Annotated in this window: 86 protein-coding genes and 6 pseudogenes (2 of these 92 cut by a window edge); 57 read left to right on the forward strand and 35 right to left on the reverse strand. The window is 70.4% G+C overall.

Annotated features, from left to right (window positions below; translation table 11 throughout):
* Positions 1-818, forward strand: the final stretch of a protein-coding gene (locus ACIQNG_RS02595; RefSeq protein WP_401482322.1) for a S8 family peptidase. Its footprint begins 2,518 nt before the window's first position; 818 of the gene's 3,336 nt are visible here — the last part of the coding sequence; the start codon falls outside the window, past its left edge; the stop codon is at positions 816-818.
* 156 nt (positions 819-974) lie between these two features.
* Here the strand turns inward: ACIQNG_RS02595 and ACIQNG_RS02600 are convergent, their stop codons facing one another.
* A complete protein-coding gene (locus ACIQNG_RS02600) occupies positions 975-1,973 on the reverse strand; it encodes a helix-turn-helix domain-containing protein (RefSeq protein WP_401482323.1) in 999 nt (332 codons plus the stop codon).
* A gap of 245 nt (positions 1,974-2,218) precedes the next feature.
* On the opposite strand from ACIQNG_RS02600, the gene ACIQNG_RS02605 reads away from it, so the two are divergent.
* Both ACIQNG_RS02605 and ACIQNG_RS02610 read left to right on the forward strand, forming a co-directional pair.
* A complete protein-coding gene (locus tag ACIQNG_RS02605) occupies positions 2,219-3,259 on the forward strand; it encodes an NAD(P)-dependent alcohol dehydrogenase (protein ID WP_401429523.1) in 1,041 nt (346 codons plus the stop codon).
* 58 nt (positions 3,260-3,317) lie between these two features.
* The gene (locus tag ACIQNG_RS02610) at positions 3,318-3,701 is read left to right on the forward strand and encodes a VOC family protein (protein WP_401482324.1); all 384 of its coding nucleotides are present in this window, start codon (positions 3,318-3,320) and stop codon (positions 3,699-3,701) included.
* 14 nt (positions 3,702-3,715) lie between these two features.
* Here ACIQNG_RS02610 and ACIQNG_RS02615 read toward each other — a convergent pair whose 3' ends face one another.
* The 4 genes from ACIQNG_RS02615 to ACIQNG_RS02630 form a co-directional block, all read right to left on the reverse strand.
* A complete protein-coding gene (locus ACIQNG_RS02615; protein ID WP_401482325.1) occupies positions 3,716-5,488 on the reverse strand; it encodes a sigma-70 family RNA polymerase sigma factor in 1,773 nt (590 codons plus the stop codon).
* A gap of 210 nt (positions 5,489-5,698) precedes the next feature.
* Positions 5,699-7,921 carry a restriction endonuclease gene (locus ACIQNG_RS02620; RefSeq protein ID WP_401482326.1) on the reverse strand — a complete coding sequence of 741 codons (2,223 nt, stop codon included), beginning with the start codon at positions 7,919-7,921 and terminating at the stop codon, positions 5,699-5,701.
* 190 nt (positions 7,922-8,111) lie between these two features.
* Positions 8,112-8,780, reverse strand: coding sequence for a peptide-methionine (S)-S-oxide reductase MsrA (msrA, locus tag ACIQNG_RS02625; RefSeq protein WP_401482327.1), 669 nt, complete (start codon positions 8,778-8,780; stop codon positions 8,112-8,114).
* A 229-nt stretch (positions 8,781-9,009) separates the two neighbouring features.
* A complete protein-coding gene (locus ACIQNG_RS02630; protein ID WP_401429532.1) occupies positions 9,010-10,128 on the reverse strand; it encodes a hypothetical protein in 1,119 nt (372 codons plus the stop codon).
* 157 nt (positions 10,129-10,285) lie between these two features.
* Between ACIQNG_RS02630 and ACIQNG_RS02635 the strand changes: the two genes are divergently transcribed.
* Complete coding sequence (locus tag ACIQNG_RS02635) at positions 10,286-11,443, forward strand: cystathionine gamma-synthase (protein WP_401482328.1); 1,158 nt, start codon at positions 10,286-10,288, stop codon at positions 11,441-11,443.
* Between the two features lie 1,037 nt (positions 11,444-12,480).
* On the opposite strand, the gene ACIQNG_RS02640 is transcribed toward ACIQNG_RS02635, so the two are convergent.
* The 3 genes from ACIQNG_RS02640 to ACIQNG_RS02650 all read right to left on the reverse strand — a co-directional run bounded on the left by ACIQNG_RS02640 (position 12,481) and on the right by ACIQNG_RS02650 (position 14,122).
* The gene (locus ACIQNG_RS02640) at positions 12,481-12,729 is read right to left on the reverse strand and encodes a hypothetical protein (protein ID WP_401482329.1); all 249 of its coding nucleotides are present in this window, start codon (positions 12,727-12,729) and stop codon (positions 12,481-12,483) included.
* A 10-nt stretch (positions 12,730-12,739) separates the two neighbouring features.
* On the reverse strand, positions 12,740-13,243 hold the full coding sequence (locus tag ACIQNG_RS02645) for a sigma factor-like helix-turn-helix DNA-binding protein (RefSeq protein WP_401482330.1): 504 nt from the start codon (positions 13,241-13,243) through the stop codon (positions 12,740-12,742).
* Between the two features lie 375 nt (positions 13,244-13,618).
* The gene (locus ACIQNG_RS02650) at positions 13,619-14,122 is read right to left on the reverse strand and encodes a MarR family winged helix-turn-helix transcriptional regulator (RefSeq protein WP_401482331.1); all 504 of its coding nucleotides are present in this window, start codon (positions 14,120-14,122) and stop codon (positions 13,619-13,621) included.
* 161 nt (positions 14,123-14,283) lie between these two features.
* Between ACIQNG_RS02650 and ilvA the strand changes: the two genes are divergently transcribed.
* The 3 genes from ilvA to ACIQNG_RS02665 all read left to right on the forward strand — a co-directional run bounded on the left by ilvA (position 14,284) and on the right by ACIQNG_RS02665 (position 17,753).
* Complete coding sequence (gene ilvA / locus ACIQNG_RS02655; RefSeq protein ID WP_401429542.1) at positions 14,284-15,513, forward strand: threonine ammonia-lyase; 1,230 nt, start codon at positions 14,284-14,286, stop codon at positions 15,511-15,513.
* Positions 15,514-15,799: 286 nt separating this feature from the next.
* Positions 15,800-16,909 carry an ATP-binding cassette domain-containing protein gene (locus tag ACIQNG_RS02660; RefSeq protein ID WP_401482332.1) on the forward strand — a complete coding sequence of 370 codons (1,110 nt, stop codon included), beginning with the start codon at positions 15,800-15,802 and terminating at the stop codon, positions 16,907-16,909.
* 37 nt (positions 16,910-16,946) lie between these two features.
* Positions 16,947-17,753, forward strand: coding sequence for an ABC transporter permease (locus ACIQNG_RS02665; protein WP_401429546.1), 807 nt, complete (start codon positions 16,947-16,949; stop codon positions 17,751-17,753).
* A gap of 211 nt (positions 17,754-17,964) precedes the next feature.
* Here ACIQNG_RS02665 and greA read toward each other — a convergent pair whose 3' ends face one another.
* The gene (greA, locus tag ACIQNG_RS02670; RefSeq protein ID WP_401482333.1) at positions 17,965-18,465 is read right to left on the reverse strand and encodes a transcription elongation factor GreA; all 501 of its coding nucleotides are present in this window, start codon (positions 18,463-18,465) and stop codon (positions 17,965-17,967) included.
* Positions 18,466-18,694: 229 nt separating this feature from the next.
* On the reverse strand, positions 18,695-19,093 hold the full coding sequence (locus tag ACIQNG_RS02675) for a DUF4307 domain-containing protein (protein ID WP_401429550.1): 399 nt from the start codon (positions 19,091-19,093) through the stop codon (positions 18,695-18,697).
* A gap of 235 nt (positions 19,094-19,328) precedes the next feature.
* Here ACIQNG_RS02675 and mca point away from each other — a divergent pair, with 235 nt between their 5' ends.
* A complete protein-coding gene (gene mca / locus ACIQNG_RS02680) occupies positions 19,329-20,189 on the forward strand; it encodes a mycothiol conjugate amidase Mca (RefSeq protein WP_401430076.1) in 861 nt (286 codons plus the stop codon).
* A complete protein-coding gene (locus ACIQNG_RS02685; RefSeq protein ID WP_401482334.1) occupies positions 20,182-20,445 on the forward strand; it encodes a hypothetical protein in 264 nt (87 codons plus the stop codon). The genes mca and ACIQNG_RS02685 overlap by 8 nt, the downstream gene beginning before the upstream one ends.
* Positions 20,446-20,728: 283 nt before the next feature.
* Here the strand turns inward: ACIQNG_RS02685 and ACIQNG_RS02690 are convergent, their stop codons facing one another.
* On the reverse strand, positions 20,729-23,941 hold the full coding sequence (locus ACIQNG_RS02690) for a tetratricopeptide repeat protein (protein WP_401482335.1): 3,213 nt from the start codon (positions 23,939-23,941) through the stop codon (positions 20,729-20,731).
* Between the two features lie 201 nt (positions 23,942-24,142).
* On the opposite strand from ACIQNG_RS02690, the gene ACIQNG_RS02695 reads away from it, so the two are divergent.
* The 3 genes and pseudogenes from ACIQNG_RS02695 to ACIQNG_RS02705 all read left to right on the forward strand — a co-directional run bounded on the left by ACIQNG_RS02695 (position 24,143) and on the right by ACIQNG_RS02705 (position 26,201).
* Entirely contained in the window at positions 24,143-24,760 is a 618-nt protein-coding gene (locus ACIQNG_RS02695; protein ID WP_401482336.1) for a hypothetical protein, read from the forward strand.
* Between the two features lie 24 nt (positions 24,761-24,784).
* Positions 24,785-24,967: pseudogene (locus ACIQNG_RS02700) on the forward strand (DUF255 domain-containing protein); the annotation flags it as partial.
* 373 nt (positions 24,968-25,340) lie between these two features.
* Positions 25,341-26,201, forward strand: a complete 861-nt coding sequence (locus ACIQNG_RS02705) for a hypothetical protein (RefSeq protein WP_401482337.1) — start codon at positions 25,341-25,343, stop codon at positions 26,199-26,201.
* Positions 26,202-26,219: 18 nt separating this feature from the next.
* On the opposite strand, the gene ACIQNG_RS02710 is transcribed toward ACIQNG_RS02705, so the two are convergent.
* On the reverse strand, positions 26,220-27,086 hold the full coding sequence (locus ACIQNG_RS02710) for a TIR domain-containing protein (protein WP_401482338.1): 867 nt from the start codon (positions 27,084-27,086) through the stop codon (positions 26,220-26,222).
* A gap of 43 nt (positions 27,087-27,129) precedes the next feature.
* Positions 27,130-27,867 (reverse strand): hypothetical protein, encoded by a 738-nt coding sequence (locus ACIQNG_RS02715; RefSeq protein WP_401482339.1) that lies wholly within the window; start codon positions 27,865-27,867, stop codon positions 27,130-27,132.
* A gap of 298 nt (positions 27,868-28,165) precedes the next feature.
* On the opposite strand from ACIQNG_RS02715, the pseudogene ACIQNG_RS02720 reads away from it, so the two are divergent.
* Positions 28,166-28,321: pseudogene (locus ACIQNG_RS02720) on the forward strand (DUF255 domain-containing protein); the annotation flags it as partial.
* Between the two features lie 71 nt (positions 28,322-28,392).
* Here ACIQNG_RS02720 and ACIQNG_RS02725 read toward each other — a convergent pair.
* Positions 28,393-28,610 (reverse strand): annotated as a pseudogene (locus tag ACIQNG_RS02725) (DNA-binding protein); the annotation flags it as partial.
* Between the two features lie 152 nt (positions 28,611-28,762).
* Between ACIQNG_RS02725 and ACIQNG_RS02730 the strand changes: the two are divergent.
* Together ACIQNG_RS02730 and ACIQNG_RS02735 are read left to right on the forward strand one after the other, a co-directional pair.
* Positions 28,763-29,437 carry a hypothetical protein gene (locus tag ACIQNG_RS02730; protein WP_401482340.1) on the forward strand — a complete coding sequence of 225 codons (675 nt, stop codon included), beginning with the start codon at positions 28,763-28,765 and terminating at the stop codon, positions 29,435-29,437.
* 184 nt (positions 29,438-29,621) lie between these two features.
* Positions 29,622-29,774 (forward strand): annotated as a pseudogene (locus ACIQNG_RS02735) (DUF255 domain-containing protein); the annotation flags it as partial.
* Between the two features lie 262 nt (positions 29,775-30,036).
* Here the strand turns inward: ACIQNG_RS02735 and ACIQNG_RS02740 are convergent.
* The gene (locus tag ACIQNG_RS02740; RefSeq protein ID WP_401482341.1) at positions 30,037-37,143 is read right to left on the reverse strand and encodes an SDR family NAD(P)-dependent oxidoreductase; all 7,107 of its coding nucleotides are present in this window, start codon (positions 37,141-37,143) and stop codon (positions 30,037-30,039) included.
* A 714-nt stretch (positions 37,144-37,857) separates the two neighbouring features.
* Here ACIQNG_RS02740 and ACIQNG_RS02745 point away from each other — a divergent pair.
* The 5 genes and pseudogenes from ACIQNG_RS02745 (at position 37,858) to ACIQNG_RS02765 (ending at position 44,354) form a co-directional block, all read left to right on the forward strand.
* Positions 37,858-39,144 carry an acyltransferase domain-containing protein gene (locus tag ACIQNG_RS02745; protein ID WP_401482342.1) on the forward strand — a complete coding sequence of 429 codons (1,287 nt, stop codon included), beginning with the start codon at positions 37,858-37,860 and terminating at the stop codon, positions 39,142-39,144.
* Positions 39,141-41,450: a beta-ketoacyl synthase N-terminal-like domain-containing protein gene (locus ACIQNG_RS02750; protein ID WP_401482343.1), complete on the forward strand. Its 2,310-nt coding sequence runs from the start codon at positions 39,141-39,143 to the stop codon at positions 41,448-41,450. The genes ACIQNG_RS02745 and ACIQNG_RS02750 overlap by 4 nt, the downstream gene beginning before the upstream one ends.
* Positions 41,451-41,736: 286 nt before the next feature.
* On the forward strand, positions 41,737-42,894 hold the full coding sequence (locus tag ACIQNG_RS02755) for a zinc-binding alcohol dehydrogenase family protein (RefSeq protein WP_401482344.1): 1,158 nt from the start codon (positions 41,737-41,739) through the stop codon (positions 42,892-42,894).
* A gap of 131 nt (positions 42,895-43,025) precedes the next feature.
* Positions 43,026-43,178: pseudogene (locus ACIQNG_RS02760) on the forward strand (DUF255 domain-containing protein); the annotation flags it as partial.
* Positions 43,179-43,634: 456 nt separating this feature from the next.
* The gene (locus tag ACIQNG_RS02765) at positions 43,635-44,354 is read left to right on the forward strand and encodes a DUF4365 domain-containing protein (protein ID WP_401482345.1); all 720 of its coding nucleotides are present in this window, start codon (positions 43,635-43,637) and stop codon (positions 44,352-44,354) included.
* A gap of 1,214 nt (positions 44,355-45,568) precedes the next feature.
* On the opposite strand, the gene ACIQNG_RS02770 is transcribed toward ACIQNG_RS02765, so the two are convergent.
* Together ACIQNG_RS02770 and ACIQNG_RS02775 are read right to left on the reverse strand one after the other, a co-directional pair.
* Entirely contained in the window at positions 45,569-47,359 is a 1,791-nt protein-coding gene (locus ACIQNG_RS02770; protein WP_401482346.1) for a hypothetical protein, read from the reverse strand.
* Positions 47,360-48,053: 694 nt separating this feature from the next.
* The gene (locus tag ACIQNG_RS02775; RefSeq protein WP_401482347.1) at positions 48,054-48,620 is read right to left on the reverse strand and encodes a Uma2 family endonuclease; all 567 of its coding nucleotides are present in this window, start codon (positions 48,618-48,620) and stop codon (positions 48,054-48,056) included.
* Positions 48,621-48,815: 195 nt separating this feature from the next.
* On the opposite strand from ACIQNG_RS02775, the gene ACIQNG_RS02780 reads away from it, so the two are divergent.
* The 5 genes from ACIQNG_RS02780 (at position 48,816) to ACIQNG_RS02800 (ending at position 58,040) form a co-directional block, all read left to right on the forward strand.
* Complete coding sequence (locus ACIQNG_RS02780; RefSeq protein WP_401482348.1) at positions 48,816-50,846, forward strand: thioredoxin domain-containing protein; 2,031 nt, start codon at positions 48,816-48,818, stop codon at positions 50,844-50,846.
* Between the two features lie 429 nt (positions 50,847-51,275).
* Positions 51,276-52,625: a glycosyltransferase gene (locus ACIQNG_RS02785; protein WP_401482349.1), complete on the forward strand. Its 1,350-nt coding sequence runs from the start codon at positions 51,276-51,278 to the stop codon at positions 52,623-52,625.
* Positions 52,622-54,277 carry an ArnT family glycosyltransferase gene (locus ACIQNG_RS02790; RefSeq protein ID WP_401482350.1) on the forward strand — a complete coding sequence of 552 codons (1,656 nt, stop codon included), beginning with the start codon at positions 52,622-52,624 and terminating at the stop codon, positions 54,275-54,277. Before ACIQNG_RS02785 ends, ACIQNG_RS02790 begins: the two co-directional genes overlap by 4 nt.
* The gene (locus ACIQNG_RS02795) at positions 54,274-55,527 is read left to right on the forward strand and encodes a glycosyltransferase (RefSeq protein ID WP_401482351.1); all 1,254 of its coding nucleotides are present in this window, start codon (positions 54,274-54,276) and stop codon (positions 55,525-55,527) included. The genes ACIQNG_RS02790 and ACIQNG_RS02795 overlap by 4 nt, the downstream gene beginning before the upstream one ends.
* Positions 55,524-58,040: a galactose oxidase-like domain-containing protein gene (locus tag ACIQNG_RS02800; RefSeq protein ID WP_401482352.1), complete on the forward strand. Its 2,517-nt coding sequence runs from the start codon at positions 55,524-55,526 to the stop codon at positions 58,038-58,040. Before ACIQNG_RS02795 ends, ACIQNG_RS02800 begins: the two co-directional genes overlap by 4 nt.
* Positions 58,041-58,180: 140 nt before the next feature.
* Here the strand turns inward: ACIQNG_RS02800 and ACIQNG_RS02805 are convergent, their stop codons facing one another.
* Positions 58,181-58,894 (reverse strand): hemolysin III family protein, encoded by a 714-nt coding sequence (locus ACIQNG_RS02805; protein WP_401429580.1) that lies wholly within the window; start codon positions 58,892-58,894, stop codon positions 58,181-58,183.
* A gap of 386 nt (positions 58,895-59,280) precedes the next feature.
* Between ACIQNG_RS02805 and ACIQNG_RS02810 the strand changes: the two genes are divergently transcribed.
* Positions 59,281-61,104 (forward strand): phosphoenolpyruvate carboxykinase (GTP), encoded by a 1,824-nt coding sequence (locus ACIQNG_RS02810; protein ID WP_401482353.1) that lies wholly within the window; start codon positions 59,281-59,283, stop codon positions 61,102-61,104.
* Between the two features lie 373 nt (positions 61,105-61,477).
* Here ACIQNG_RS02810 and ACIQNG_RS02815 read toward each other — a convergent pair whose 3' ends face one another.
* The gene (locus tag ACIQNG_RS02815; RefSeq protein WP_401482354.1) at positions 61,478-61,897 is read right to left on the reverse strand and encodes a hypothetical protein; all 420 of its coding nucleotides are present in this window, start codon (positions 61,895-61,897) and stop codon (positions 61,478-61,480) included.
* Positions 61,898-62,033: 136 nt separating this feature from the next.
* Entirely contained in the window at positions 62,034-63,245 is a 1,212-nt protein-coding gene (locus ACIQNG_RS02820; protein ID WP_401482355.1) for a pyridoxal phosphate-dependent aminotransferase, read from the reverse strand.
* 211 nt (positions 63,246-63,456) lie between these two features.
* On the opposite strand from ACIQNG_RS02820, the gene ACIQNG_RS02825 reads away from it, so the two are divergent.
* Positions 63,457-64,470 (forward strand): serine protease, encoded by a 1,014-nt coding sequence (locus ACIQNG_RS02825; RefSeq protein ID WP_401482356.1) that lies wholly within the window; start codon positions 63,457-63,459, stop codon positions 64,468-64,470.
* Positions 64,471-64,482: 12 nt separating this feature from the next.
* On the opposite strand, the gene ACIQNG_RS02830 is transcribed toward ACIQNG_RS02825, so the two are convergent.
* Entirely contained in the window at positions 64,483-66,102 is a 1,620-nt protein-coding gene (locus ACIQNG_RS02830) for an amidohydrolase family protein (RefSeq protein WP_401482357.1), read from the reverse strand.
* 93 nt (positions 66,103-66,195) lie between these two features.
* Positions 66,196-67,512, reverse strand: a complete 1,317-nt coding sequence (locus ACIQNG_RS02835) for an amino acid deaminase (protein WP_401482358.1) — start codon at positions 67,510-67,512, stop codon at positions 66,196-66,198.
* Positions 67,513-67,645: 133 nt separating this feature from the next.
* Here ACIQNG_RS02835 and ACIQNG_RS02840 point away from each other — a divergent pair, with 133 nt between their 5' ends.
* The 5 genes from ACIQNG_RS02840 (at position 67,646) to ACIQNG_RS02860 (ending at position 72,638) form a co-directional block, all read left to right on the forward strand.
* Positions 67,646-68,839, forward strand: a complete 1,194-nt coding sequence (locus ACIQNG_RS02840) for a sugar kinase (protein WP_401482359.1) — start codon at positions 67,646-67,648, stop codon at positions 68,837-68,839.
* Positions 68,836-69,585 (forward strand): IclR family transcriptional regulator, encoded by a 750-nt coding sequence (locus tag ACIQNG_RS02845; protein WP_401429598.1) that lies wholly within the window; start codon positions 68,836-68,838, stop codon positions 69,583-69,585. Before ACIQNG_RS02840 ends, ACIQNG_RS02845 begins: the two co-directional genes overlap by 4 nt.
* 92 nt (positions 69,586-69,677) lie before the next feature.
* The gene (locus ACIQNG_RS02850) at positions 69,678-70,088 is read left to right on the forward strand and encodes a RidA family protein (protein ID WP_401429600.1); all 411 of its coding nucleotides are present in this window, start codon (positions 69,678-69,680) and stop codon (positions 70,086-70,088) included.
* 271 nt (positions 70,089-70,359) lie between these two features.
* On the forward strand, positions 70,360-71,850 hold the full coding sequence (locus ACIQNG_RS02855) for a GntP family permease (protein WP_401429602.1): 1,491 nt from the start codon (positions 70,360-70,362) through the stop codon (positions 71,848-71,850).
* 122 nt (positions 71,851-71,972) lie between these two features.
* On the forward strand, positions 71,973-72,638 hold the full coding sequence (locus tag ACIQNG_RS02860; RefSeq protein WP_401482360.1) for a hypothetical protein: 666 nt from the start codon (positions 71,973-71,975) through the stop codon (positions 72,636-72,638).
* 134 nt (positions 72,639-72,772) lie between these two features.
* On the opposite strand, the gene ACIQNG_RS02865 is transcribed toward ACIQNG_RS02860, so the two are convergent.
* Positions 72,773-74,122 carry a M14 family metallopeptidase gene (locus ACIQNG_RS02865; RefSeq protein WP_401482361.1) on the reverse strand — a complete coding sequence of 450 codons (1,350 nt, stop codon included), beginning with the start codon at positions 74,120-74,122 and terminating at the stop codon, positions 72,773-72,775.
* A 329-nt stretch (positions 74,123-74,451) separates the two neighbouring features.
* Between ACIQNG_RS02865 and ACIQNG_RS02870 the strand changes: the two genes are divergently transcribed.
* The 3 genes from ACIQNG_RS02870 (at position 74,452) to ACIQNG_RS02880 (ending at position 79,055) form a co-directional block, all read left to right on the forward strand.
* Entirely contained in the window at positions 74,452-76,995 is a 2,544-nt protein-coding gene (locus ACIQNG_RS02870) for a LuxR C-terminal-related transcriptional regulator (RefSeq protein ID WP_401482362.1), read from the forward strand.
* Between the two features lie 88 nt (positions 76,996-77,083).
* Entirely contained in the window at positions 77,084-77,578 is a 495-nt protein-coding gene (locus tag ACIQNG_RS02875; protein WP_401482363.1) for an ATP-binding protein, read from the forward strand.
* A 136-nt stretch (positions 77,579-77,714) separates the two neighbouring features.
* Complete coding sequence (locus ACIQNG_RS02880; RefSeq protein WP_401482364.1) at positions 77,715-79,055, forward strand: Nramp family divalent metal transporter; 1,341 nt, start codon at positions 77,715-77,717, stop codon at positions 79,053-79,055.
* A 63-nt stretch (positions 79,056-79,118) separates the two neighbouring features.
* Here ACIQNG_RS02880 and ACIQNG_RS02885 read toward each other — a convergent pair whose 3' ends face one another.
* Complete coding sequence (locus ACIQNG_RS02885) at positions 79,119-80,780, reverse strand: chitinase (protein WP_401430078.1); 1,662 nt, start codon at positions 80,778-80,780, stop codon at positions 79,119-79,121.
* Positions 80,781-81,357: 577 nt separating this feature from the next.
* Between ACIQNG_RS02885 and ACIQNG_RS02890 the strand changes: the two genes are divergently transcribed.
* From ACIQNG_RS02890 to ACIQNG_RS02955, 14 genes are all read left to right on the forward strand, one after another.
* A complete protein-coding gene (locus ACIQNG_RS02890; protein WP_401482365.1) occupies positions 81,358-82,296 on the forward strand; it encodes a hypothetical protein in 939 nt (312 codons plus the stop codon).
* 146 nt (positions 82,297-82,442) lie between these two features.
* The gene (gene cpaB, locus ACIQNG_RS02895) at positions 82,443-83,150 is read left to right on the forward strand and encodes a Flp pilus assembly protein CpaB (protein ID WP_401429610.1); all 708 of its coding nucleotides are present in this window, start codon (positions 82,443-82,445) and stop codon (positions 83,148-83,150) included.
* A gap of 30 nt (positions 83,151-83,180) precedes the next feature.
* A complete protein-coding gene (locus ACIQNG_RS02900; protein ID WP_401429612.1) occupies positions 83,181-84,467 on the forward strand; it encodes a CpaE family protein in 1,287 nt (428 codons plus the stop codon).
* A 140-nt stretch (positions 84,468-84,607) separates the two neighbouring features.
* Positions 84,608-84,937 (forward strand): pilus assembly protein, encoded by a 330-nt coding sequence (locus tag ACIQNG_RS02905; RefSeq protein WP_401482366.1) that lies wholly within the window; start codon positions 84,608-84,610, stop codon positions 84,935-84,937.
* A 163-nt stretch (positions 84,938-85,100) separates the two neighbouring features.
* Positions 85,101-85,439, forward strand: coding sequence for a TadE/TadG family type IV pilus assembly protein (locus tag ACIQNG_RS02910; RefSeq protein ID WP_401482516.1), 339 nt, complete (start codon positions 85,101-85,103; stop codon positions 85,437-85,439).
* The gene (locus ACIQNG_RS02915; RefSeq protein ID WP_401429617.1) at positions 85,436-86,773 is read left to right on the forward strand and encodes a CpaF family protein; all 1,338 of its coding nucleotides are present in this window, start codon (positions 85,436-85,438) and stop codon (positions 86,771-86,773) included. The genes ACIQNG_RS02910 and ACIQNG_RS02915 overlap by 4 nt, the downstream gene beginning before the upstream one ends.
* Positions 86,774-86,784: 11 nt before the next feature.
* On the forward strand, positions 86,785-87,729 hold the full coding sequence (locus tag ACIQNG_RS02920; protein WP_401482367.1) for a type II secretion system F family protein: 945 nt from the start codon (positions 86,785-86,787) through the stop codon (positions 87,727-87,729).
* Between the two features lie 59 nt (positions 87,730-87,788).
* Positions 87,789-88,691: a DUF5936 domain-containing protein gene (locus ACIQNG_RS02925; RefSeq protein ID WP_401482368.1), complete on the forward strand. Its 903-nt coding sequence runs from the start codon at positions 87,789-87,791 to the stop codon at positions 88,689-88,691.
* 349 nt (positions 88,692-89,040) lie between these two features.
* Complete coding sequence (locus tag ACIQNG_RS02930) at positions 89,041-90,273, forward strand: sensor histidine kinase (RefSeq protein WP_401482369.1); 1,233 nt, start codon at positions 89,041-89,043, stop codon at positions 90,271-90,273.
* Between the two features lie 147 nt (positions 90,274-90,420).
* On the forward strand, positions 90,421-91,257 hold the full coding sequence (locus tag ACIQNG_RS02935; protein WP_401482370.1) for a response regulator: 837 nt from the start codon (positions 90,421-90,423) through the stop codon (positions 91,255-91,257).
* Positions 91,258-91,377: 120 nt separating this feature from the next.
* On the forward strand, positions 91,378-91,584 hold the full coding sequence (locus ACIQNG_RS02940; RefSeq protein WP_401482517.1) for a hypothetical protein: 207 nt from the start codon (positions 91,378-91,380) through the stop codon (positions 91,582-91,584).
* Positions 91,581-92,177: a pilus assembly protein TadG-related protein gene (locus ACIQNG_RS02945; RefSeq protein WP_401482518.1), complete on the forward strand. Its 597-nt coding sequence runs from the start codon at positions 91,581-91,583 to the stop codon at positions 92,175-92,177. The genes ACIQNG_RS02940 and ACIQNG_RS02945 overlap by 4 nt, the downstream gene beginning before the upstream one ends.
* Before the next feature lie 35 nt (positions 92,178-92,212).
* Entirely contained in the window at positions 92,213-92,794 is a 582-nt protein-coding gene (locus ACIQNG_RS02950; protein WP_401482371.1) for a hypothetical protein, read from the forward strand.
* Between the two features lie 11 nt (positions 92,795-92,805).
* Positions 92,806-93,420, forward strand: coding sequence for an OmpA family protein (locus ACIQNG_RS02955; protein ID WP_401482372.1), 615 nt, complete (start codon positions 92,806-92,808; stop codon positions 93,418-93,420).
* A 324-nt stretch (positions 93,421-93,744) separates the two neighbouring features.
* Here ACIQNG_RS02955 and ACIQNG_RS02960 read toward each other — a convergent pair whose 3' ends face one another.
* On the reverse strand, positions 93,745-94,152 hold the full coding sequence (locus tag ACIQNG_RS02960; protein ID WP_401482373.1) for a DUF192 domain-containing protein: 408 nt from the start codon (positions 94,150-94,152) through the stop codon (positions 93,745-93,747).
* 175 nt (positions 94,153-94,327) lie between these two features.
* Here ACIQNG_RS02960 and ACIQNG_RS02965 point away from each other — a divergent pair, with 175 nt between their 5' ends.
* A complete protein-coding gene (locus ACIQNG_RS02965; RefSeq protein WP_401482374.1) occupies positions 94,328-95,200 on the forward strand; it encodes an LLM class flavin-dependent oxidoreductase in 873 nt (290 codons plus the stop codon).
* 192 nt (positions 95,201-95,392) lie between these two features.
* Positions 95,393-96,211, forward strand: coding sequence for a class I SAM-dependent methyltransferase (locus ACIQNG_RS02970; protein ID WP_401482375.1), 819 nt, complete (start codon positions 95,393-95,395; stop codon positions 96,209-96,211).
* A gap of 92 nt (positions 96,212-96,303) precedes the next feature.
* Here the strand turns inward: ACIQNG_RS02970 and ACIQNG_RS02975 are convergent, their stop codons facing one another.
* Entirely contained in the window at positions 96,304-97,446 is a 1,143-nt protein-coding gene (locus tag ACIQNG_RS02975) for a winged helix DNA-binding domain-containing protein (RefSeq protein ID WP_401482376.1), read from the reverse strand.
* Positions 97,447-98,172: 726 nt separating this feature from the next.
* Here ACIQNG_RS02975 and ACIQNG_RS02980 point away from each other — a divergent pair.
* From ACIQNG_RS02980 to ACIQNG_RS02995, 4 genes are all read left to right on the forward strand, one after another.
* Positions 98,173-98,946 carry an isoprenyl transferase gene (locus ACIQNG_RS02980; protein WP_401429646.1) on the forward strand — a complete coding sequence of 258 codons (774 nt, stop codon included), beginning with the start codon at positions 98,173-98,175 and terminating at the stop codon, positions 98,944-98,946.
* 356 nt (positions 98,947-99,302) lie between these two features.
* Positions 99,303-100,628, forward strand: a complete 1,326-nt coding sequence (locus tag ACIQNG_RS02985; RefSeq protein WP_401429648.1) for a PhoH family protein — start codon at positions 99,303-99,305, stop codon at positions 100,626-100,628.
* Positions 100,629-101,042: 414 nt separating this feature from the next.
* On the forward strand, positions 101,043-101,744 hold the full coding sequence (locus ACIQNG_RS02990) for a transglycosylase SLT domain-containing protein (protein ID WP_401429650.1): 702 nt from the start codon (positions 101,043-101,045) through the stop codon (positions 101,742-101,744).
* Between the two features lie 155 nt (positions 101,745-101,899).
* Positions 101,900-103,285 (forward strand): AI-2E family transporter, encoded by a 1,386-nt coding sequence (locus tag ACIQNG_RS02995; RefSeq protein WP_401482377.1) that lies wholly within the window; start codon positions 101,900-101,902, stop codon positions 103,283-103,285.
* Positions 103,286-103,315: 30 nt separating this feature from the next.
* Here ACIQNG_RS02995 and ACIQNG_RS03000 read toward each other — a convergent pair whose 3' ends face one another.
* The gene (locus ACIQNG_RS03000) at positions 103,316-103,849 is read right to left on the reverse strand and encodes an alkyl hydroperoxide reductase (RefSeq protein ID WP_401429655.1); all 534 of its coding nucleotides are present in this window, start codon (positions 103,847-103,849) and stop codon (positions 103,316-103,318) included.
* Between the two features lie 3 nt (positions 103,850-103,852).
* Positions 103,853-104,407 carry a peroxiredoxin gene (locus ACIQNG_RS03005; protein ID WP_401429657.1) on the reverse strand — a complete coding sequence of 185 codons (555 nt, stop codon included), beginning with the start codon at positions 104,405-104,407 and terminating at the stop codon, positions 103,853-103,855.
* 155 nt (positions 104,408-104,562) lie between these two features.
* On the opposite strand from ACIQNG_RS03005, the gene ACIQNG_RS03010 reads away from it, so the two are divergent.
* A complete protein-coding gene (locus ACIQNG_RS03010) occupies positions 104,563-105,510 on the forward strand; it encodes a LysR substrate-binding domain-containing protein (RefSeq protein WP_401482378.1) in 948 nt (315 codons plus the stop codon).
* Between the two features lie 21 nt (positions 105,511-105,531).
* On the opposite strand, the gene ACIQNG_RS03015 is transcribed toward ACIQNG_RS03010, so the two are convergent.
* The 5 genes from ACIQNG_RS03015 to ACIQNG_RS03035 form a co-directional block, all read right to left on the reverse strand.
* Positions 105,532-107,853, reverse strand: coding sequence for an ABC transporter permease (locus tag ACIQNG_RS03015; RefSeq protein ID WP_401482379.1), 2,322 nt, complete (start codon positions 107,851-107,853; stop codon positions 105,532-105,534).
* Positions 107,850-108,539, reverse strand: coding sequence for an ABC transporter ATP-binding protein (locus ACIQNG_RS03020; RefSeq protein ID WP_401482380.1), 690 nt, complete (start codon positions 108,537-108,539; stop codon positions 107,850-107,852). Before ACIQNG_RS03020 ends, ACIQNG_RS03015 begins: the two co-directional genes overlap by 4 nt.
* Positions 108,536-109,060, reverse strand: coding sequence for a PadR family transcriptional regulator (locus ACIQNG_RS03025; protein WP_401429666.1), 525 nt, complete (start codon positions 109,058-109,060; stop codon positions 108,536-108,538). Before ACIQNG_RS03025 ends, ACIQNG_RS03020 begins: the two co-directional genes overlap by 4 nt.
* A gap of 125 nt (positions 109,061-109,185) precedes the next feature.
* Positions 109,186-109,443: a hypothetical protein gene (locus tag ACIQNG_RS03030; protein WP_401429668.1), complete on the reverse strand. Its 258-nt coding sequence runs from the start codon at positions 109,441-109,443 to the stop codon at positions 109,186-109,188.
* Entirely contained in the window at positions 109,440-110,390 is a 951-nt protein-coding gene (locus ACIQNG_RS03035; RefSeq protein ID WP_401482381.1) for an SPFH domain-containing protein, read from the reverse strand. The genes ACIQNG_RS03030 and ACIQNG_RS03035 overlap by 4 nt, the downstream gene beginning before the upstream one ends.
* Before the next feature lie 257 nt (positions 110,391-110,647).
* Here ACIQNG_RS03035 and ACIQNG_RS03040 point away from each other — a divergent pair, with 257 nt between their 5' ends.
* Positions 110,648-112,936 carry a transglycosylase domain-containing protein gene (locus ACIQNG_RS03040; RefSeq protein ID WP_401482382.1) on the forward strand — a complete coding sequence of 763 codons (2,289 nt, stop codon included), beginning with the start codon at positions 110,648-110,650 and terminating at the stop codon, positions 112,934-112,936.
* A 144-nt stretch (positions 112,937-113,080) separates the two neighbouring features.
* Here the strand turns inward: ACIQNG_RS03040 and ACIQNG_RS03045 are convergent.
* Positions 113,081-114,544, reverse strand: a pseudogene (locus tag ACIQNG_RS03045) (catalase).
* A gap of 232 nt (positions 114,545-114,776) precedes the next feature.
* Positions 114,777-115,343 carry the final stretch of a SpoIIE family protein phosphatase gene (locus ACIQNG_RS03050; RefSeq protein WP_401429679.1) on the reverse strand. 1,569 nt of this gene lie beyond the right edge of the window, so only the last 567 of its 2,136 coding nucleotides appear in the window; its start codon lies off the right edge, out of view; its stop codon occupies positions 114,777-114,779.

Consider the following 115,343-nt stretch of genomic DNA (forward strand, 5'->3'; position numbering starts at 1 on the left):
AGCTGAAGCTGCCCGCCGACCGGCTGCTGTACCTGTCCGCGCAGGACGGGGTGAAGTGGGACCTCGGCTTCTCGCAGTACGGAGGGGTCGACGAGTACGGCTTCCCCGTGCTGGAGTCCGACTACACGGTCGACCAGGGCGTCACGTTCAAGGCCGGCACGTCCTACTCCAGGACCGTCCACCGTGCCGTCTTCGGACCGACCCTGACCAGCGGCTTCGGTCTGTACCGCGACGGCAACGAACTCAGCGGCGTCATCCCGCTGTTCGCCGACTCGCAGCGCAACGCGGGGCTGTCCGACCTCACCTCGGTCGACACGACCCTGTACCGCAACGGCACCAAGGTCGGCTCGAACAAGGACCCGCTGGTGGGCGAGGGAGTCTTCAAGGTCCCGTCCGCCGACGCCGAGTACCGTCTGACCACCTCGGTCAAGCGGAGCGTCAAGGTCGCCGCCGCGTCCACCCGGATCGACGCGAGCTGGACCTTCCGGTCCAAGAAGACCGGCGCCGAGACCCTGCTCCCGGCCTCCACGGTCCGCTTCGACGCCAACACCGACCTCAGCAGCAAGGTGACGGCCGGCCGCAATGCCACCGTCCCGGTCGTGGTCGAGGGCGCCGCCAAGGGCAGCAACCTCAAGTCGCTCTCGGTGTACGTGTCGTACGACTACGGCCAGACCTGGAAGAAGCTCAAGGTCAAGAACGGCAAGGTCACCGTCAAGAACCCGGCCAAGGGCAAGGCGATCTCGTACCACGCGAAGATCACCGACAAGAAGAACAACAAGTCGACGATCTCGATCTACAACGCGTACTACGGGAAGTAGTCATCGCGAGTCGCCGAACAGCTTGAACAGCTTGAACATCTTGAACAGGTTGAACGGTTCTTGAGTGGCTCTGAACAGCTCTTGAACAGATAGAGGCCGAGCGCCGCGGTGGAGTGGACCGCGGCGCTCGGTCATGTCCAGGACCCGGACCTGTGCTCAGCCGTGACCGGGCAGCCCGGGCAGACCGGGGGAGCTGGAGGAGCCGGGCGGGCCGGGCGGGCCGGACACGGAGGAGGCGCCACCGCGTACCGCGTCCGTGCCCCAGCTCGCCAGCAGCCGCAGGGCCTCCGCCGAGCGGGAACCCGGCTCCGCGTGATAGGTCACCAGGCCCTGCTCGCCGTCGCCGGCCGGCCGGAAGGACTCGAACTGCAACTCCAGCTCACCGACGAGCGGGTGCCGCAGCCGCTTGACCCCGTACGTCTTCTCCCGCACGTCATGGGTGGCCCACAGCCGCCGGAAGTCCTCGCTCTTCACGGACAGTTCGCCCACCAGCGCCGACAGCCGCTGATCGTCGGGATAGCAGCCCGCGTCCATCCGGAGCTGGCAGACGATGTCGATCGCCTTCTGCTCCCAGTCCACGAACAGCTCCTGGTACTCGGGCAGCAGGAACGCCATCCGCGCCCAGTTCCGCTCCCGCTCCGGCAGCTCGCCCCAGTCGCCGAAGAGCGCCGCCGCCATCCGGTTCCACACCAGGATGTCCGAGCGCCGCCCGACGATGTACGCCGGGACACCGTCGAAGGTGTCGATCAGCTGCCGCAGCGCGGGCCGCACCTGCTGACGGCCACCCCGCGCCGCGGCCCGCTTCTTGTGCTGCTTGGGCTTGGCCAGATGCGTCAGATGCGCGTGCTCCGCGTCCGACAGCCGCAGCGCCCGTGCGATCGAGTCCAGCACCTCCGCCGAGACATTGCGCCCGTTGCCCTGTTCCAGCCGGGTGTAGTACGCCACCGAGACCCCCGCGAGCTGCGCCAGCTCCTCGCGCCGCAGCCCCGGCACCCGCCGGTGCCGCCCGAAGTCCGGCAGCCCCACGTCCCCCGGCTTCAGCCGGGCCCGCCGGGTCCGCAGGAACTCGCTCAGCTCGGCCCGCCGGTCCAGCCCGGCGCCACGGACGGCTCCGACCGGCCCCGCGGCACCGGATGCACCGGATGTACCAGACATACCGGATGCATCGGCCGGTTCATCCGGTACGTCCGGTACATCTGACATGCCCCGTCCGTCCATCGTGTCCATACCCCCAGTATTCATGGTCCTGCGCACCGCAGCCTGTCCCCGCCAGTGGTAGGCACAGCAGTCGTACGCAAAGCGGTGACCTGGGTGAACGCGGGACACAGGCGCATCGTGGGGGGTGTGCCCGGCGTCGAAGAGCCGGGTGCGGACGAGCCTCATCGCTAGGAGAACCCGGCATGACCACCGTTGCCGCATACGCCGCCCCCGCCCCCAAGGCTCCCCTGGAGCGCACCACCATCGAGCGTCGCGCGGTCCGCGAACACGACGTGCTCATCGACATCAAGTTCGTCGGTATCTGCCACTCCGACATCCACCAGGTCCAGGAGGGCTGGGGCGAGGCGATCTTCCCGATGGTCCCCGGCCACGAGATCGCCGGCGTCGTCGCCGAGGTGGGATCCGCGGTGACGAAGTTCGCCGTCGGCGACCGCGTCGGGGTCGGCTGCATGGTCGACTCCTGCCGCACCTGCGCGAACTGCCAGGCCGGTCTGGAGCAGTACTGCACCGGCGGGAACGTGATGACCTACAACGGCGTCGACAAGGACGGCGAGATCACCTACGGCGGCTACTCGCAGAACATCGTCGTGGACGAGAACTTCGTCCTCCGCATCCCCGAGGGCATCGACCTCGACGAGGCGGCGCCGCTGCTGTGCGCGGGCATCACCACCTACTCCCCGCTGCGGCACTGGAACGCCGGCCCCGGCAAGAAGGTCGCGGTGGTCGGTCTGGGCGGCCTCGGCCACATGGCCGTCAAGCTCGCCCACGCCCTCGGGGCCGAGGTCACCGTACTGTCGCAGTCCCTGCGCAAGCAGGCGGACGGCCTGAAGCTGGGCGCCGGGCACTACTACGCCACCAGCGACCCGAAGACCTTCGAGGACCTGGCCGGCAGCTTCGACCTGATCGTCTCGACGGTGTCGGCGCCGCTGGACTTCGACGCCTACCTCTCCCTGCTGCGCACCGACGGGGCCCTGGTCAACGTGGGCGCCCCCGAGGAGCCGATCTCCCTCAACCTCTTCTCGGTCCTCGCCCACCGCAAGACCCTCGCCGGCTCCATGATCGGCGGCATCGCGGAGACCCAGGAGATGCTCGACTTCTGCGCCGCTCACGGGGTAGGCGCCGAGATCGAGGTGATCGGCGCGGAGCAGATCAACGAGGCGTACGACCGGGTGCTCGCCAGTGACGTCCGCTACCGCTTCGTGATCGACACGGCCACGATCTGAGGGGGTCCCGGGGGATGCCGGGAGCACGGCGCCCACCGCCCCGAAGGAGGCTCACGGCATGACCGTCCAGCTGAACCACACCATCGTCTCGGCCCATGACAAGCACGCCTCGGCCCGCTTCCTCGCCGACCTTCTCGGCCTGGACGTCAGCCCGGAGTACGGCCCGTTCGTCCCGGTGGAGATACCCAACGGGGTGTCGCTGGACTATGCCGACGCCGACGGGGACATCACCCCGCAGCACTACGCCTTCCTGGTCACGGAGGACGAGTTCGACGCGGTCTTCGCCCGGATCCAGCGGGCGGGACTGACGTACTGGGCCGACCCGCACCACACCCGCGAGGGCGAGATCAACCGCAACGACGGGGGCCGCGGGGCGTACTTCGACGACCCGAACGGCCATGTCCTGGAGATCCTGACCAGGCCGTACGGCAGCGGAGGCTGAGCGCGCGGGTCTCCTCAGAGCTGCGTACCGAACACTTGGGTCCACCACGGCCCGCCCGAGCCCTCGTGCACGCCGAGGCCCATCTCCTTCACGGAGCAGTTGAGGATGTTCGCACGATGGCCGGGGCTGTTCATCCACCCGTCCATGACCGCCGCCGCGCTCTGCTGACCGCGCGCGATGTTCTCCGCGTAGGTGCTCCAGCGGTAGCCGGCCGCGGTCATACGGTCGCCCGGGTCGGCGCCGTCCGGGTTGGTGTGGTCGAAGAAGTCCCGCGCGGCCATGTCCGCGGAGTGCCGCTGCGCGGCGGTGGCCAGCGTGCCGTTCTGCCGTACCGGCGAGCACCCCGCCTCGGCCCGCTCGGCGTTCACCAGTTCCAGCACCTGCCCCGCGAACGACGACGGCGGCGCCTGCGTGGGCGCCGGGGGAGGGGCGGGACGTACGGGCTTCCTGCTCGGCTCGGGCTTCGCCGCCGGCCGCTTGCTGCTGGCGGAGGGCTTGGGCTTCTTGGACGCCGAGGCCGACGGTGAGGCGGAGGACCGCGACGGCGAGGGGCTCGCCGAGGCCGTCGCGCTCGTGGACGAGGGCTTCGGCGCGGTGAGGGCGGCGGTCGCGCCGGCGTCCTCCCGGGCCGCCTGTGTCCTCCGGTCCTCGCCGTCCTCCGGCAGCAGCAGCGCGATGCCGCCGGCCCCGACCACGAGCGCGGCCACCGCCACCACGGCGGCCCGGCGCCGCCGCTGCTGACGGCGCCGGTCCGCGCGCTGCCGCACCCGGCCGTGGGCGGACACGGCGCCGATCTCGGTCGTAGTCCCGGAGTACGCCCCGGTGTCGTAGGCCCCGCTGTCGTAGGCCGATGTGTCGTAGGCCCCTGTGCCGTGGGCGCCCGGGTCGGGGGTTTCTGTCCCGTACGCTCCCGTCTCGTACGTTCCCGTCTCGTACGTTCCCGTCCCGTACGTCCCTTCCGGGCCCGTGCTCCGGGCGGCGGCGAGGGCGACGTACGTCTCCGGCGTCTGGGCGGCCATCGCCGCCCCCAGCGGCACCAGCGCCAGCCCGACCAGCAGCCCCTCGGCCGGTGCCAGCCCGCTGCCGAGCCCGCCGCACACCGTGCACTCACGCGTGTGCCGCACCAGCCGTTTGCGCCACAGCGGGGAGGGCGCCCCGTCCCAGTGCGCGACCGTGTCCGTCAGCAGCACGCACCGGGGGGTGGCGGCCAGTGCCCGCACCACCACGCGCGCGGCCTCCAGCTGCCCCTTCATCCGCTGCACCCGTACCGCGGTGTGCTGCGGGGACAGTTCCAGGGCGGTGGCGACCTCGGCCCGGCTGAGCTGCCCCGCCGCCTCCAGCCACCACAGCGACAGCAGCGCCCGATCGTCCTCGTCCAGCCAGCGGCTCGCCTCGGCGACCTCACGCCGCTGCCCCGACAGCCCGAGCCGGAGAATCGCCAGGTCGACGAAGTCCGACCCCGGGTCGGGCAGATCCCGTACCTCGTGCGGGGCCCCGTCGACCAGCGGCGCGACACGGCGGTCGCGCACATGGTCCCGTATTCGGTTCATCGTGATGGCGACGAGCCAGGACCGGAACCGCTCCGGGTCGCGCAGCGAACCGAGCGAGTTCAGCGCCCGGATCATCGTCTCCTGGACGACGTCGTCGACGTCGGCGTGCCCGTTGAGGGCCCGGCCGACGATGTTGTACACCAGGGGTAGATAGCGTGCGACAAGCTCCTGCCGAGCCCGCTGATCCCCGTGCTGGGCCGCGCTGACCAGCGCCGCCTCACCGTCGTCCCGCCTCACGCTCTCTCCCTCGGTCGTCGCCCGACGCCTGCGGACGTCCGCCGGTCGTCTGCCGGGTCGTCTGCCGGCACAGGGGAGACCTCGGGCCGGCGGGGGCGATAACAGAATTCTGAGTACGGGAGCGTACGGGTGTTCGGGGCGGGGCAGAGGAACTAATCGGACGAGACGGACGTGAGGGATCCCACGTGGGGTCCGGTGAGTCGATCGGGGTCATTCCACGTCGATGCCGTGATCCCTGATGAGCGGTTCGAGCCCCTCGGTGTACCCCTTGCCGCCGATGACGAAGTCCCAGTCCCCGCCGTCCCTGCGCCGGAACGAGCCGAGCACCAGCGCGGTCTCACCGGCCCGTCCGTCGGAGACCTCCAGCCGCCCCAGTTCGGTGGCCGAGGCGTCCAGCAGCCGGATCCGGGCGTCGGTGAACCCGGAGAGATCGGCCCCCGGATTCACCTCCGGATCGACGGCGGCGACGAGCACCAGCCGGTCGGCCGTCGCCGGCAGGGCGTCGAAGCCGACCTGGAGCGCGGCCTTGTCGGGAGGCGGGGCGGGCACGGCGCGCACGGCGCCGTCGGGGGTGCGGGGGTTGTTGAAGAAGACGAAGTGATCGTCGCTGAGGACGCGGTTGCCCCGGCAGACGAGTGCGCAGACGTCCAGGGCGACGCGGCCGGACCAGGAGAGACCGAGGACGTTGTGGTCCGAGCCGGAGCCGGAGCCGGAGCCGGAGCCGGGGTCGGAGCCGGGGTCGGAGCCGGAACTGGAGCCGGGGTCGGTGCCGGATGACGCTGTGGGTGTGGGTGTGGGTGTGGGTGTGGGTGTGGGTGTGGGTGCGGGTGCTGGGGATGGCGATGGTGATGGTGATGGCGCCGGTGTGGCGGTGGCCGATCGTGAACCGGGGTCTCCGAGCCGTCCCCGAAGCCCGTGCCGATGCAGCAGATCGACCAACTCACCCCCGGTGATCAGCTCCAGCGGCTTCCCGCGCACGAACGCGTGGGAGCCCGGCCCGAAGCGGGAGGTGGTGACGAGGACCCCTTTGTTGGCACCGGCGTCCTGGACGGTCCCGTACAGATCGCGTACGGCGGTCGGCGGCACGGTCCCCCGGTACCGCTTCACCTGGACCACGATCTTCCCGCCCCGAATCGGCGTGGGGTCCAGCGCGTCGACGTCGACCCCGCCGTCATTGGAGCGCTGGGTGGTGACGGCGTGCATCCCCATGGCCCGGAACAGTTCGGCGACCAGTTCCTCGAAGGCGACGGGATCCATGGCGTACAGATCGGGTTCGTCGCCCGTAGCGCCCGGTTGCCCGCCCGGGTGCTGCCCGGCACGGGGAACGCTCACGGCGTCGGGCCGCACCCCGGCCCTGACGGCGGTCAACTGATCCGGGCGGGAGCTGAGTTGACCGCGCAGGGCCTCGGTGAGACAGCTGACCGCGTCGACCTGTTCGAGATGGAGCCCGGCGAAGTCGGAACGGTGGGCCAGGACGGTGGCGAGCACACTCCGCCCGGGCCGCCCGGTGGCGGGGTGGCGGTCGTCCACGAACCCGTTGACCACGACCGATCCCAGGGCCTCGTGCTCATCGGCGGAGTAGAGCCGATGCAGCACCAGCAGCACACACTGCGCCAGCACCTCCCGGTACAGGGCCCGGCGCCGCCCCACGGGCATGGCCGTCTCCTTCAGCCGCCCCTCGGAGACGACGTACCGGACGGACTTCGCCTCCGGCACGACGGAGAAGGCGGGAAGCTCCCAGTCGAGCACGAGTTGCCGCGCGGCGGGGTCGTAGGCGGCGGTGACGTCCCGGGGGAACCCCTCGCCCCAGCCGCTGAAGGAGTAGAGCACCGCGGAGAAGAAGTCGACGACGCTCTCGGCGTCCCCCCGCCGCACCCCGTCGACCACACTTCTGACCTGCTCGTTGTGGCGTACCACCTCGGCCCGGAGGGCGCCGGTGCGCCGGTCGTACTCCTGCCGCAGCGCGGCGAGTTGCCGCTGGCGCTGCTCCTCGGCGGCCTGTGCGGCGTACCAGTCCCGCTCGAAGCGGGCCCGTGCCTCGGCCTCCGCCTGCGCCCGTCGGCCGGCCGTCCACCCGCCCTGCGCCTGATAGTGCCCCGGCTCCGGCATCGGCACGGGCCACCCGAGCGCCCCCGGGTCGAAGGGGGGCACGTCCGCGTCCCCGCGTATCAGCGAGGTGATGTCGAACGCCGGGGCCCGGCACCCGTCCGCGAGCAGCCCCCGCAGCTCATCGACCCGGGCCTCCAACTCCGCCGTGAGCCGGGTGGCTTCGGCCTGCCCCGCCTCACGCTGCCCCCGCGCCGCCTGCGCCTGATGGGCCCGCGCCAGTCGTATCTCCTCGCGCTGCCGCCGTGCCTCCGCCTCCCTGAGCCGCTGCTGCTGCCGCTGCACCTCGGCCCACATCCCCACCAATCCCCCGCCATGCCGCCCCATCAGCCCCAGCCCCTCCCCAGCCGACACCGACTCTAACGACCCCTCACCTCCCAGCACATACAGTCCCCGAACCCCACCCGAAGCGAACTCCCGGGCGGGGCGGGTCGGGACGGGGTCGGGCGGGGTCGGTCGGGGACTCCGGGGCGTGGAGGCGGGACGGAGTCCGCCGGGTGGTGTCAGCCGGGTGGTGTCAGCCCTCGGTCTTCGCCACTCCGATCGGGCAGGACACTCCCGTGCCGCCGATGCCGCAGTAGCCCGCCGGGTTCTTGTCGAGGTACTGCTGGTGGTAGGACTCGGCCGGGTAGAAGGTGCGGTCCTGGGCCGGGAGGATCTCCGTGCTGATCGGGCCGTAGCCCGAGCCGGTGAGGACCTTCTGGTAGGAGTCGCGGGAGGATTCGGCCGCCGCGGCCTGGGCGGGGGAGTGGGTGTAGATCGCGGAGCGGTACTGCGTGCCCACGTCATTGCCCTGGCGGAAGCCCTGCGTGGGGTCGTGGGACTCCCAGAAGACCTTCAGCAGGGTCTCGTACGAGATCTTCTCCGGGTCGTAGACCACCCGGACCGCTTCCGTGTGACCGGTCCGGCCCGAGCAGACCTCGTCGTAGGTCGGGTTCTGCGTGTACCCGCCCTGATAGCCGACCAGCGTGGTGTACACACCCGCCGGGAGCTGCCAGAACGTGCGCTCGGCACCCCAGAAGCAGCCCAGTCCGAAGTCCGCCACCTCCAGGCCCTCGGGATACGGGCCGAGGAGCGGGGTGCCGAGGACCGTGTGCCGGTCGGGGACCGAGAAGGACGGCTCCGGGCGCCCGCGCAGAGCCTGCTCAGGGGTCGGGAGCTGGGGGGTTCGGCTGTGCAGGAACATGCGGTCGTCTCCTATCCGGGGATCGATCGGTACAACGCGTGGCGTTCCCTCGGAATTCCGTCCGGCGGACCCCCGGAAGTGCCGGTCGATGCGGCGGCGCGGTCGTGCCGGTGCCGATGCCCCGGTCGTCGTGCCGGTGCCGGCGCCCCGGTCGTGCCGGTGCCGGTGCCGGGGTCCTGGCGGTGTCGTGGCGGTGTCGTTGCGGTGTCGTGCCGGTGGCGGTGCCGGATCAGTGCGGGAGCGTCGCCGGACTGCCCCCGTTCGCCTCGTAGCCCGCGACCGCCAGCGCCCGGTAGACCGCGAACTCCGCCGCCGGGTCCTGCGACAGCGTCCACGGCAGGGCACCGACATGACCGTCGACCCGTACGAGCTGGTCCATGGCCTCCGCCCAGCGCTCCGAGCGGACCAGGAAGAACACCAGCAGATGCCGCACGTGCGCCAGCATCGGATCGTCCGCGCGCGCGGAGTGCACCGCGTGCAGGGCGCCGTGGACCGCCTTGGTCACCACCTCGCTCTGGTAGAAACTCGCCACGAGGTTGACCTCGGGCAGATGCTCGAACACCGCGAACAGCGGCATCGCCGCCAGCAGCGAACCCCGTGGTGCCCGCGCCGCCGCGGCCTCGGCGAACTCGTACGCCAGCGCCCGCGAGCCGTGCCACTTCTCGCACCAGTAGTGCAGGGCCGCCAGATGCGCGCCCATGTGGTTCGGCGCCCGGTCCAGGATCTTCAGCCAGAGCTGCTCGAACTCCTCACGCGGATAGCCGAGCCCCCGCGCCACCGACAATTGCACGATGTACGGGATCGGGTCCCCGGGCGCCAGCAGCGCCGCCTCGCCGCACGCCGCTCTGGCCTCCTCCATGATGATCCGGAACTCGTCCGTCCCCGGCGTCGCCGTCCGCCACGCCTGCTGCACCAGGAACTCGGCCTGCACCGCGGCCCCGCCCGCGTCCTTCGGCTGCTCTGCGCGCCACACCCGCAACCACTGCCCGCCGGGCGACTCGCCCACCCCGCCGGGCCGCTGCTGCAACTCCAGCGACGCCGCGCCCGCGAACGCCTGCACCCGCTGCCAGCGCGTCTCGCCCTCCGCGGCCGTGCCCGCGAGCAGCTGGGAGGCCGCGCGATGGTCCTGCGAACGCTGCACCACGTCCAGGACGTCCAGCAGGTCCTGGTCGGGGCCGGGCATCCGGATGTCCAGCTCCTCCTGGCGCACGAAGCCGTACGTCGCGGGGTCGGCCGCGTCCGGGTGCCCGGGCGCGACCAGCTCTATGCCGCGTCGCCTGCGCCAGACGAGCGGACCCAGCACGAAGCCCATCATGAGCAGCGCCATCAGGACCCAGAGAATCTCCATGCCTCAAGCGAACCAGACCGCGCCGACAATTGGCCAACCTGGGCTCCGGCCCTGTGGATAACTTCCCGCCGGCCCTCCCCGCGCACCCCTACCGTCTCCAGCCATGGTCCCCTCGCCCGCCGACACCCGCCCCCCGCTCGGACTACGCTCAGGGGCCATGAGCGACAGGCATTTCAGTCAGCACTTCGAGACCCTCGCGATCCACGCGGGCAACACCGCCGATCCCCTGACCGGGGCGGTCGTCCCGCCGATCTACCAGGTGTCCACCTACAAGCAGGACGGTGTCGGCGGGCTGCGCGGCGGATACGAGTACAGCCGCAGCGCCAATCCCACGCGCACCGCGCTGGAGGAGAACCTCGCGGCCCTGGAGGGCGGACGCCGCGGGCTCGCCTTCGCGTCCGGGCTCGCGGCGGAGGACTGCCTGCTGCGCACCCTGCTCAGCCCCGGCGACCACGTGGTCATCCCGAACGACGCCTACGGCGGCACGTTCCGCCTGTTCGCCAAGGTCGTCGCCCGCTGGGGGGTGGAGTGGTCGGTCGCCGACACCAGTGACCCGGCCGCCGTACGGGCCGCGATCACGCCGAAGACCAAGGTCGTCTGGGTGGAGACCCCCTCCAACCCGCTGCTCGGCATCACCGACATCACGGCCGTCGCCCAGATCGCCCGTGACGCGGGCGCCCGGCTCGTCGTGGACAACACCTTCGCGACCCCCTACCTCCAGCAGCCGCTGTCGCTGGGCGCCGATATCGTGGTGCACTCCCTGACCAAGTACATGGGCGGCCACTCCGACGTCGTCGGCGGTGCCCTGATCGTGGCCGACGAGACGCTGGGCGAGGAGCTGGTCTTCCACCAGAACGCCATGGGCGCGGTCGCCGGTCCGTTCGACTCCTGGCTGGTGCTGCGCGGCACCAAGACGCTCTCGGTACGGATGGACCGGCACAGCGAGAACGCCACCAAGATCGCCGACATGCTCACCCGCCACGCGCGCGTGACGCGTGTCCTGTACCCGGGCCTGCCGGACCACCCCGGTCATGAGATCGCCGCCAAGCAGATGCGGTCGTTCGGCGGCATGATCTCCTTCCAGGTCGAGGGCGGCGAGGAAGCGGCCGTCGAGGTCTGCAACCGCGCCAAGGTCTTCACCCTCGGCGAGTCCCTCGGCGGCGTCGAGTCACTGATCGAGCACCCGGGCCGGATGACCCACGCCTCGGCCGCCGGCTCGGCCCTGGAGGTCCCCGCCGACCTCGTACGACTCTCCGTCGGCATCGAGAACGCCGACGATCTCCTGGAAGACCTCCAGCAGGCCCTCGGAGCCTGATCCACACCAGGGATCCCGGACGCCGGGCCTCGGTCCACGGACGCCGGACCAAGGGACCCCGGCCCCGGGCCCCGAGCCTGATCCACACCCGGGGATCCCGGACCACGGACGCCGGGCCTCGGTCCACGGACCCCGGACGCCGGACCACGGGCCCCCGGCCCCGGGCCGCGGGCTCGGTCCACAGATCCCGGATCCCGGGCCTCGGTCCACAGATCCCGGATCCCGGGCCTCGGTCCACGGACCCCGGATCCCGGGCCTCGGGTCCCGGGCCCCGGACCCCGGGCCCCGTCCACGGATTCCGGACCACGGACGTCGGGCTCCGTCGGGCTCCGGATCCTCGACCTCGGACCATGGGCCCGGATCATCGACTAGTAGTCCCGGTCCCCGGGTCTCGGTCCACGGATCCCGGATGCTGGACCACGGACGTCGGGCTCCGGATCCCCGACCTCGGACCATGGGCCCGGATCATCGACCACGGGTCCCGGTCCCGGGTCTCGGTCCACGGATCCCGGACACCGGGCTTTGGACCATGGCCCCCGGCCCCGGGCTCCGGGCTCGGTCCACGGATCCCGGATGCTGGACCACGGACGTCGGGCTCCGGATCCCCGACCCCGGACCACAGGCCCGGATCATCGACCACGGGACCCGGGACCCGGGCCCCGGACCAAGGCGGGCCCCGGATCCCGGGTCACGGAACCCCGGCCCCGGAGCACGGTCCCGAACCACGAGCCCCGGATCCCGGGTCACAGGCCCCCGACCCCGGATCCCGGGTCACAGGCCCCCGACCCCGGATCCCGGGCCACGAGCCACGAGCCACGAACCCCGGACCACGGTCCGGGACCACGAGCCCCGACCCCGAACTTCGGTCCCAGACCCCCCGACCCCGGACTCCCGACCCCGGACTCCCGACCCCGGGCCCCGACCCGCGACCCCCGACCCCGGACTCCCGCCCCGGGCCCCGACCCGCGACCCCCGACCCCGACCCCGACCCCGGACCCCCGACCAAGAACCCCGGCTCGCGTGGGTCGGGGATGGGTTCACCAACCGGTCAGCGGTGGAGTCGTCACCGACGGCGGCTCCACCCACGGCCGGACGGTCAGCGCCCACACCGTGAACGCGACCGCCGCGGCCAGCAGCACCAGCCACATCACCCGCAGCGCGACCCGTCGGCGCCGCAGCAGGCGGGTGCCCCGCCGCACCGCCTCCCGGTGCAGTTCCGGCGGCACCGGCGGCGGCGTCCGCTCCATGATCCGCCGCGCTGCGGCCTCCCGGTCGGCCCGGCTCACCGCACCCCCCTCACGGCGTCGCCGCCTTCGCCGCGGCGACCGCGCGCGCGGGTTCCTTCGGTGGATGCAGCAGCGTCGCCGTGGCCCGGTCGCAGATGGCCCGTACGCGCTCCACGGGCAGCCCCAGCAGCGCGGCGGCCTGCTGTTCCGCGACGCCTTCATAGAGCCGCAGGACGAGGATCAGCCGCTCCTGGGGGGCCAGTACCGCCAAAGCGCTGCCGGGGTGGGGACGGGCCCGGCCCAGCGCCCCGTACTGGAGCCACGCCGCGCGCGCGAAGCGGTGGGCCAACTGCTGCCGGGTCCGGTCGTACGGGTCCTCGCCCCGCAGCCGGTCCCACACCGCGTAGGTGTGTGCCAGGGCCACGGTGAGCAGGTGCCGCGCGCGTGGGTTGTCGCCGGGCGTCTCCGCGGTCAGCAGGGTGGCGGTGTGCAGCAGCCGACCCGACGCGCCTGCGACGAACGCCTCGAACTCCCGGTCCCGGCGCGCGTCCCGGGACCCCTGCCGTTCTCCCACCGCGTCTCCCCCCGGCCGAGGCCGACCCGAGTGACGGGACATGAACCCGCCGTACCCTGCCGTACGAGCCGCCCGACCGCCGTCCCTGCCAGGGTGGTCACCGCCGTCACCGCCGTCACCGCCGTCACCGGCGTCGTACGACCGTCGCGGACACCGCCGTACGACGTCGCCGGAGCGGCGTACGACGATGCCTGTGGGGCTGGTACGGCGTACGGCATTCGCCGGAAACCGTCGTGGACAATCCGAGGTCGCCCGACGGCGGCCCGGGGCGGGTGCGGCCGGGTCGTTCTTCGGTCTCATATGAGGCCAGGCGGGCCCCGCCGGTCAAGAGTCGCGCAGCGCTCCGTGCACGGCGGCCTCACGCGCGCGTGCGCGCTAGGACCCGGCCGTCGGCTCCACGGGCGCCTCAGGGGCCGCCATCCGGGAGGACAGGGCGGTGTTGAAGCGGGTGAGGAGCGCGCAGAACGCCACCCGCTCCTCCGGCGCCCAGTCATGGGTCAGCTGGGCCATGAGCTGACGCCGGGATGAGCGCACCTCATCCAGGCGCGCGAGCCCGCGCGGGCTGAGCTGGAGCACCACCGCGCGGCCGTCCTCGGGGTGCGAGGTGCGCTTGACCAGCCCGGTGTCCACCAGCGGGGCCACCTGACGGGTGACGGTGGACGAGTCGATCCCCATGCTGGAGGCGAGCGCCTTCACGCCCATCGGACCCTCCTTGTCGAGCCGGTTGAGCAGCAGGTACGCGGCGCGGTCCATGGAGTTGCGCACCTGTCCGACCCCGCCGAGCCGGGTCTGTTCCGCGCGGCGTGCGAACACCGCCACCTCGTGCTGCATCGTCTCCAGAAGACCGGTGTCACCGACGGTCGTCATGTCCATCGACATTTCAGGTGTTGTGGGCATGGCCGGGGGCTCACTTCATGCTGGGTGCTGGGTTGGGGGACAGGGTACGCGGATGGGAGGCGGCCCGTAGGGGCGCTGACCAAACCCGTCTCGGTGCTTGGTCACAACGGCGCGCGGCACCTGTGAACTGCGAGACTTGAGCCATGAACCACCGCAGGACCGCCCCTTTGCCGCCGGTCACGCTGGACGATGTCCGGGGCGCGCAGAAGATGCTGTCGGGCGTGGCGCGGGTGACCGCCATGGAGGGCAGCCGCTATCTGACCCAGCTGGTCGGCTCGCCCGTCCACCTCAAGTGCGAGAACCTCCAGCGGACCGGTTCGTTCAAGCTGCGCGGCGCCTACGTGCGGATCGCCGGGCTGCTGCCCGAGGAGCGGGCCGCCGGAGTGGTCGCGGCGAGCGCGGGCAACCACGCGCAGGGGGTGGCGCTCGCGTCCTCGCTGCTCGGGGTGCGGGCGACGGTGTTCATGCCGAAGGGCGCCCCGCTGCCGAAGATCAGCGCGACCCGTGAGTACGGCGCCGAGGTGCGGCTGCACGGCCAGGTGGTGGACGAGACGCTGGCCGCCGCCGAGGCGTACGCGCGGACCACGGGCGCGGTGTTCATCCACCCCTTCGACCACCCCGACATCATCGCCGGACAGGGCACGGTCGGTCTGGAGATCCTGGAGCAGTGCCCCGAGGTGCGCACGATCCTCGTCGGCATGGGCGGCGGCGGGCTGGCGGCCGGGATCGCGGTCGGTGTCAAGGCGCTGCGGCCGGACGTACGGATCATCGGGGTGCAGGCGGAGGGCGCGGCGGCGTATCCGCCCTCGCTGGCGGCCGGGCGGCCGGTGGCGGTCGAGCATCCGGTGACGATGGCGGACGGGATCCGCGTCGGACGGCCGGGCGAGGTGCCGTTCGGGATCGTGGACGCGCTGGTGGACGAGGTGCGTACGGTCACCGAGGACGAGCTGTCCGCCGCGCTGCTGCTCTGTCTGGAGCGGGCGAAGCTGGTCGTGGAACCGGCCGGGGCGAGCCCGGTCGCGGCGCTGCTGAGCGCCCCGCACGAGGTGGCGGGGCCGGTCGTCGCGGTGCTGTCCGGCGGGAACGTCGACCCGCTGCTGATGCAGCGGATCCTGCGGCACGGCATGGCCGCGCAGGGGCGTTACCTGGCCGTCCGACTGCGGCTCACGGACCGGCCGGGCGCTCTCGCCTCGCTGCTGGGGACGTTGTCGGTGGTGGATGCCAACGTCCTCGACGTGAGTCATGTACGGACCGACCCCCGGCTCGGCCTCGCGGAGGCGGAGGTCGAACTGCACCTGGAGACGAAGGGCCCGGCGCACTGCGTCGAGGTCGGCCAGGCCCTGCGCGACGCGGGGTACACGGTCATCGACTGAGGCGCAGCCCCAGGTCACCCCAGGTCCCCCCCACGTCGCCCCAGGTCACCCCCCAGGTCACCCCAGGCCAGGTCACCCCAGGTCAGGCGCGCTTTCATCACTCGACCGAGGGAATCCGGCACAACTCCGTTGTGAGACGCGATACATCGCGTTATGGTGTGTCTCGTGGCGCAGATCCGGCCTCGTGTTCCGCCCCGCACCAGGCGGATTCGCCGCACAGCAGGTAGAACAGAACACTCGAATCCAGACTCTTCAAACTGACCCTGACCACCCAGTGGAGACTGATATGCCAGGCGCCATCTACGCCGAAGGTCTGGTCAAGACCTTCGGCGACGTAAGGGCTCTGGACGGCGTCGACCTCGATGTCCCGGAAGGCACCGTGCTCGGTCTGCTCGGGCCGAACGGCGCGGGCAAGACCACCACCGTCCGCTGCCTCACCACCTTGCTGCGCCCCGACAGCGGCCGGGCGATCGTCGCCGGCCTCGATGTGCTCAAGCAGCCCAATGAAGTGCGGCGCTCCATAGGTCTGTCCGGCCAGTTCGCCGCGGTCGACGAGTATTTGACCGGCCGGGAGAACCTCCAGATGGTCGGCCAGCTGTACCAGCTCAAGGCCAAGGCCGCGAAGGTCCGGGCCGCCGAGCTGCTCGACCAGTTCCATCTCTCGGACGCCGCCGACCGGCCCGCGAAGACCTACTCCGGCGGGATGCGCCGCAGACTCGACCTGGCGGCGGCACTGGTGGTCCGCCCGCCCGTGATGTTCATGGACGAGCCCACCACCGGACTCGACCCCCGCAACCGCCAGCAGTTGTGGGAGGTCATCAAGCAACTGGTCTCCGGCGGTACGACCCTGCTCCTGACCACCCAGTATCTGGAGGAGGCCGACCATCTCGCCCATGACGTCGCGGTGGTCGACCACGGCCGGGTGATCGCCCGCGGCAGCTCCGACGAGCTCAAGGCCCGCACCGGCGGCGAGCGCGTCGAGGTCGTGGTGCACCAGCGGGAGGACATCACCACCGCCGCCGAACTGCTGCACGGCTTCGGCAAGGGCGAGACCACCGTCGAACAGCACACCCGCAAACTCACCGTCCCCGTCACCGGCGGCGCCAAGCTGCTCGCCGAGATCATCCGCGAACTGGACGGCCGGGGCATCGAGATAGACGACATCGGTCTGCGCCGCCCCACCCTGGACGATGTCTTCCTCTCCCTGACCGGCCACGTCGCCGAGGAGAACACCCCCGACGACGGCGACCAGGACACCGACCAGGCCCACGACCAGGACACCGACCAGGACACCGACCGGGACTCCGGCCCGGGCGACGACCCCACCACCCGCGAAGCCCCGACGTCCCGTACGTCCGGCACGGCCCGCAAGCAGAAGAAGGAGACGGCGCAGTGAGCTGCCGGCATGTGAACACCTGGAAGGGGGAGAGCGCATGAGCACGGTCGCCGACTCCCTGGTCATAGCCCGCAGGAACCTGATCCGCATGACCAGGATCCCCGAGATGGTCCTGTTCGGGATCATCCAGCCGGTGATGTTCGTGATCCTCTTCACCTATGTCTTCGGCGGTTCCATGACGGTCGCGGGCAGCACCGACCCGGACGTCTACAAGAACTTCCTGATGGCGGGCATCTTCGCCCAGACCGTCACCTTCGCCACGGCCGGATCGGCCGCCGGCACCGCGGACGACATGCAGAAGGGGCTCGTCGACCGCTTCCGTTCCCTCCCGATGGCCCGCGGCGCGGTCCTCACCGGGCGCACGGTCGCCGACCTCGTACAGACCAGCATCACTCTGCTCGTCCTCGCGATCGTCGCCCTGCTCGTGGGCTGGCGCCCCGGCTCGGCCGAGCCGACCAACGCCGGGAAGGTCCTCGCCGGCTTCGCCCTGCTCCTGCTGCTCGGTTACGCCTTCACCTGGATCGGGGCACTGATCGGCCTCTCCGTCCGCACCCCCGAGGCGGCCACCTCGGGCGGGATCATCTGGCTGTTCCCGGTGACGTTCATCTCGAACGCCTTCGTGGACTCCAGCCAGATGACTCCCTGGCTGCGCCACATCGCCGAGTGGAACCCGTTCAGCGCCACCGTCCAGGCGTGCCGTGAACTGTTCGGCAACCCCGGCGTCGTGCAGTCCGACGCCTGGCCCATGCAGCACCCGGTCTGGGCCTCGCTGATCTGGTCGGTCCTGATCGTCGTGGTCTTCCGGACGCTCGCCGTCCGCAAGTACCGCTCGGCGGACGGCTGATCACCCGGCCCCCGGACACGCGGACGGCTGATCCCCGCACCCCGGACATCACCCCCCGGACATCACCCCCCGGACATCACCCCCCAGGCATGCCTCCGGACATCACTCCCGGACATGACCAAGCCCCTGGCGTCACGTGGGCGCCTGGGGCTTGGTCCAGGGAGATGCGGGGAGCGGCGGCGTCGGGCTCTTCGGGCCCGTCGCCCTCGGCTCAGTCGCTGTACGGCTCCGCCTTCAGGATGCGGACGGAGGCGGTCCGGCCGTTGGGGAGTTCGTACTCCGCGTCCTCGCCGACCTTGTGGCCGATCACGCCGCTGCCCAGCGGGGACTGCGGGGAGTAGGTCTCGATGGCGGAGCTGGCGTACTCACGGGAGGCGAGCAGGAAGGTCAGCGTGTCGTCCTCGTCGCCGTCGAAGGCGATGGTCACGACCATTCCGGGTGCCACCGCGCCGTCCGTGGAGGTCGGTGCCTCACCGACCTGGGCGTTCTCCAGCAACTGAGTCAGCTGGCGCACGCGGAGCTCCTGCTTTCCCTGCTCCTCCTTGGCCGCGTGGTACCCGCCGTTCTCGCGCAGATCGCCCTCCTCGCGCGCGGCCGCGATCTTGGCGGCGATCTCGGTGCGCGCAGGACCAGTAAGGTACGCAAGCTCGTCCTTGAGCTTGTTGTACGCCTCCTGGGTCAGCCAGGTGACGTTCTCGCTGGTCTGGGTCACAGGGTGCTCCTCGTCGGTACTGGGAATACAAAGCATCGCCCTACCCAGAAGGATGTTCCTTCATGAGTGGGCGAAACCACGAGCCTAACAATTCAGGAGCGGGAGGGGGAGGACATAAGTCACCAAAAACCCATCAACGCAGGTCGGCGCGGAGGTATTGGCTTCCACCCCGTGCTCGGCCCCGCACCCGGGGCTCGCACCCCGGTGGGTTCCCCGGCCGGGCGGAGGATCAGCTCGGCTGACAGCCGAGCAGCTCGGCGGAGGTGGCGGGGCCGGTCGTACGCAGGGTGACCACCCGTTCGATCGTGGTGGCGTCCCCGTCGAAGGTGAAGTCGGCGCGGCCGACCTCGGCACCGTTCTCCGACTGGGAGCGGACCGTGCAGTGGCCGACGGCCCCGGCGTCCTTCTCGACCTTCAGCCGGACCTTGACCTCGTTCTCACCGAGGTCGAAGCCGATCAACTCCGCGCTGATCTTGTTCTGCCCGACATAGTGGTAGCCGAAATAGCCGACCAGGGCCAGCAGCAGGGCGCCCAGCACGGCCCCGACGATCTTCAGGGTGCGGTCCGAGCGCTCGTCCGAGGGGCGGCCGTAGCGGCCCTCCGGCGGTCGGGTGCTCACCGTACTCATGATCGTCCTCTCGGCCACGGGGCGGGACGGGTCCGTGGACGTCGTCCCAAAAGGGGGTCCGAAGCGGAACTCCGGAATTTTTGGCCCTCCGCTTCGGTCACTATAGAAGCCGCCCGTCCGCCACCGGACCGCCGCCCCACCCCCGCCGTGAGGGGCCGGGCACCCGACCATCGCACCCGGGCACTCCGGGGGCCTGTTCAATGAGGATTGAGTCTTGACTGACCAGCTGCGACTGATGGCCGTGCACGCACATCCCGACGACGAGTCGAGCAAGGGCGCGGCGACCATGGCGAAGTATGTGTCCGAGGGGGTGGACGTGCTGGTCGTGACCTGCACCGGCGGAGAGCGCGGCTCCATCCTCAACCCCAAGCTCCAGGGCGACACGTACATCGAGGAGCACATCCACGAGGTCCGCAAGAAGGAGATGGACGAGGCCCGGGAGATCCTCGGGGTGAAGCAGGAGTGGCTCGGGTTCGTGGACTCCGGGCTGCCGGAGGGCGACCCGCTGCCGCCGCTGCCCGAGGGCTGCTTCGCGCTGGAGGACGTCGAGCACGCGGCCGGTGAGCTGGTCCGGCAGATCCGCTCGTTCCGCCCGCAGGTCATCACGACGTACGACGAGAACGGCGGGTATCCGCACCCGGACCACATCATGACCCACAAGATCTCGATGGTGGCGTTCGAGGGCGCGACGGACACCGAGAAGTTCCCGGAGGCGGAGTTCGGCCCCGCCTACCAGCCGCTGAAGCTCTACTACAACCAGGGCTTCAACCGGGCGCGCACCGAGGCGCTGCACGAGGCGATGCTCTCGCGGGGCCTGGAGTCGCCGTACGGGGAGTGGCTCAAGCGCTGGGAGGACTCGGGGCACACGGAGCGCACGCTGACCACGCATGTGCCGTGCGCCGAGTTCTACGAGATCCGCGACAAGGCGCTGATCGCGCACGCCACGCAGATCGACCCGGACGGCGGCTGGTTCCGGGTGCCGATGGAGCTCCAGAAGGAGGTCTGGCCGACGGAGGAGTACGAGCTGGCGAAGTCGCTCGTCGAGACCTCCCTCCCCGAGGACGACCTCTTCGCGGGCGTCCGGGACAATGCCTGACATGAGCGCAAGCGCAAGCCTGGCAATGACGAACCTCGTCACCTTCGCGAAGGAGCTCGACGAGGACAAGGTGACCCCCGGCGTCCTCGGCTTCATCGTGTTCGCGGTGATGGCCCTGGCCGTGTGGGGACTGATGAAGTCGATGAACCGCCACATGGGCAAGGTCGACTTCGAGGAGCGGTCCGACGACAAGACCGGGGCCGGGTCCGCGGCGGCCCCGGGCGGCGGTGAGGCGAAGGCGGAACGCGCCGGCTAGCCGATCGGCCCGCCTGCGCCCGCCCCCTCGCCCGGCTGGCGCCCCCTCGCCCGGCTGCCCGGCCCTCACCCGGCCGCCCGTCGGGTCCGGAGTGTCAGGGCCCCGTCAGGGCCCCGTCAGCGCCGCCTGTCCCCGACGGGGGCAGGGGGCCGGCGGGGTGTCGGCCCGGTCGCCGTGGAGGTTCGGCACGGGCGGCCCCCCCCCGCACGGCCCGGGTGATCACCACCGGCCAGAGGGACCGGGCCACCACGGCCCGAACGCCCCCCACCGACCCCTGGGCATCTCAGGACCCCACCGTCACCGCCACCCCCATCACCTCGCGTGCGTGTCGGCTCGGCACCATGCCCAGCCGCCACGCCTGCCACCCCGTGTCCAGGCTGATCCCGCGTTCGAGGAGCAACTGGTACGCCTCCACGTACTCGCCCAGCTGGGGATCGCGGGCGGCGTGGGAGGTGCGGGCGAGCTGGGACAGCTCCTCCTGCGCGACGGCCGTACCGACCTCGACCCCGCCGGGGGCGGCGTACGGCAGCAGGGTGCAGCGCAGGAAGCGGGCCCAGTCCTCGCCGCGCCGGTCGCCGTAGGAGGCGAACAGCCCGATGGCCTCGTCGCACAGTTCCAGGGCCTGGGGCGTACGGGCGTTCCCCGCGTCGACCACGGCCAGCTCCAGACAGGTCCACGCCTCGCCGTGGGCGACGCCGATGCGCTGGAAGTCGGCGCGGGCGTCGACCAGGAGCTGACGGGCGAAGCCGGAGTTGCGCAGCGAACCCGTCTGCGCGGCGCGCTGGTCGCGGGTGACGCGGGCGGAGTGGTGGCGGGCGCAGGCCAGCCCGTAGACGTCCCGCATCCGGGAGAACATCGTGCGGGAGCGCTCCAGGTCGCGGACGGCCTGTTCCAGGTTGCCGGTCTCCTCCAGGGCCTGCCCGAGGTAGTACAGGGTCCACGCCTCGCCGCGCGCGTCCTCGTTGTCGCGGTGCCGGGCGGCTGCCGCGCGCAGTTCGTCCACCGCCGGTGAGGCGTCACCGGCGACCAGACGGGCGCGGGCGAGCTGGGTGAGGGCCCAGGCGGTGCCACGGGCGTCGCGGGTGCGGTCGTACAGCTCCAGGGCCGCCTGGAGGGCGGTCTCGGCGCGGCCTGTGTCGCCGAGCCGTACGTAGAGCTGCCCGAGCTGGAAGTGCGCCCATGCCTCGCCGTGCACGGACTCGCCCGCGCGGTGCAGGGCCAGGGAGCGGCCCAGCAGGTCCAGGGCCTCGGCGAGATGGGCGCGGTCGCGTTCGACGGCGGCCAGGGCGTGCATGGTCCAGGCGCGGTCGGTGGCCAGTTGGGGGAGCGACTGGAGGTCGAGCGCCTCGCGCAGCTTGGCCGCCGCCTCGCCCAGCTGCCCCTGGTGGTGCAGGGTGATGCCGAGCGAGCACAGGGCACGGGCGGTGCCCGCGTCGTGATGGGCCTCCATGTACAGATCGACCACGGACGACAGGGTCGCACGGGCCTTGTCCAGTTCGCCGAGCTGGCGGGCCGCGATGCCGGTGCGCCACTGCACGGAGCGGATGAGCAGCCCCTGGTCGACGGCCTGGGCGAGGTCGCTGATCTCGCCGAGCCGGTAGAGGTCGCCGCGCAGCAGGCAGTAGTCGCACAGCGCGCCCAGCAGATTGAGCACCGCGCCCTGGTCGACGCCCTCGGCGTGCCGCAGCGTGGCCGTGATGAAGCTGGACTCGTCGTCCAGCCAGCGCAGCGCCTCGTCCAGCGAGGTGAAGCCGTGCGGGCCGAAGCGGTCCGAGCGGGTCGACATGTTGCCGTCGACCAGGCGCAGTACGGAGTCGGCGAGTTCGGCGTAGTTGACGATCAGCCGTTCCTGGGCGGCGGTGCGTTCGGCGGCCTCCTCCTCGTCGAGGAGCCGGGCGTGGGCGAAGCCGCGGACCAGGTCGTGCAGCCGGTAGCGGTCGCCGCGCACCAGGTCGATCAGGCCCGCGCGGGCGAGCGCCACCAGATGGCGGCCGGCCTCGCTCTGGTCGGTGGCCAGCAGTGAGGCGGCGGCAGCCGTGCCCAGCGAGGCCCGGCCGGCCAGCGCGAGCCGGCGCAGGAGCCGCCGGGCGGGGTCGGACTGGTCGGTGTAGCGCAGCCACAGGGCGCGCTCGACGGGGGCGACGGGCCCGTAGGCGCCCAGGTCCGAGGCGAGCTGGCGGGGTGAGCGCGGTCCGAGTGAGGAGCCCGCGATGCGCAGCGCCAGCGGCAGCCCGCCGCACAACTGGGTGATCAGGTCGCCTGACGCGGCGTCGTAGGGGCCCGGGTAGGGCCCGGAGGCGTCCTGTGCCGCCGCGGCGAGCAGTTCCTCCGCGCCGGCCGCCTCCAGGGGCCGTACCGGCAGGTGGTGCACCGACGCCTGGAGGTCGGCGGGCAGGTCGAGGGGTTCGCGGGCGGTGACCAGGACCAGGCTGTCGGAGCGTTCGGGGACGAGCGTGCGGACCTGCTCGGGGTCGAGGGCGTCGTTGAGGACGACGGTGACCGGGACGCCGGTCAGATGCTGGTGGTACAGCTCGCTGAGCCGTCTGACCTGCTGGTCGGCGGACGAGCGCTCCCGGAAGAGGAGTTGCTCGCGCGGGGCGCCGAGCCGGTTGAGCAGATGCAGCAGCGCGTCACGGGTGGGCAGCGGCGGCTCGTCGGGGGTGTCGCCGCGCAGATCGACCACACAGGCGCCGCGGAACTGGTCCCGCAGATCGCGCGCGGCCCGCACGGCGAGGGTCGTACGGCCGCTGCCCGGCGGCCCGTGCAGCACCACCACCGTCGGCTGGGTCCGGGTGCTGGCCCGGCCCGCCTGGACCCACTGCCGGATCCGCGCCATCTCCTCGCGCCGCCCCGCGAACGGCCCGGTGGAATCCGGGAGTTGGGCGAACGACTGCTCCAGGACGCTGCGCCCGCGCGCGGCCCCGCTCTTGTCGGCGCCGAACAGCTTGGGCCCGCTCTTCTTCGGCCCGGTGGAGGCGGCCAGCACCCGCTGCTGGTCCATGAACGGGCGTATGCCGCGCACCTCCAGCGCGGTGAGCCACTGGAGCCGCAACTGCTCGGCCCCGCCCGGCTGTCCGGCCGCCCCGGCGCGATGGTGCGCGGCCGGCAGATGGGCGCCGGCCACCTTCACCACCGTCGTCGCCGCGGCGGCGACCCCGACGGCCACCCCGGCGCCCACGGCGGTCGCCGTCGTCGTCCCGAGGACGAGGTCCGCCACCATGGCGGTCACCGCGCCGACGCCCGCGACCAGCAGCGGGGTCCCGCCGCCGTCCCGCGCATAGCGTTGACCGAACGTCAACCTCCCGGCCTCGGACTCGTCCAGCGCCCGGGTGTACGCCGTGTACTCCTCCGCGGCGGTCTGCGCCATCGTGTCCAGCGCGCCGCGTGCCCGTGCCATCAGCACGTTCGACTCGGTACGGCCCCCGGAGCGCCGTACCTCCTCCTCCACAGCCCGGGCCAGCAGCCGTTCGGCCTCGGCCCGATGACCGTCCCGCATGTCTCGTCCCCCTCCGGCAGCAACTGTTCTCGCGGTCAAGTGTGCTGCGTAGGGCGCGCCGGGGCGAGGGGGTCGGACGGCCCACGCGTCCCCGTGGCGAACACGGAGCGTACGCACGCCGATGCTCTGCGTCGCCGGAGTGGCTATCGTGGCCGGTGACCGCCGAAAGCACCGAGCGCGCACGGGAAATGCGGGGTAGCCATGTCCGAGCCGTACGGCCCGTCCGACGGACAGCCGCCGGAGCCCGCCCGGCCGCCCGGGCGGACCCGGGGCACCCGGGCGCAGCAGCCCCGTTGGGCCTGGTGGGTCATCGGGATCGTCATCCCGGTCCTCGGTATCGCGGTGACCGTGCTGGTCGCCCGGCCCGGCCCGGCCGACGGCAAGGGCGGCGGTTCGGCGTCGTCCGCGCCCGCCGCGCAGCCCACCGGCGAAGCCTCCGGGAGTCCCGGGTACGGCCCGCGGACCGTCGAGGTCGACACCAGCGGCGGTGACGCGTCCGTGGAGTTCGACACCGCGGCGCCGCTCGCGGGGAGCGGCACCGTCGAGGGCGCGGACCTCGTCGTCAACGCGTCGACCGGGGCCGCCCCGACGCTGTCCGTGCCGGACTCCGCGAGAACCCTGGCCCCGCACCACGGCTCGCCCACCGCCCCGACCGCCGAGGAGTGCGCGGCCAGCGTGGAACGCCACGGCACCCGCACGGCCACGAGCGAGAGCGGCGGCCGGTACTGCCTGACCACCGATCAGGGCCGCACGGTCCACCTGCGCTTCCTCACCGCCGACCCCTCCGGGGTCTCCCAGGTCGAGGTCACCGTCTGGTAGCCACCCGCCGCCTCACCGGTGGGGGTGGGGTGTTGCGGGAGGACGGCCCATGCCGAAAACCGACCGGCCCACGAGACGTCCCCCTGCCTCCTCCAGCACGCCGACACCCCGCTCGACTGGTGGCCCCGGGGCGCGGAGGTGTTCACCGGGGCCCGCCGCAGCGACCGCCCACTCCTGCTGAGCGTGGGGTACAGCTCGTGCCACTGGTGGCAGTAATTGCGGGCAATCCGGCGATTCTGACGTCAGGCCTTTCCATAAGGCAACTAAAAGACCACCTGGGGTGACGCCCCGAGGCGTAGGCGCCGAGCTGAAGGGCAGCTGGCCAGCTCACCCGTGCAGTACGTCAGGTTCGCCAGCACCTGGACGGGTGGCGATCCCACCGCCGCAACCGTTGCCGCTGAATGAAGCTTAGACGGTGCCACATCGGCCATTCGGTGACTGCAGGCGGGTGGGTTGGCTGCCCCGTGTACCTGCCCATCCAGCCTGTCCATTGTTGATCATTTTTTGAACATTACCGTGCGGAATCGATCGCTTTAGGTCTTCGTTTAAACTGCGCCATCACGGCTCGTATGGTTTAGGAATGCTTGCCAATGGTGAGGTTCCAGAGGGTGTGCCCACTCCGCGTCTCGTCCGAGTCACTCCCGAGATTGCAGATGACTTGCTGTCCCGAGCCGTAGTCAATCGTCGCCTGGATCAGGGTCAAGTCGACTTCTTGGCTGATTCAATAATCCGCGAAGAGTGGCAGCTAACACATCAGGGAATCGCGCTTGACGGCTCCCTGGAGACCGGATGCCTTCTGGATGGCCAGCACCGCTTAAATGCCATTACGAAGGCTGGCATTCCGGTTTCGATTTACGTATTTGAAGGGCTTCCGAGAACTGCATTCCCTGTCCTTGATACAGGGAAGCGTCGGAGTGGCGTGGACACGCTTTCTTCCACCGGTGAGAAATATCTCCCTGTGCTTCACTCGACCATTCGTCACGTTCTCCTCTTCAAGAACATGCCGGACTCCTTGTGGAGCGGTAATGGCGCTCGAATCGCGAATAGTCGGATCCTGGCGGCGTACAATGAGGGCAGTGACATGTATCGAGAAGCCGTACTGACGGGTCGTAATATTTCCAAGCACGTGTTCGCGAGTCAAACTGCAGTGGCAGTGGGATATTTTGTCACGACCGAGGCGGCTCCTGCTGTGAAGATTGACAGCTGGATCGAAGGGCTGACCTCGGGCGCAAATCTCGAGATGGGAGACTCTCGGCTTGCCCTGCTCAAAGTCCCCCATGTGCGAAAGAGGGGCCTAAATCGGAAATATTCCATGCGCGAGCAAGTTGCTATGTATATCAAGGCGTGGAATGCGTGGGCCCGCGATGAGAAGATCGACAATCTTCGCTTCAGAAAGGCAGAGAAGATGCCAATTCCTGTAGAGGTGAAGTTTGAGCGATGAATCCAACGCGGCATCAAGCTAAGAAAAGTCGGGACCGCTGCGGATTATTACATTCCCTGACCTTTCCACCACAACCACAGATCTGTCCAAGGACTTTGCTATCCGTTCGATGAAATCGCGTGACAGTGATACGCCGCCACCCTCTGGGTGTTGTGCCGTGATGTTCACTCCACCGCTTCCCCAAGAGGATCTAATAACCTTCCATCCTATCTTCTCGAATGACGATATAATGAATTCATCCTCGCTGATGCGCCGGCCGCGCGATAGCTTCTCCTTGATCTGCGTCGCCTTCCCCTCCATATCTTCCTGGCGATATTCTTGCTTTCTGACTAGCAAGAGAATCTCTTCTAACATTTCAGCTTCAGATCGCTCGACCGAGTTTCGCACGCCCTCCCTGAGGGGAGATCTGCGGATATCTTGGATCGCCCTTTCCAGTTCGGGCCAGCTCCGAGTGAATGATCGTTCCAGTCGATCCTCCGCCACCATCCTCACCGTCGACGATCTATTGATGTCCTCAACGAGCTTCCTGACGTCGTCCCGGCTTTCTCCAACGGTTGCCTGGAACTGGGAGAGGGGGCCAGTGAGATCTGCAATTTTCATGTCAACCAAAAATGGAACGACATGTGCAATCTCAAATTGCTTGGCCAGGGAACCTGCCTCAAAATTGATCCACTTTGATGCTTCGTTCTCTGGAGTTATGCAGACGATCCCAAAGTCTGTCGCGGCTAGCTCATGGGTAATCTCCTTGATTCCTCTACCTCCTTTGGCGATATCTTGAGTTGAGACCCAAGGGTCAATCTCTTGGATAACATCTGGCAGCCATGACTTCAGGGACTCGGCTACTTGCCTTGAGCGTTCCCCGGACCAGCTCAGGAATATCTTCATGAATTATCTCTCTCGTGCTGCGGTCTTTGTAATGGGTGTAGAATTAATTTGGGCGCCTTGAGTCCAGCAGATATTCTTGTTCTGCTTTCAGGGAATCGTATGACTCGCGCACGTACGACAGAAAACTACTTCCAGGATGACGGATCAGCGTGGAATTATTGACACTGGCGCTATCCCAGTCTGCCAATAGGGCGTCATACGACGCCGCATGGGCGCAGAAGTCAAGTAACACTGCTGGCATCTCTCGTTCGATAATAAGATCTCCCCGCGCAGTGACGATCTCCCTTATCTGTCGAGCCCTCGGAGCGAAGACCGTCTCAACCCACATATGCCATAGCATCGACATCGACTCCGACAGTGGACCCTCCTCCGGTTCTCCCAAGTTGGCTGGAAAATATGCTCTTCGGTACTCTTTCCAAGCTCGTTCATTGGTTTCCGCCAGAACAAGAAGCGGACCGTAGAGATCTTTGAGCTGGCTACTGACCCAATCGATCCGCGCCGCCCTGAGCGACCTGCGAACTTCCCCTCGGTGGTTCAACCAGTACGCAATGACCGCAATTGCCATACTGGCTCCGGCCGTTACAATTGCTGCGATCATTGCAACCTCCTCGGCGTTGTTTGACAGGGTATCCAGCAGTGGGTCAGGGTAAACCTGATCCATTAATGATCTTATGCCATCATGATTTTGGGGACCCGCGTTGAGGGTGTGATCGCCGTAGGCGGTGGCGAATCGACTTCGGAGGCCTATTTCGGGCAGTGTAATTTGGAAGGATGCGGGCATGAAAAGAGCCGAGCGTGGTCTACTGGATCGGTCGCGGAAGCCCTGGAAGGAGGTTCAGGCGGCCTGTCTTTTGGGGACCGCAGAGCTAGATCTGGATTGACCTGCTTTGGCCGGACGGTCCGTGCGGACGTTCGACAGTCCGTCTGAAGGATCCGCCTTGGCCGCATTGACCGTTTCTGCGTTCCCCTATGGTTGGCTTCGGCTGCTGGGGAGGCCGAAAAATTGCATTGGGTTCCAGCCTGGCCTCTATGCATCCGTGCCGGTGGCAGGGGCACCTGAGTGTGCGGGATCATGGAGCATGCCCAGTCGACTTGCGGATGCCGCCTCGCCGTATTTGCGACAGCACGCCGACAACCCGGTGGACTGGTGGCAGTGGGGCCCCGAGGTGTCCGCGGAGGCGGAACGGCGTGATGTATCTGTTTTGCTATCGGTTGGCTACTCAGTGTGCCGATGGCGGCAGTGAACTCGCGAACCCAGTAGTTGGCGGTGCCTAGATATCCCTGATGATCACACGTTTCCCGCAGAGCTAACCGGTTCTACCCGTAGCCGGGAGAGCCCCCACTTCACGTGCGCCGAGTCTGCCTTCCCGTGCACGGCTTCGACAATGGTCAGCGCAGATACGATGAAAGGAACCCCGACCTGCCGCGCCACCTCGATGCGCGCCGCCATCTCGCGGTCGTTGCGCATGAGAAGGGAGAGCGCCTCGGAGTCGAGCACACCAGCAAGCGGGCCGGCGGCTCCATCACCGCAGCGCCCCGTTCGGCATTCTCGGCGTTCTCGTCTCCGAACAGCTCACGACGAACGGTTTCGATCATCTGCTCTGTGAGCGGGCCGTGCCCTCCCTCGTAGGCCGCGACGATCTCGGCGAGCCCCTGACGGGCCTCTGACTGATTTCGTGCGAGCCCTTCGTGAACTGCGGGAGCGGGCGAACGGCACGGTCGATACGGTGGTCGCGCGCGGCGCTTCGAGAACCGCGGTCTACGCGGCGCTGAGCGGTGCCCGCCTGCCGAGTGTGCAGATGCTGGATCTGATCGTCGACGTGGTGCTTACGGTAGCCCCGCTACGGAAAGCGGTGGCCCGCCATTGTGAGGGCAGCGCTCGTACCGTGGATTCCCACATCGACGGGCCGACCTTCCCCACGTCCGAGTGGTTCGACCAGATCCTCGTCGGCCTGGCCTCTGTGATCGGAGCCGGCGACGAGGTGGACGAGTCTGTCGTGCACGGGGCGCCGCGAACGGAGAGACTCCGGGAACCCCTGTTCCGGGCGCGCGCGGCGCGCAGGGAGGAACGCACTACCGGGGAGGAGTGGCTCGACAATCTCAACGACCACGACAACACCGCCCACGTTCGTGCCCTGTACGCCTATGGCCTCGAGGTGCAGCCGACGGGCGTCGAGGCACTCACGAGCAGCGAGGCGCATGGCAAGGGCGACGTTGCCACCAGCGCATGGACAGCACGGTCGCGTCTGGGAGAACCTGCCACGGCGGGGGTGGTCCTCTTCCGCCAGAACCCTGGTGACGGGAAGCCGTTCTACAGTTACCACTCGGCCAGTGAGCTGTCTGCTGACTGAGACGACTGCAGCTCTCAGCACGATCGGGAGACCCTCGATGCCATCGGGCTCAGCAGCGATCTGCTTCTCAACATCGTTTGCCCGCTGCGGATCCGGTCGGGCGCTCAGTAGGCCGGACCCCCGCCCCTCTGTGAGCTTGTCCCCCCGTCGGCACTCCCGGTGCGCAAGGATTAAGGACTGGGGCATCGCCAACCAACTTGCGCAGCCCACCTCCCCGTACCTTCTCCAGCACGCCGACAATCCTGTTGACTGTTGACCGTGGCCACGCGAGGCGTTCGAGGAGGCGCGGCGGCGGGACGTACCCGTACTGCTGTCGGTCGGCTACTCCGCGTGCCACTGATGGCAGCGTTGAACGGACAGAACCAGGCAGCTTCGCCTGCTCGGATCTGCAGGCGGCCTCTGCTGTGGCTGCCACGGGATCTCTTCCCCTTTGCCGCAGACAGGCCGTACCCGATCGTCTCGGCATCGCTGAGCGGTGGGCCGCTTCACGGCTGCCGTCCCGCGACGGTCTTCCGGGCTCGGACGGACTGTCCCGCGATGGTCTTCCGGGCTCCGGCGGACTGTCCCGCGATGGTCTTCCGGGCTCCGGCGGCGGGCGGTCATCGTGGTGGTGCGTGGAGGTCGGCGAGCCAGGTTTCGACGGCTTCCGCTGTGGTCGCGGCGTGTTGGTTCATCATGGAGTAGTGGTCGCCTTCGCTCTGGGCGGTGGTGTGGGGGAGGTGCCAGCCGCTTGTCCGGCCGTGGGTCGGATTCGTCGCGGTGATCAGGTGGGTGGGGACCTGGAGCGGTTGGGGCGTCCAGTGGGTGAACAGGCCCACGTAGTGGGCCATGCCGGTGAGCACGGACGCGTCCGCCGGGGTGCTGTGCGTCCGCTGGTGAGCGAAGGTCAGCAGATCGTCCAGGGGCTGGGTGGTGAGTTGGTCGGGGGTGCCGGTGTCGATCAGGATCAGTCCGGCGGGTTGTTCGGGGGAGTGGGTCAGGTGCCCGGCGGTCTCGTGGGCGAGCCAGCCGCCCGCCGAGTGGCCCAGCAGGATGTAGGGGTGACCGTCCGCGGACCGTAGGACGGCGTGGGCCAGTGCGCCGATGAGGGCGTCCCGGGAGGCCGGCAGTGCTTCTGCGGGCTGGTGCCCGGGCAGATGGCAGGCGGACACGCGCCGCGTGGGGAGGTGCTGACCCAGGGGGATGTACTGCGTCGGGTCTCCCGGCAGGAAGGGTGACGGGATGCAGATGAGCCGGGGTTCCTCCGCTCCGTCGGACAGGATGACGCAGGCCGGGGCCGTCGCTTCCGCCTCGGACACGTCGTAGGTGGGAAGGCGGCCGGCCGCCTCGCGCAGCAGTTCCAGTGCGTCGCTCGTGTGTTCGTCGCGGCACAGTTGGTGGAACCGGTCGGCGAGTGTGGCGTCCCGTCCGGCCGCGGAGGCGGGGACCGCCGGCCCCGCCTGAGGCGCTTCGAGCCGTTCGGTGAGGTGGCGGGCGAGGTCCTGCGGCGTGGGGTGCTCGAAGGTGATCGTGGTGGGCAGGCGCAGTCCGGTGGCCGTGTTGAGGCGGTTGCGGAGTTCGACGGCGGTGAGGGAGTCGAAGCCGATGTCGCGGAACGCCTGTTCGGGGTCGATCGCGTCGGCGGAGGTGTGCGCGAGAACGGCCGCAGTGTGGCCCCGCACCAGGGTGAGCAGTTCGCCGTAGCGTTCAGCGGCGGAGAGTGCGGCGAACCCTTCGCCGAGACCGGCGGGGGTGCCGGTGGGGGTGCCGGTGGCGGCCCGTGGCAGCGGGGCGCGGAACAAGCCGCGCAGCAGAACGGGCGTGTCATCGGGCGAGTGCTGCGCCGAGCGGTCCAGCGGGAACGCGCCGAGGAGCGGTTCGTCGTAGCGGGCGCTCTGGTCGAAGAGCGCCAGTCCCTCCTGGTCGCTGAAGGGACGGGTGCCCCAGGCGAGGATGCGGGCGATGCCGGTGTCGTCCAGACGGCCGCTCGTGGTGCTGCGCTGTTTCCAGAAGCCCCAGGCCAGGGAGGTCGCGGGCAGTCCTTGGGCGCGGCGGTGGCAGGCGAGGGCGTCGAGGAAGGTGTTGGCCGCGGCGTAGCCGGCCTGGCCTCCGTTGCCCAGCAGACCCGCCATGGAGGAGTAGAGCACGAACGCCGACAGGTCCAGGTGGCGGGTGAGGCGGTGCAGGTGGAGTGCGGCGTCGGCCTTGGGCCGTAGGACGCGTTCGACATGTCGGTGGGTCAGCCGGGTGATCACGGCGTCGTCGAGTTCGACGGCGGTGTGGACGACGGCGGTGAGAGGGTGATCGTCGGGCACTGAGTCGATGACGGTCCGCAGTGCGTCCTCGTCGGCCGCGTCACAGGCGGTGATCGTGGTGTGGGCGCCCAGGGCGTCGAGTTCCCGCCCCAGTTGCTCCGCGCCGGGGGCCCGGGGGCCGCTGCGGCTGAGGAGGAGCAGATGGCGGACACCGTGCTCATGGACGAGGTGTCGGGCCAGCAGGCTGCCGAGGGTGCCCGTTCCACCGGTGATCAGGACGGTGCCGTGGGGATCGAGCGGGAGGGGCGGCACCATGACGTTCTTGCCGATGTGACGGGCCTCGCGCATGTACCGGAATGCCGCCGGCGCCCGGCGGATGTCCCACCGGGTGAGGGGCAGGGGATGCAGCTGTCCTTGGCGGACCAGGTCCAGGACGTGGGTGAGCATGTCGTGCATCCGGTCCTGACCGGCGTCCTGGGGGTCGACGACGTGGTAGTCGACTCCGGGATGGCCGCGGGCGATGTCGTCGTGGGCGCGTTGGTCGAGTTTCCCCAGTTCCAGGAATCGGCCACCGCGTGGCAGCAGGCGCAGGGAGGCGTCGATGAATGCGCCGGTCAGGCTGTTGAGCACGAGATCGACGCCTTCTCCGTCGGTCGTGTGCAGGAACTTCTGCTCGAACTCGGAGGTGCGGGACGACGCCAGATGGCTGTCGTCGATCCCCAGGGCGCGCAGAGCGTCCCATTTGGCGGGGCTGGCGGTGGCGAAGACCTCCAGTCCTAGATGCCGGGCGAGTTGTATCGCGGCCATGCCGACGCCGCCGGCCGCGGCGTGGATGAGGAGTCTCTCGCCGGCTGTGGCCCGGCCGTGGTCGATCAGGGCGTACCAGGTGGTGAGATAGGCCACCGGGAGGGTGACGGCTGCTTCGAAGGACATGTCGGGGGTGGGTATGCCGGCGATGAGCCGGCTGTCCGCCACGGCGTTCGTTCCGTAGGCCGTCGAGCCGAGGAACATGCCCACGACCCGGTCACCGGGTGAGAATCCGGTGACGTCCGGGGCGACTTCGGTGACGATCCCGGCGCCGTCGCTGCCGGCCGCGAGAGTGCCGAGCGGCACCATGTCCAGGGCGATGAGCAGGTCACGGAAGTTCACGCCGGAGGCCCGGACCGCGACCCGCACCTGTCCGGGGCCCAGCGGCTGGTCGTCGGGCAGCGGGACGAGTGCGAGGCTGTCGAGGGTGCCGCCCGAGCCGAAGTCCAGCCGCCACCGTTCGGTTCCCTCGGGGGTCGGCAGGGAGGGGGTGGTGCGTACGTCGGCCAGCCTGGGCACGTACGGCTCGCCCTCGCGCAGGACGAGTTGCGGCTCCTGGGCGGTGAGTGCCGCGGGCAGCGCCTCCAGGGAGCCGTCGCGGTCGTCGGTGTCGACGATCGTGATTCTGCCGGGTTGCTCGGTCTGGGCCGTGCGGATCAGTCCCCACACACCCGCGTGGGTGAGGTCGTGGACGTCCTCGTCCACGGCGGTGCTGATCGCGCCGTGGGTGAGGACCACGAGGTGCCCTCCGGCCGAGCGTTCGTCCAGCAGCCAGGTCCGCACGGCGTCCAGAGCGTGCAGGATCGCGTGGTGAACCGTCGGGGCGGAGGCCGGGGCCGCGTCCTGCGGCGCGGGAAGGTCGAGCAGAGCCGTGACCGGCTCGGTGCCGGCTGCCGCCCAGGAGTCCAGGACCGCGGTCAGGTCCTGGTGGACGCTGACGGTCGCGCCCGTCCCGGCGAGGGCGTCGACCAGCCGGGGGTCCGCGCCCACCAGCGCCCAGGACCCACGGGCGCTACGGTCGCCGGCGGCCAGGGGGTTCCAGGTCATGCGGAGCAGACCGCCCCCGCGCCGGGGTGCGGAAACCGTCTCACCGGCGGGGCGCAGCACGAGCGCCCCGATGCTCACCACCGGTGATCCGTCCTGGTCCAGGACGGACGCTTCGACGGTGTCGGGGCCGTGGTGAGTCACCTGGGTGCGTATCCGTGTCGGTCCGGTGGCGTGCAGCCGGATGTCACGCCAGGCGAAGGGCAGCGCCAGCGGTCCGTCGCCCTCGGCGAGCAGGGCGTGGAAGGCGGCGTCCGCGAGGGCCGGGTGCAGCAGGAAGTCCGCTGCTTCGGCGTGCTGTTCGTCGTCGAGGGACGCCTCACTGTAGAGGGTGTCGCCCTGCCGCCAGACGGCCCGGAGGTTACGGAACGCGGGCCCGTAGTGATAGCCGCGTGTCGTGAGCCGGTCGTACAGCCCTTCGATGGGGATCTGCTCCGCCCCTTGTGGCGGCCAGGGCCCGGCCGGGGTTCCGGATCCGCTCGGTGTGCCGGGGACGTGGCCGTCGTTGTGGAGGACTCCGCGGGCGTGCTGGGTCCAGGGCTCGCCCGTCTCCGCGTCGGCGGCTCTGGAGGAGATCCGCAGCGGGAACTCGCCGTCCGCCTGCGGACCGGTGGTGAGCTGGAGGTCCACCGGTGATTCGTCCAGCGGCAGCGGGCGCTGCAGAACGAGTTCCCCGATCCGGTCGCACCCCAGTGCCGCGGCGGCGTGCAGGGCGAGTTCGAGGAACGCGGTACCGGGCAGAAGCGCGGTGTCGCGCAGCGCGTGGTCGGCGAGCCAGGGGAGGTGACGCGTGGACAGGCGGCCGGTGAACAGGAGTCCGCCGTCGTCCAGGGGTACCCGCGCACTCAGCAGGGGATGGTGGGGATCGTTCATCCCGGGCCCGGTGCTGCGGTCCGTCCCGGCGTCGAGCCAGAACCGCCGGTGCTGGAAGGCGTAGGTGGGCAGCACGGTGCGGCGGGCCCCGCGCGTGGCGAAGGAGCGTTCGGTGTCGACGGGAACGCCCCGGACGTGCGCTTCGGCGACCGACCGGTGGAACCCGTCCGGTCCCGCCTCGTCGCTGCGCAGGGTGCCGAGCACCGCGGCCCGGACGCCGGTCTCCTCGACGGTCTCCAGCATGTCCACGGTGAGAACCGGATTGGGGCTCACCTCGATGAGGGCCCGGTGGCCGGCTTCGATCAGGGAGCGGACCACCGGATGGAACCGGACGGACTGGCGCAGGTTGCGGAACCAGTAGTCGCGCCCCAGGTCGGTCGTCTCCAGCAGGGTGCCGGTCACCGTGGAGAAGAACGGGATGCGCCCGCGCTTGGGCCGCACCGTGGCCAGTCCGTCCCACAGCATGTCATGGAGGGCGTCCACCTGCGAGGAGTGACCGGCGGAGCGTGCTGCGACGCGCAGGGCCCGGATGCCCCGGGAGCGGCAGAGCCGCAGCAGTTCGGTCAGAGGTTCGGGAGCGCCGGACACCACCACCGACGAGGGCCCGTTCTCGGCGGCGATGGACAGGCTGGCCGCCCAGGGTCGCAGCAGATCGGTGGCCTCCTGCCACGGCAGCCGCAGCGTCGCCATGCCTCCGTGTCCCTCCAGGGTGCGCAGGGCTCTGCTGCGCAGGGCGACGATCCTGACCGCGTCTTCCAGGGACAGGGCGCCCGCGACGAAGGCCGCGGCGATCTCCCCCTGGCTGTGACCGGTCACGGCGTCCGGGCGGACCCCGTGGGCACGCCACAGTGCGGCCAGGGACACCATGGTCGCGAAGAGCACCGGCTGCATGACATCGACGCGGTCGATCTCCGGTGCGCCCGGCACTCCGCGCAGGACATCCAGCGGGGACCAGTCGACGCAGGCGGCGAGTGCGTCGGCGCATGCGTGCATCTGTTCGGTGAATTCCGGTACCACGTCGAGGAATCCGGCGGCCATACCGGCCCACTGGCCGCCCTGGCCGGGGAAGACGAACGCGGTGGGAGGCCGGTCCAGAGCTCTGGCGGGGCCGATGAGCCGTGCGGACGGCTTCCCTTCCGCGAGGGCGCGCAGGTCTTTCTCGTACGCGGAGGGCTGGTTGCCGGTCACCGCGGCCCGGTACGGCAGCCGGGCCCGTGTCGTGGCCAGGGACAGACCCACGTCGGCCGCGGAGTACCCGGGTTGGGCGGCCAGGTGGTCCAGCAGCCGCTGGGCCTGGTCCCGCAGTGCCGCCGGGTTCGCGGCGGTCAGTACCCACGGCAGCGGGCCGTGCTCCGTACCGGCGGCACCGGAGGGCGGAGGCATCGCCGCGCCTGCCGGCGGAGGCGGTGCCTCCTCGACGACGACATGCGCGTTCGTTCCGCTGATGCCGTACGACAGGACACCGGCCCGTCGCGGCCGGTCCCCGGCGGGCCAGTCGACCGGCTCGGCAGCCAGACGGACGTGTCCGGCCGACCAGTCGACCGCAGTGGTCGGGTTCTCCACATGCAGGGTGGCCGGAATGCGGCCGTGTTGCATGGCCAGGACCGTCTTGAGGAGTCCGGTGGCGCCCGCCGCGCCCTGGGTGTGCCCGATGTTGGACTTCACCGAGCCCAGATATGCGGGCGGTGCCGTGTCCGGGCGCTGTCCGTACGTCGAGAGGACGGAGCGCGCTTCGATGGGATCGCCCACCGGAGTGCCGGTGCCGTGCGCCTCGATCAGGTCGATCTCGTCGGCCCGCAGGCCGGCGTCGGCGAGGGCCAGGCGGATGACCTCCTCCTGGGCGGGCTGGCTGGGGGTGGGGAGGGTCTCGCTGTCGCCGTCCTGGTTCCAGGCGCTTCCCCTGATGACCGCGAGCACGGTGTGGCCGTTCGCCCGCGCGTCTTCCAGTCGCTCCATCATCAGCACGGTGGCGCCCTCGGCGATGCCCATCCCCGCGGCGTTGTCGGCGAAGGCACGGCTGCGCCCGTCCCGGGAGAGTATCTGCTGCTTGCTGAACTCCACCATCAAGCCGGGGGCCGCCAGCACGGTCGCTCCCCCGGCGAGTGTCAGTGAGCACTCTCCCCTCCGGAGGGACTGGACCGCCATGTGCACGGCGGAGAGCGAGGACGAGCAGGCTGTGTCGACGGACACCGCGGGGCCGTGCAGTCCGAGCGTGTACGCGATCCGGCCTGCGACGACACTGGGGAATCCGCCGGTGACCAGATATCCGTCGGTCCCGGAGCCGCCCTCGTGCAGTCTCGGCCCGTACTCTCCCGCGAACACGCCCGTGAACACACTGGTGTCGCTTCCCCGCAGTGTGTCGGGGGCGATCCCGGCGGACTCGCAGGCTTCCCACGCCGTTTCCAGCAGCAGTCGCTGCTGGGGGTGGGCGGCCATCGCCTCACGTGGGCTGATGCCGAAGAGGTCCGCGTCGAAACCGGCGGCGTCATGGAGGAAACCTCCGCCGTGCGTCGAGAAGGTGCCCACCCGCTCGGGATCGGGATCGTAGAGCGCGTCGAGATCCCAGCCACGGTCGGTGGGCAGGGCGCCGATGACGTCGCGGCCTTCGGAAAGCACCTCCCACAGGTCGTCCGGGGAGTTCACTTCCCCCGGCAGCCGACAGGCCATGCCCACGATGGCAATGGGTTCGTGTATTCCGTTCGCTGAGGCAAGGACTCGGTTGTTCATGGAGGCGACCTCACAGAACATATCCGCGGGATATCGAAGGGGCCATTCACCCTTAAGGGGGCCATTCACCTTTAAGGAGAAGGCCGCTCCGTGGATTGTTTCAGTCTAGACCCGCACCCGCCCCAGGTCGCGGGCGCGGCGGCTGCTCCGGTGGGGACGGGAGCGGCAGGAAACCATCGACACCAGCCCGGCGGAAGCGTACGAGGAGCAACTGGGCGCAGCCCGCGGGGATTTCTCGCGGCACCCCGCCGTTGCGCTGCTGATCGATCCGCATATCCGGTTCCGTTGTTCGTCCCATGGCTCTACCGGACACCATGGCTCTACCGGACACCATGGCTCTACCGGACATGCGACCGGACCCGCCGATGATCTCCGACGCCCGTGCGCTGACTCCGAAGGTCGCGGCACAGGTCGCGGCCCTGGACGGTCGCGGCCCTGGACGGTCTGCGCCTGGACACCGAAAACCTGCTGGGGCAACCCCGTTCCCGGTTGTTTCAGGGTCGAATCAGCGAACCGGTGTTCAGGGGGACGCGACGCCATGTCGCGCCTAGACTGGTTTTGGTTTCGTCGGCGGTTTCAGCCGGACGGCGAAGAAGTCCCGTAGATCTGCTCTCGCATCTCGGACACCGTTGCAGTCGGCGATCAGGCCGGGACTCCATTCCCAGCAGCGGATTCCCAGCAGCGGTTTTCGTGGATTACCCCGCCGCCTCGCTGTGGCATCGAGAGAGGATCGCAATGGACAGAGGCCCCGCACTGCTCTTTCCAGGCCAGGACTCATTCCTTCCCGGGGTCTGGGCACATCTGCGCGGGAGTGACCCGACCGCCGACGAGGTGATGGGCACCGTCGACGCGGTCGCCGCGGACCATGGTCACCCGCCCGTCTCTCCGCTTCTGCTGGACGCGGAACATCCCGAACAGAGCGGACCGACCCACGGCCACGGGGAGCAACGACAGCTTGCCGCCCTCGCCACCTCTCTGGCCCTGGCCCGCTACCTGGAATCCGCGCACCACCTCGCACCCGGCGCCGTAGCCGGCCACGGTTCCGGGGCCTTCGCCGCACTCGCCGCGGCCGGCGTACTGACGGCGGAGAACGCCACAGCGGCCCTCTGCGAGCGGATCGCCGTCCTGCGGGCACCGGAGCTTCCACCCGGCGGGATGCTCGTACTGGACACCTCCCGCGACGGCGCCGAAGCCCTGCTGCGGCAGATCGGTGAACCGGACTTGGCGACAGCGGAGGAGAACACTCCCTGGCAGACCGTGATCTCCGGGCCCCCGCCCGCCCTGACACACGCTCAGAAGGCTGCCGACGAAGCGGGAGTGGCATCCACCCGCCTTCCCTCGGAGCACTCCCTCCACCACCCCGCCCTCGCACCGGCGGCCGAAGCACTGCGCGAGCGGCTGCACACCATCGCATCCCGTCCCGCGCGCTGCCTGGTGTACTCGGCGACGCAGCAGCGGTTCCTGCCGTCGGAGCAGGACATCGCCGACTGGCTGGCCGCGGACCTCACCACCACGCTGTCCTGGGTCTCCGTCCCCGAAGCCATGCAGAGTGAAGAGATCGACTCCTCTGTCGAATGCGGCTCCGGCGACGCCCTCGTCCAGTGGATCCGGGAGTGCCGGCCCGGAGCGATGTGCGCCGCACCGCTCGCCCGGCCCGCCACCGCGCTGGAGATCAAGGCGGCCCTGGCACCGGTGACAGGGAGCACATCCACGACGCCCGGGGAAAGCGATGCCTCCGCGCTGCCGACGATCCCGGCATCCGGAGAACTGGAGGCGCAGGTACGGGCCCTGTACGTCGAGGAACTGGAGTACCCCGAGGACGTCGTCACCCTGGACGCCGACCTGGTGGTCGACTTGGGCGTGGACTCCCTCCAGCAGAACGTCCTGCTCGAACGAGTGCTGGACCAGTACCAGCTCTCCGCCCCGGAAGTCCGCGCGACGGAGTTCCCCACCGTGCGCGCCGTCACCGAGCTGGTGGAGGAACTGGGCAGGCGCGACCGCAGCGAGGCCGAGCCGGCATGACCACCGGCCGGTCGCCCCACGGCACCGACGACGGACGCGCGGTCGCCGTGGTCGGTATGGGTATCGCCGTGCCGGGAGCCGACGACTGCGATTCCTACTGGGAACTGCTCAACCAGGACACCCCCGTCTTCCGCGAGCCCGGCTCGCGCTACCGGCTCGCCTCGTTCTGGTCCCCCGACCCGGAGACGGAAGACCGGAGTTACAACCGGACCTCTGGCTTCCGCCAGGGACCGGAGCACCGCCCGGCCGTGACCGTACAGGCCGAGGAAGAGGCCGGGCTCGACCTGTTGTGGCTGCGCCACTGCATGACCCAGGCACTCGACGGCGTCGCCCTCGCCGACGGCGTACACTGCACCGTGTACGTGGGAGCGTTCCCGGACGGCAGCCAGCATCTGGCCGAATCCCTGCTGGTCGAAGAGGTGGCCCGCGGCATGGCTCCCCGGCTCCCCGGCTCCCGGGAGGCCAACCTCCTGCGGATACGGGACCTGCTCCATGCCCGCTACCCCCTGGCACGTCCGTCGCTCCCGGCGCTGCTGCCCGACCAGGTCGTCCGTACGGCCGCCCAGGGACTGCTTCCCGAGGACAGCGAGTGCACGGTGATCGACGCCGCCTGCGCCTCCTCCCTGCTCGCTGTCGACACCGGCGCCCGGCGCGTGCTGGCCCAGGAGTGCGACCTGGCGGTGTGCGGCGGGGTGTTCATGGTCACCCCCCGCTGGAATGTGCTGTTCTCCAAGGTCAAGGGACTGACGCCGTCCGGCGATGTCCGGGCGCTGGACGCGCGGGCGGACGGCACCCTGTTCTCGGACGGCGCGGCGATCGTCGTACTCAAGAGTGTGGAGCGGGCCCGAAGCGACGGTGACCGGGTGCTCGGGGTGATCACCGGCTTCGGGGCTTCGTCGGACGGTGCGGGCAACGCGATTTACGCCCCCAGCCCGGAGGGGCAGGCGCTGGCCCTCCGACGCGCCCGCCACCGGGCGGGAGCCACCGCCGCGGACATCGACTGGCTTCTCACCCACGGCACCGGAACCCCCAAGGGCGACCTGGCCGAGCTGGAAGCCATCGACGCCACCGGCACGTCGGGCCCGCTGATGTGCACCTCCAACAAGTCCCTGCTCGGGCACTGCGGCTGGAACGCGGGCGCGGTGTCGCTCATCCACGCCCTGCTGGCCCTGCGGCACCACCGGGTCCCCGCCCAGCAGCGGTTCGACCGGTTGCCGGGTCCGGCCCGCACGGCACACCTCCGCGTACCGGACACGTCGGTAGAACTGCCGTCCGGCCCGGGAGGCAACCCCACGGCAGGGATATCCTCCTCCGGCTTCGGAGGCATCAACAGCCATCTGATCGTCCGGCGCGAACCCGCCCCCGGTCCGCCCGCCCCACCCGTCCCACCCGGCTCCCCACCGGAGCCCCTGGCCGTAGTGGCCTGGACCGCCCTGCTGCCGCAGGACACCGGCGACCCCTCCGACGGCGCCGCAGGCAGTGCCACCCGGTTCGAACCGTGGCAGCCGCCCACCTTCACCGAGGCGGGAGTCCCCCCGCCCGTCATCCGCACCATGGACCGCGCACAGCAACTGGGCCTTCGCCTGGCGGCACGCTTCGTCGCCGAGCACGGTGAACCCTGGGACCCGGTCCGCGACACCACCGGAGTGCTGGCAGCCGTCCACGGCCCGTCCGCCCTCTCCATCAGCCATCTGGTGCGCTGCTACGACGGTGACATGGCGGACTGCTTCAACGGGAAGGACGCCGAGGCGTACGCGGAGGTGGTCACCGGCGCCCGTGGCTCCGTGGGGAAGACCAGCGCTTCGGTGCTGCCGGGCATGATCCCCAACCTGGTCGCCGCCCGTGTCTCCCACCGCTACGACCTGCACGGCCCCAACCTCGTGGTGGACGCGGGGGACGCATCCGGGCTGGCCGGACTGGCCGTCGCCGCCCCCTATCTGCGGGACGGGGACCTGGACCTGGTCCTGTTGCTGGGTGTCAGCGCCCACAACGGCCCGGTCTTCGCCACCGCCGTGGACACCGAGCCCGACCGCATCGCCGAAGGCGGATTCCTCATCGCGGTCTGCCTCCCGACCGTCGCACAGAGCCACGGATGGCCCGTGTGCGCCCACCTCGACCTGGACCGGACCTCCCCCACGGACCACACCCTGGGCCAGGGCACCCTCACCTACCTCGCCGCCGAAGCCCACGCGGAACTCGTCCGCGTACTCGCCGCCGATGACCACCTGCCCTTCACCATCGCCGCCGCAGGACCAGGCCCCCGCCTCACGGTCCTGCCCCCACCACCCCCCGCGGGGTCCCGGTGACCGGGCCCCGCCGGACCACCCTCCGCCGCACCGGGCCGTCCCCGACGCCGACGGACGGCGGGCCCTTGCCGCCGGATGCCGTGCTCCTGACCGACCGCCCGAACCACGCCACCGCCGTACGGGACACAGTCCAGCCCCTCCAGCCCCTCCAGCCCTCCCAGCCATTCCGGCCGACCGGAGGGAGAGTGATCCTCCACGCCCAGGCCCACACCCAGTCCCTACGAGGGCGGTACCGCGGGCACGCGACACAACCCCTCTCCCGCTGTCCACCCCTTGAGGAGCCCACGTGATCAGCACCGACGCCTGGGTCCTGCGGGCCGGCCCGGTCGGGACCGCCCAGCAGGAGGCAACCCTCACCCGAGAAACCCTCTCCCTGCGCGAACCCGCCGACCACGAGGCCCTCGTGGAGCCACTCACGGGTTCCTGGGAAGCCAACATGGACCACGCACTGGCCCGCTCGCCCGTCGACATCTGCCGCCAGCGCGGCGAACCCGCGGTGATCATCGGCAACAGCGGACTGGTACGCGTCCTGCGACCCGCACGATCCGCGCCCAGCCCCCCGCAGGGAACCGTGTGCATGCTGCTCCCGTTCGGAGTCCGCGACCCCCACGGCTACGTGGTGCGCGTCCACGGCTACGACGCCCCCGGCAGCTACGGCCTCCTCGCCCGCCGTATCCCCCTCTCCGCCGAACTGCTGCTGCCGCTGCCCACGGACACCCCGTTCCCGCCCGAGCGCTGGGCCCCGGCCCTGCGCTACTTCACCGCCTGGGACAACTGGCATGTCGCCCACCGCTGCTGGCGCGCCCAGATGGGGGACGACGACCCGGCCGGCCACCTGGTGTTCGGCTGGGGTGGCGGAGTGGCCCTGGCCGCACTCGAACTGGCCCGGCGGGCCGGATTCCGCACCGCCATGACGGCTGGAACCGACGCCCGAGTCGCTCTCCTCCGCGCACGCGGAATCTCCCCCGTCGACCGGCGCGACTACCCTCATCTCGCCTATCACGCAGCCTCCGACAGAGACAGAGACAGAGACAGAGACGGACAACGCGAGTCCGAACACGCTTTTCTTGAGAAGATCGCCCAGCTCAGCGACGGGCGCGGGGTCTCCATCCTGCTCGACAACATCGGCGGCCCCCTTCACGAAGTGACGATGCGGGCCCTGGCCCGCCAGGGCGTCATCACGACCTGCGGGTGGAAGGCGGGAATGAATCTGCCCGTCGTGCGGGCGACCGAATGCCAGAGTCGGCATCTGCACGTCCACACCCACGGCTGGCGCTTCGAGGAGAGCCCCGCCATCCGCGACTACCAGGAACGCACGGGCTGGATCGCCGACGTCGCCCACCAGCACACCCACGACTTCGACGACGTCCCTCAGCTCGCCCGGGAGTACGCCCAGGGCCGCGTCGACGACTACTACCCCCTCTACCAGGTCAATCCCCTCTGACCGAACCAGGACCGCGAAGACGGGGGAGGGCAGCCCGGCGAGCACAGGAGCCGTCGCGCCCCGTCCGCAGCCCTGGCGGCCCGCCCACGCGAAGCTGGGCCGGACGGTCCGGATCATGCGACGATGCCGATATGAATCGACTGGCCGACGAGCAGTCGCCCTACCTGCTCCAGCACGCCGACAACCCGGTCGACTGGTGGCCCTGGGGCGAGGAGGCGTTCACCGAGGCCCGCCGCAGCGACCGCCCGCTCCTGCTGAGCGTGGGGTACAGCTCGTGCCACTGGTGGCAATGCGCTTGCTGAAGCCATGAGTGCCCACCAGGCGTGACATTATAAAGTGACTCCACGAGTACTGAAAGCGATGACCTTGACGCTCAGATCGACGCCTGGACGCAGGAGCAGTTAGCCGCCTCACCTGATTGGTCCATGGAAAAGTGGACGAGCGTCCTGGCGATCCTAGAGCCGGGCGACCGAGGCAACCTGACCTCGTGACAGGCGTGCGCGGAGCGGTGATCGCGGGCTCACCGCGATCAGCAGCGCAAGCTTCGTCGTGCCGGGCGCGGCGTCGCCCCGGACTCACTGTTTTCTACTTATGAGTGGTTGGTGCGTTGTTGCCTGTTCTAGCCTGGTCCCCGAAGAGCAAAGGAGTGGGGGCGGGGATGCCGAAGGTGCCTGAGAGCCGACGCCTTGGGCGCATGGCTGTGAATGAGGTGCGTGCCTCGTCGAGGCGACGACCCGCCTGTGTTGCGTGCCCTGTTGGAGCGCCACGGGCACATCGTGCAGGAGGTCGATGGCAGTAACGACCACGGTGAGGACTTGTACGTCACCTTCGTGCAGAACGGCGAGCGGACAGCAGACTCCATAGCCGTGCAGGTCAAAGGTGGGGTCTCGACGCGCACCAGAAAGGGCCATCGCGTCCGAGTCGGGGATCATGGGGGTAACTGGCGCGACGGTAGTCGGCCGGTGCTCTGTGTAGTCCATGACCCTGAGCGGGGAGGCCTTTTCTGGGCTAATGCGACCCGTCAGCTCCGCCGAGCCGACGCGCTGCGCAAAACGCTGAAATCTGTTGTTGTCTCACGGAGTTCCGTGCTGGACGACGATACCATTGAGGCTTTCGTGCAGAGCATGCAGAATTCGCTGGTTTGGGAACGTCAAGGGGTCGGCCGCTGGGCTGACATGGCGGACGTCATGTTTACTCCGAACGACATCGTTAAGCCCTTCGAAAACGAGTACGGCGAACCCATGATCTTCTGGCAGAAGCCTGGAGAGCCACTCGCAGTCCTGCTGCATCATGATCTCGACTGGGATCCTGTGCGCGTTGAGGAGAAAATGCTCCGATTTGATCCTATCCCGATGATCGGCACTGTCATCCTCAACAGCGCGGAAGCACACTGGCTCATGGGGTGCTTCAAATCCACGGAGTGGTGGCGCCGACCGGTCGAGAAGGCCGATCTTTCCTGACACTGAGGTTCCTTGGCGCTGCTACATCTGACGTCGCGCCTGTCACTTCCATGTCTCATCAATGTAGGTGAGCGGAAGGGGAGCGCAGGGCCGATCGTGTCGAACTGCGCCTAGGGTGGCTACCCACGTCTGCAACTGCTCGGGCAAAGGCACGGAAGGTCAAGACCCGCTCGGGGGCGCCAAGGCCGCGCAGCGCGCACAAGAAACCGACCAGAAGGGTCAGGGGGTAGATGGCGCGCTGGAGGGTGAGTGCACCAACGCAGATCACGGTAGACAGCAGTGCCACGGTCACGATGAGAATCCCTTCGGAGTGACAGCGCACCGCCCGGTGCGCTGACCTCATACAAGGCCGCGCGGCATCTGAACTCCGAGGCGCCTTGTGCGCCAAGGTGCTCGAAGTTCCTGGTCGGGCCGATAATGTCCGGACTTCCGGTCCGGATCGCCTACCAGGAGTTGTCGTCACACCTCACGTCCACATCTGGGCCGAAGGGGGAGCGGCGGCTGTTCGTAGGAATCGGCTCCCTTGTCGAAGCGGGGCGGTCGGCCGCCCTGGCCACCGGGCCGGAGCCGGTCGCGGATCTGGTCAGCCCGCTCGGGAATGTGCACGGGATGCCTCGGTGTCGCAGCCAGATCCGGATGGCTCCGGAGCGTGCAGCCCTTGGCGCTCCAGCCTCATCCAAGGGCGCCCCTCTCGCTTCCATCACCTCGGTGAACCGCATGTAGTCGTTGGTGTTTCGACCCGCGACGGTGAGGACGGCTGACGGCCCAGCGCACCGCAAGCCAGGTACATCCTGGCGGTCGATCCTCCGGAAAGCGGCCGAGCGCCAAGCCGTGGAGACCCTCTTTCGATTCCCGGCGGCATGCTGGTGAGCGTCTACGACGGTGGAGTTCACCGGACACCAGTCAGTCGATGCAGCCGACCGGGTCCCCCCTGAAGCAACTGCTCGGAGGTGGTCCTTGGCCTTCTCGCGGAAACGGGTGTGCAGACCGCCCGGGCGCGTCCCGCCAAGCCGTACTGGTGGGAACTTTCAGGCGATTCCATTCGGCGCGTTCCGGTCGTCAAACCATTGCCGACGCCATAGTCCCGGGAGGCGGCTGCTGGGCGAACGCCCACTTGGTATCGAACGATTCATCTGGCTCATGATGACGTAACGCCCGATCATGGTCCATCAATGAAGATCAGCACGTGGGTGACGCGATTTAGTGGGGTCACGTCAATGTGTGAATCCTCTGGATGGATCGCGAGGTGACACGTTCCCGAACTCCTCGAACCATCCTTCTGGCCGGAGGTCTCCAATGCCCATACGCCGGTTGAGCGGGTTGTCAGGGTGCTCCAGTCCTTGCATCATCGGGTCGTAGAGAAAAAGAACATCGTGGTCCTGGAAAAGCAAGTCCGAACAAACACCCCAGTCATAGTCACCCTGCTGTTCGGGGAGCCCTTGTGTGAGCTCAGCCACCAGATCCGGTTCATCGCGTGTCATTGCCGAGGCGCTCTCCAGAGCAAAGTGGAGCGCCAGTTCCTCCGCCGCGCAGCGTGGTTCGGGAGAGTGGCCGAGAGTGATGTCCTCGTTGAGATCATCCAGGGCTCTTAGCACCCTGCGCCGCCAATGCCGTGGCTGGTTCCATGTGGAGGCCGGCAAGAGTGCGAAGAAGATCCCAAAGCTGTTCGGGGAGATCGGCTGGTCGCCCAGTTCGTCCAACTCGTTGTGAGCCATATCGGCGAGAATCTCCAGGTTGCAGCTGAGGATGCGTGATGTGCGGGCCGTCATCTGCCACGGCTCTTCGTCCCCCTCATCCCATTCGACGTTCGGGTCCCAGGTTTCCGAACCCAGCTCGTGTCCCATTTCGGGCCGGTAGATTCCCGGTTCATTGAAGAATGCCGTTGCAACCGAATCTCCGCCTTCTGCAGCGCGGACGTACCACTCATGAGCTTCGTCGTGTTGCCTGTGCCGCTGGGCGATCACACCCCGGAGTCGCATGGCAAGAGCATCTCCTTGACCGGCGGCCCTCTCGTAGCAGGCCGCTGCTTCGTCCCATCGCCCTTCAATTTCGTGGAGGGCGCCAAGGGCGCGGGCCTGCAACGGAGTTCCTGTCTCGGATACGGTCCGGTACCACGAGGGCCAGGTGTGTTCCGGCCGTCTTTCGCGCTGTACGAACCCAAGGTCGTGCATAGCGACGTGGTTACCTTGGGCCGCCAGCGGAGAGAAGCAGCGCTCGGCGAGCACCAGACGACCGAAGCGGAAGGCAGACCGTCCGACAGGTAGCAGCTCGCTACCGCCATTCGCGTGCGTGACCGCCGCTTCCCAAACCTCGTCGGGGATAGCCGTCGCTTCGGCGGCACTGGCAATGGCGTCCACGAGGTAGTCGAATGGCCGCCAAGCCTCGGTGGTATCCGTGGCAACCAGCATTCCTGCCACACCGAACTGGATCTCGGTTGCCCATACGAGAGCCTGCTCGGGGCTCTCAGCTTGGAGACGGGAGGCATCCCCGGCGCTGAGATAGCACGTGGACAACTCCAGCAGGGTCTCGGCGGGCAGAGGAGTGGAGATGCCTGCTCTCGCAAGATCAATCGCTGCCTGAACCAAGGCAGCGCCACGGGGATGGCCTTTCGGATGGCGTCGAGTCGTTAGGAATTCCTCGAGCAGCTTCGGTCCGGCTGCGAGGTATTCCGCGATGCCGTGAACGCCGTGGTGGTGGGCTGCGTCAGCCAGACGGCTGTCGGAGCTTGGTTTGGCCAGGTGCGCGCGGAGCCTACTCATTTCCGTCTCGGACCACTGCCGGTCGATTACAAGGGGCTCGATGAGGTTCAGGACTCGGGATCCAAGGCGGCGCACAGATGCCACGCCAGCGTCCATGCCTCGCAACGCGCGCTCACTGTAATTGCCGTACACCTCGGAACGCATGGTGGCCATGACCACGACCCGTTGGTCAAGGAGCGCGGACAACATGCCTTGATCGAGGCCGCCGGGGAGGAGGAAGCGGTCGAGGTCGTCCAGCCAGAGCACCCACTTTCGGCGGCCGGGCCTAGGCAGGGATAAATGCGCTAGCACGGGGCTCAGGTCGCTGGCTGCAGGCGGGGCAACGATCCAGTGATCGGACAGTTCGCGTCGTACAGCCTCGAAAGCGCACCGAGATTTTCCGGCTGTGGACTCGCCGACCAATAAGACGAGGCCTCCGGTCTCCCTGGCTTCTGCCAGCTGAGCCGAGACTGTGCTGTCCGCGTCCCGTGGCACATAGGCCGGTAGTGGAGGAGCGCCCTCAAGGCGACTCGTTCGGTGTACGCCCAGGTCCAGGGGCTCAGACTCAGCCACCGGACTGATCGGGATCCGGACTGCGCCAGCCAAGATGTGACGCGATTCTTCCTGTGCCGGAGTGGGAGTCTTGGCTCGTGCTGCGCGTAGTAAGCGATCCCAAACTGCCGGGTCGGCGAGTGTGGCAGGGAGGGCAGTGTTTCGCTGCCGAGCCAAGATGTCGACCGCACGGAGAAAATCTCGGAAGAGCTTAGTTGTCGGTATGTGCTTTCCGGTTCGCCAATCGCTGATGCGCTGCACGGACAGGGAAGTTCGCCCTAGTCGATCCCTGCTCGTAGAGCAGATGGCGGCTGGCTTAGGGGAGCCGGCCGCAGCGAAAAGAGCATCCAGGTGCTCCCGGAATTTTCGCTTTCCCTTGTGCTCAGTCATGAGGAATCTTCCAGCGCTGTCAGACGGCTCCCAGGTCGACAGTGACGGAGAAGGGCGCAGCAGTCTTGATCGCGCCGGTGAACATTTCGCCGTCCCTGTACGCCTTGGTGGCGGGGTCGAGGACATAGGTGTACACGATCGGGACACCGGTGGCGGCCTGTTCAACGCGCCAGTAGAAGGGGATGCCGCCCTTGGCGTACTGGTCCACTTTCACGATCCGGTCGGTGGTCTCGGAGCCGGGGGACACGACCTCGACGACCAGGAGTACGTGCTCGGGGCGGGTGGGTGTGAGGTCGATGGTCTCTGCTCGGTAGACGATGACGTCAGGGCGGCGGTTGGTGAGTGGAACGTCCTGCAGGCGGACATCGAAGTCCGTGTCCGCATTCCATTCCGGGCCCGCGGCGGCGTCCAGGGCGTTGGCCAGGATGCGGGCCAGCCGGTTGTGGCGCTTGGAGGCGCTCGGGCTCACCACGACCATCCCGTCCACGATCTCGATGCCGGCGCACTGCTCCTCGGACCAGGAGTCGTACTGTTCCGCGCTAATCTGCTTATGCATCCACGCGGGCGCCACCATCTCGGCGGTCATGGTGTACCTCCTTCGAGAGGCCTCGGCAGGTCCGGCGCTGCTGCGCCAAGCCTACTGTTCCGAGGTGCCAGGCTGCCCGACTCGGAAAGGAAGGAGCCGCCCGCCACGTGATGACTCACAAGTGCAATTCGGCCGAGCGAGGCGGGCCGGTGAGGGTTTCGCCGTCGCAGCAGGCGTCGTGAGAGGCTGGGGCGCATGAACCGGCTGGCCAGCGCGACCTCGCCTTATCTGCTTCAGCACGCCGACAATCCCGTCGACTGGTGGCCCTGGATGCCGGAGGCTTTCGAGGAAGCACGACGGCGCAATGTGCCCGTTCTGCTGTCGGTCGGCTACTCCGCGTGCCACTGGTGCCACGTCATGGCGCACGAGTCGTTCGAGGACCAGGAGACCGCCGGTTTCCTCAACGAGCACTTCGTCAATGTCAAGGTGGACCGCGAGGAGCGGCCCGACGTGGACGCGGTCTACATGGAGGCGGTGCAGGCGGCGACCGGGCAGGGCGGGTGGCCGATGACCGTGTTCCTGACGCCGGACGCCGAGCCGTTCTACTTCGGTACGTACTTCCCGCCCGCCCCCCGGCACGGGATGCCCGGGTTCCGGCAGGTGCTCGAAGGGGTGCGGCAGGCATGGGAGCACCGGCGCGAGGAGGTCACCGATGTCGCCGCGAAGATCGTGCGGGATCTGGCCGGCCGGGAGCTGGCCTTCCCGGTCGCCGAGGTGCCCGGCGAGTCCGAGCTGGCCCAGGCGCTGCTCGGGCTGACCCGGGAGTACGACCCGCAGCGCGGCGGGTTCGGCGGGGCGCCGAAGTTCCCGCCCTCCATGGTGGTCGAGTTCCTGCTGCGCCACCACGCCCGCACCGGCGCCGAGGGCGCCCTCCAGATGGCCGCCGACACCTGCGAGCGGATGGCCCGCGGCGGCATCTACGACCAGCTCGGCGGCGGCTTCGCCCGCTACTCCGTCGACCGCGACTGGGTGGTGCCGCACTTCGAGAAGATGCTGTACGACAACGCCCTGCTCTGCCGGGTCTACGCCCATCTGTGGCGGGCCACCGGCTCCGAGCAGGCCCGCCGGGTCGCCCTGGAGACGGCCGACTTCCTGGTCCGTGAACTGCGCACCCCCGAGGGCGGGTTCGCCTCCGCGCTGGACGCCGACAGTGACGACGGCAGCGGAGCGCACGTTGAGGGCGCGTACTACGTGTGGACCCCCGAGCAGCTCCGCGAGGCGCTCGGCGAGGAGGACGCCGCTCTGGCCGCGCAGTACTTCGGGGTCACCGAAGAGGGCACCTTCGAGGAAGGCGCCTCGGTGCTGCAACTGCCCCAGCAGGAAGCGGTGTTCGACGCCGAGCGGGTCGCCGGTGTCCGGGCCCGGCTGCTCGCCCACCGCGCCGAGCGGCCCGCGCCCGGCCGGGACGACAAGGTCGTGGCCGCCTGGAACGGGCTGGCCGTCGCCGCCCTCGCCGAGACCGGCGCCTACTTCGACCGCCCGGATCTGGTGGAGGCCGCCGTCGCCGCCGCCGACCTGCTCGTCCGGCTCCACCTCGACGACCACGCCCGGCTCTCCCGCACCAGCAAGGACGGCCGCGTCGGCACGGGCGCCGGGGTCCTGGAGGACTACGGCGACGTGGCCGAGGGCTTCCTCGCCCTCGCCGCCGTCACCGGCGAGGGCGTCTGGCTGGAATTCGCCGGGCTCCTGCTCGACCATGTCCTCGCCCGGTTCACCGACCCGGAGACCGGTGCCCTCTACGACACCGCCGTCGACGCCGAGCAACTGATCCGCCGGCCGCAGGACCCCACCGACAACGCCACCCCCTCCGGCTGGACCGCCGCCGCGGGTGCCCTGCTCGGTTATGCCGCGCAGACCGGCTCCGAACCCCACCGCACCGCCGCCGAACGGGCGCTCGGGGTCGTCAAGGCGCTCGGCCCGCGCGTCCCGCGGTTCATCGGCTGGGGGCTCGCGGTCGCCGAGGCGCTGCTCGACGGCCCCCGCGAGATCGCGGTGGTCGGGCCCGCCCTGGACGACCCCGGCACGAGGACCCTGCACCGCACGGCTCTGCTCGGCACCGCGCCGGGCGCGGTGGTGGCGTACGGGGTCCCGGGCGGCGAGGAGTTCCCGCTCCTCGCCGACCGGCCACTGACCGACGGGGTGGCGACGGCGTACGTCTGCCGCAACTTCACCTGCGACGCCCCGACGACGGACCCGGAGCGGCTGGAAGCAGCGCTCGGCGACTGAAAGCGCCTCCTCCGGGGCCCTCAGCGGCCGACGGCTGGTCGGGTCGAGGCCAGCGGGCGGTGTCCCGGCCGGTACGGCACCCGATGCCCCGGCGCCGGTGACACGGCGCCGATGACCAGGCCAAGGGGCCTGTGCGGCGCGCCCGGTTGCCCGGTGAGCGGCCCGTGCGAGGGGATCCGGCGTGTCCGCCCGCCTGTGAGCCGGGGCGGAATACCACACTCCCCATCGCCCCGGCAGGGGAAACCGTTCAGATGTCCGGATCTGAGTCGGTGTTCGGATACGCCCGCTAAAACCACGCCAGGATGCGAAACACGCTATTTATCGGAACGGCCCCCGCGCTTCACACTTCCCCCATACTCTCTCCACGGTGACGCGACGACTACGACCAGTCGTCGTGTCGGGGGGAATTGGGATCTGGGGGGATCTTTCTTGCTGACGTCCGTAGTCGTCGCTGCCGTTTCGCTCGCCCTGTTCTGGATGGCGGCGTTCACCCTGTGGTGGCAGATGCACGCCTGGCGCACCCCGGAGGTGTTCGCCTCCACCCGGTTCGGCCGGCCGGACGGCGCCGGGCGGGTGTCGTTCTCGCTGCTGCTGCCGGCCCGCCATGAACAGGCCGTGCTCGACCACACCATCCAGCGGCTGCTGGAGTCCTCGCACACCGACTTCGAGATCATCGTCATCGTCGGGCACGACGACCCGGAGACCACCGAGGTGGCCCGGTCGGCGGAGGAACGCGACCCGCGCGTACGGGTCGTCGTGGACACCCACGAGAAGAAGAACAAGCCGAAGGCCATGAACACCGCGCTGCCGCACTGCCGCGGCGATGTCGTCGGGGTCTTCGACGCGGAGGACCAGGTCCATCCCGAACTGCTCGCCCATGTCGACCACGCCTTCCGCTCCACCGGCGCGGACGTCGTCCAGGGCGGCGTCCAGCTGATCAACTTCCACTCCAGCTGGTACAGCCTGCGCAACTGCCTGGAGTATTTCTTCTGGTTCCGCTCCCGGCTGCATCTGCACGCCCAGAAGGGGTTCATCCCGCTCGGCGGCAACACCGTCTTCGTCCGCACCGAAGTGCTCCGGCAGGCCGACGGCTGGGACCCCAACTGCCTCGCCGAGGACTGCGACCTGGGGGTCCGGCTCTCCAGCGTCGGCAAGAAGGTCGTCGTCGCCTACGACTCCGAGATGGTCACCCGCGAGGAGACCCCCGGCTCCCTGATGTCCCTGCTCAAACAGCGCACCCGCTGGAACCAGGGCTTCCTCCAGGTGTACCGGAAGAAGGACTGGAAACAGCTCCCCACCCTCGGCCAGCGCCTCCTCGCCCGCTACACCCTGATGACCCCGTTCATGCAGGCGTTCACCGGACTCGTCATCCCGCTCAACGTGGCCATAGCGCTCTTCCTCGACGTGCCCGTCGGCGTCGCCTTCATCACCTTCCTGCCGGCCGTCACCGCCCTGGTCACCTTCGTCTTCGAGATCGTCGGGCTGCACGACTTCGGCAAGCAGTACGGACTGCGCGTCCGCTCCGTCCACTATCTGAAGCTGATCGTGGGCGGCCCCTTCTACCAACTGCTCCTCGCCGGAGCCGCGGTCCGTGCCGTCTGGCGCGAGCAACGAGGCCGCAACGACTGGGAACTGACCAGCCACGTCGGCGCCCACCTCGGCCCCGCCGGCACCACCCGAGCCGGCCAGGACGACCCTGCCACGCGCGACGCCCCAGCGGCCCATGGCACCCACGGCACCCGTGACACCCGTGACATCCGAGAGGACGTCCCCGCGTGACCTCCACCCTCCCCGCGGCGACCACCACAACGGTCCCCGCGCAGCGCCGGTCTGCCCGCGAGCCCCGCCCCGGCGGCCGAATAACCCCGCCCCGGAGACTGCGCTCCTCCCGCCCCGACCTGCTGCTGTGCGCGGTGCTGCTGGCAGCCGTCGTCGTCGTCCAGGGCTGGAACATCACCGCGTACCCCACCCTCAGCGACGACGAGGGCACCTATCTCGCCCAGGCGTGGGCCGTCCAGGAGGGTCTGGGCCTGGCCCACTACACCTACTGGTACGACCACCCCCCGCTCGGCTGGATCCAACTCGCGCTCCTCACCTGGATCCCCGCCTGGCTCAGCCCCGACTCCATGACCGTGGGCACCATGCGCGCCGCGATGCTGCTGATCAGCGCCGCCTCCGCCGTCCTGCTCTACGTCCTGGCCCGCCGGCTCGCCCTGCCCCGCTGGGCCGCCGGACTCGCCCTGGTCATCTTCGGGCTCTCCCCGCTGTCGGTCGTCCTCCAACGCCAGATCTTCCTCGACAACCTCGCCGTGATGTGGACCCTGCTGGCGTTCTGCCTCGCCGCCTCCCCGAACCGCCACCTCTGGCACCACTTCGGCGCCGGGATCGCCGCCGCGACCGCCGTGCTCACCAAGGAGACGATGCTCGTCGTCCTCCCCGCGCTGCTGCTCACCATGTGGCGGCACAGCCACCGCGACACCCGTAAGTTCGCCGTCACCGGGGCCGTCACCGCCTGCGTCCTGATCGGCCTCTCGTACCCCCTGTTCGCGCTCCTCAAGGGCGAGTTGCTGCCGGGCGAGGGCCATGTCTCCCTCTGGGACGGCATCACCTACCAGATGACCCGCCCCGGCTCGGGCTTCATCCTGGAACAGGGCACCGGATCCTGGGGCGTCCTCCAGTCCTGGCTCTACTACGACCGCGTCCTGATCGTCGGCGGCCTCGCCGGAGCGGTCCTGCTCCTGCTGACCTGGCGCTGGTCGGTCACCGCCCGCGCACTCGCCGGCCCCGCCCTCGTCGTCGCCATCCTCGCCCTGGTCGCGATGCGCCCCACCGGCTATCTGCCCGCCATGTACATCATCCAGGCGCTGCCGTTCCTCGCCCTGGTGCTCGCCGGGGGCACCGCCTCCGTCGCCCACGCCGTGCTGCGCCGCGGACGGCGCCCCGACGAACGGCGGCCCGTCACCGGCGTCCGGTACGCGCTGGCCGCCGTCCTCGTGCTCGCCGCCGGCGCCCATGTCGTGCCGCGCTGGTACGAGGGCGCCCGCACCGCGATGACCGCCGAGGCCAACGCCCCCTACCGGGCCGCCTCCCACTGGCTGTCCACCGAGGTCGACAGGCCCGCCACCACCCGCGTCCTGGTGGACGACGCGCTCTGGCTGGACCTCGTGCACGCCGGGTACGAGCCGGGGCTCGGCGCCATCTGGTTCTACAAGGCCGACCTCGACCCCGCCGTCACCGAGACCATGCCCCGCGGCTGGCGGGACCTGGACTACGTCGTCGCCTCCCCGACCGTCCGCCGGGACGCCACCGACCTGCCCAATGTGAAGGCCGCGATCGAACACTCCAGCCCCGTCGCCGTCTTCGGCACGGGCGAGGACCGCATCGAGATCCGCCGGATCACCGCCGAGGCCGCCCCGGGAGGCGCCCGATGAGCCAGGAGTCCATCGTCCCCGGCGAACTGGGCGGTGATCTGCGGCCCCCCGCCGTCCCCGAACCGGGCGCCGTCACCATCGTCGTACCGACCTTCAACGAGTCCGCGAACATCCGGCGGCTGCTGCGTCAGATCACCGAGTCCGTGCCCGCGCGACTGCCCTGCGAGGTCGTCTTCGTGGACGACTCCACCGACGACACCCCCGACGTGATCCGCGCGGCGGCACCCCACTGCCCCTACCCGGTCACCGTGCTCCACCGCGACGAACCGGCCGGCGGCCTCGGCGGCGCCGTCGTCGAGGGGCTCAGGACGGCCGGCTCCGACTGGATCGTCGTCATGGACGGCGACTGCCAGCACCCGCCCTCCCTCGTCCCCGACCTCATCGCCACCGGTGAACGCGCGGGCGCCGAACTCGTCGTCGCCTCCCGCTACATCGAGGGCGGCAGCCGCGCCGGACTCTCCGGCGGCTACCGCGTCGCCGTCTCCCGCGCCGCGACCTGGCTCACCAAGTCCCTCTTCCCGCGCCGGCTGCACGGCATCAGCGACCCGATGAGCGGCTTCTTCGCCCTGCGCCGCTCCACCGTCACCGCCGACGCCCTCAAACCCCTCGGCTACAAGATCCTCCTCGAACTCGCCGTCCGCTCCCGGCCCCGCACCGTCACCGAAGTTCCCTTCGTCTTCCAGGACCGCTACGCGGGCGTGTCCAAGTCCGGCCCCCGCGAGGGCTGGCGCTTCCTGCGCCACCTCGCCGGGCTGCGCACCGCCTCACCGATGGCCCGGATGGCGGTCTTCGGACTGATCGGCGTCACCGGCTTCCTGCCCAATCTCCTCGGCCTGTGGGCACTGACCGCCTCCGGGATGCACTACGTCCCCGCCGAGATCCTCGCCAACCAGTGCGGCGTGGTCTGGAACTTCCTGCTCATCGAGCGGCTGCTGTTCCGCGACCGCCGCCGCTTCCGGCGCTGGTGGGACCGGTTCGGCCGGTTCGCGCTGCTCGCCAACGCCGATCTGCTGCTGCGTATCCCGCTGATCGCGCTGCTCGTCGGCCGGTTCGGCATGGAGGCGCTGCCCGCCACCGCGTGCGCGCTGGTGACGACGTTCGTCCTGCGCTTCGTCGGGACCGAGGCGCTGGTCTACCTGCCGCGCGGACGCCCGCGCGGCGGCGTGAAGGAAAGCGGTCCAGCAAGGGAGAGCCGAGTGACACAGCACCACGGGAGCACAGGCGCGGACGCGAGGAGGCGGGCCGAGTGAGACGCACGGGACGCGCCCGGCGCGGCAGACGTACGGCGGCCCTGCTGGCGGTGGCCGGACTGACCGGGGGGCTGCTGCTCACCGCACCCCAGTCCGCGTCCGCCGCCAACCTCATCGCCAACCCCGGCTTCGAGACGGCCGGCAGCGGCGACATGCCGTACTGCTGGCAGCGCTCCGGCTGGGGCGACAACGACTTCACCTACGAGACCACCGCCGACGCCCACACCGGCGCCGCCGCCATGAAGGTCAGCCTCACCCGCCGGGCGGACGGCGACCGCAAGGCGCTCATCACCGAGTCCGCGGACTGCGCGCCCGTGGTGACCGAGGGCAAGCAGTACGACCTGTCCCTCTGGTACAGATCCACCACCCCGGACGCCAACATCACCCTGTTCCGGCACGACGCGACCGCCGGCTGGCAGTACTGGACCGACCTCAAGACCCTGGACCTGGCGGCCGACTGGACCGAGGCGGGCGTCCGCACCCCTGAGATCCCGGCCGGCACCGACCGGATCAGCTGGGGCGTCTCCGTCTACGGCACCGGCTCCGTCACCACCGACGACTACGCGATGGAGCAGGTCAGCGATCCGGTGCCGCAGCCGGGCTGCACCGGCACCGCGGACCAGTGCGAGAACGGCGCCTGGGAGGTGCTGCCCGCGCAGAACCCGGTCCGCTCCATGCACTCCGTCGTCCTGCACAACGGCAAGATCCTGCTGATCGCGGGCTCCGGCAACGACCCCACGATGTTCGAGGCGGGCACCTTCACCTCCGCCGTCTACGATCCCAAGACCGGCACCTACGAGGTCATCCCCACCCCGAGGGACATGTTCTGCGCCGGACACGTCCAGCTCCAGGACGGCCGGGTGCTGGTGATGAGCGGCAACAAGGGCTACCCGTCGGCCGACGGCACCGTCGGCTACCAGGGCTACAAGGACTCGTACGTCTTCGACCCCGCCACCGAGACGTACACGAGGACCAACGACATGAACGACGGCCACTGGTACCCGTCGGCCACCGTCCTCGGCAACGGCGACGTGCTCTCCTTCGGCGGGCTGAAGGAGGACTCCACCGGATCGGTGACGGCCGAGCGCTGGTCGCAGGCCGAGCAGAAGTGGCTGCCGACCTGGCAGGTCAACCAGACCTGGTCGTTCTGGGGCCTGTACCCGTCGATGATCCTCATGCAGGACGGCCGCCTCTTCTACTCCGGCAGCCATGTCTTCGGCAACAACATCCCCGGCACCGGCGCCGCGATCTACGACTACGACGCCAACACCATCACCCAGGTGCCCGGCCTCCAGAACAAGGACGAGCGCGACCAGTCGGCGAGTGTGCTGCTGCCGCCCGCGCAGGACCAGAAGGTCCTCACCCTCGGCGGCGGCAACATCGACTCCAACCCCGAGGCCAACCGCCTCACCGACGTCATCGACCTCAAGGAACCCGACCCGCGGTACGTGGCGGGCCCGCCGATCCCGCAGGGCACCGTCGACCTCGGCGACGGCCCCGTCCCGCAGACCGGCGACCAGGGCAAGATGTACGTCTCCGCGGTGCTGCTGCCCGACGGCAAGGTCCTGGAGACCGGCGGCGCCCTGCACAACCGGGCCAACCCGGTCTACGAGACCTCCCTCTACGACCCCGCCACCGGCACCTTCGACCCGGTCGCCGCCGACCCCGAGGCCCGCGGCTACCACGCCTCCGGGTTCCTGCTCCCCGACGGCCGGGTCATGACCACCGGCGACAACCCGGGCAACAACTCCTGGAACCACAATGTGTCGATCTACACCCCGCCCTACCTCTTCAAGGGCGAGCGGCCGACGATCACCTCGGTCATCGACACCGAGTGGAACTACGGCGACACCCAGCGGATCACCGTGGACCGCCCGATCGCCAAGGCCGAGTTGATCCGCCCGGCCGCCGTGACCCACTCCTCCGACCCGAACCAGCGGTTCGTGGACCTGCCGCTGACCGTCGACGGCAACACCATCGACCTCAATGTCACCAGCAACCCCAACCTGGCCCCGCCCGGCTGGTACATGCTCTTCGCGGTCGACGCGGGCGGAGTGCCCTCGGTGGCCGAGTGGGTCCACCTCCAGGGCCCGCAGGCCCTCGCCGCGAACGACGCCTCCGCCCACGTCCACGACTTCGCCGACAACCTCAAGGGCAAGGTCGCCGGACCCGGCAAGAAGCGGTCCTCCCACCCGGTCCCCCCGACCGTCTCCGGCTGCGACCGCCACTACGGCACGGGCAACGTCTGCGTCCCGACCGCCTTCCCGGCGGACGTCGGGAAGACCACGGCGGCCCGCTGCGACTGGCTCGCCAAGAACGACTACGGCCGGCTGAAGGTCAACGGCAAGGACGACCCGCTCCGCCTCGACCCGGACCGCGACGGCTCGGCCTGCGGAAAGGGAGACCTGAGGAGAAGCGGAAAAGCACACCCCAAGGGAAGCGGAAAAGCACACCTCAAGACCGGGAACGGACACGGCGAGAGCGGGAAGGGGCACATCACCACAGGCGGCTGAGGCTCAGCCGCCCTCCCGGGACCGAAGGGCGTCCGCCACGATCGCGGCCAACTGCTCGTGGTGGGCGCCCTTCCCGTACGCCACCTCCGGGCTGTGCTCCAGGTCGGTGGTGACGGTCTGTGTGGTGTCCGCGGGCGGGATTACGTGTGCTGGTAGGCGACCAGGGAGATGCCCACGTAGTGGACGACGAACGCCGCGAGGGTGAAGGAGTGGAAGACCTCGTGGAAGCCGAACCAGCGCGGTGACGGGTTGGGGCGCTTGATGCCGTAGATCACGCCGCCCGCGCTGTAGAGGAGGCCGCCGACGACGACCAGGACCAGGACGGCGATGCCGCCGGTGCGCATGAAGTCGGGGAGGAAGAAGACCGCCGCCCAGCCCATCGCGATGTAGCAGGGGGTGTAGAGCCAGCGGGGGGCGCCGACCCAGAAGACCCGGAAGGCGATCCCGGCGAGGGCCGCCCCCCAGATGCCCCACAGCAGCCACTGCCCCTTGGCCTCCGGCAGCAGCAGCATCGTGAGCGGGGTGTAGGTGCCCGCGATGATCAGGAAGATGTTGGCGTGGTCCAGGCGGCGCAGGATGCCGTCCATCCGGGGGCTCCAGTCGCCCCGGTGGTACAGCGCGCTCACCCCGAACAGCAGACAGGCGGTGAGGGCGTAGATCGCGCAGGCCACCCGGCCGCGCGGGGACTCGGCGAGGGCCGTCAGCACCAGGCCGGCGACGACCGCGGCCGGGAACATGCCGAGATGCAGCCAGCCGCGGAGCTTCGGCTTGATGGGGTGCGGCAGGGAGAGTGCGGCGGACACGCGATCGGTGACCGTCGGTTCCCCGGGCGCGTCGGAGGCGGGCACAGTCATGGGCGGAATGGTACCTACGGAACCGTAAGTCGCGGGTCAGCGGGGTGGTCGGGCGCGACACACCGGGCCGGCCGCCCCTCCGCTCGGGTGAGCACCCGGGCCCGACCCGTCGCCGCTCAAGTGAGAGGGAGACCTCTCTCAAGAGAAGGTCATCCGCACTTTATGTGTACGCAAAGTGGCGAGAGGAAACGCGGAGTGACGTGTGATTCCTCACGCCGCTCAGGTGGGCGGACCTCTGGACAAATGCGCGGCGTCCTCGGATGATCAAATGAGTGCGGTCGGCACCGGATGAGCGCCAAATGCAGTACGAGTGCAGCAGCTGCGAAGCATCCGGGTCGCGGCCCCCACGGGGCAGACAGTCAGAAAACCCTCAACAAGGAGCGATCGTGGCGCGCGACATCGCGGCTCCCCCCGTCATCCCGACCAACCACAAGGAACTGATCTCGTGGGTCAACGAGATCACCGAACTGACCCAGCCGGACAACGTGGTCTGGTGTGACGGATCCGAGGCCGAGTACGAGCGCCTGTGCGGGGAGCTCGTCGAGAAGGGCACCTTCCGGAAGCTCGACCCGATCAAGCGCCCCCACTCCTACTACGCGGCCTCCGACCCCACCGACGTCGCCCGCGTCGAGGACCGGACGTTCATCTGCTCCGAGAAGGAGGCGGACGCCGGCCCCACCAACCACTGGAAGGCCCCCGCCGAGATGCGGGAGATCTTCGCCGGTGACCAGGGCCTGTTCCGCGGCTCCATGCGCGGTCGCACCCTGTACGTCGTGCCCTTCTGCATGGGCCCGCTCGGCTCGCCGCTGTCCGCGATCGGCGTCGAGATCACCGACTCGGCGTACGTCGCCGTCGCCATGCGCACCATGACCCGGATGGGGCAGCCGGTCCTGGACGAACTCGGCTCCGAGGGCTTCTTCGTGAAGGCCGTGCACACCCTCGGCGCCCCGCTGGAGCCCGGCCAGGCGGACGTCCCCTGGCCCTGCAACCAGACCAAGTACATCTCCCACTTCCCGGAGACCCGCGAGATCTGGTCGTACGGCTCCGGCTACGGCGGCAACGCCCTGCTCGGCAAGAAGTGCTACGCCCTGCGCATCGCGTCCGTCATGGCGCGGGACGAGGGCTGGCTCGCCGAGCACATGCTGATCCTCAAGCTGACCCCGCCCACCGGTGAGTCGAAGTACGTCGCCGCCGCCTTCCCGTCGGCCTGCGGGAAGACCAACCTCGCCATGCTGGAGCCCACGATCTCCGGCTGGACGGTCGAGACGATCGGCGACGACATCGCCTGGATGCGGTTCGGCCAGGACGGCCGGCTGTACGCCATCAACCCCGAGGCCGGCTTCTTCGGGGTCGCGCCCGGCACCGGTGAGCACACCAACGCCAACGCGATGAAGACCCTGTGGGGCAACTCCGTCTTCACCAATGTCGCCCTCACCGACGACAACGACATCTGGTGGGAGGGCATGACGGAGGAGACACCCGCCCATCTCATCGACTGGAAGGGCAACGACTGGACCCCGGAGTCCGGCACCCCGGCCGCCCACCCCAACGCCCGCTTCACCGTGCCCGCGTCCCAGTGCCCGATCATCGCGCCCGAGTGGGAGGACCCCAAGGGCGTGCCGATCTCCGCGATCCTGTTCGGCGGGCGCCGCGCCACCGCCGTACCGCTGGTCACGGAGTCCTTCGACTGGAACCACGGGGTGTTCCTCGGCGCCAACGTGGCCTCCGAGAAGACCGCCGCCGCCGAGGGCAAGGTCGGCGAACTGCGCCGCGACCCGTTCGCGATGCTGCCGTTCTGCGGCTACAACATGGGCGACTACATGGGCCACTGGGTCGACGTGGCCAAGGACAAGGACGCCGCGAAGCTCCCGAAGATCTACTACGTCAACTGGTTCCGCAAGAACGACGAGGGCGCGTTCGTCTGGCCGGGCTTCGGTGAGAACTCCCGGGTCCTGAAGTGGATCGTGGAGCGCCTCGACGGCAAGGCCGAGGGCGTCGAGACCCCCATCGGCATCCTCCCGACCAAGGCGGCCCTGGACACCGACGGCCTCGACCTCGCCGACGCCGACCTGGAGTTCCTGCTCACCGTGGACCAGGAGATCTGGCGCGAGGAGGCCGCGCTGGTCCCCGACCACCTCAACACCTTCGGCGACCACACGCCGAAGGAGCTGTGGGACGAGTACCACGCCCTGGTCCGGCGCCTGGGCTGACGCCCACCCCCGAAGACTCCGCGGCCGGTTGAACCGACTGTGCCCTGACCAGCTACATCGTCACGGCCGGCCGCGGACCACACAGGCAAGGCCGAGCACAAAAGAGTGCTCGGCCTTCGCCGTACTCGATATCGCCGAGAGCGACAACGCCGCAAAGGGGCGCGGGGAACTGCGCAAATCCCCCCACGCACCCGCACCCGCACACCCACGCACGGCGAACAGGCGCCCGAGAACCGAAGCCCCCCCAACCCCCCACCCAAGCGAACGCAGTGCCATGGCACCCGGTCCGCGCGTCGCTGCGGGTGCACGCGGACCGGGGCCGTACGGGAGCCCCGTGACGGGCTGTCAGCAGACCTCGCCGCAGGGGCAGGGGTCAGCCGGCGGCAGCACTCAGTTCCGGCCGGCCGGCGGCGGCGTGCGCGTCCATCCGCTCGGCCGCGAGGATCGCCACCACCGTGTCCGCCCGGGACGCGGCGACGACCAGAGCGCGCCCGGCGACGGCGTGGGCCCGCTCATGGAGGGACGAGGGGTCGGTGAACCCCCCGGAGGGCACGGCACGCACCGGTACGACCCCGCCCCGCAACCGTCCGACCTGCTCGGCGAGCCGGACGGACGCGGTGTCCAGGTCGGCGGACGGGACCAGCGCGCGCAGCTCGTCGGTGACGGCGAGCAGGGCCGCGAGATGGCCCGCGAGCTGGATGTCCAGCTCCTCCTCGCGGGACCGGTGGGGGAAGTCGGAGGTGGTGCCGGCCACCGTGCTGTGGACCGACTTGGTGCGGATCGGTTCGTACATGGATGGCCTCCTGTGCTCGGACGGAAGCCATCCTACATTGGATTGAGTCTAAAGTAGAGCCCTTGACGGATCCGGCCGGACCGGCCACGGAAGGTGAACGCCCGCTGCCCGGAACCCGCAGGTCGGGCGTGGAGGATCAGAACTGCCCGTATCCGTCGAGGAAGGTCCCGATCCGGGTGACGGCGTCCTTGAGGTCCGCGGCCGTCGGCAGCGTCACGATCCGGAAGTGGTCGGGCTCGACCCAGTTGAACCCGGTGCCGTGGACGACCATGATCTTCTCGCGGCGGAGCAGGTCGAGCACCATCTGCCGGTCGTCCTTGATCTTGTAGACCTTGGGGTCGAGCCGGGGGAAGAGGTACAGCGCCCCCTTGGGCCGTACGCAGGTCACGCCGGGGATCTGGGTCAGCAGGTCGTAGGCGACGTCCCGCTGCTCCTTGAGCCGCCCGCCCGGCAGGACGAGGTCGGCGATGGTCTGCCGGCCGCTGAGCGCGGCGACCACCCCGTGCTGACCTGGCATGTTGGCGCACAGTCGCATGTTGGCGAGGATCGTGAGGCCCTCGATGTAGGAGGCGGCGTGGGCGCGCGGCCCGGAGATCGACATCCAGCCGACGCGGTAGCCGGCGACCCGGTACGCCTTGGACATCCCGTTGAAGGTGAGGGTCAGCAGGTCGGGGGCGACGGCGGCGGTGGGGGTGTGGGTGGCACCGTCGTAGAGGATCTTGTCGTAGATCTCGTCGGAGCAGACCAGTAGCTGGTGGCGGCGGGCGATGTCGGTCAGCCCGCGCAGCACGCTCTCGTCGTAGACGGCGCCGGTGGGGTTGTTCGGGTTGATGACGACGATCGCCTTGGTGCGGTCCGTGACCTTGCGTTCGATGTCGGCGAGGTCGGGCATCCAGTCGGACTGCTCGTCGCAGCGGTAGTGGACGGCGGTGCCGCCGGAGAGCGAGACGGCGGCGGTCCACAGCGGATAGTCCGGCGCCGGCACCAGCACCTCGTCGCCGTCGTCCAGCAGCCCCTGCATCGCCATGGTGATCAGCTCGGAGACCCCGTTGCCGATGAACACATGCTCGACGTCGGTCTCGATACCGAGGGTCTGGTTGTGCATCACGACCGCGCGCCGGGCGGCGAGCAGCCCCTTGGCGTCCCCGTACCCGTGGGCCGTGGACACGTTCCGCAGTATGTCCTCAAGGATCTCCGGGGGGCAGTCGAACCCGAACGCGGCCGGGTTCCCGGTGTTCAGCTTGAGAATCCGCTGCCCCGCTGCCTCCAGCCGCATCGCCTCCTCAAGAACCGGACCCCGGATCTCGTAACAGACGTTGGCGAGCTTGGTCGACTGGATCACCTGCATGCCAGCGAGCTTACGGGCGGGTCCCGGGGGGCGGGCCGTGCTTTCCGCCACATGAGACGGGGGGTCGCCCGGACGGATGGTGCGCCGCCCGGCGCCTCCGGAGGCGTTCTTGTCCGCTCGGCCCCCACGTGACGACAATGTGCATGACAAGACGAGCGGTCGGGAAACCCCCGGCCGTCCCGTCATCGCGTCACAGGAGGGGACCCCCCACATGCGCACCTCCCTGCTCGCCGCCCTCGCCGCGCTCGCGGCCACCGCGATGGGCGCCGCCCCCGCGCTCGCCGCCACCCCCGCCGAGACGGCCCCCGCAGCCGAGGCAACCCGCACCGCCGGGAAGGCCCCCGGCACCGCGACGACCCGCACCGCCGGGAAGGCCCCCGGCACCGAGGCAACCCGCACCGCCGGGAAGGCCCCCGGCACCGAGGCAACCCGCACCGCCGAGAACGCCCCCCGCACCGAGATACCCCCCGCCACCGGGACGGCCCCCGCCGCAGCCGTCACCTTCGCCGGGACCGTTTCCCTCAGCAACTGCTCCGGGTCCGTCGTGCGGATGCCCGATTCCGAGGACGACGACCCCGCGCTCGTGCTCAGCAACGGGCACTGTCTGGAGAGCGGATTCCCGGCCGCCGGTGAGGTGATCGTGGACCGGGCCTCCAGCCGGACGTTCGGGCTGCTCAACTCCGCGGGGACACGCGTCGCCACACTGCGGGCCGACAAGGTCGCCTACGCGACGATGACCGACACCGACGCCGCCGTCTACCAGCTGACCTCCACCTACGCCCAGATCCGCACCTCGTACGGCATCACCGCGCTCACCCTCGACGCCACCCGCCCGGCCGCCGGGACGGCGATCAGCGTCGTCTCCGGGTACTGGAAGCGGATCTACAACTGCTCCGTCGACGGGTTCGCGTACCGCCTCAAGGAAGGCGACTGGACCTGGAAGGACTCGGTCCGCTACACCTCCGCCTGCAACACCATCGGCGGCACCTCCGGATCGCCCGTCCTCGACCAGGCCACCGGACGGGTCGTCGCCGTCAACAACACCGGCAACGAGAACGGGCAGCGCTGCACGCTCAACAACCCGTGCGAGGTGGACGCGAACGGCACCGTCACCGTCCGCCGGGGCATCAACTACGCCCAGCAGACGTACCAGCTCACCGCCTGCTTCGGGCTCGACAGCAAGCTGGATCTCCACGCCCCCGGGTGCACCCTGCCCAGGCCGTAGCAGCCCGCCTGCTCAGCCCCGGGCGGTCGGCGTCCGGCGGACCGCCCGGCCGGCCAGGACATCGGTGCGGCGGCCGTCCTCGATCACGAAGCGGCCGTCCACCAGGACATGCGGGATGCCCGTCGGCAGGGTGCGCGGCTGCGCGAACGACGAGCCCGCCGCCACCGTCGCGGGGTCGAAGAGCACCAGGTCCGCCCGGTAGCCCTCGCTGACCAGACCCCGGTCCGGCAGCCGCAGCCGGGCCGCCGGGCGGGACGTCAGATGCGCCACGCACTCCTCCAGGGACAGCACCCCCAGCTCCCGTACGTACCTCCCGAGGTACTCGGGGAAGGTGCCGTACGCCCGCGGATGCGGCTTCGCGCCCTGGAGGATGCCGTCCGAGCCGCCGGTGTGCACGGCGTGGCGCATGATCAGACGGACGTTCTCCTCATGGCCGACGTGCTGGAGGATCGTCGGGCCGAGACGGTCCTCCACCAGCAGCCGGTGCGCCGTCGTCCACGGCTCCTCGCCGCGCCGCGTCGCCGACTCCAGGACCGTGTGGCCCACGTACTCGGCCAGCGCCGGACTCGTCACGCCCGAGATCTCGATGGTCTCCCACTCGACCGGCACCCCGTGGCAGCCGTCGGAGCCCAGCACCTCCAGATGGTGGCGGATACGGGCCGTCGTCCCCTCGTCCGTGAGCCGCTCCAGCGCCCGCGCGGGACCGCCCTCGTTCGCCCAGCTCGGCAGCAGCGCGGCCAGCGTCGTACTGCCCGGCGTGTAGGGGTAGGTGTCCAGCGTGATGTCGGCGCCCGCCGCCAGCGCCTCGTCCAGCAGGGCCAGCAGCTCCGGCGCCCGCCCCTTGTTCACCCCGAAGTTCATCGTGGCGTGCGCCAGGTGCAGCGGGCAGCCCGCCTCCCGGGTCAGCGCCACCATCTCCTCGTACGCCTCCAGCGCCCCGGCCCCGTACGAGCGGTGATGCGGGCAGTAGTAGCCGTCGTACGACGCCACCACCCGGCACAGCTCCGTCAGCTCGGCGTCCTTCGCGTACATGCCCGGCGTGTAGGTGAGGCCCGACGACATGCCCACCGCGCCCTGCTCCAGGCCCTCCGCCACCAGCCGCCGCATCCGGCCCAGCTCGGTCGCGGTGGCCTCCCGGTCCTCCCAGCCGACGGCCAGCGCCCGCACCGTGCCCTGGGGGATGAGGTAGGCCGCGTTGACGGCGATGCCCCGGTCCAGCCGGTCCAGGTACTCGCCGACCGTGCGCCAGTCGAAGTCGATGTCGTCGCCGTGGCCGTTCCAGCCGGTGATCGCGCTGCGCACCTCGGCGAGCGTACGGTCGTCCACCGGCGCGTACGACAGCCCGTCCTGGCCGATGACCTCCAGCGTGACGCCCTGCGCGGCCTTCGCGGTGTGCTCGGGGTCGCGCAGCAGCGCCAGATCGCTGTGGGCGTGCATGTCGATGAAGCCGGGGGACAGCACCAGGCCCTCGGCGTCCAGCTCCCTGGCCGCCGAAGGGCGCCGGCCGCCCGCCGTTGCCGCCTCCTTCACGATCGAGACGATCCGGCCGCCGTCCACCACCACGTCCGCGCGGTACGCGGGGCCGCCGGTGCCGTCGACCACATCCGCGTCCCTGATGACGAGTTCTGCCATGCTGCCGGGCCTCCAAGAGAAACGAACGAACGGGCCTGAGGGCCTAAGGGCCTCAGGGCCCTGCGGGCGGGCAGCGCGTCGGCTGCCGGGGGGCTAGAAGTACGTGCGGACGTACTCCACGACCGTGCCGTCCGCCTCCGCCACCGGGATCAGCTGCCACTTGTCGAACGAGGTGCACGGGTGGGACAGCCCCATCCCGAGCCAGTCGCCGACCTCCAGGTCCGCCTCCGGAGCCGTGCGCAGCCAGCCGTGCTGGTCGGACAGGCCCGTCACCTCGATCCCGGTCGCCGGGCGCTCGGCGCCGTCGCGCCGCACCGCCTGGGCGAACGGCAGGTCCAGGTCGTAGGCCGCGTCCCGCTTGCCCGCGTTCACGAACGCCTGCTCCGCCGACGGACGCGACACCACCTGCGCCCAGAGCCGGAAGGCGGGCTCCAGAGCGCCCTCCTCCGGAACCCGGTTGAAGGGGGTGAGGTGGCGGTAGTGGCCGTCGTCGTGGGAGACGTACGCGCCCGAACGCAGCAGCTTCAGGACCGGCGCCGACAGTTCGGGAATCTCCGCGAAGACGTCCGCGACCGCGTCGAACCAGGCGCTGCCGCCCGCGCTGACCACGATCTCCTCCAGGCCGGCGCTCGTGAAGCGGCCCGCCTCGTCGAACTCCGCCGCCAGGGCGATCAGCCGGCGCAGCCAGGCGTGCACCCGCTCCGGGGTCGCGTCGGGGACCTCGCCTTCGTAGCCCGCGACCCCGGCCAGCCGCAGGGTGCCGGCCGCCGCCACCGCGTCCGCCACCGCCGCGCACTCCGCCTCCGTCCGGGCACCCGTGCGCGCGCCGTCACCGGCGGCGAGTTCCACGACGACGTCCACCGCGCGGGTCGCGCCCGCCGCGCTCAGCGCCGCGTCCATCGCCTCGACACCGCGCACGGAGTCGACGTAGCACAGGAAGTGGAAGGCGGGGTCCCGGTCGAGTTCGGTGGCGATCCAGCGCAGGGCCGCCGCGTCGACCAGCTCGTTGGCCAGGAAGATCCGCTCGACGCCGAACGCCCGTGCCACCCGCACCTGGTGGGGGACCGCGAGGGTGACGCCCCAGGCGCCGCGCTCGATCTGGCGCCGGAAGAGCTGCGGCGCCATCGACGTCTTGCCGTGCGGGGCGAAGGCCAGACCGTGGCGGACGGTGTACGTCTCCATCAGCGCCAGATTGTGCTCCAGGCGCTCGGCGGACAGGGCCAGCACCGGCGTGGTGAAGCCGCCCGTGAACAGATTGCGGCGCTCGGCGGTCAGCTCGCCCACCGTGCGGCCGGTCGCGTCCGGCGGGAGGCCCTTGAAGCGATGGTCGACCCGCTCCTCGGCGAGCCGGGCGAACGCTTCCGAGCCGGTGACGTCCTGGGAGCCGGTGACGTCCTTGTCGAGCGGCATGGAGCCTCCTGGTCCGGGGTGTGTTGCATTGTGTGCAACGTTCATTGCGTATGTCGCTTACTGCTGTCTAACATCTCGGCCAACGCGGGGTCAACGGAGCCGCCTCGCCCACGCCCTAGGGAGCCACAGCATCGTGACGGTCACCGGACCCACCCCCGACGTCGTCGACGTCGTAGCGCTAGGCGAGTCCATGGTCACGTTCCTTCCCTCCACACCAGGCCGCCTCGCCGACGTCTCTTCCTTCGAGCGCGGCATCGGCGGCGCCGAGTCCAACCTGGCGTGCGTGACGGCCGCCGCCGGGCACTCCACCCGCTGGATCAGCCGCGTGGGCGCCGACCCCTTCGGCGACCATCTCATCGAGGCCATCGGCGGTTACGGTGTCGACACCTCCGCCGTGCGCCGCGATCCGCACCGGCCCACCGGGATCTACTTCCGCACCGCCGGGGACCGGGCCACCGACGCCCACGAGGTGGCGTACTACCGCACCGGGTCCGCCGCCTCGGCCATGTCGGTCGACACCATGGACCGGGCGGCGCTGCGGGCCGGGCGGATCCTGCATCTGTCGGGGATCACGGCCGCGCTGTCCGAGGACTGCCGGGAACTGCTGCGCGAACTGACCGCACCCCACCCCGGGCGCCCCCTGGTCTCCTTCGACGTCAACTACCGCTCCCGGCTGTGGACGGCCGCGCGCGAGGACTCGACCGACTCCGGCGGTGACGGGTCCGCGGTCTCCGGTTCCTCCCGCCGTGACGGCTCCGGCGTGCTCCTGGAACTCGCCCGCGGCGCCGACATCGTCTTCGTCGGACTCGACGAGGCCGAGGAGGCATGGGGGGTCACGGGCGGGCCCGAACGCATCCGCGAACTGCTCCCGGAACCCGACGTGGTCGTGGTCAAGGACGGCGGCAAGGGCGCGACCGCCTTCGTGCGGGGCGACGACCGGCCGCAGGGCAGCGGGGTCGGTCATCAGCCGTCGGGTACCCGGGAGGGCGACCGGCCGTCGGGTACCCGGGGCGACCGCCGGCCCCCGGTCACCTTCGTCCCCGCCCCCCAGGTCACCGTCACGGCGGCCGTCGGCGCGGGCGACGCCTTCGCCGCGGGTTTCCTCTCCGCCACCCTGCGCGGCCTGTCCGTGCGGGACCGGCTGCGGCACGGCCACCTCATGGCCGCCGCCGCCCTGACCGTCCCCGGCGACCTCGCCGTCCCTCCCGCGCGGGACCGGGCCGACCGGCTTGTCGCACTGGACGACGAGGCGTGGGGGAGACTGCGACTCGGACCCGGCTGGACCCACGCCGCCGACCGGGCCGAGGAGGAGGTAAGAACCCCATGAGCCAGACCGTCGACCGCGCGCTGAGCATCCTGCCGTTGCTCGCCGAGGGACCCGCCGATCTCGGGCAGGTCGCCGAACGCCTCGGCGTCCACAAGTCCACCGCCCTGCGCCTCCTCCGCACCCTGCACGAGCACGGCTTCGTCTACCGCCAGTCCGACCAGCGCTACCGCCTGGGCGCCCGGCTCTTCGCGCTCGCCCAGGAGGCCATGGAGAACCTGGACATCCGGGAGATCGCCCACCCCCACCTCGCCCGCCTCAACGAGGCCGTCGGACACACCGTCCACCTCGCCGTCTACGAGGAGAACGAGGTCCTCTACATCGACAAGGTGGAGAGCCGCTACCCGGTACGCATGTACTCGCGCATCGGCAAGCCCGTGGCCATCACGGTCGCCGCGGTCGCCAAACTGCTCCTCGCCGACCTTCCCGAACCCGAGCGCCGCGCCCTCGCGGAGAAGCTCGACTACCCCATGTACACGGCCCGTTCGACACCGCACGCCGACGCCTTCCTCAAGGAGTTGGTCAAGGTGCGCGAACAGGGCTGGGCCACCGACCTCGGCGGCCACGAGGAGTCCATCAACTGCATCGGCGCCCCCATCCGAGGCGCCGACGGCCGGGTCGTCGCCGCCATGTCGGTGTCGGCGCCCAACGTCGTCGTCACCGCCGACGAACTCCTCACCCTGCTTCCGCTCGTGCGCCGCACCGCGGACGCCATCAGCGGCGAGTACTCCGGCAGAACCCACGCCTGACCCGCCGGACAAGCACACAAGATGCAGACAGCACAGAAGCTCCACACAGCACAGAAGATCCAGACAGCACAGAAGATTGTGAAGGACCGCGTATGACCGAGAAGACCGCCCTCACCCCCGCGACCCACACCACCCCGCCCGCGAAGTTCTCGCACGGCGTGCGCAAGGGCAACATCCTCCAGGTCGCCGGCCAGGTCGGCTTCCTGCCCGCCGTAGAGGGCCAGCCCCCGACCCCGGCCGGCCCCACCCTGCGCGAGCAGACCCTCCAGACCCTCGCCAACGTCAAGGCGATCCTGGAGGAGGGCGGCGCGAGCTGGGACGACGTGATGATGATCCGCGTCTATCTCACCGACGTCGACCACTTCGCCGAGATGAACCAGATCTACAACACCTACTTCGAGGAGCAGGGCCTCACCGCCCCGCCCGCCGCCCGCACCACCGTCTACGTCGGCCTCCCCGCCGGCCTGCTCATCGAGATCGACGCGCTGGCCGTCCTGGGCTGACCGACCCCGACCCACGAGCCTCCCGGCCCGCCCACGAGCCTCCCGGCCGGCCGACCGACTGGCCGACCTGCTGACCGGCCGCCCGGCCTCCCCGCCCGCGGCCCGGGGCCGCGGCCTCGGGGCCCGCACCCCGCACCCCGCCCCCGCACCCCACCCCGTACGTACATCCCCCGGCACGGCGTCTCCACGACGCCGTGCCGCACTTCCCCACACCCAGAATCACCCCGCGTGACGCCCAGAACCACCATGTGTCCGACCAGAGGACCCCCACATGTCCCACATATCCATCCCGCTCGCCGCCTCGGCGCCCGCGGCGGAGGCCCCACCCCACACCGGTGGACTGCTCCTGCTCATCGACGGCACGGCCGGACTGCTGACCGTCGCCGCCATCGGTATCGCCCTGCTGCTGTTCCTGATCATCAAGACCCGGCTCCAGCCGTTCGTCGCGCTGCTCGCGGTCTCCATCGCCGTCGGCCTGATGGCCGGCCTCTCGGTCACCGAACTCTTCGGCACCGTCCAGCGCTCCGACGCCGTCTCCACCATCGAGTCCGGCATGGGCGGCATCCTCGGCCATGTCGCCATCATCATCGGCCTCGGCACCATGCTCGGCGCCATCCTCGAAGTCAGCGGCGGCGCCCAGGTGCTCGCCTCCCGCCTCCTCGGCCTCTTCGGCGAGAAACGCGCCCCGCTCGCCATGGGCCTGACCGGTGTGATCTTCGGTATCCCGGTCTTCTTCGACGTCGGCATCTTCGTCCTCGCGCCGATCGTCTACGCCGCCGCCAAGCGCTCCGGCAAATCGATCCTGCTCTACTGTCTGCCGCTGCTGGCCGGTCTCTCGATGACCCACGCCTTCCTGCCGCCGCACCCCGGCCCGGTGGCCGCCGCCGGACTGCTCAAGGTGGACCTCGGCTGGGTGATCCTCATGGGCGTCGTCTGCGGTGTCCCCGCCGTCCTCGCCGCCTGGGCGTACTCCGCGTGGATCGGCCGGAAGATCTTCGTGCCCGTCCCGCAGGACATGGTCGAGGCCGCCGACGAGGCCAAGGAGGCCGTCCTCGCCGAGCAGCGCGCCGCGGGCGTCGAACCCCGTGAGGAGCCCGTCGCCCTCGGCACCGTCCTCGCCATCATCGGTACGCCGCTGCTGCTGATCCTCGCCGCGACCTTCTCCTCGATCGCCCTCGACCCCTCCACCGTCCGCTCGGTCATCGAGTTCTTCGGCCACCCCTTCGTGGCCCTGACCATCGCGCTGCTCCTCGCCTACTACGTCCTCGGCATCCGGCGCGGCTGGTCCCGCAAGTCCCTGGAGACGGTCTCCACCTCGTCCCTGAAGCCGGTCGGCAACATCCTGCTGGTGGTCGGCGCGGGCGGGGTCTTCGGCGCCGTCCTCAAGGCCAGCGGTGTCGCCCAGGCGCTGTCCGACACCTTCAACGACGTCGGGCTCCCGCTCATCGTCCTGTCCTATCTGATCTCCCTCGTCCTGCGGGTCGCCCAGGGCTCGGCGACCGTGGCGATCGTCACGACCGCGGGCATCGTGGCCCCGCTGCTCGCCGAGGGCGATCACTCGCAGGCGTTCGTGGCGTTGGTCATCATGGCCATCTCGGCGGGCTCGATCTTCGCCTCGCACGTCAACGACGGCGGCTTCTGGATCGTCGCCAAGTACTTCGGCATCAGCGAGCGGGACACCCTGAAGACGTGGACGGTCCTGGAGTCGGTGCTGTCGGTGGCGGGCTTCGCCGCGGCGGCGGTGCTCAGCCTCTTCGTCTAGACGGGCCCTGGTCGGCTCGCGCCGTATTGGGGGCGTTCGAGGCCCCTGTTGGGCATCGTCGCCGTAACGAAGTAGGGGGCTGGCTGTCTCGGACACAGGTTTGTCGACCATACTGCGGACCTGTGGAGCAGCAACGCATAGGTACGAGCAGTCAGCCCCTGGACGCCGGGGTGAACCCGGCACACATCCCCGGGCTCACACAGCCCGCGCCGGCGGAGCCGGAGGACGCGGTCGACGAGGCGGAGGACCTGTCCGCCGACGGGACGGCGGCCGAGGGCGCGGCCCCCGAGCCGGCGCAACCCGACGCGGACGACGGCACCGACGCAGGCGCCGGCGCCGATCCCGACGCGGAATCGGCGACGGACGCGGAGACGGACACCGGGACGGACGCGGAGGCCGCGCGGAAGGCGGCCGACGGCCCCGTCTTCGAGGCCGCCGACCGCCGCGCCCGTATCGTCGCCGACGCCCAGGGCGTCCGCCTCGGCCTCGACGACCAGCGGTGCGAGTTCCGCTGGGACGAGATCGGCGCGATAGAGACCGTGACACCGCGGTTCGGCAAGCGGTACACGATCACCGTCCACACCCCGGACCGCCGTTGGTACCCGATCGAGATCGAGGCCAAGTCCCGCTCGGACCACAAGGAGTGGGACGAGCGGATCGACGCGGTCCTGGACGCGTACTTCGAGGAGGGCGAGCCGGAGAAGGCCGACGACGCCGACACCGACACCGACACCGACGCCAAGGCCGAGAAGGACGCGTCCGAGGCGCGGGAGGAGCCGACCACCTAGAGCACGGCCCTGGTCGGGGACCAGGGCCGTCAGGGATCTCAAGGGATTTCAGGTGGCTCTCGGGTGGCTCTCAGGGGCCTTTCAGGGGCTCTGAGGGGCTTTGAGGGGCTCTCAGGTGGTGCCCCCAGCCGCGGCTAGCTGCAGTACTGGGTCTCCTTGCCGATGGACCGGTACATACAGTCGGCGTTCTCCAGCAATTGCAGGACGGCGTCCCGGTTGCGGGAGGTCTCCCGTTCGATCACCTCGTCGGGCGGGTAGAAGCCGCCTCCGCCGGCCGAGGACGGGTACATCTCGAAGGTGTACCCGAAGATCTTCTGACTGCCCCACAGCCAGTCGTCGATCGACCCGTCGGTGATGTACAGATCGCTGGACTGCTCCGGCGTGTAGCCGTTGCTGGCGGCCATCTTCTGCCCGACCGCGGCGAACGCGTTGCGGTCGTCCGCGGTCATCCCGGCCGCGGTGTCCGAGTATGTGTACCCGTACGGCCACAGCACCAGTTCGCTGTACGTGTGGAAGTCCACCCCGGCCGTGATCTGCTGCCGCCCGCCGACCACCCGGCTGCGTACGAAGTCGGCGACCACCTTCACCTCGGGCGCCGACTCGGCGGCGGTTCCGCGGTAGGTGTCCGAGGAGGCGGAGCCGGAGGAGCCGCCGCAGCAGCCCCAGCGGTAGGCCCAGTTGCGGTTGAGGTCCGTACCGACGTACGAGGAGCCGGTGTTGGGCTGCCGGTTCTTGCGCCAGGAACGGTAGGAGCCGGTGGCGATGTCGTACTCGCCGCCGTCCGGGTTCAGGTCGGGCACGATCCAGATCTCCCGGTTGTCGACCATGTTCTTCACCCGGGAGTCGGTGCCGTAGTCGCTGGTCAGCTCGCGCAGCAGATACAGCGCCATCTCGACGGTGAGGTGCTCGCGGGCGTGCTGGTGGTGGGTGAACAGCACCTCGGGCTCGGCCTCGTCGGTCGCCACATTGTCGCTGATCTTGATGGCGACGATGTTCCGGCCCTGGTAGGTGCGGCCGATGGTGCGCTGGGAGGCGATGGAGGGGTTGGCGGCGACGATCGAGTTGATCTCCGTCGTCATCTCCGCGTAGTTGTGGTAGCGCGAGTCGGCCGACGGGAAGTCGAGCAGTCGTACGTCGTCCTCGCCGGCCGAGCGGTCGGGGGCGGCGCCGAGCGCGGTGACCTCGTAGCCGAGCGCGCGCACCTTCTTGATCTGGTCGGCGCGGCCGGAGACGACGACGCCGTGCTCATGGGCCTCGTCGACGGTGACGCCGGTGCGCTGGAGCGCGGTCCGTTCGGCGGGGGTGGTCCGCTGGTGGATCTCGTACTGGCGGATGTCGTCCGCCGATGCCTTCGGCTTGCTCGCGCTGTCCGCGCTGGCGTCACCGGCGGTGCCCGAGAGGGGCGCGGCGAGCGCGAGGGCGAGCAGGACGGCGAGGGCGGCATTGCGTCTGCCGGTGCCTGGGCCGCGTAGGCGAAGTCGCATGAAGTCTCCTTGTTTCTCCATGAGTTCCGGGGTCTCCGGACGTGGGGAGTGGAGCGGGGGGTGGTTCTTCGGAGCGACGTGCGGGTGGCGCTCATCGTCCGGGTCTGGCATGCCCAGGTCAAGAGTGGGAGGAGGATGGCTGGTCAACGCGCCCCTCCGTCAGGAAGGAAGGCGGCGGCGGCGAACGGCCGCGCAGTGTACGCGTCGCCGCCCCGCCCCGCGCCGGATGACTGCAAGTGCACTCACAGGCATGAGTGCGGCGTGCATATATGTGAGCGAGAGAGGAGAGTGGCACCCCACCTCACGCCACCGCACAGGACAGGCTGATCATGGGCGGATCAGCACCACGACGGGACGGACGGCCGCCGGTCGAGACGACCAGCTTCGTCGACCGGCGCGGTGAACAGAACGAGGGCCGCGAACTGCTGGCCAGAGCCCGGCTGGTGACCCTCACCGGACCGGGCGGCGTCGGCAAGACCCGGCTCGCCGGACGGATCGCGGCCCGGGTCGAGCGGGCCTTCCCCGACGGCGTCCGCTTCGTGCACCTGTCCGGGCTGCGCGACCCCGACCTCGTCCCGCTCGCCGCCGCCGACGCGCTCGGCCTCCACGACCACTCCACCCAGCCCGTCCTGGACGCCCTCGTGGAACAGGTCCGCGAACGCCGGCTCCTGCTCGTCGTGGACAACTGCGAGCACCTCTCCGACGCCTGCGCCCGGCTCACCGCCGCCCTGCTGCACGGCACCACCGGCGTCCGCGTCCTCGCCACCAGCCGCCACCGCCTCGGCCTGACCGAGGAACACCTGCTGGAGGTACGGCCGCTCCCCGTCCCCGGCCCCGACGACGACCTCGCCGCCCACCCCGGCCCCGCCCTCACCCTCTTCGCCGACCGGGCCGCCGCCGTCGTCCCCGGCTTCCGCCTCACCGCCGCCAACCGCGCCGCCGTCGCCCGGCTCTGCCGCCGGCTGGACGGACTCCCGCTCGCCATCGAACTCGCCGCCGTCCGTATGCGCGTCCTCGGCGTGGAACAGCTCATCGACCGCCTCGACGACCGCTACCGCCTCCTGACCACCGGCAGCCCCACCGTCCTGCCCCGCCACCAGACCCTCGGCGCCGCGGTCGACTGGAGCCACGAACTCTGCACGGAACAGGAACAGTCGGTGTGGGCCAGGGCCGGAGTCCTCGCCGGAAGCTTCGACCTGGAGACCGCGGAGGCGGTGTGCGCGGACGGTGAACGCGTACGCCCGCACGACGTCCTGGAAGCGGTGGCGGGACTGGTCGACAAGTCGGTCCTGTGCCGGGAACCGGAGCCTCCCGCCAGCGACGCGGACAGGACCGACACCCCACGCGACACCCCCCGCAGGACCCCACCTACCACCCCACGCGCCGCCCCCGATCCCCGCGCCCCCGATCCCCGCGCCCCCGATCCCCGCGCCCCCGATCCCCGCGCTCCCGATCCCCGCGACTTCGACCCCCGCGACTCCGGTCCTCCCGCCCCCGACCCCGACCCGCGCGCCCCCGACCCCCGCCACCCCTCGGACGACGGCGTCCGCTACCGCCTCCTCGACACCCTCCGCCACTACGGCCTGGAGAAACTACGCTCGCGCCCCGGCGAGGAGGCCGCCGCCCGCCGCCGTCACCTGGCGTGGATCCAGCGCCGGGCCACCGAGTACGAACGCACCTGGTTCGGCCCCGGCCAGCGACGGACCGTGGCCCGGCTCCGCGCCGACCAGGACAACCTGCGCGCCGCCCTCGACTTCGCCCTCACCACCCCCGGAGAGGCCCCCCGCGCCCTGCGCCTGGCCGGCACCCTCTGGTTCTACTGGCACGCCTGCGGCGCCCCCCGCGAGGGCCGCCACTGGCTCGACCGCGCCCTCGACGCCAACCCCGCCCCCACCCGCGACCGCGCCCGCGCACTGTGGACCTCCGCCCTCCTCGCCGGCTGCCCCGAAGACCTCACCCGCGGCCGGGACCGGGCCGAACAGGCCCGCGACCTGGCCCTGAGCCTCGGCGACCCGGCGGAGGCGGCCCACGCCGAACACGTCGTAGGCGTCATACGGCTCTTCAGCGACGACCTCCCGGGCGCCCTGGACCACTTCCGCGCCACCGTCGCCCGGGGCCGCGTCCCCGGCCAGGACCTCGGCCTGCACGGCCTCGACCGCGTCGAACTCGCCTGCGCGCTGGCCCTCCTGGGCGACCCGGACCGCTCGATCGAGGTCAGCGAGGAGACCCGGCGCCTGTGCGAACGGCACGGCGACGAATGGGTCCTCTCCTACGTGCTGCGCATGCTGGCCCTCGCCCACACCCTCAAGGACGACCTCCCGCGCGCCGAACGCCACGCCCGCGAGGCCCTCGACCTGAAACGGGCCGTCCACGACGTGGTGGGCATCGGCCTCACCCTCGACCTGCTCGCCCGTATCGCCGCCCTGCGCGGCGCCTACGAGCGGGCCGCCGTGCTGCTCGGCGGCGCCGACCGCGTCTGGGCCGACGTCGACCGCCACCGCTGGGGCTCCGCCGCCCTCAACTCCGCCCGCGCGCACACCGAGGAGCTGACCAGCCGGACCATGGGCGCCGAGCGCTACCGCAAGGCGTACGACCACGGCGGCTCGCTCGGCCTGGCGGAGATCGTCGGCCACGCCCTGGACGAGCGCAGACCCCCACCCGCCCGTACCGTCACCGCCCCGGCCGCGGCCCCGCTCACCCGGCGCGAGAACGAGGTCGCCCACCTTGTCGCCGAGGGCCTCGCCAACCAGCAGATCGCCGACCGCCTCGTCATCGCCCGCCGCACCGCCGAGGGCCATGTGGAACGCATCCTCACCAAGCTCGGCTTCACGAGCCGCAGCCAGATCGCGGCATGGGTGACCGCCCGCAGATGACGCCACCCCTGCCTGCCGGGGGCGCGCAGGTAGCGATTGGGGTAGTCCTCCCCGTGCCGGACGCGAGCCCGGCGGCCACCCTGGAGCCATGCTCCAGCTCTACGGGAACCGCCGCCCGGCCCCCCACTCCGCGTCCGGGGCATTCCCCCAGCCCCCGCTGCGGGCGGGCCACTTGAGCGCCACGTACGCCCCCCGCCCCTCCGCGGTCCGCGAGGCCCGCGCGGCGGTGCGCCGGCACCTGGAGGAGTGGGGCCTGGCCGAACCGGACGCCTCCCAGGACCTGACGGACACGACGGCGCTCCTGGTCAGCGAGGTGGCGACCCACGCCCTGCTGCACTCCACCGGCGACCGCATCACCCTCTCGCTGATGGCGGCGCACGGGGTGCTGCGCTGTGAGATCGGCGAGATCGGGGGACTGGGCGACGGCACCGGCTGCGCCCGCCCGACCCCCGGCGACCGAGGCATGTTCCTGGTGGCGGCGCTGGCCCGGCGCTGGGGCTGCGAGCCCGACGGACCGGGCGGGACCGTCTGGTTCGAATTGGGCACCTGCGTGTGCGACGGCTGCGATCGGCGACAGCCTTAGGGCCTGTCGTCTGGATCATCCCGGCGTCGCGGGGTCCGGCACCCACCCCGCAGACGTTTGCGATGAGGAAGTGAAGATGTGAAGATCGCCGCACGCCCCCTTGTCCGTGCGGGACCCTTCGCGTTACTTGTCGTCCATGGCGGACACCACGGGAAACACCTCGGAGACCAGAGCGCCTGACGCAGATCCGGCCACCGGCCGGCGCAAGTCGAGCTGGCGGTACATCGGTCCCGGCATCGTGGTGGCCGCGACGGGTGTCGGCGCCGGTGACCTGGTCGCCACCCTCATCGCGGGCAGCAACTTCGGCTACACCCTGCTGTGGGCCGCGGTGATCGGCTGCCTGGTGAAGATCTCCCTGGCGGAGGCGGCGGGCCGCTGGCACCTGTCGACCGGCCGCACCCTGTTCGACGGCTGGGCGAGCCTGGGCCGCTGGACGACCTGGTTCTTCGCGGTCTACGTCGTGATCTGGGGCTTCGTGTACGGCGCGGCGGCGATGTCGTCCAGCGCCCTGCCGCTCCAGGCGCTGTTCCCGGATGTGATGGACCTGAAGTGGTGGGCCATCGCGTGCGGTCTGGTGGGGCTGGTGTTCGTCTGGTTCAACAAGTACGCGGTGTTCGAGAAGGTCATGACGGTCCTGGTGGGCGTCATGTTCGTGGTGACGGTGTACCTGGCGATCCGGGTGACCCCGAACCTCGGCGACGCCCTGGCGGGCCTGCTGCCGGTCCTCCCCGACGAGAAGGACTCCATCCTCAACACCCTGGGTCTGATCGGCGGCGTCGGCGGCACGATCACCCTCGCGGCGTACGGCTACTGGGTCAACGCCAAGGGCTGGACCGACACCGGCTGGATGAAGATCATGCGCCTGGACAACCGGGTGGCGTACGCGACGACCGGCATCTTCGTGGTGGCGATGCTCTTCGTCGGCGCGGAACTCCTCCACTCCGCGAACGTGGCCATCGAGAGCGGCGACAAGGGCCTGATCCAGCTCGGCGACATCCTGGAGGACGAGTACGGTGCGGCGACGGCCACGTTCTTCCTCATCGGCTTCTTCGCGACCTCCTTCACGTCCCTGATCGGGGTCTGGCACGGGGTGAGCCTGATGTTCGCCGACTTCGTGGCCCGCTACGGCAAGAAGAACGAGGCGGACACGGAGAACCTGACCGGAGAGCAGGTCGCCTCCGGCCGCCGCGAACGCTCCTGGCCCTTCCGCGTCTACCTCCTCTGGCTCACCTTCCCGCCCATGGTCCTGCTCTTCCAGGACCAGCCCTTCCGCCTCGTCATCCTCTACGGCGTCCTGGGCGCCGCCTTCCTCCCCTTCCTCGCCGGCACCCTTCTCTGGCTCCTCAACTCCCCTCGCACCCCCCGCGAATGGCGCAACGGCCCCCTCAGCAACACGATGCTGGCCGCGGCGGGCCTGCTCTTCCTGACCCTCTGCATCAAACAGATCTGGGACCAGCCGTGGTCGGAGTTCTTCTGACCGAAGCGACGCCCGGGCCTCCCCCTCGGAGGTCCGGGCGTCGCTTCTTGGTGGTGGGCCGGGTTACGGGAGCGCGTCCACGTGCGGGCCCACCGCGTTGGACCACGCGTTGCCCGCCGTGGCGTCCCAGTTGGTGGACCAGGTCATCGCGCCGCGCAGCTCGGGGTAGGTGCGGGCCGGCTTGAAGGTGCCGCAGTTGGTGCCTCGGGTGAGGCAGTCCAGGGCGGCGTTGACGACGGACGGGGAGACGTAGCCGCCGCCGGCCGCGCGGGTCGAGGCCGGCAGGCCCAGGCCGACCTGGGACGGGGCCAGGCCGCCCTCCAGCTGGATGCAGGCCAGCGCGGTGAGGAAGTCGACCGTGCCCTGGCTGTAGACCTTGCCGTCACAGCCCAGCATGGCGCCGCTGTTGTAGTACTGGGTGTTGACGACCGTGAGGATGTCCCGCACGTTCAGCGCCGTCTGGAAGTACGAGCCGGACGTCGACTGCATGTCCAGCGTCTGCGGAGCCATGGTCAGGACCATCGACGGGCCCGCCTTCGCGGACAGCGAGCGCAGCGCCTGGGTCATGTAGGTCGCGTTGAGGCCGTTCTCCAGGTCGATGTCGACGCCGTCGAAGCCGTACTCCTGCATCAGCGCGTACACCGAGTTCGAGAAGTTCGTCGCCGAGGTGGAGTTGTTGACCGCGACCGTGCCCAGTTCGCCGCCGACCGAGATGATGACCTTCTTGCCGGCCGCCTGCTTGGCGCGGATGTCCGCCTTGAACTGGTCGACGGTGTAGCCGTTCAGCGCCGCCGAGGCCAGGTTGAAGGTGACCGCGCCCGGGGTGGTCGTGGCGTCCGCGAAGGCCACCGCGATGATGTCGTACGCCGCCGGGACGTCCGAGAGGCGCTGGACCGCGGCCCCGTTGTTGAAGTTCTGCCAGTAGCCGGTCACCGCGTGCTTGGGCACGGTGCCGCCACCGCCGCCGGTCGGCAGGGTGCGCCCCGTCACCGTCGCCGACCTGGGTGACTCACCGGCCGCGTTGGTCGCCGTCACCTGGAAGGAGTACGACGTGTCGGCGGCCAGGCCGGTCACCGACGCCGAGGTGCCCGTCACGGCCGTGACGCGGGTGCCGTCCCGGTAGATGGTGTAGCCGGTCGCGCCCGAGACGGTGTTCCAGGTCAGCGAGATCGCCGAGGAGGAGGTGCCGGTGGCCGCCACGCCCGTGGGAGCGGTGGGGATGGTCGGGCCGGGGTCGGTGCCACCGCCGCCGTCGGGGCCGAAGACCGAGACGTCGTCCACGTGGTAGGCGGACTGGCCGTACCAGCCGTGGGTGTAGACGGTCACCGAGGTGGTGGAGGCGCCGGTGCGGAACGTCGTCTGCAGTTGCTTCCACGACGCGCTGTCCGGCGTCCAGGTCGAGACGTCCGTCGTTCCGGTGCCGGTCGCGCCCAGGTAGGCGAAGCCGCCCTGCACCCACGCGCTCAGTGTGTACGTCGAGTTCGGCTGGACCGCCACCGTCTGCGAGCAGCGGGCGTTGTCCTGGCCGGTCGGGGCGGCCCGGAGGGCCGAGGTGCCGGTACGCACCGGGGTCGTCACCGCGGTGCCGCTGTTCGCCGAACAGGTCCAGTTGCTCAGACCGGACTCGAAACCGGCGTTCTTGGCGTTGTTGAGGTCGGCGGCGGACGCCTCGACGGCCGTCGACAAGGAGAAGGCGAGGGCGGCGATGGTGGCCCCGGCCAGCAGCCGGGTGCGTCCGCTCCGGCGCGTGCTGGTGCTGGTACCGGTGTTCCGTCTGTTCCGTCTGTGCCATCTGTTCCGTACGAGATCCACGCGGCCCTCCGATGGGGAGTCGGGGTGAGGGGAGAAGGCGAAGAACGAGGAAGAGCGAAGAGAACGAGGGGGTGAGCCCAGGAAGTGCGGGGAGTGCGGGGCGTGCGGGGAGTGCGGGTGCTGCGAGGCGTGCGGGGAGCGTGCGAAAGGGGAGCGCTGGAGGTGCCAGAGGTGTCAAGAAGGGGAACGGTGGCCACCGTTGGCGTCAACGGTGGTCCAGACCAATTGGGTTGTCAAGAGGTCCAGACCAAGTCGGGGCGAGGCGCGATCTCCGGCCGGACTCCGGCGTGGCCGCGACCCGGCTTCGACGCGATGCCTCACCTGCCCTGATTTGGCGTGACTTGTTCGTCGCCAGTTGTCACATAGCCGCCCAATCGCTGTTCTCCGGCCACTGAGGCGCGGATACAGTGCTCGGGTAGTCACGCAATGAAGTCATCTCGGTGCGTCGGAGTGACCCCGTCGCGCCGGCCGGCGGAATCGGGGAGCGCGCGTGCCAACTGCCATTGCCGTGACCGGCGCGGACCTCGCGCTGCCGCCGCAGGACGAACGGACCATGCCCGCCGCCGTGCTGCCCGAACTGGACCGGCGCCCGCTGGACCGGACGCTCGCCGAGATGCAGGTACTGCTCGACCAGCACGGACAGGTCGTCGTCGTCACCTCGCCCGCCGCGCCCCCGGCCGTGCAGCGGCGGCTGCACACCGTCCGGTCCCTGCTGGAGAGCGACCGGATCGCGCTCTTCAAACCCGACCTCCCGCCGCTCGGAGTCGCCGTCCTCGCCCGCCAGTTGAGACAGCTCGCCTCCTGCGATCTCAGCCCGGGAGTGCTCGCCTCCGCCGGACGGCTGCTCACCCACTACATCCACGCCGGCGCCGTACTCGGCTCCGTCGCCAAGCTCGACCGGGTGCCCGTCACCCTCAAGGCGCACGCCAAGTCCTGGGTGCCGGGCAGCCAGTTCGCCGTACTCGCCCATCCGCAGCCCCAGCTCGTCCGGCTCGGACCCGACGCCCGGCTCACCGGACCCGAGTTCGCCACCCGGATGGTCGTCGCCAAGGGCCAGCTCCAGTCCGACTGGATCACCGGGACCCTCGCCCCGTCCTGGCGGGTGCAGGGGCTGCGCGAGACCGACCTGCCCGCCGACTCCGCCCGCTGGTGGGGGACCGGGCGGACGGTCGAGTTCTGCGCGTACCTGGCCGATCTGTCGGTGCTCTACCAGCTCGTCACCTCCGTACGCCAGAGCGTCTGTCACTGGTGCGGCCTCGATGTCATCGGTGACCTGTGCGTGTTCTGCTCCGCGACCCCGCCCACCACCCAGGACGGGACCGCGGGGGAGGGGCGACCCGCCCCGACCCCGGTACGGCAGAACCGCGGCCGAGGAGTGCTGCCGCCGCGACAACAACCCACCCGCGGACGCCGGGCTCTCACCCCCTGAGCCCCGGGCCGCCGAGTCCCTGAAGTCCCTGAAGTTCCTTCAGTGCATTCGGTTCAGCAGTCCCTGAGCCATCGATCGTCGTCACCTCCGTCACCCCGTCGTCCCGCCCCCCGTCATCCGCCACCCCCAACGAGGTCGCACGGTTCATGAACTCCCGTCAGCGCCGCGGCGTGATACTCCTGCTCCTGTCCATCCTGTGCGCCCTCGGCGCCTTCGCCGGTGTGCTCTCCGTCGTCAACGACGTACGGTCCAAGGTCGGGCCCGAGGTCGCCGCGTACGAGCTGAAGTCCGACGTGGCTCCCTACACCCCGCTCAGCGCACGCCAGTTCACCGAGATCGAGATGCCCGACCGCTGGCTGTCGGAGAACGCCGTCACCGATCTCTCCGACATCCGCGGCAAGATCGCCGTCACCACCCTCAAGAAGGGCTCGCTGCTCCAGAGCGACATGATCGTGGACCAGCCCGCCCTCACATCGGGTGAGCAGGAGGTCGCCATCATGATCGACGCGGCGACCGGAGTGGCCGGGAAGATCACCCCGGGCGCCACCGTCAACGTCTACGCCACCTTCGAGGGTGAACGCGAGGGCGACCCCGCCCAGTCCCGGGTGATCGTCGCCAACGCCCGCGTCCTCGACGTCGGCGAGCTGACCCCCCTCGACGCCCGCGGCGACGAACGCGCCCGGCAGGCGACCGAGGCCGTACCGATCACCTTCGCGCTGTCCGCGATCGACGCCCAGCGGATCACCTACGCCGAGTCGTTCGCCGAGCGGGTCCGGCTCGCCCTCGTCGCGCCCGGTGGCGACGGCGCGGTGGCCGAGCAGGACCGCACCTACGAACTCGCCGAAGACAAGTAAGAGACCAGTTAGGACGAGTGAGAGACCGGCATGCCCACGAGGATTCTCCCTGCGGTGGCCGACGCGGACGCGGTCCGGTCGCTCACCACGCTCCTCAGCCAGCTCCCGGACGCCGAGCCGGTCCACCCGGTCCTCGACTCCACCCAGCTGATCGACACCCTGGCCCGCCTCGCCGCCGAGTCCGTCGACGAACTGCCCGAGGTGGTCGTCGTCCACGAGCGGATCGGACCCGTACCGGCGCTGGAACTGATCCGCGAGGTCGCCCTGCGCTTCCCGGCCGTCGGCGTCATCCTGGTCACCTCCGACGCCAGCCCCGGCCTCTTCGCCGCCGCCATGGACTCCGGCGCCCGCGGTGTGGTCGCCCTCCCGCTCAGCTACGAGGAACTCGGCAGCCGGGTCCAGGCCGTCGCCCAGTGGTCGGTGGGCGTACGACGCCATCTCGGTCACGGCGCCGAGGTGTTCACCGGCGCCGGCGGCAGCGTCGTCACCGTCAGCGGCGCCAAGGGCGGAGTCGGCACCACCGTCACCGCCGTCCACCTCGCCCTCGCCTCCCAGGCGTCCGGCCGCGCCACCTGCCTGGTCGACCTGGACCTCCAGACCGGCGACATCGCCTCCTACCTGGACGTCCAGTTCCGCCGCTCGGTGGTCGACCTCGCCACCATCACCGACATATCGCCCCGGGTTCTCGCCGACGCCGTGTTCCGCCACGACACCGGCCTCGCCCTGCTCCTCGCCCCCGGCGAGGGCGAACGCGGCGAGGAGGTCACCGACCGCGCCGCCCGCCAGATCGTCAGCGCGCTGCGCTCCCGCTACGAGACCGTCGTCATCGACTGCGGCGCCCAGCTGAGCGGCGCCAGCGCGGCGGCGGTGGAGATGGCCGACCTCGCGCTGCTCGTCACCACCCCGGACGTGGTCGCGGTACGCGGCGCCAAACGCATGGTCCGGCTCTGGGACCGGCTCCAGGCCCGCAAGGCCGAGGAGACCACCGTCGTCGTCAACCGCCACACGAAGGGTACGGAGATCCAGCCCGCCCTCGTCCAGCGGATCACCGGCACCGCCGTCGCCCGGACCGTCGTACCGGCCCATTTCAAGGAGCTGCAGCCCAGTGTGGACGCCGGGCGGCTGCACGAACTGGAGGCCAAGAGCACGGTCAGACAGGCCCTGTGGACCCTCGCCGGTGAACTCGGCCTGGTCCAGGGCGTCCAGGGCACGGAGGGCGCCCACCGCAAGGGCGGCCGGGCCCGCGGCGCCGAGCGCGCCCGGGGCGGCGACCGGGCCGCGCTGACCTTCCGCCGACGCAAGGAACTGGGCCGGTGAACGCGGCCGGGTCATCGACGGCGGCGCAGCCGTACGGGACACCTCGGCCGTCCAGGACGCCGCGGAGGGCATCCGGAACCACGGTCCACCCGTCCCGCGCGCGCGGAGACCGGGGCCAGGTCACCATCGAGTTCCTCGGGATGACCCCGCTGATCCTGATCACGCTGGTGCTGCTGTGGCAGTTCGTCCTCCTGGGATACACCTTCACCCTCGCGGGGAACGCTGCCGACGAGGCCGTACGGGCCGGCACGGCCGCCCCAACCGGAGCGCGCCAGGGGGCCTGCGAGGAGGCCGGGCGGGACAAGCTGCCCGGCGCCTGGGAGGGGGGCGCCGAGGTGGACTGCTCGACGGGCGGCGGGTTCGTCACCGCGCGGGTGGTCCTGCGGGTGCCGGTCCTCTTCCCGGGCACGGTCGCCTTCCCCTTCGAGGTCAGGGGCGAGGCGGGCGCGGTGGAGGAGGTGACGGACTGAGATGTCGTACAACCGTGTCTTACCTGGCTCACATGTCCTACATGTCCTGCGGAGGGGTCGTCCTCCGATCGGCGGGGCGAGGCGGCGGCCAGGGAACGTCCGGGCCGGACACCGGGTCCCGCCGCGGCGGGACCCCCGGCGCGGGGATCGCGGGCAGGTCGCCATCGAGTACCTCGGCTTCGTCCCCATCCTCATCCTCGTCGCGCTGGCCGGCGTCCAGCTCGGGCTGATCGCGTACGCCGGTCAGCAGGCGGGGACGGCGGCGCGGGCCGGGGCGCGCAGCGCCTCCCTCGACCTCGGCGCGCAGACGGGCTGCTCGGCGGCGGTCAGCGACTGGCTGGCCGACGGCACCGACTGCTCGGAGAACCGGTTCGCGGACGAGGTCGAGGTCACCGCGACCGTGGACATCCCGTCCCTCGTCCCCGGCTGGGACTTCGACCCGGCGCGCAAGACGGCGACGATGCCGCTGGACGCGACGGCACCGGAACTAGGAGCTCCATGAGTCTGCGGGCACGTATCAACTCCCCCGAGGAGCAGGGCAACCGGGGCGAGGACGGCCATCTGGTCGCCTCCTACCGGGCCAAGCTGCTGGAGGAGATCGACCTCGCGGAGATGAGTTCGCTCGCGACCGCCGAGCGCCGCGCCCGGCTGGAGCGGGTCCTCGGGCACATCATCAGCCGCGAGGGACCGGTCCTCTCGACCGTCGAGCGCTCGCAACTGATCCGGCGGGTGGTGGACGAGGCCCTCGGCCTCGGCATCCTCGAACCGCTCCTCGAAGACGCCTCGATCACCGAGATCATGGTCAACGGGCCGGACGCCGTCTTCGTGGAGCGCGGCGGCCGGGTGGAACAGCTCCCGCTGCGGTTCGCCTCCGCCGACCAGCTGATGCAGACCATCGAACGGATCGTGTCGACCGTCAACCGCCGGGTCGACGAGTCCAACCCGATGGTGGACGCCCGGCTGCCCTCCGGCGAGCGCGTCAACGTCATCATCCCGCCGCTGTCGCTGACCGGCCCCACCCTCACCATCCGCCGCTTCCCGCGCTCCTTCACCCTCCAGGAGCTGATCGGCTTCGGCTCCCTCGAAGAGCACATGCTGTATCTGCTGGCCGCGCTGGTGCAGGCCAAGTTCAACATCATCGTCTCCGGCGCCACCGGCACCGGGAAGACCACCCTCCTCAACGCCCTGTCCGGGCTGATCCCCGACGGCGAGCGGATCATCACCATCGAGGACTCCGCCGAACTCCAGCTCCAACAGGCCCATGTCATCCGGCTGGAATCCCGTCCGCCCAACGTCGAGGGCAACGGCCGGGTCACCATCCGCGACCTGGTCCGCAACTCGCTGCGAATGCGGCCCGACCGGATCGTGGTCGGCGAGGTCCGCGGCGGCGAGTCCCTCGACATGCTCCAGGCGATGTCCACCGGCCACGACGGCTCCCTCGCCACCGTGCACGCCAACAGCGCCGAGGACGCGCTGATGCGGCTCCAGACCCTCGCCTCCATGTCGGACGTCGAGATCCCCTTCGTCGCCCTGCACGACCAGATCAACAGCGCCGTCGATGTGATCGTGCAGCTCACCCGGTTCGCCGACGGCACCCGGCGGATCACCGAGATCGCCCTGCTCGACAGCCACGGCGGCGAGCCCTACCGGCTGGTGACCGTCGCCCGCTTCGACGCCCGCCCCATGGGGGGCGACGGCCGGATCCACGGCGTCTTCCGCCACCTCCCGCTGCCGCGCCGCACCGCCGACCGCCTCTACATGGCGAGCCAGCCCATCCCGCAGGCGTTCGGCATCGCCCTCACCGAGGAACTGCTCCACACCCGAGAAGCCAGGTAGGACCGCCCTCCATGGACCTTCAGAACCTCGTCACGCTCACGATCGGCGCCACCCTGCTGACGCTGCTCCTCGCGGTCCTCGGCGTCCACGCCTACGCCGCCGGACGCGCCCAGCGCCGCGCCCTGGTCGACCGGCTCACCGCGACCGGCCAGGCCCCCGTCACCGGCCGCCGCCGCCACTTCCGGGACCTGGACCGCCGGCTGCGCCGCACCCGCTTCGGCCGCCACCTCGAACTACGGCTCACCGCGACCGGCCTGGACATCACCCCCGGTGAGTTCTTCGCCGCCATGCTCACCGCGGTGGCCGGACTCTGGCTGGTCGGCCAGGCCGCCCTCGCGCCCTTCTTCGGCCCCCTCGCGGGCCTGCTCGGCGTCTGGGCGGCGATGCAGTACCTCAGCTGGCAACGGCAGAAACGCATCGAGAAGTTCATCAACCAGCTCCCCGAACTCGCCCGGATCCTCGCCAACGCCACCAACGCCGGGCTCGCCCTGCGCACCGCCATAGGGATGGCTGCGGAGGAACTGGAGGCGCCGGCGGGCGAGGAACTCGCCAAGGTCGCCGACCAGCTCGCCCTCGGCGCGGCCCTGGACGACGCCCTGGACGAGATGGCCAGGCGCCTGCCCTCCCGCGAACTCGTCGTCCTCGTCACCACCCTCGTGCTCTCCAACCGGGCGGGCGGCCAGGTCGTCGGCGCCCTGCGCAACCTCACCGAGACCCTGGAGGAGCGCAAGGAGACCCGCCGCGAGATCCGCACCCAGCTCTCGCAGGTCAGCATGACCTCGTACGCCGTCCCCGTGATGGGTGTCGGCTCGCTGTTCCTGATGAACGGGGTCAAGGACGGCGCCCTGGACCGGATGACCGGCTCCCCGTTCGGCCAGGCCGCCGTCGTCATCGCCTTCGCGCTGTACGCGGTCGGCTTCCTCCTCATCCGCCGCCTGTCCCGGATCGACGTCTAGGGACAGGAAGGACAGGAAGAGGGACAGGGAGAGGGACAGGGACAGGAAGGGGAAGAAGAATGCAAACGCAGACGACAGCACTCCTGCTGGCGGCGCTGGCGGCCCTGAGCGTGTGGGGCGTCTTCGCCGGGATCCGGATGTACCGGGCCGACGCCAAGCTCCCGAGCGATCTGCAACTCGCCCTGGAGATCGGCGCCACCCGCACCGGCGCCGCCCACTCCCTCGTGGACCGGATGGGCATGCGCTACGCGCCGGCCGTCCTGCGTCTGATGGGCCCCAAACAGGTCGCCCGATACCGCCGCAAGATCGACCTCGCCGGCAACCCCGGCGGCCTGACCATCGACCGCTACGCCGCCCGCAGAGCCGTCTACGGCTTCCTCGGCGCCCTGGGCTTCCTGGTCTTCCTGCTGCGCGGCGACCTTCTCGCGGCCCTGCTCCTGCTGGCCTTCGGCGCGTTCTGGACCGAGGTCGGCATCTGGTCGGCGATCCGGGTCCGCAAGGACGTCATCGAACGCACCCTCCCCGACTTCCTGGACGTCCTCGCGGTGGTCGTCAGTGCCGGCCTGGGCTTCCGGCAGGCCCTCGACCGGGTGGCGGCGAAGTACGAGGGCCCCTGGGCCGACGAGATCCGTATCACCCTGCGCCAGATGGACCTCGGCATGAGCCGCCGCCAGGCGTTCGCCGAACTGCGCCGCCGCAACGACTCCGAGCAGGTCGCCATGTTCGTCACCGCCCTCCAGCAGGGCGAGGAACTCGGCGCGCCCATCGTGGACACCCTCGTCGCCCTGGCCAAGGACATGCGCCGCACCGACGCCCAGAACGCCCGCCGCAAGGCGGCCAGGGCGGTGCCCAAGGCGACCATGATGATCACCACGTTCATGGTTCCGGCCACCATGCTGCTCCTCGCCGCGGGCCTCCTGCTGGGCTCAGGCACCGACTTCGGCACGATCACCGGCGAGTGAGCGGGCGGCGGGCCGATGACACGGGTGATGGCGTGCGGGGCGTGGGTGGTGCGGCCGGTGCGCGTGGCGCGGGTGGTACGGGTCACGCGGGTGGTGCGCGTGGTGCGGACGGGTGAGGTCCGGTGAGCACGGTGCCGTCCTGGGGGGCGGGGGCGGGGGCGGGGGCCGGGTTCAGGGCCGGGGTCGGACCTGGGAAGGCGGGGACGGCCCCGGGAAGGCGGGGACGGCCCCGACACCCCCCGCGCCTCCGACACCCCCTGCGCCTCCGACACCCCCTGCGCCCCCGGTGACTCCGGTGCCTCCGGTGATTCCGGCCGCTCCCGCTCCACCTCCCGCGATCCCTCTCCAGGTGAACGCGCTCCAGGCGATCTGCCGTCAGGTCTTCGGCTTCCGGCTGGCGATGATCGCCGTGGCCGCCCCGGCGGCCCTGCTGAACGCGGGCCCCGGCCTGGGGGTCCGCCTGGTGGGCGCGGCGGTGGTCGTCACGTTCATGGTGTCGTACGTCCTCTTCCGCGACTGGGAACGCTTCGGCCCCCTCCTCCTGCGCCACCCCACCCTCCTGGTCCTGGACACCCTCTTCGGCGCCCTGCTGCTGATCTCGGCCGGCCCGGACAGCACCCTCGCGTACGTCAGCGTCTGCACTCCGCTGCTCGCGGGCCTGGTCTACGGCTGGCGGGGGGCCGCGTTCTTCGCGTCGTTCCAGGGCCTGATCCTGTGGGTGGTCCAGGCGACGCTGACCCGCGACGACCCGACGACGGTCGCCGAGTCGCTGCTGCTGCCCGGTCTGTGCGTGATCGTGGGTGCGATGGGGTCGACCCTGCGCCATCTGATGCTCCGCTTCGGGACCGCGACCCAGGCACTGACGGAGGTCCGCGCCCGGCTGGCCGCGACGGAGGCGGTGGCGGCGGAACGGGCGCGACTGGCCCGGGAGTTCCACGACTCGGTCGCCAAGACCCTGCACGGCGTCGCCCTGGCCGCGGAGGGCCTGGCCGCGACGGCGAGCCGCCCGGGCGCCGACCCCGTGCGGGTGAAGCAGCAGGCGGACCTGGTCGCCCGTTCCGCACGCCGGGCGGCGGCGGAGTCCCGCGACCTGATGACGGATCTGCGACGCGGGGCGGGGGAGGAGGGCGCGGGGGTGGACGTACGGCGGGAACTGCGTTCCCGGGTGGCGGAATTCACGGCCCGTACGGGGGTCGGGGTGAGCGTCACCGACGGTGCTGCCGTACCCGTACCGCCGCTCCCTCCGGCGGTGGCCCGCCAACTCCTCTCCATCGCCTCGGAGGCCCTGGAGAACGCGGCCCGGCACGCGCGCGCGGCCCGGGTGGAGGTCGGCGCGGATGTGGAGGGCGACCACCTGGTCATGACCGTGCACGACGACGGCCGCGGCCTCCCGCCGGACACTACCCTCGACCACCTTCGCGACTCCGGCCACTTCGGTCTGCTCGGCATGGTGGAACGGGCGGCGTCGGTGGGAGCGCGCATCCGGATCGGCAGGGGCGCGCACGAACGGGGGACGGAGGTCCGGGTGGATCTGCCGCTGACGGGGTTACCGGGGGCCGGTGGAGGAGAGGGCAGTCGATGAGGGGGCGCACCCGACGAGGGAGTGGGCTGGAGGGACGAGATGGAAGAGAGGAAGCAGAGGGCGGAGAGGGCGGAAAGGAAGGAGAGAGATGGGAGGGACGAGGTGGATGAGGGAGCGGTGGGTCCGGTGAGGGGCGGGGTGCCGACGATGACGGTTCCGTCCGGCGTGCTGCCGTCGGTGCCGCCCGTGACCCCGGTGCGGGTCGTGGTCGCCGACGACAACCCGGTGGTCCGCGCGGGCCTCACCGCGCTGCTCTCGGGCCGCGAGGACATCACGGTGGTCGCGCAGGCGGTGAACGGCAGCGAGGCGTGCGAGGCGGTGCGGCGGCTGCGGCCGGATGTGGTGCTGCTGGATGTGCGGATGCCGGGCGTGGACGGGATTTCGGCGCTTCCGTACCTGACGCCGCTCGTACCGGTGATGATGCTGACGTACAGCGGCGAGCCGGAGATCGTGCGGGAGGCGCTGCGGCGGGGCGCGCGGGGGTATCTGGTGCACGGTGAGTTCACGGTGGAGCAGTTGGTGAGGGCGGTGCGGGACATCACGGCCGGACGCCCGCATCTGACGCCGACGGCGGCGGAGGCGTTACTAGGAGGACTCGATGCGAGTGCACACGGCGATGACATCAATCGCCGTAGTCGTGGGTCAAATTCGCGGGAAAAGCTTTCGCAATTGCAATCGGCTGTGGCACAGTCGTGGGCGGGGTCGGTGAGGCCGACGGAGCCGCCGCGTCCGGTGTCTCCGGGGGGCTCGCCGGACCCCGCGGCACGGGCGAGGTTCCGGCTCAGCGTGAGGGAGGCGGAGATCATGGACCTCATCGCATCCGGGATGACCAATCAGCAGATCGCCGCCATGTGCTTCATCAGCGAGAAGACGGTCAAGAACCACATCAACCGGATCTTCGCCAAGCTCCACAGCGCCAACCGCGCCGAGGCGACCGCGAAGTGGCTGGGCACAGCTCCCGACACACCGTGGGGTGCCCGATGAACCCGCGCCGGATTTGGGCCCGGGATTGGGCCCGAGGACCCTGGGGCAGACACGGCACACGGCACTACGGTGCCCACGTCGGGATCGACAACGGCCACGGTCACCCTGGAGGGGTACGTCATGGGCAACTGGATCAACAGCGCGATGTCTTATGTGCGCGGCCGGGGGGCCCGACGGGGACGGGGGGACGCGGGGCAGACCGCGGTGGAGTACCTGGGAATCATCGCGGTGGTGGTGGCGATTGTGTTGGCTATTACGGGGACGGACATCGGCGAGGCGATCTTCGACGCGATCAGCAACAAGATCACCGAGGTTACGGGCGCCTGAAAGGGCGCCGTTGGCGCGGTGATTCCGGGCAGGCCTTTCCCATCTACATCACAGTGGTGGGGGGCTTGCTCTTTCTTGCGTTCGCGTACCTCGCTGTCGGTCAGGCGGCGGCCAACCGGAATCACGCCCAAACCGCGGCCGACGCAGCCGCGTTGGCGGCGGCGCAGGAGACACGGGACGACCTGGCCGATGCCTGGCTGGGCGATGTACTAGATCCCACGAAGTGGCAGGACATCTTCGACGGCAATGCGCCGGCCATCGGTTCGGCCTGCTGGCGTGCGCAGGAACTCGCCGCGATGAACGACTCCGAGGCCGAATGTGCGCCTGATGGACTTCTCGCCTATGAGGTCACGGCCACGACCAATGACACTGTGGGTGACTCCATCGTGCCCGGCACGGAGGGCATGCGTTCGCAGGAACGGGCGCGGGCCGTGATCGAGCCACGCTGCACATTCGAGCTTCCTGGCGAGGACGCGGGTGACGATGTGCTGCCGGGCCTTTCGTGCGATGGCGAGAACTGGGAGCTGGACCCGGAGGACCTCACTGAACTGCCGGACCCCGAAGACCTCTTCGACGTCCATCTGGCCGACTGACAAGCGATCGACGAATTGATGAAGGAAGCGGAGTCATGAGTATTCGGTTCACAACGAAGGCTCGTAGGGGGATGGCTGCGTTGACTGTTGCGGCCTGGCTGGCCCTCGGTGTGGCGAGCTGCGGTGTCGGTGGTGGAGACGATGAAAAGCCGGAGTCATCGGCATCCGCTTCGCAGGAAGGTGGTCCTGGTCCGAACGCCCAGGAAGGCCAGGACGAACCACCAATGGCCGAATTGAAGGGGCAGGACGGACTGCTGCTGCAGATCACTTCCGCTGAGCGGGACAGCGGGGGCTTTCTCACCGTCAGTGGTGACTTGAAGAATGACGGATCAGAAACGGTCAACGTTCCGTCTGCTTTGCGCGGTGATGAGACGGAGATCATCAGGCACGGTAGGTCCTTGGGCGGAGCGACTCTGGTGGATGCCAAGTCGAAGAAACGGTACTACGTGCTGCGGGACACGGATGGACGCCCGCTGACCACCACGGACCTGGCGGCCATGAAACCCGGTGAGTCGGTCCCCGTCTTCATGCAGTTCCCCTCCCCGCCCACCGGCACGACAGAAGTCAATTTCCAACTCCCCACCTTCGCCGCCGCCCCCATCCAGATCTCCGGATGAGGACCCCCACCATGACCCGCACCCGGCTCCCCCTCGTCCTCGCCGTGGCGACCGTGCTGTTGACCACCGGGACCGTCGCCCACGCGGAGGACGATCCCAGCGTGCCGCCCGGCACCGAGGCCAGTGCCTCCGCGCCGGTGGACGTCGACCCGAACGACCCGGACCTGAAGCTGCCCGAGGGCGCGACCCTGGCGCAGGCCAAGGTGCTGGACATCAAGACGGTCGTCGAGGAGCAGAGCGGTGACGAACGCCGCGAGGACACCAACGCCGACGTCACCTTCGCCCTCCAGGCCGAGGTGCTGTTCGCCAAGGACAGCGCCCGGCTGAGCGGCGAGGCCAAGTCCCGGATCGCCACGATCGCCCAGGAGATCAAGACCCAGGGCGCCTCCACCATCCGTGTCTTCGGCTTCACGGACAACCTCGGCTCCTCCGCCCACGGCGACATCCTGTCCAAGGACCGTGCCAACGCCGTGCACGAGATCCTCGACTCGGAGATCAACGACCCCAGCGTCACCTTCGAGGTCCGCGGCTACGGTGAGCAGTACCCCATCTCCTCCAACGCCACCGAGGCCGGCCGCAAGAAGAACCGCCGAGTCGAGGTCACCTTCCCCCGCACCGACAACTGACGAGGGACTTCAGCCCTTCAGCCCACCCCGCCCCACAAGCACGACACCAGAACCACCTCCAACGCCAATACAACCCTTACGTCGCGAGTCGGGTCCAACCCCCAAATAGCCCAGCTTGTCCCGACGGGGGAACACATGAGCCACATGACCCGCACGGCTCCAGGTCTTCACCCAGACCGGCGGCGGCACCTGGTAGGAGTCCGACCGGGTCACCGTCGGCGAGGTCGAGGGCTGGTTCTGGTACCCGCTCACCGTCAGCCTCCTGGTGACCCCCTCCATCGGCTGCTCCGAGCCGACGCACTACCTCGTCAAGGAAGGCCGGGCCTACGCCGACTGAGCCGAGCCCCGCTCGCCCGGGTCCCCCCGGATCTCGATCCGCGCCCCCGCCCGGACCCCCCACCCCTCCATCGCCCCGGCCTCCGCCTCCAGCACATGCCGGGACCGCAGCCGCGGCAGCCCCAGCCGGCCCGGTCGCATGGTGCGTACGGCGATCACCCCCAGCCCGCGGTCCAGATACGCCACGTCGATCGCGAACCGCATCCCGAAGGTGTGCACGCTCCCGGCCGGCGTCAGCAGCAACGCCCCGTCGATCCCGTCCCGCCCGAGCAGCCCCCTGGTACGCGCCCGATAGGAACTCGCGATCTCCAGCGGAACCCCCACCGCACCCCCTCCGACGCCCCCTCCGGCACCGCTACCCCCATCCCCATCCCCACCCTCGCCCCCACTCGCCATGACCAGCAGACCCCGCCCGTCCCGCCACCGGCTCAACCGACCCCAACGCCGCCCCACCCGGGACCACCGCCCTTCCTGAACCGACCTGACCCGACCTGACCCGACCCAACCACAGCGGACCCCCGCTCCGAATCCTCTGGTTGTCCCCGGCCACCGCGCCCGATAGGAAAGGCCCATGACCACTCTCGGCGCGGTATTCCGTCCCCAACTGCCCCCCGAACGCCTCCGCTCCCTCGCCCGGCTCGCCGACGACAGCGGGCTGGACGAGCTGTGGCTCTGGGAGGACTGCTTCTACGAGGGCGGGATCTCCACCGCCGCCGCGGCCCTCGCCTGGACCGAGCGGATCCGGGTCGGGGTGGGACTGCTCCCGGTGCCGCTGCGCAACGTCGCCCTGACCGCGATGGAGATCGCCTCGCTGGAGCGGATGTTCCCGGGCCGGTCCACCGTCGCCGTCGGACACGGCGTCCAGGACTGGATGGGCCAGGTCGGCGCCCGCGTCGAATCCCCGCTCACCCTGCTCCGCGAGCACCTCACCGCCCTGCGTGCCCTGCTGGCCGGCGAGACGCTCACCGTCAAGGGGCGCTACGTCACCCTGGACGACGTCACTCTCGACTGGCCCCCGGCCACTCCCGTGAAGGTGCTCGCCGGCGCCACCGGCCCCCGTACCCTCCGGCTCACCGGCGAGGTCGCCGACGGCACCGTTCTCACCTCCGGCACCACCGCCGACGACCTCCGTCGCGCCGGCACGCTGATCGGTGAGGGGCGGCGGGCAGCGGGCCGCGGCGACGACCACCGCACCGTCGTCTACCTCCTCGCCGCCACCGGCCCCGATGCCGCCGACCGGATCCACGCCGAACTCTCCGCCGAAGGCCGCGCCGACCGCCCCGAACAGGCCGTCGCCGGTGACGCCGCCACCGTCGCCGACGCCGTACGCCGCCTCGCCGACGCCGGAGCCGACGCCGTGATCCTCCAGTCGACCGGCGACGAACCCGACCCGGAGGGGTTCATCCGCTTCGTCGCACAGGACGTACGCCCCCTCATCGACTGAGCGCCCCCGCCGAAGACGGCGCCCCGAGGACAGCCCGAGGACAGCGGCGCCCAAGAACAGCGGCACCCGAGGACAGCGGCGCCCCAATACGGCGGCGCCCAAATACGACGGCCCCCAAATACGGCGGCCCGCGAAGACGGCGGCACCCGAAATTCAGCGGCGCCCCCCACCACCCCCTGCGACGATCGCACCATGCACGCCGACGACTCCTCCCGTTCCTACGAGGACCTCCTGGCCGAAGGCGCGTCCGTCCCGACCGAAGGATGGGACTTCTCCTGGTTCGAGGGCCGCGCCACCGAGGCCCGGCCCTCCTGGGGGTACGCCGTCAGCCTGGCCGGGCGGCTGGCCGACGCCACGGCCGTGCTGGACCTCCAGACCGGCGGCGGCGAGGTCCTCGACTTCGCCCTCAGCCGCACCACCCCCCACCTCCCGGCCTCCGCCCCCACCTCCCGGCCCACCCTCACCGTCGCCACCGAAGGCTGGCCGCCCAACGTCGCCAAGGCCACCGCCCTCCTCGGCCCCCGGGGCGTCGCCGTCGTCGCCTCGCCGGAGGACGCCCCGCTGCCCTTCGCCGACGCCGCCTTCGACCTGGTCACCAGCCGCCACCCGGTCCGCCCGCACTGGAGGGAGATCGCCCGTGTCCTGCGCCCCGGCGGCACCTACTTCGCCCAGCACGTCGGCCCGAGCAGCGTCTTCGAACTGGTCGAGTACTTCCTCGGCCCCCAGCCGGAGGCCGGCCGACGCGCCCGGCACCCCGACCTGGAGCGCGCCGGGGCCGAGGCCGCCGGGCTGGAGATCGTGGAGCTGAGGGCCGAGCGCCTGCGGATGGAGTTCCACGACATCGCCGCCGTGGTGCATTTCCTGCGCAAGGTCGTCTGGATGGTCCCCGGCTTCACCGTCGAGGCGTACGGGCCCCGCCTGCGTGAGCTGCACGAACGCATCCGGGCCGAAGGCCCCTTCGTCGCCCACAGCACCCGCCACCTCTTCGACGCCCGCAAGCCCACCCCCTGACACCGACCCCGCCGCCCCACCCCCCGACCCGAAAGCCCCACCCCCCACCGAAGCTCAACCCCACCCCCCACCCCAACCCCTCCCCGCCCCCGTCACGCATGCGCCCCCGCAGTCACCTCCCCCAGCCCCCACTCCGGCTCCGCCTCCAAGATCTCCCCCACCCGTTCCACCCGTTCCCCCAGCTCCCGCTCCTGGCGTGCCGTCAGGGTGCCCAGGGGCTCGACCGTGACGGTCGTCCGGCGGCCCCGGCGCCGCTGGTGCCAGACGCCCGCGACGACACCGTCCACCAGCAGCAGCGGATAGTTCCCGGCCTGTCCGCCGGCCAGCGCCCGCTGGTAGGCGCGGCCGGGGAACAGCAGCTCACGGGGCTGGGCGGCGATGCCGTACGCGTCGAAGTACGGGAGCAGACGCACCCCGCGCGAGGGCTCGTCGGGGAAGTCGGTGTCGCCCGCCGCCAGCCAGGCCGGGCGGCCCTCGAAGGTGACCTGCTCCGTCACCCCCGACGCGGCCAGCGTGGCGAACAGGGCGCTCGCCCAGCCCACCGGTGCCGCCAGCCACTTCGCGAAGTGCTGGGGCGTCGCCGGCCCGTAGGCACGGAGGTAGCGGGTCACCAGGGCGGTGAGGGCGGTGTCGCGGTCGAGCGGGGTGAAGCGGGGCGGGCGGGTGTAGGTGACGCGGCGGCCCCGGTTCGGGCCGAAGCACAGGGTGCCCTCCTGACCGGCCCGGTGCAGTACGGCACGCCAGCGTGGCCACATGCCCTGGAAGGCGGGGATCACCGGGTCCGCGGCCCAGGGCCCGGTCCGCGCGACCACCTCCGCGCCCAGTTCCTCGGCGGTCAGACAGCGGCCGTCCAGGGCCTCCCCGATCGCGGCGACGACCTGCTCGGCGCGTTCGCCGGTCAGCGGGGCGCTGGGCGGTGCGGCGTGCGGTACGGCGGTGAGCGCGGCGCAGTGGAGCGGCAGTTCGGCGGTGGGCAGCAGATGCACGGTGCCGCGCGGACCGTAGGTCTTGACCAGGGAGCGTTCGGTCCAGAGCGCGGCGCGGACGTCGGCGCGGGTCAGTCCGGTGGTCCGTACGCCGATCGACAGCTCGGCCGCGGACAGCACCTGGGCGTGGGCGCCGAGCATCGCCGACACGATCTGGGGCACGTTCCGGCCCTCGGATGAAGGAATGGCCGGGAATTGACGGTCGAGCCGTCGCGCGCTGGCTGCACGCCAAGTGATCGCGGAGGTCATGGGGACGACCGTAGAGGGGGATGAGGTCAGCTTCTGTCCTCATGGGAGGGAGTGATTAGTTATAGCAAATAGTTGCAATCTGTATAAAAGGGGCGCCAGGGATTCTGTCACTTCACCGGTTGTCCACATCGTTACCGCATTCGATTCGCATCCCCGCCCGGCGTCGCGTAAGTTCAGACCAAGGTAATTCGCGTGAGCAAAGCTGCGCGGGCGGCACCGCGCGGTGGAGGGGACTGCGCGGTGCCCTGCCTGGGCCGTCGGGCTTCCAGTGCGTGTTCGCCCCGCGCGGCGGCCCGACGGGAGAAGGTCGGACGGCGCGACGCGCCCGGCGCGAGGAGCGCCGAGAACCGGCCATGCGTCCCCCCGTGAACCCGGCGTTTCCGGGGCTTCCAGGCGTCGTCGGGCGACTTCGGAGAGTAGTTGTGGCACGCCGATGCACGCAGCATCACTTACAAAGGGTTATGGTGGAAGCCCCCCCTCGGGCCGGTCCGTCTCCCCCCCCACGGACCGGCCCGTTTTTTCTTCCCCCCGATCCCGCGCCGCCGCGCCCCGGCGCCCCCGCGCCCCAGCCCTCCGGCGCTCTCACCCCCGCGCCCTCGCCCCCGCACCCGTTGAGGGTTCCGGCGTCCGACGGGGGTAGGCTCTGGCCCCTCGGGGGACCGCCACTCGGACTGGACCCGCACTCGGCCGGGCCGTCCGATCCGTACCGGAGGGGCTGACAATCACGTGAACCTGCGCGACACGCTGCGCGGTCTGCTCGTCAGGCTGTACGCGCACCGAGTGGAAGGACACCTGGACCACGCTCAGGTGCCCAAGCACATCGGCGTCATCATGGACGGCAACCGTCGCTGGGCGAAAGCCTCCGGCTCCACCACGGTGCACGGACACCGGGCCGGCGCGGAGAACATCGGGGAGTTCCTCGGCTGGTGCTCCGAGACCGACGTCGAGGTGGTCACCCTCTGGCTGCTGTCGACGGACAACTTCGACCGGCCCAAGGACGAGCTGGTCCCGCTGCTCGGCATCATCGAGGACGTGGTGCGCGGTCTCGCCGCCGACGGCCGCTGGCGGGTGCACCACGTCGGCACCCTCGACCTGCTGCCCGCCGGGATGCAGCGCACCCTCAAGGAGGCCCAGGAGGCCACCGCCCACATCGACGGGATAGTCGTCAACGTGGCGATCGGCTACGGCGGCCGGCAGGAGATCGCCGACGCCGTGCGCTCCATGCTGCTCGACGCCCATGAGAAGGGCACCTCGATGGACGACCTGGCCGACGCCGTCGACGTCGAGATGATCGGCCGTCATCTCTACACCGGCGACCAGCCCGACCCGGACCTGGTCATCCGCACCAGCGGCGAGCAGCGGCTGTCCGGATTCATGCTGTGGCAGACCGCCCATTCCGAGTACTACTTCTGCGATGTCTTCTGGCCGGCGTTCCGCAAGGTGGACTTCCTGCGGGCGCTGCGCGACTACGCCGCCCGTGGTCGCCGGTACGGCGGCTGAGGGCGCCGCACCAGGTCTTTCCCACGTCAGGGCCGCGCCACACCGTCGCCGCGCCCGGACGGACGTAGCGCTTGTCACATGGAGTTCACCGTACTGCCGTCGGCCGGTCCGGCATGGCGGAGCTTGTTCGAGGGCATAAATCCATCAGGTCGACACCCGAACCACGGGTGTCTCGATCTCAGCGGGCGGCACGGGGCCGCCCGCCCGGGAGGCCCTTTGCACCAGCCCGACCGTGCGGTTCCGGCACGGGAGAAGCCGCGGAGGGCCGGTTTCCGGCCCGTGGTGCCACGGGGCCGCGAACCGGTCCAGAACATCTCCGTCGCTCCCCGACCTCATCCGAGGGGGTAGGTCCTTCCGTGGTGACCAGCACAAAGCGCCGCACGCCAGACCGGCGCACCTATGTTCTCGACACCAGCGTCCTGCTGGCCGACCCAAACGCGCTCAGCCGCTTCGACGAGCACGAGGTCGTGCTCCCGATCGTGGTGGTGACGGAGCTGGAGGCCAAAAGGCACCATCCCGAGCTGGGGTACTTCGCCCGGCAGGCCCTGCGGCTGCTGGACGACCTCCGGGTGCGGTTCGGCCGTCTCGACGCCCCGATCCCCACCGGGGAACTGGGCGGCACCATCCGTGTCGAGCTCAACCACTCGGACCCCAGCGTGCTGCCCACCGGCTACCGCCTGGGGGACAACGACTCCCGCATCCTCGCGGTCGCCCGGAATCTGCAGGCCGAGGGCTTCGACGTCACCGTCGTGTCCAAGGACCTCCCGCTGCGGATCAAGGCATCCTCCGTCGGACTGCTCGCCGAGGAGTACCGCGCGGAACTGGCGATCACCGACGCCTCCGGCTGGACCGGCATGTCCGAACTCGCCCTGCCCGGGGAACAGGTGGACATCCTCTTCGAGGAGGGCGGACTGTATGTGCCCGAGGCGGCCGACCTGCCCGTGCACACCGGTCTGACCATCCAGTCCGAGCGGGGCAAGGCGCTCGGCCGGATCGCCCCGGACGGCCAGGTCCGTCTGGTGCGCGGCGACCGGGAGGCGTTCGGCATCAAGGGCCGCAGCGCCGAGCAGCGGATCGCGCTCGACCTGCTCCTCGACCCGGACATCGGGATCGTGTCGATGGGCGGCCGGGCCGGCACCGGGAAGTCGGCGCTGGCACTGTGCGCGGGCCTGGAGGCGGTGCTGGAGCGCCGGCAGCACCAGAAGATCATGGTGTTCCGTCCGCTGTACGCGGTGGGCGGTCAGGAGCTGGGCTATCTGCCCGGCACCGAGGCCGAGAAGATGAGCCCCTGGGCCCAGGCGGTCTTCGACACGCTGTCCGCGGTCACCAGCCGCGAGGTCATCGAGGAGGTCACCGCGCGCGGGATGCTGGAGGTGCTCCCGCTCACCCACATCCGCGGGCGCTCGCTGCACGACGCGTTCGTGATCGTGGACGAGGCCCAGTCACTGGAGCGGAACGTCCTGCTGACCGTGCTGTCCCGGATCGGCGCCGACTCCCGGGTCGTCCTGACCCATGACGTCGCCCAGCGGGACAACCTCCGGGTCGGCCGCTACGACGGTGTCGTCGCCGTCGTGGAGAAACTGAAGGGGCATCCGCTCTTCGCGCATGTCACCCTCACCCGGTCCGAGAGGTCCCAGATCGCCGCGCTTGTCACCGAAATGCTGGAGGACGGCCAGATCTGACCCGAACCACCCCGCGGTGGGGTGGTTGTACGGCGCCCAGGCGCCGCCCGTAAAGGCCGAAAGCCTAGTCGGGCGGCGCCTTCGCGCGTCATGGTTTCCCGAAATCCACGGGGGTGAACGGGGTGTGAGCTTTCACACGCGACCCAGAATTGCCACGCGGCGGAGCGGTACGGCTAGAGTCTCGTTCCTGTCAGGCCCCGCATACGGCACGCCCGTACCTCCAGAGGTGCGGTACAGCGCGACGCCAACTCCATAGCGACGCCGTATGCCGCCCGAGCATCTCGCGGCGCTCCCCGCAGGGGAGTTGCCCACCGGGCCCGTGTCTCCCGTGACCCCGCAGTTGGGAGGCCAGCGTCAAGGGCACGATCGCGTCCGCCAGGGTCACCGAAGCGGGCGACGCTGGAAGGAAACCGTGTGAGCCGGATCTCGGTCCGGGGATTCGCAGTGGCCTCGGCCACCGCGGTCACCGCCGTCGGTAGCGTTGTCGGCGTTGCCTCGGGCAGCACCGCTCAGAACAACGACGCCGAAGCGGCGGCAACCGACCTGACGCTCCTCGCGGACATACCGACGGGTCAGCAGGCCCAGGTGCAGACCGCGTCCCTCACGCAGCAGGCCAACGTCCAGGCCATCGCCGCGGACGTGTCCGCGAAGAAGGACGCGGAGGCGGCGGCCCGCAAGGCCGCGGCCCAGACCGCGATCGACAAGAAGGAGCAGGCCGAGAAGGCCGCCAAGGAGGCCAAGGAGCGCGAGGAGGCCAAGAAGGAGGAGGCCGCCAGCCGCGACTCCGCCCGTGAAGCCTCCAGCTTCAGCGTCCAGAGTTCCTACTCCGTCGCGCAGATCCAGGCCATGGCCCGCCAGATGGTGCCGGCCGGGCAGTGGACCTGCTTCAGCAACATCGTGGACCACGAGTCCGACTGGAACTACAAGGCGGTCAACCCGTCCTCCGGTGCCTACGGTCTCTTCCAGGCCCTGCCCGCCGGCAAGTACGTCTCCGCCGGCGCCGACTGGCGCACCAACCCGGCCACCCAGATCAAGTGGGGGCTGAACTACATGAACGAGCGCTACGGCAGCCCCTGCGACGCCTGGTCGTTCTGGCAGGCCAACCAGTGGTACTGAGCCGCGCGGTCCGCTCGGCGAGCCGTTAGCCGGCTCGCCCTTCTCAACCTCCGAGAGCCCCTCCCCGTCCTAGGGGAGGGGCTTTCGCCCTGTACGGTCGGAGACGACGACTCCAGGGGGGAGTGGTGAGGGAAGACGGGGGAAAGAGACGGATCATGTCGCGAGTGCCAGGATGGCTCGGCCGGCTCGGTGCCGGACTGACCGAAATGGGCCGGCGGTTGGACGAACGCCGTGCGGAGGCCGCTGAGGAGAGCGCCGCCCCCGAACCGGCCGTCGCCGCGACCGCCGCGCCCGCCGTGCGGGTCCCGGCGCAGTCGGACGGTCCGCCCGCGGTCGGCCCCCGACCCGACCCCGCCCAGGCCGTGCCGTGGGGTGTGCGGGTCGCCGCCGAGGTCGGCTGGCGGCTGCTGGTGCTCGCCGGCACCCTGTGGATCCTGATGCGGGTGATCAGCGCCGTCCAACTGGTGGTGCTCGCCTTCGTCGCCGCGCTGCTGATGACCGCGCTGCTCCAGCCGACCGTGGCCTGGCTGTGCCGCTACGGCGTACCGCGCGGAGCGGCCACCGCGCTCACCGCGATCCTCGGCTTCGTCGTGATGGGGCTGATCGGCTGGTTCGTGACCTGGCAGGTCATGGAGAACATCGACACCCTCTCGGACCAGGTCCAGGACGGTATCGACGAACTGCGCAACTGGCTGCTCAACAGCCCGTTCCATGTCACCGAGCAGCAGATCAACGACATCGCGGGCAGTCTGCGGGACGCGGTCGGCGCCAACACCGACGAGATCACCTCCGCCGGACTGGAGGGCGTCACCGTCATCGTGGAGGCGCTGACGGGCATTCTGCTCGCCGTGTTCTGCACCCTGTTCCTGCTCTACGACGGCCGCCGCATCTGGGAGTGGGCGCTCAAGCTGGTCCCCGCCGCCGCCCGGCCCGGTGTGGCCGGCGCGGGTCCGCGCGCCTGGCGCACCCTCACCGCCTATGTGCGGGGCACGGTCGTGGTCGCCCTCATCGACGCCATCTTCATCGGGCTGGGCATCCACATCCTGGAAGTGCCGATGGCGGTGCCGCTGGCCGTGTTCATCTTCCTCGGCGCGTTCATCCCGCTGGTCGGCGCGGTCATCTCCGGCGCCCTCGCGGTCGTCGTCGCCTTCGTCACCCAGGGCGTGTTCACCGGCGTGATGACGCTGGTCGTGGTCCTCGCGGTGCAGCAGATCGAGGGCCACATCCTCCAGCCGTTCATCCTGGGCCGGGCGGTGCGGGTGCACCCGCTGGCCGTCGTCCTGTCGGTGGCGGCGGGCGGCCTGGTCGCCGGGATCGGCGGCGCGGTGGTGGCCGTACCGCTGGTGGCGGTGACCAACACGGTGGTGGGGTATCTGCGGGCGTACTCGCAGGCCCAGCGGCTGTCCGGTCCCGGCCCCGACGCGCCCGCCCGTCCCTCGCTGGAGAAGGAGACCGACGCCGAGGCCGCGGCGCAGCCCGCGGGCGCGGCTCCCGAGGACACCGCCGCGGAGCAGGCCGAAAGCCCCGCCACCCAGGGGTGAGCGGGGCTTCGGGAGCCGTAGGGGCCGGTCCTACTCGGCGAGGACGGCCTCCGCGTCGACGGTGACGCCGATCGCCTGGACCACCGAGGCGATCTTGAACGCCTCCTGGACGGTCTCGCGCTCCACGCCCGCCTTGCGCAGCACCTGCTCGTGGGAGTCGAGGCACATGCCGCAGCCGTTGATGGCCGAGACGGCGAAGGACCACAGCTCGAAGTCGACCTTGTCGACCCCGGGGTTGCCGATGACATTCATCCGCAGGCCCGCGCGCAGGGTGCCGTACTCGTGGTCCGACAGCAGATGGCGGGTGCGGTAGAAGACGTTGTTCATCGCCATGATCGCGGCGGCCGACTTAGCGGCCGTGTACGCCTCGGGCGTGAGGTTCGCCTTCGCCTCGGGCTCCAGCTCACGCAGCACGATGGGGGAGCGGGAGGCGATGGCGGTCGCCAGCACCGTGCCCCACAACTGCTGGGCGGGGAGGTCGGAGTTGCCGATGACCGAGCCCAGATTGAGCTTCAGGTCCTTGGCGTAGTCCGGGATGCGGGCCTTGAGGCTGTCGAGCGACATGGGTCACTCACCGGCCAGCAGGGCGCCCGCGTCGAGCGTGTCCTCGCCCTTGCTCCAGTTGCAGGGGCACAGCTCGTCGGTCTGCAGGGCGTCCAGGACCCGCAGGACCTCCTTGGGGTTACGGCCCACGGAACCGGCGGTGACCATCGTGAACTGGATCTCGCGGTTCGGGTCGACGACGAAGACGGCGCGCTGCGCGAAGCCGTCCTCGCCCTCGATGCCCAGGTCGCGCATCAGCTCGTGCTTGGAGTCGGCGAGCATCGGGAAGGGCAGGTCACGCAGGTCGTCGTGGTCCTTGCGCCAGGCGTGGTGCACAAACTCGGAGTCGCCGGAGAAGCCGAGGATCTGGGCGTCACGGTCGGCGAACTCGTCGTTCAGCTTCCCGAACGCGGCGATCTCGGTCGGGCACACGAACGTGAAGTCCTTGGGCCAGGCGAACACGACGAGCCACTTGCCCTCGTAGGACTTGTGGTGGATCTCCGTGAACTCCTTGCCCTTCTCCAGCGAGACGCAGGCCGTGAGTTCGAACTCGGGGAACTTGTCACCGACAGTGAGCACTAGCTCTCCTTGCAGCGAGGAGACGTCTCTCGTGGAGACGTCTCCCATGGGTTGGACACGGCCGATGCTCGCACAAGCAGGATTGATTGCGGAAATAGCTACACTTGGTCGAGTTGATCGGAGGGGACTATCAGTGACTGTGGGTAAGGGTGATCGTGAGTAAGTCCGTCGCCAAGCGGAGACAGCCGAGCCTCGCCCAGTTGCGGGCCTTCGCGGCGGTCGCGGAGCATCTGCACTTCCGGGACGCGGCGGCGGCCATCGGCATGAGCCAGCCCGCGCTGTCCGGGGCGGTCTCCGCGCTGGAGGAGGCCCTCGGGGTGACGCTGCTGGAGCGCACCACCCGCAAGGTGCTGCTCTCCCCGGCCGGCGCGCGGCTCGCCGTACGGACCAAGGCGGTGCTCGCGGAGGTCGGCGCGCTGCTGGAGGAGGCGGAGGCGGTCCGGGCCCCCTTCACCGGGGCGCTGCGGCTCGGCGCGATCCCCACGGTGGCGCCGTATCTGCTGCCGACGGTGCTGCGGCTGGTCCACGACCGCTACCCGGAACTCGACCTCCAGGTGCACGAGGAGCAGACCGCGAGCCTGCTCGACGGGCTGGCCACGGGCCGGCTGGACCTGCTGCTGCTCGCCGTGCCGCTCGGGGTGCCGGGGGTCACCGAGCTGCCCCTGTTCGACGAGGACTTCGTGCTGGTCACCCCGCTCGACCATCCGCTCGGCGGCCGGGCGGGGATCGGGCGCGACGCGCTGCGCGCGCTGCGGCTGCTGCTGCTGGACGAGGGGCACTGTCTGCGGGACCAGGCGCTGGAGATCTGCCGGGAGGCGGGCCGTGCGGACACCCCGGCGACCACCACGGCGGCCGGGCTGTCGACCCTGGTCCAGTTGGTGGCCGGCGGCCTCGGGGTGACGCTGCTGCCGCGCACCGCGGTCCGGGTGGAGACCGCCCGCTCCAGCCAGTTGCTCACCGGCTCCTTCGCCGACCCGGCCCCCACCCGGCGGATCGCCCTCGCCATGCGCACGGGCGCCGCCCGCTCCGCGGAGTACGCGGAGCTGGCGGCGGCCCTGAGGGAGGCGATGGCGGAACTGCCGGTCCGTGTCCTGGACGGCTGAGCCCCTCGGCGGGGCCGGACCTCACTCGGTCCGGAGCCCGTCCGGGCGCATCAGCCGCAGCAGCGGCGGCAGGCTGAGCAGGGTCACGACGAGGACCACCGAGGCGCCGACGCCGGTCATCGTCAGGACACTCATCCAGTCGATGCCGACCGGGGTGTCCGTCATCCGCAGCAGGACCGAGCCCAGGGCCAGCCCGACCACATTGGCGAGGAGCAGGCCGATCGCGATCGGGATCGCCGTCTGCCACAGCACCGACAGGGTCAGGGTGCCGCGCCGGGTGCCGAAGGCGATCAGCACCGAGAGCAGCTTCTTGCGCTCGCGCAACTGCTCCAGCTGGGAGACCAGCAGGCTCGCCCCGATCAGCAGGAGGACGGCCGCGGCGCCGACGAACAGGCCGGTGCGGATCGAGTCGTAGCGCTCGGTGCGTTCCGAGGCGACCCACATCATGGGCCGGGACAGCGGCTCGATCTTCGCCACCGTGTTGCGGGCCAGATCGTGGGCGTCGGGGACCAAGGAGTCGAAGGACAGGTACAGCTCGCCCGACAGGGCGGGCCGGACCTCCTGGGGCAGGGCCTTCGGGGTGACGAGCAGGCCGCCCCAGTCGCTGCCGGTCAGGGTGTTGCTCGCCTCGGCCGGCTTGACAGCGGGCAGCTTCCACGGCGTCGCCCGGCCCGGGGTGTCGTCGTAGGCCGCGTCGAAGTACACCGTGCGGCCGGCCTTCGCCAGCTCGGGGGTGTCCTCGTCGTACTCGGCGTCCATGACCGCGAAGACGTCCCCGTCCCGGCAGGACGGCAGCTTCGCCAGTTCCCGCAGGGCCGCGCAGCCGGCCACGGCCACCGTGCTGCCCTGCTCCGGGTTCTTGGGCCGCTCGGCCACGAAGCCCTCCGCGTAGGCGCGCACGGTACGTACGCCCTCGGTGGCGCGGAGCGCCGTCGCCGCCTCGTCGGGTCCGGTGCCGGTCGGCATGCTCACCTGCATCTGGACCTGACGCGGATCGCGTCCGGTGTCCCTGGTGAAGTCGCTCTCCACGCCGGTGAACAGCATCTGGAGGGCGATCGCGCCGGCCACCGCCACCGCGATGCCGTTGACCGTGCGGGCGGCCGTACCGCTGCTCAGCTGGAGCCTGCGCACGGCGAGCTGCCAGGAGACCGAGCCGCCGCGGAGCCGGCCGACGAACCGCTCGACGATCCACGGCAGCAGCGCGGTGATCCCGACGAGCAGCAGCACCACACCACCGGTGACCAGGTACTGGTTGAACTCGCCCTCACCCCTGCCCTGCCCGACCATCGGGTACAGCATCGCCAGACCGGCCACCGGCAGCAGGATCCGCCACCACAGCCGGCGCCGCCGCTGCTTGGCCGTACGGACCACGCCCAGCGGCTCGATCACCACACCGCGCATCGCCAGCAGGGTCACCGCCACCGCGGCGGCCGGCACCAGCAGCGCGACCAGCACCGCGAGCAGCGGGGAGGGGTTGAGGTAGCTGGGGAAGACACTGATCTCGAAGATCTGGGCGGAGCCCGCGAGCCGGCGGCCGATCAGGAAGAAGCCGGTGCCGAAGGCCAGCCCGAGGACCGATCCGGCGAGTGCCTCCCCGGCCGCGACCCGGCGGGTCATCGCGGTGTCGGAGCCCACCAGCCGCAGTGCCGCGAGCCGCCGGTCCCGTCCTTCGCTGCCGAACCGCTCGGCGGCGGCGACGAAGACCGCCACCGGCATCAGCAGCACCACGAACACGACCAGCACCAGCAGGAGCAGGACCGGGTCCCAGGGTTCGGGGGAGCCGGGGTCCTGCCCGAAGGCGTCGAGCCGGCGGACCTCGTCGTCGACGTGCTTCTCCAGCCCCTCGCCGCCCCGGTAGAAGGCGAGTTCCTGGGAGCCGATCAGACCGGTCTCGGCGATGGTGCCGACGATCCGCTCGGGCAGCCGCTCCCGCAGCAGCGCGGCGTCGGGCGACTTCAGCAGCTTCTCCAGCGCGGGCGAGACCACCATCGTCCCGGGCGCCGGGAACGCGGACACCCCCGGCGGCAGCGGCGCCTTCGGGCCCTCGGGCTGGAGGGTCCGGCCCCGTACCTCGGCATCGCGGAAGGTGGTGTCGGCGTCGGCGAGGAGCAGGGTGGCGTCGCTCTTGGGCGGGAGCGTGACGTCGAACGTCCAGTCCTGACGGGCCTTCTCCCGCTCGTGCCGGACGTTCAGCGCGTTCGGTATCGCCGTGGTGAGCAGCAGCAGGGCGACCCCGAGGCCGACCCCGACCGCGGTGAGCACGGCCCGTACCAGACCACCGCGGCCGGTGACGGCGAACCGGGCGCCCATGGTGAGGTCGCGCGCCCACTGACGTGCGCTCATACGGCGCGCTCCATGTCGCGCGAGCGGCCGTCGCGGACGACGACCTCACGGTCGGAGTAGGCGGCCACCCGGGCCTCGTGGGTGACCAGCACGACGGCGGCGTTGGTGGAGCGCGCCGCGTCCGTCAGCAGGTCCATCACCCGCTCGCCGTTGAGCGAGTCGAGGGCGCCGGTCGGCTCGTCGGCGAACAGCACCCGGGGGCTGGTGACCAGCGACCGCGCCACCGCGACCCGCTGCCCCTGGCCGCCGGAGACCTCGCCGGGCCGCTTGCCCCGCAGATCGTCGACCTCCAGCCGCTCCATCCAGGTGAGCGCGGTGCGCTCGGCCTCCTTGCGGGAGGTGCCGTTCAGCCGCAGCGGCAGCGCCACGTTCTCCACACAGCTCAGCTCGGGCACGAGCTGACCGAACTGGAAGACGAAGCCGAACTCCGAGCGGCGCAGCGCGCTGCGCTGGGAGTCGTTCATGGTGGCCATCTCGCGGCCGTTGTACAGGATCGAGCCCGAGTCGGGCGTCACGATGCCGGCGAGGCAGTGCAGCAGGGTGGACTTGCCGGAGCCGGAGGGGCCCATGACGGCGACGACCTCGCCGGGGTGGATGGAGAACGCGGCGCCGTCCAGCGCCGTCGTGGGGCCGTACGACTTGCGCAGGTCGCTCGCCGAGAGCAGGGAACCGGAGGGGATGTTCACGGGGCCACCACCTGGGCCAGCTTGTCGAGGCGCGCGGCGGTCAGTTCCAGCCAGCGCAGGTCCGCCTCCAGATGGAACAGGGCGTGGTCGCAGATCAGCTGGTCGGCGAGGTCGCCCTTGCGCTTGCGGTCGGTGAGGATCCGCATCATCCGCAGATGCTCCGAGCGCTGGGTGTCGAGGAGGTCGGCGGCATCGCGGTCGGTGAGCAGTGCCAGGACGACCTTGGTGTACAGCGTGGACTGGAGGTAGGGCTCCGGCTTCTCCGGCGTCGCGAGCCACTGCGCGACGTCGGTGATCCCGGCGTCGGTGATGGCGTACCGCTTGCGCTCAGGACCGCCGCCGGGCTCTATGCCGTCGACCTCCACGAGCCCGTGCTTCAGCAGCCGGGACATCGTGGAGTAGACCTGGCCGTAGTGCAGGGGCCGGTCCTGACCGAACTTCTCGTCGAAGGCGCGCTTGAGGTCGTAGCCGTGACGCGGCCCGGTCTCAAGGAGGCCCAGGAGGGTGTGACCGATGGACATGGAAGCACTCTACACAGCGGGTATACGCAGTATGTATACGCGGAGTGTGTAGAGGGTGGAGGGTACGGTGAAAGACCAGTTCAGGGCCGTTTGTCACGGTACTGAAACGCCCCGTTCGCCCTGCCTCAGGTCGGCGGCGGCTCGGGGTCCGCACCGCCCGGCGGACGGCCCCGGCGGGGGATGGGCCGGGCCTCCCCGGGCAGCCGCCCGGCCTCCGCGAGCGCCCGGCGCAGCAGGAACTCGATCTGCGCGTTGGCCGACCGCAGCTCGTCGGAGGCCCAGCGCGCCAGCGCGTCGTACACGGCCGGGTCCAACCGCAGCAGCACCTGCTTGCGCTGCTGCGGCCGGCGCTGCGGGCCCGCGCCCTCGGGCGACCCGGTCACTGGTAGAGCGTCCCGGTGTTGATGACGGGGTGCGCGGAGCGGTCCCCGCACAGCACGACCATCAGGTTGGACACCATCGCCGCCTTGCGCTCGGAGTCCAGCTCCACGATCCCCTGCTCGGTGATCCGCTCCAGCGCCGCCTCCACCATGCCGACGGCCCCGTCCACGATCTGCCGCCGCGCCGCGACCACCGCTCCGGCCTGCTGCCGCTGGAGCATCGCCGAGGCGATCTCGGGCGCGTAGGCGAGGTGCGTGAAGCGGGACTCGATGATCCGGACGCCGGCCGCCTCCACCCGGGCGTGGAGTTCGACGCCGAGCTTCTCGGTGATCTCCTCGGCGTTGCCGCGCAGCGAGAGGCCGTCCTCCTCGTGGGCGTCGTACGGGTACTCGATGGCGATGTGCCGCACGGCCGCCTCGGTCTGGGTGGACACGAACTCGATGTAGTCGTCCACCTCGAAGACAGCCTGCGCGGTGTCCTCCACCTTCCACACCACCACCGCGGCCAGCTCGACCGGGTTGCCGTAGGCGTCGTTCACCTTCAGCACGGCCGTCTCGTGGTTGCGGACCCGGGTGGAGATCTTGGCGCGGTCGGTGAGCGGGTTCACCCAGCGCAGCCCGTCCTGCCGGATGGTGCCCCGGTAGCGCCCGAAGAGCTGCACGACCCGGGCCTCGCCCGGCGCCACCATGTTCAGCCCGCACATCACGAGGAACGCGGCGAGCGCGATCACACAGCCGCCGACGATCAGCACGGCCTTGCCGCCGGCCGACGAGACGGCCACCGCGGACACCGCGGCGGCCGTCCCCCCGAACAGGCCGATCAGGCCGAAGGTCAGTATCAGACCGCCGCCGACACTGCGCGCGGCGAACTCCCGCACCCGCGGTTCCGGCATCGCCGGGACATCGGCCACCGGTGCGGAGCCGTGTGACGCGGAGTCAGTTGTGGACATGGGTGATCCCCCGATTCTCTGAGCGGCCCCCGGGAAGGAGACCGCTAGCCTGTGTCTATCCAAGTGATAACACTTTTAGTCGGGACGGCAACCCCCTCCGCCCCTCGTTCGTCGGTTCAGAGGGGACAGGTGCTGATTGTCACGTCCGGAAAAGGCCGGATCGTACGCCCTTTGTCACGGACGGCGGTGTTAACTTCTGACCCGGCCGAAGCTGTCACGGATGTGACGGACGAGAAGAAAGCGGAGCATACGGATCTATGGGACGAGCGGAAGAGAGACGAGCGCGACAGCGCGGCGGTCGCCGCGCCGCCCCCAGAGGCCGTGGCTCCTCCCGGGCGGCCGGGAGGACCGGCATACGCCGCTTCCTCACCTGGAGGAAGATCCTCGGTACGTTCCTCGGCTTCTGCCTGCTGTGCCTCGGCGCGTTCATCGTGCTCTACATGGTGATCGACATCCCCGAGGGCAACGCCGTCGCCGAGGAGCAGAGCAACGTCTACGAGTACAGCGACGGCACGGTCCTGACCCGCAGGGGCGAGGTCAACCGGGAGATCGTGGACCTCGCCCGGATCCCCAAGCCGGTCCAGCGGACCTTCGTCGCGGCGGAGAACAAGACCTTCTACAAGGACTCCGGCGTCGACCTCAAGGGCACCACCCGCGGACTGCTCAACACCCTGGCGGGCAAGGGCACCCAGGGCGGCTCGACCATCACCCAGCAGTATGTGAAGAACTACTACCTGACCCAGGAACAGACGGTCACCCGCAAGCTCAAGGAGCTGGTGATCTCCCTGAAGGTCGACCGCGAGAAGTCCAAGGACGACATCCTCGCCGGCTACATCAACACCAGCTTCTACGGCCGTAACGCCTACGGCATCCAGGCCGCCGCCCAGGCGTACTACCGCGTCGACGCCGACGAGCTGACCGTCGAACAGGGCGCCTACCTCGCGGCCCTGCTCCAGGCGCCCAGCCAGTACGACTGGGCCGCCGCCTCGGAGACCGGCAAGAAGCTGGTCCAGGAACGCTGGAACTACGTCCTGGACAACATGGTCGAGGAGAACTGGCTCGACGCCTCGGAACGCCAGGGCATGGAGTTCCCGGTGCCGAAGGCACCCCAGGGCACCCCCGGGCTCAAGGGGCAGACCGGCTACCTGGTCGACGCGGCCAACGCCGAACTCGCCCGCAGGCTCGTCTCCCAGGGCTCGGCGGAGAACGAGGACGACGCCCTCGCCATCGTCAAGCGCGGTGGCTGGACCATCACCCTCAACATCGACAAGAAGAAGCAGGAGCAGCTGGAGCAGGCCGCCGAGGACCAGCTCGTCAGCAAGCTCGACGCCGACGAGCGCGAGGTCGACGGCGACATCCAGCCCGGCGCCGTCTCGGTCGACCCCGGGACCGGCGAGGTCGTGGCGATGTACGGCGGCGCGGACTATCTGGAGCACTACCGCAACAACGCCACCCGGCGGGACTACCAGCCGGCCTCCACCTTCAAGCCGGTGATCCTGGCCGCCGCCGTGGAGGAGGAGGCCGAGACCCAGGACGGCGAGCCGATCACCGCGACGACGGTCTACGACGGCGACAGCAAGCGCCCCGTCGTGGACGGCGGTCGGAAGGTCGGCTTCGCCCCGCCCAACGAGGACGACGTCGACTACGGCGACGTCACCGTGCAGACCGCCATGAACAAGTCCGTGAACTCCGTCTTCGCGCAGATGGGCGTCGACGTCGGCATGGAGAAGGTGATGGAGGTCGCCGACCGGCTCGGCATGGACACCGACGGCATGGAGGCGGTCCCCGCCCAGACCCTCGGCTCCATGGGCGCGAGCCCGCTGGAGATGGCCGGCATCTACGCCACCCTCGACCACCACGGCAAGAAGGTCACCCCGGCGGTCCTGGCCTCGGCCGAGCACAAGGACACCGTGGTGGAGCTGCCGGACCCGATCGGCGACCAGGTGATCAGCCGGGAGACCGCCGACACCGTGACCTCCGTGCTGACCGGGGTGGTGGACGACGGTACGGCCCGGGTCTCGGTCCGCGACAACCCGAAGCGCGACGGCCAGCAGGTGGCGGGCAAGACCGGTACCTCCGACTACGGGCGCTCCGCCTGGTTCACCGGCTACACCCCCGACCTGGTGACCTCCGTCGGCATGTTCGGCGAGGACGCCGAGTCAGGCAAGCAGGTCAACATGGCCGGCGCCACCGGCACCCTCCCCGGCAAGGGCCGCGTCAACGGCGGCGGTCTCCCGGCGCAGATCTGGGCCCAGTACACCTTCGGCGCGATGGGCGAGGTCACCGAGTTCGACCTGGACACCGACCAGGGCGCCGCCAAGGAACCGTCCTGGACACCCACCCCGACCCAGGAGCCGACGACCGAGGCCCCCACCCAGGAGCCGACGCGGGAACCCACCACCCAGGCGCCGACCACGCAGACCCCGACGCAGGAACCGACGACCGAGCCGCCCACCCAGGAGCCGACGACGGAACCCCCGACGCAGGAGCCGACGACCACCCCGCCCACCGGCGGCACCCCGGAACCACCACCACAGCCCGACTAGACGGCCACAGCGGGCCGCCTTCTCCCGGAGTGCGTACCGGGGAGCGTTCCGGAGTGCGTTCCCGAGTGCGTTCTGAAGAACGTCCCGGGGAACCTCCCGGCCAACGCCCCGGAGCAGCTCCCGGAGAAGACAGCCCGCGCCCGCTCAGCCCCCGTTGAAGTGCCCGGCGATCCGGTCGCCCAGCTCCTTGTCCACGTTCCGCCAGTACTGGAGCGCCCGCTCCACCACCGGCCGGGACACCCCGTTGCTGAGATGCCCGGTGATGTTGGAGGCCAGCCGGTCCCGCGCGGCCTCGTCCAGCACCTCCCGCACCATCGTCCCGGGCTGCCCGAAGTCGTCGTCCTCCCGGTGCAGCGCGTACGCCTCCCGCACCATCTCCCCGGCGGCCCGCCATCCGGCGATGTCCCCGAAGCGGTCCACGTCCGCGGTGGGTCCGCCGTAGGAGTTCGGCGCGTAGGGCGCGGCCGTGTTGGCCGGCTCGTAGCGCATCGGCCCGTCCTTGGCGTAGGAGTTGACGGCCGACCGCGGGCGGTTCGGCGGGAGCTGGGCGTAGTTCGGGCCGATGCGGTACCGGTGGGTGTCCGGGTAGGAGAACAGCCGCCCGAGCAGCATCTTGTCCGGCGAGGGGCCGATGCCCGGCACCAGGTTGGACGGCTCGAACGCGGCCTGCTCGATGTGGACGAAGTAGTCCTCCGGGTTCTTGTCCAGGGTCATCCGGCCGACCTCGATCAGCGGATAGTCGGCGTGCGGCCACACCTTGGTGAGGTCGAACGGGTTGAAGCGGTAGTCCGCCGCGTCGTCGAACGGCATGACCTGCACATACATCGTCCAGGACGGGTGGTCGCCGCGGGCGATCGCGTCGAACAGGTCCCGGCGGTGCACATCCGTGTCCTCCCCGGCGAGCCGGTCGGCGTCGGCCTGGGTGAGGAACTCGATGCCCTGGTCGGTCTTGAGGTGGTACTTGATCCAGAAGCGTTAGCCGCCGCCGTTGACCCACATGTAGGTGTGGGACGAGTACCCGTTCATGTTCCGGTACGTCTTCGGCACGCCCCGGTCGCCCATCAGCCAGGTCACCATGTGCGCGGACTCGGGGGACAGGGTCCAGAAGTCCCACTGCATGTTGTTGTCCCGCAGCCCGTTGTCCGGGCGGCGCTTCTGGGAGCGGATGAAGTCCTGGAACTTCTGCGGGTCCCGGACGAAGAACACGGGGGTGTTGTTGCCGACCATGTCGTAGTTGCCGTACTCGGTGTAGAACTTCAGCGCGAAGCCGCGCGGGTCACGCCAGGTGTCGGGGGAGCCCTGCTCACCGGCGACCGTGGAGAAGCGGGCGAGCATCTCGGTGCGGCGGCCCGGCTGGAAGAGATCGGCCTTGGTGAACTGGCTGACGTCGTTGGTCACCTCGAAGGTGCCGTATCCGCCCGAGCCCTTGGCGTGGACCACCCGCTCGGGGACCCGTTCCCGGTTGAACTGGGCCATCTTCTCGATCAGATAGTGGTCCTGGAGCAGCACCGGACCGGTGTCGCCGACCGTCAGCGAGTGCTCGTCGCTCTCGACCGGGATCCCGGCGTTGTTGGTGGTGTACGGGTCCCGCTGGGGCGTCTGCGTCATGAGCGTCTCCCTCATGAGGTCGTCAGGTCGCTTCGCTCACCCCATCCACTCAACTCCGCCACAGGACCATCGGCAACTTCTGGATATGATCCGACTCTGGAGATGATCTTCAACCGGATCGGTTCCGGGCCTGTTCCGGGTCTATTCCGGGTCTATTCCGGATGGGGGCCGGATGGGGGCCGGATCGGGTCCGGATCGGATTCGGATCGGGTCCGGATCGGATTCGGCCTGTTCAGGTCCGGTTGAGTTCGAACCAGACCACTTTGCCGGTGCTCAGCCGGGTCGCGCCCCACCGTCTGGCCAGCCGGTTCACCAGATACAGCCCGCGTCCGCCCTCGTCGGTGGCCCGTGCCTGCCGCAGCCGCGGCAACTGCGGCACATCGTCGCCGACCTCGCAGCGCAGGACGTCGGTACGCAGCAGCCGGAGCGTCACCGGCCGTGACGCGTACCGCACGGCGTTGGTGACCACCTCGCTGACCAGCAGCTCCACCGAGTCCGTCAGCTCCTCCAGCTCCCAGCGGCGCAGGGCGTTGCGGGCCAGCCGCCGCGCCTTGCCGGGCGCGGCGTCCTCGGGTTCCAGGAACCAGTAGGCGACGTCGTTGGGCGCGATGCCGTCGAAGCGGGCGGCGAGCAGCGCGATGTCGTCGTCCCGGTCGCCGGGGCCCAGCATGTCGAGCACCTCGTCGCAGAGCGCTTCCAGCGGCGGCGGATGGTCCGGGCCGGTGAGCTGCGCGGTCGCGGCGAGCCGCTCCCGCAACTGCTCTATGCCGGTCCAGACGTCCCGCAGCCGGGACTCCAC

This window comes from Streptomyces sp. NPDC091377, assembly GCF_044757045.1.
Lineage (GTDB): Bacteria > Actinomycetota > Actinomycetes > Streptomycetales > Streptomycetaceae > Streptomyces.

Excerpts from the sequence above, each read along its gene's own strand:
- ACIQNG_RS02880 (WP_401482364.1), top strand. The coding sequence starts at position 77,715 with ATGGCGGACACCACGGGAAACACCTCGGAGACCAGAGCGCCTGACGCA.
- ACIQNG_RS02660 (WP_401482332.1), top strand. The coding sequence starts at position 15,800 with ATGCCAGGCGCCATCTACGCCGAAGGTCTGGTCAAGACCTTCGGCGAC.
- ilvA (WP_401429542.1), top strand. The coding sequence starts at position 14,284 with ATGAACCACCGCAGGACCGCCCCTTTGCCGCCGGTCACGCTGGACGAT.
- ACIQNG_RS02865 (WP_401482361.1), bottom strand. The coding sequence starts at position 74,122 with ATGCGACTTCGCCTACGCGGCCCAGGCACCGGCAGACGCAATGCCGCC.
- ACIQNG_RS02960 (WP_401482373.1), bottom strand. The coding sequence starts at position 94,152 with ATGGCGAGTGGGGGCGAGGGTGGGGATGGGGATGGGGGTAGCGGTGCC.
- ACIQNG_RS02915 (WP_401429617.1), top strand. The coding sequence starts at position 85,436 with ATGAGTCTGCGGGCACGTATCAACTCCCCCGAGGAGCAGGGCAACCGG.
- msrA (WP_401482327.1), bottom strand. The coding sequence starts at position 8,780 with ATGTTCCTGCACAGCCGAACCCCCCAGCTCCCGACCCCTGAGCAGGCT.
- ACIQNG_RS02775 (WP_401482347.1), bottom strand. The coding sequence starts at position 48,620 with ATGACCGCCGAGATGGTGGCGCCCGCGTGGATGCATAAGCAGATTAGC.
- ACIQNG_RS02950 (WP_401482371.1), top strand. The coding sequence starts at position 92,213 with ATGAGTATTCGGTTCACAACGAAGGCTCGTAGGGGGATGGCTGCGTTG.
- ACIQNG_RS02650 (WP_401482331.1), bottom strand. The coding sequence starts at position 14,122 with ATGTCGATGGACATGACGACCGTCGGTGACACCGGTCTTCTGGAGACG.
- ACIQNG_RS02635 (WP_401482328.1), top strand. The coding sequence starts at position 10,286 with ATGAGCGACAGGCATTTCAGTCAGCACTTCGAGACCCTCGCGATCCAC.
- ACIQNG_RS02805 (WP_401429580.1), bottom strand. The coding sequence starts at position 58,894 with ATGACTGTGCCCGCCTCCGACGCGCCCGGGGAACCGACGGTCACCGAT.
- ACIQNG_RS02820 (WP_401482355.1), bottom strand. The coding sequence starts at position 63,245 with ATGCAGGTGATCCAGTCGACCAAGCTCGCCAACGTCTGTTACGAGATC.
- ACIQNG_RS02905 (WP_401482366.1), top strand. The coding sequence starts at position 84,608 with ATGACCCCGCTGATCCTGATCACGCTGGTGCTGCTGTGGCAGTTCGTC.
- ACIQNG_RS02715 (WP_401482339.1), bottom strand. The coding sequence starts at position 27,867 with ATGCCCGCATCCTTCCAAATTACACTGCCCGAAATAGGCCTCCGAAGT.
- ACIQNG_RS02870 (WP_401482362.1), top strand. The coding sequence starts at position 74,452 with ATGGGCGGATCAGCACCACGACGGGACGGACGGCCGCCGGTCGAGACG.
- ACIQNG_RS02965 (WP_401482374.1), top strand. The coding sequence starts at position 94,328 with ATGACCACTCTCGGCGCGGTATTCCGTCCCCAACTGCCCCCCGAACGC.
- ACIQNG_RS03025 (WP_401429666.1), bottom strand. The coding sequence starts at position 109,060 with ATGTCCATCGGTCACACCCTCCTGGGCCTCCTTGAGACCGGGCCGCGT.
- ACIQNG_RS02695 (WP_401482336.1), top strand. The coding sequence starts at position 24,143 with ATGTCCGAGCCGTACGGCCCGTCCGACGGACAGCCGCCGGAGCCCGCC.
- ACIQNG_RS02955 (WP_401482372.1), top strand. The coding sequence starts at position 92,806 with ATGACCCGCACCCGGCTCCCCCTCGTCCTCGCCGTGGCGACCGTGCTG.
- ACIQNG_RS02690 (WP_401482335.1), bottom strand. The coding sequence starts at position 23,941 with ATGCGGGACGGTCATCGGGCCGAGGCCGAACGGCTGCTGGCCCGGGCT.
- ACIQNG_RS02995 (WP_401482377.1), top strand. The coding sequence starts at position 101,900 with ATGTCGCGAGTGCCAGGATGGCTCGGCCGGCTCGGTGCCGGACTGACC.
- ACIQNG_RS02630 (WP_401429532.1), bottom strand. The coding sequence starts at position 10,128 with ATGGAGATTCTCTGGGTCCTGATGGCGCTGCTCATGATGGGCTTCGTG.
- ACIQNG_RS02620 (WP_401482326.1), bottom strand. The coding sequence starts at position 7,921 with ATGGGGCGGCATGGCGGGGGATTGGTGGGGATGTGGGCCGAGGTGCAG.
- ACIQNG_RS02975 (WP_401482376.1), bottom strand. The coding sequence starts at position 97,446 with ATGACCTCCGCGATCACTTGGCGTGCAGCCAGCGCGCGACGGCTCGAC.
- ACIQNG_RS02850 (WP_401429600.1), top strand. The coding sequence starts at position 69,678 with ATGACCGAGAAGACCGCCCTCACCCCCGCGACCCACACCACCCCGCCC.
- ACIQNG_RS03035 (WP_401482381.1), bottom strand. The coding sequence starts at position 110,390 with ATGTCCACAACTGACTCCGCGTCACACGGCTCCGCACCGGTGGCCGAT.
- ACIQNG_RS02750 (WP_401482343.1), top strand. The coding sequence starts at position 39,141 with ATGACCACCGGCCGGTCGCCCCACGGCACCGACGACGGACGCGCGGTC.
- ACIQNG_RS02855 (WP_401429602.1), top strand. The coding sequence starts at position 70,360 with ATGTCCCACATATCCATCCCGCTCGCCGCCTCGGCGCCCGCGGCGGAG.
- mca (WP_401430076.1), top strand. The coding sequence starts at position 19,329 with ATGGCCGTGCACGCACATCCCGACGACGAGTCGAGCAAGGGCGCGGCG.
- ACIQNG_RS02745 (WP_401482342.1), top strand. The coding sequence starts at position 37,858 with ATGGACAGAGGCCCCGCACTGCTCTTTCCAGGCCAGGACTCATTCCTT.
- ACIQNG_RS02830 (WP_401482357.1), bottom strand. The coding sequence starts at position 66,102 with ATGGCAGAACTCGTCATCAGGGACGCGGATGTGGTCGACGGCACCGGC.
- ACIQNG_RS02605 (WP_401429523.1), top strand. The coding sequence starts at position 2,219 with ATGACCACCGTTGCCGCATACGCCGCCCCCGCCCCCAAGGCTCCCCTG.
- ACIQNG_RS02825 (WP_401482356.1), top strand. The coding sequence starts at position 63,457 with ATGCGCACCTCCCTGCTCGCCGCCCTCGCCGCGCTCGCGGCCACCGCG.
- ACIQNG_RS02875 (WP_401482363.1), top strand. The coding sequence starts at position 77,084 with ATGCTCCAGCTCTACGGGAACCGCCGCCCGGCCCCCCACTCCGCGTCC.
- ACIQNG_RS03000 (WP_401429655.1), bottom strand. The coding sequence starts at position 103,849 with ATGTCGCTCGACAGCCTCAAGGCCCGCATCCCGGACTACGCCAAGGAC.
- ACIQNG_RS02610 (WP_401482324.1), top strand. The coding sequence starts at position 3,318 with ATGACCGTCCAGCTGAACCACACCATCGTCTCGGCCCATGACAAGCAC.
- ACIQNG_RS02835 (WP_401482358.1), bottom strand. The coding sequence starts at position 67,512 with ATGCCGCTCGACAAGGACGTCACCGGCTCCCAGGACGTCACCGGCTCG.
- ACIQNG_RS02900 (WP_401429612.1), top strand. The coding sequence starts at position 83,181 with ATGCCCACGAGGATTCTCCCTGCGGTGGCCGACGCGGACGCGGTCCGG.
- ACIQNG_RS02925 (WP_401482368.1), top strand. The coding sequence starts at position 87,789 with ATGCAAACGCAGACGACAGCACTCCTGCTGGCGGCGCTGGCGGCCCTG.
- ACIQNG_RS03015 (WP_401482379.1), bottom strand. The coding sequence starts at position 107,853 with ATGAGCGCACGTCAGTGGGCGCGCGACCTCACCATGGGCGCCCGGTTC.
- ACIQNG_RS02920 (WP_401482367.1), top strand. The coding sequence starts at position 86,785 with ATGGACCTTCAGAACCTCGTCACGCTCACGATCGGCGCCACCCTGCTG.
- ACIQNG_RS02815 (WP_401482354.1), bottom strand. The coding sequence starts at position 61,897 with ATGTACGAACCGATCCGCACCAAGTCGGTCCACAGCACGGTGGCCGGC.
- ACIQNG_RS02685 (WP_401482334.1), top strand. The coding sequence starts at position 20,182 with ATGCCTGACATGAGCGCAAGCGCAAGCCTGGCAATGACGAACCTCGTC.
- ACIQNG_RS02740 (WP_401482341.1), bottom strand. The coding sequence starts at position 37,143 with ATGTTCTGTGAGGTCGCCTCCATGAACAACCGAGTCCTTGCCTCAGCG.
- cpaB (WP_401429610.1), top strand. The coding sequence starts at position 82,443 with ATGAACTCCCGTCAGCGCCGCGGCGTGATACTCCTGCTCCTGTCCATC.
- ACIQNG_RS02600 (WP_401482323.1), bottom strand. The coding sequence starts at position 1,973 with ATGTCTGGTACATCCGGTGCATCCGGTGCCGCGGGGCCGGTCGGAGCC.
- ACIQNG_RS02935 (WP_401482370.1), top strand. The coding sequence starts at position 90,421 with ATGACGGTTCCGTCCGGCGTGCTGCCGTCGGTGCCGCCCGTGACCCCG.
- ACIQNG_RS02665 (WP_401429546.1), top strand. The coding sequence starts at position 16,947 with ATGAGCACGGTCGCCGACTCCCTGGTCATAGCCCGCAGGAACCTGATC.
- ACIQNG_RS02795 (WP_401482351.1), top strand. The coding sequence starts at position 54,274 with ATGAGCCAGGAGTCCATCGTCCCCGGCGAACTGGGCGGTGATCTGCGG.
- ACIQNG_RS02940 (WP_401482517.1), top strand. The coding sequence starts at position 91,378 with ATGGGCAACTGGATCAACAGCGCGATGTCTTATGTGCGCGGCCGGGGG.
- ACIQNG_RS02675 (WP_401429550.1), bottom strand. The coding sequence starts at position 19,093 with ATGAGTACGGTGAGCACCCGACCGCCGGAGGGCCGCTACGGCCGCCCC.
- ACIQNG_RS02970 (WP_401482375.1), top strand. The coding sequence starts at position 95,393 with ATGCACGCCGACGACTCCTCCCGTTCCTACGAGGACCTCCTGGCCGAA.
- ACIQNG_RS02705 (WP_401482337.1), top strand. The coding sequence starts at position 25,341 with ATGCTTGCCAATGGTGAGGTTCCAGAGGGTGTGCCCACTCCGCGTCTC.
- ACIQNG_RS02780 (WP_401482348.1), top strand. The coding sequence starts at position 48,816 with ATGAACCGGCTGGCCAGCGCGACCTCGCCTTATCTGCTTCAGCACGCC.
- ACIQNG_RS03040 (WP_401482382.1), top strand. The coding sequence starts at position 110,648 with ATGGGACGAGCGGAAGAGAGACGAGCGCGACAGCGCGGCGGTCGCCGC.
- ACIQNG_RS02710 (WP_401482338.1), bottom strand. The coding sequence starts at position 27,086 with ATGAAGATATTCCTGAGCTGGTCCGGGGAACGCTCAAGGCAAGTAGCC.
- ACIQNG_RS02845 (WP_401429598.1), top strand. The coding sequence starts at position 68,836 with ATGAGCCAGACCGTCGACCGCGCGCTGAGCATCCTGCCGTTGCTCGCC.